This window comes from Streptococcus halichoeri (assembly GCF_019774635.1).
GTDB lineage: Bacteria > Bacillota > Bacilli > Lactobacillales > Streptococcaceae > Streptococcus > Streptococcus halichoeri.
In genome coordinates this window covers 691,534-806,876 of the sequence record NZ_CP081502.1, presented here as the reverse complement: position 1 = coordinate 806,876, position 115,343 = coordinate 691,534, and the positions used below count along the sequence as shown (strand labels likewise).

Here is a 115,343-nt window from a genome sequence, read left to right as displayed (position 1 = left end):
GTTCCACATCATAATAGATACGATAATAGGCTGGCAGTAAATGGCTGTATAAATTCTTGCGCAGTGATGGCGTATCATTTAAGACAAGACCTGTATTAACAGAAACTGATTGGATGATCTCCTCCATAATCTGATAGATAGCGGCATGATAACCCCACTCTAAATCTCCTTGGATACAGCCAATGAGACGCGTCAGGATAAATTCAGCTTCCTGCTCAAGGCTGGGGTAGCCTTTTAGTAAGTCAGCTAATAGCAGCGCAATTTGACTAAAGGCAGCTTCTTTTTGCATCACACCTTGACGAGGAAGGGGTTGCCAAAAGGGGTTGAGGCTTAACAAGGCTAAAACATAGGCCAAGCCTCTCATCTTTTCAGCGATATAGACAAGGCCATAGCGGTTACCCAGTCGAAGCAAGCTAGCATGCAGCTCCTCAACTGGGCAGGGGAGGTCTAAGGTTATCAGCACATAGGTGATTAACCACTTCCCTGTGGAATAGGTCAGCAAGTGTGCAATCGTGGCTTCCAAGAGTCGCCGCAAAGCAAGCCCATCTCCGACAAAGTAATAACCTTCTTGTCTGGTATAGACTAGCTGGACACCATAGTCTTGCGTCCACTTGCGCACAAGCTTAAGATCCGTCAGGATGGAATTGCGACTAACCTGCACAAAGCTCTCCAGATGCGTGATAGCCACAAAGTCTTTAGCCAGCAGCAAGTACAAAGTAAGCATTGCTGGTCTTTCGGCTTGAAAGAGATAGTCGGTCATCTCAGGCATCAGACGCTCAAACAAGCTTGTTTCTGTGATGTGGGGAACACCAACCTTTGACTGATTACAGGTTATTTGAGGAAAGCCGTAGCGGGCTAAACTCTCATTGATACGAGCAATATCCGTCAGTAGCTGGCGACGGCTCACTTGTAAGATGGATCCAAATTCTTCCAAGGTATGCTCAGGGTACTGGGAAAAGATCTGAAATTTTTTGATGAGCTCATGGGATAACATGGTATCTCCTCCTATCTATTAGTATAAAGTGAAGCGTTTTCATTTTCAATCCTAATTGGGTCCAAACTCGCGGAGCTAGCTCAGACAGACAATTGGACTCTTGCTGGTCTCAGCAGCTTCACGCCTTATTTTAAAGCAGCTAGCAAGATAATCGAGAAGACTCCCAAAAATCACTTAACAGCAAGAAAGACCAGGAAAGGCTGACAACTAAAAAATAGCTGATAGCACCCGCTCAGGGAAGCTACGCTAAACTTTTTGCTAAAGAAATCCCTTATGGCGCTTGCCAAATGATAGAAAAAACACCTCATTGCTGAGGCGTTTTTGACATTGCTATTTGAAAAGCGAGGAGCCCACCCTCAAAAACCAATGCGCTTGGGGTCGCTGTTATTATCCCAAACTTGCTTAGACAACAAAAAACAAGGGGAGAGTGAGTCGGCTCTTCCCTTGTCCTTGGCAGTTGGTCCTCTCCTCTTGCTCAAAGGCTAGATGAAAGGATTCTAATCACTCAGTAAGAGTGGGTGGCACCTGTGCTTGAGTCTGGCAGAACGGGCACAGCCACCTTTTTTAGTAGTGGTTTTTTAAATAGGATTGTTAGTTGTTTTCCTTACGTTTGTGTGTGAGAACACCCGCCATAGCCATGACACTTAGGGCCGCCGCTGTGAAGAATGGCTGGCGCTGCTCACCAGTCGCTGGTAAGTGCTGGTGTCTAGCTGGCGCTGGGGCTAGCTGAGGCTGAGCTGGCATCGACTGAGGCTGACGACTAGGAGCAGTTGGCGCTGCTGACTGACCTTGTGGAGCTGGTCGGTCTTGAGGCGCTTGCTCTGGTGTTTGTGGTTGATTAGGTTGACTAGGAACCTGTGGCCGGTGCTGCTCTGGGGCATGGGGTGGTTCCACCTCTGGCTTATGCGGCTCTTGAGGCTGCTCAGGTGTATGGGGTGATGGGTCTGCTGGCTTGTCTGGGCTTTGTGGTGTGCCTTGCGGACCTTGGGGCCCTTGCTCACCACGCGGACCTTGGTCACCCTTAGGACCGGCTTCGCCGCGTTCACCTTGGAGGCCTTGGTCGCCTTTTTCACCGCGTTCACCTTGGATTCCTTGGTCACCTTTTTCACCACGTTCACCTTGGATTCCTTGATCGCCCTTTTCGCCGCGTTCGCCTTGGATTCCTTGGTCACCTTTTTCACCACGTTCACCTTGGATTCCTTGATCGCCCTTTTCGCCGCGTTCGCCTTGGATTCCTTGTAAACCTTGTTCACCGCGTTCGCCTTGGATTCCTTGCTCACCTTTTTCGCCGCGCTCGCCTCGAATTCCTTGGTCGCCTTTTTCACCTTGAAGACCTTGTAAGCCTTGCTCACCACGCGGACCTTGGTCACCCTTAGGACCTTGCAGACCATCTCTACCAGCAGGACCCTGTTCACCTTTAGGACCGGCTACTCCGGCTTCACCACGTTCACCGGTTTCGCCTTTATCGCCACGCGGTCCTTGGGGACCAGCGGGGCCTCGTGCACCTACAGGACCAATTGGACCAGCGGGGCCGGCAGGTCCAGTTTCACCACGGTCACCAGTCTTACCAGCAGGGCCTTGGGGTCCTGGTTGACCAGTCTCACCGGTTTCACCCTTATCGCCACGCGGTCATTGCGGGCCAGCGGGACCTCGTGCACCGTCATCACCTTTAGGACCACGCTCACCGCGGGGGCCGGCGGGACCGGGAGGCCCTTGGGGGCCGGGAGTTTGTTGTTTTGATTTTAGAGTGTTAATGGCAACATCATTTTTCTCATGAATAGTATACTCTTGCGTGAAATATTCATTTAAAAATTTTTCAAGTTTCTCTAAATATTCATAAATACTATCTGTAGAGTAAGTATTTCCAGGCAACCAAGCATACCTTTTTACTATAAGTTTGTTAGCTTTGGGAAGACTATGCAGTTTATCGCTAAGTTGTTGCACTTGGGAAGTTCCTTCAGCCTTTACGCTTACCCCCCCCGAGGGTTAGTAATAGGGCCGCCGAAGTCAAGCCATAGCGGCAAACTAGCCGATTAAGGCGCTTGGGTGTGGTCGTTTTCAATTGTCTTTCTCTCCTTTTTCCTTGTGATTAAAATATCGTAAGGTAACTAATATTTTCTACTCAGAGTATTATAGGAGAATGAGAAAGGCTTTTAAAGCTCAAATCCTGTCTTTTTTAAAGATATATGAGCTTATTACAAAAATCAATAGATAATGTGCTTTTTCAAGTTCCGGTTGTTGTCAATTGCCTATTTTCACTTCTCGTTTTTCTTCTTTCGCGTCATTTATTTTTATAAACTTTATTTTTTGAATATGACATTTTTAGGCCTCTACCCTTCTTTTACTTTTTATTCCTAGTAGCCAAAGGGTCTGGCCAGCAAAAAACGCCTCATTGCTGAGGCATTTTCTCATTTTCAACTATAACCGATAGACAGCTAGCAAGTCAGGCTTTAAGCAAGGGTCTGGCTCGGTCTAAAGACTGGCAAGACTAGGCTAAGCTATTGGTTTTCTTTCTGAAACTATTAACGACGAAGTCCAAGTGATTGGATTAAATCGCGGTAACGGTTAACGTCTGTGCGACGTAGGTAAGCCAACAAGTTACGACGGTGACCGATTTTTTTCATCAAGCCACGGTAAGTAGCATGGTCTTTTTTATGTTTTTGGATGTGGTCGTTCAAGTGGTTGATTTCCCAAGTAAGCACGGCTACTTGAACTTCTACAGAACCGGTATCGCCTTCGTGGCGTGCGTATCGCGCGATGATTTCATTTTTTTTCTCTTTTGAGATTGCCATAATAAAGTCTCCTTTTTTTGCTTAATCCGAGTCTTAGGATTGGCCTGCCTAAAACCAAGAAAAAGTTGGTATGTCTTAACGACTATCTCATTGTATCAAAAGCTGTTAAGGAGGTCAAGTAAGGACCTTTGGCTGCTTAATCGCTTAGGTAGTTCACCAGGGCAGGCCGCATAAAAAAGATAAGGATACCAAGAACGAGGCTCAAGATGGCAAAAATGAGATAGGGAGTGGTCGCTTGGTGAGACTTGGCAACGAGCAATTGTAAAACAAGAGCGGCGCCACCACCACCGAGATTGCAGCCCAGTAAAACCAAGGTCGTGGCCTGGTTGAGCTGATTGCCCGGCATCCGCTCAGCCAAGCGATGAAAGACAGCAGTCACTGCGATGCTATTGACATAGCCGGTTAGGAGGGCACCCATTGTTATCCAAACCAAATTATCCCCCTGCCAGAGGAGCAACATGCTAAGGCCTAAAAGAATGGCAAAAGCCTCGACTAAATGCTGCTTAAAGCACTGCAAGGCTAAGCTAAAGCTCATACCCGCAAGAATACCTGTCAGCATCATCAGGCTAAGAATCAAGCTGGCTTGGCTGGCTGTGCCAATCTGTAATTCGGTCATCACAACTGGAATTCGAAGAGTGGTAGCTGTATTCACGACAATCACAAAGCCAGCATAGCTAGCCAGTAAAAGAATGTAGACCATCTGCTTTTTACTAAGAGGCGATTTGCTCAAAACAGGATTAGAACCAGGCTCTTGCGGCTCGGGACGAGAGACAAAGAGCAGATACAAGAGCAAGATAAAGAGCGAAAAGGCGTAAATCATAAAGGCCTTGGACCAGCCAAAAACCAGCAAGTAACCAGCCAGCAGGGTAAAGGCTGCTGAGCCTAAGACCTCTGCAGAAGCTCGGTAACCCAGCATTTTAATGCGCTGGGTCCCCAAAAAGCGTTCGCTAATCATACTAATGGCTCGCGCATTAATCAAGCCAATACCTAAGCCCAAGATGAGGCGAGATAAAAAGACCAGCTGATAGGCTTGGCTAAAGACAGGCAGCGTCCCTCCCAGAGCAATCAAGAGCAACCCTGAAATAATCGTCTGACGCTCATTGAGCCAGCGGCTAAGAACAGGCGTTAGTAATAAGGTCGCTAAGATTGCAAAAGAAGATAAGGAAAATAAAAGTGTAACCGCGCCCTCCTGGTAACCATACCTCTGATAATAGCGAATCATTTGGGGGATGGCTGGCGAGACAGAAAACGGGGAAATCATCATAAGCGAGAGACTTAATAGACTAAACTTTTCAAGGAAGGATTTCATAACCAATGCTTTCGTTTTTTTATAGTTACTTCCAGTATACCCAATTCTAGCGCATAAGCCTAGCCATCAATGTGCAAATCTCCTAATATTTTTATTTGAGTTCTGCATCTATCAAGCAATCACAAGGAGCCTATCACTCTGCCAACAGCTACAGCATCAGCTATTGAAATCGTTACTTTTACCTCTGCCTTCTTTTAAATTTTTATAAAATATGGTATAGTTAACGCAAAGAATAGATAAAGGAGAAAGAATGTCTGTACAAGATAAACTCATAAAACCCAGTCATAACATCACCATGAAGGATATTATCCGCGAAGGCAACCCTACTCTGCGTGCTAAAGCACAAGACGTTGCCCTTCCCCTTTCTGATGAGGATATTCTTCTTGGGGAAAAAATGATGCAATTTTTAAAACATTCTCAAGATCCCGTAATGGCAGAAAAACTTGGCTTACGTGGTGGCGTTGGCTTAGCTGCCCCACAAGTAGCTATCTCAAAGCGCATCATTGCCGTTTTAGTGCCTAATCCCAAAGATAGCGAAGGCAAGCCCCCTAAAGAGGCCTATAGCCTACAAGAAATCATGTACAATCCTAAAATCGTGGCTCACTCCATTCAAGAGGCTGCGCTCGCTGAAGGTGAAGGCTGCTTATCTGTGGACCGCGTGGTTGATGGCTATGTCGTACGCCACGCTCGTATCACTGTGGAATACTATGATAAGCATGGTGAAAAACATCGCGTCAAACTCAAAAGCTACAACGCCATTGTTGTCCAACACGAGATTGACCACATTGATGGCATCTTGTTTTATGATCGCATCAATGAACTTAAACCTTTTGAGGTCAAAGACGACATGCTGCTGCTTGATTAGAGACAGCACGAACTGCTTAGCAAGGTCTAAGCAGTTTTTTTGTTTGGGTGAAAATGGCTGCGCAGACCCAGCTAGCAAAACCCAAGGCCAGTCGCAGCGAGCACTTAAGCTAGCAGCTAGCTAGGAGCTTACAGGCATTTGCTGTCCTAAGCACTAATCGCTACCTGGCCATTTTTTCTGTTACAGCTCAGCTATTTCCCAAAAAAAAGCGCAAGAAAAAACCGGCCGCCACACTAAAGCCAAGTGATATACCCTGTTCAATGGACTAATCCAGTGAGTGGGGTAGCTATCAAGACGGCTCAATATGTCGATCGGTTAGTTTATTTAGAGGCCTATTTTTTAGCTGGGTGCAGGCATTAGCCAATCACTTTGAAACGCTCATCATCGTTCATGAAGTCTTTGTCACCTGCTGGAGCTTCAATCGAACCAAAGTTCAATTGACCACGTAATTTCCAGTTAGCCGGCACATTGTACTTAGCAGCAACAGATGCATCAATAACTGGGTTATAATGTTGGAGGTTACCACCAAGACCATATTCTGCTGCAAGTGCTGTCCAGGTATTGACAGCAGCTATACCGGTTGATTGTTCTGACCATACAGGGAAGTTTTCAGCGTACAATGGGAATTGTTCTTGAAGGCCCTTAACCACATCTTGGTCTTCAAAGAAGAGAACTGTTCCTTTTGAAACACCAAAACTTGCTAATTTTTCTTTAGTAGCGGCCATGGCTTCTTCTGGAGCACCTTGTTCTTTCATGGTAGCTACAAGATCGGTCGCAACCAATTCATTCCAAAATGTTGAAACTTCTTCATCTAAAAGGATAACAGCGCGTGATGTTTGACTGTTAAACGCTGATGGAGACTGACGAATCGCTTCTTTGATGGTTGAAACAAGTTCTTCATTGGGGGTTTGAACATTGCGTCCCATGGCGTAGATTGTCCGACGTGCTTTTAATGATTCTAAAAATGACATAGTTTCTTCTCCTTTTGCTTCACTGGGCAAGCAAGCAGTAATCCCCACTTGCAAGCTGGACCTTTTGGTGTTTCAGTGATTTTTATTACTATATAGTGATTATATTACTACTAGTTAGTAAAGTCAAAGAAAAGGTCTCAACTTTTTTTAAATTTTTTGAGAAGCGTAATCAATTGTTCTTGTTCTGCTGGCGTTAGCACTGAAAAGACTTCCTCCACCTGGGCGATATGAGCTGGCAGTGCTTGCTCAATAACAGCCTGGCCCTTTGCTGTCAAGGTGACAAGAAAGGAACGCTTATCATTGGGACAGGCATCTCGTTTGACCCAGCCTTTTTTGACCATGTTATTAATAACAACAGTCATATTGCCAGAAGTTGCCAACATACTGTCAATCAATTCCCCAATCTTTAGAGGGCCTTTTGCATATAAGACATCCAAAACCGCAAATTGCGTCGGTGTCAAAGCATAAGGTTTATAGGATTCCGAAACGCGGGCATCCACCGTTCGAAAGGCTTTTCGCATGACCACCATCGCTTTTACGGCGGAATTTTTAAATGTTACCATTTGGTCTCCTTAGGTTTTCTTTCCATAATATCACTACTTAGTAATAAAATCAATTTGTTGAACTGCGGTTGGTAGGTCATTTTTTCAATCTTTGCAAAAAGATAGTAGCTTTAAAAGAAATCATCAAACAAGCTTAATTGATTGTCTTCTGGCATATTGCCTAAAATGCCCATGTCTGCCATTTTTTCAACCAAGGTTGAAGAGAGACCGCCGCGCTTACGCAGCTCCATCTTGGAGAGGAATTCGCCTTCTTCGCGTGCTTTAACTAACTGCTTGGCAACGTTATCGCCCAATCCTTCCATGGCCACAAAAGGCGGGATAAGCGTGTCGCCTTTGATTTGAAAATCAGTGGCACTACTATGGTAGAGGTCTAATTTGCCAAAGGTATAACCGCGCTCTAGCATTTCATTGACAATTTCTAAGGTTGTGTAGAGATCATTTTCCACATTGCTGGCTTCATTATTTTTTTTCTTTTGAGCAATGTCTTCCATGCGTGCTTTGACAGCGCCAAGGCCAGCGCTCATGGTTTTTAATTCAAAGGCTTTAGCCCGAATTGAGAAATAAGCACAGTAATACATCAAAGGATGGTGGACCTTAAAGTAGGCCACCCGCAGAGCCATTAATACATAAGCTGCCGCGTGAGCTTTGGGGAACATGTACTTGATTTTACCACAGGATTCAATGTACCAATTAGGGACATTGTTTTCTTTCATAGCAGCAATATAGCCCTTGCGTTCTTCTTCGGAAATCTTGAGCCACATGCCTTTACGCACGCGCTCCATAATGGTAAAGGCCATCTTGGGCTCTAAGCCAGCATGCATGAGATACACCATGATGTCATCCCGACAGCCGATAACCGTTTTTAGGGTGGCGGTTCCTTCTTTGATTAAGTCTTGGGCATTGCCCAGCCACACGTCCGTCCCGTGTGAAAGGCCAGACAGCTGCAATAACTCGGCAAAGGTTGTGGGATGAGTCTCATTGACCATTCCTCGAACAAAGTTCGTGCCAAACTCAGGGATGCCAAGCATGCCCGTAGGCGTGCCAATCTGCTCAGGTGTCACCCCAAGCACTTCAGTACCAGAAAAAAGGGCCATGACATCAGGATCATCAGCTGGGATTTCCTTGGGATCAATGCCTGATAGATCTTGCAGCATGCGAATCATCGTTGGATCATCATGACCCAGAATATCAAGCTTTAAGACGTTCTCATCAATATCATGGAAGTTAAAGTGGGTCGTCTGCCACGAAGCCGTAATGTCTTCGGCTGGGTATTGGACTGGGGTAAAGTCATAAACGTCCATGTAGTTAGGAATAACAACAATACCGCCTGGGTGTTGACCGGTGGTGCGTTTAACCCCAGCCGCTCCGGTGGCTAGTCGATCAACCTCCGCATCAGGGTAAAACTTGCCATAGTCGCGTTCATACCCCTTGACAAAGCCATAGGCGGTCTTTTCAGCGACCGTACCAACTGTCCCTGCCCGAAAGGCATAGGCTTCACCAAAAATATCACGCACATCCAAGTGGGCGCTAGGCTGATCATCACCTGAAAAGTTCAAGTCAATATCGGGTACCTTATCACCGTCAAAACCAAGGAAGGTTTCAAAGGGAATGTCCTGGCCATCTTTTTTATAGGGCGTGCCGCACTGCGGACAAACCTTGTCCTTGAGGTCAAAACCTGAACCAACTGAACCATCGGTAATGAATTCGGAGTGTTGGCACTTAGGACACACATAATGCGGTGGCATGGGATTAACCTCGGTAATCCCAATCATGGTCGCAACAAAGCTAGAGCCGACCGAACCCCGCGAGCCAACTAAGTAGCCGCGTTCGTTGGAACGATTCACCAGAAGCTGCGAGGCGAGGTAAATCACAGCAAAGCCATTCCCCAAGATAGAGGTCAGCTCCTTTTCGATACGCAAATCAATAATATCAGGCAAGGGATTGCCGTAGATTTCAAAGGCTTTTTTATAGGTTAATTCAGCAACCGTTTCCTCAGCCTTGTCCAGGTAAGGTGTGTACAGATCGTTCTTGACCACCTCGACTTCCTCGATACGGTCTGCCATGTCCTGAGTATTTTGCACGACAACTTGGTAGGCTAGCTCTTTACCCAGAAAGGCAAAGTCGTCCAGCATTTCATTGGTGGTGCGAAAGTGGGCCTTAGGCAACGGAGCTGGCTTAGCTCCCTCTCCACGACCAATGGTCCGGTTAATCAGCGCTCCTTGGCCTAAGCTACGAACGATAATCTCCCGGTAGATTTCTTCTTCAGGCTCAATATAGTGAACATTGCCCGTTGCTAGGACCGGTTTATCGGCTCTTTTTCCAACTTCGATTAAATCCTTGATGACCTGCTCAATCCCAGCCTGATCCTTGATCAACTCCCGCGCCACAAGTGGCTGATAAATAGCTGGCGGCATGATTTCGATAAAATCATAGTAAGCTGCTAACGCAACAGCGGCATCAACCCCCTTGGTCATAACAGCATCAAAGACCTCGCCTTCTGAGCAGGCCGACCCCAGCAAGAGCCCTTCACGGTGTTGATCTAAAACCGTCCGAGGAATACGGGGGACCCCTTCGTAGTAGGTAACATTGGACAAGCTGACCAGCTTAAACATATTCTTTAGGCCGGTTTGATTTTGCACGTAGATCGTTGCATGTTTAATCCGCGCTTTTTTATAAGAATCTTCCGCCACAAGCTTAGTATTTAAATCGACCAAGTCAATCACATGGTGCTTTTCTCTGGCTTCTTCTAAAAAGATAAAGAGCAAGCGACCCGTGGCTTCCGCGTCATAATTGGCCATGTGGTGATGCTCAAGCGAGACCTGAAAACGTTTGGTTAGTGGCCCCAAACCATGGCGCTTGTACTCTGGATAGAGATTGCGGGCAAACTCCAGCGTGTCAATCACCGGCTGAGTGATTAAAGAAAGCCCATGGCGCTCATAGTTAGCATTCATAAAGCCAACGTCAAAAGAAGCATTGTGGGCCACAAGCACCGTACCCTGACAAAAGGCCTGAAACGCTGCAAGCACCTCTGGTAAGGACTTGGCCCCAATCAAATGATTATCCGTAATCCCGGTCAACTCTGTCGTAAAGGCCGACAAAGGGTGACCTGGATTGATAAATTCGTCAAACTGCTCAATAATGTTTCCCTTGTACATCTTGGAGGCCGCAATCTGAATCAAATCATTATGGATGGCAGATAGACCGGTGGTTTCAACGTCAAAAACAACGTAGGTGGCCTCGTGCAAATCGAGCGATACAGGGTTGTAGGAGATGGGGACCTTATCTTCTACTAAGTTGGCCTCTAAACCAAAAATTGCTTTAATCCCAGCTCGCTTGGCCCGGTGATAGCCATGGGGAAAGCTTTGCACATTGGCATGGTCAGTAATCGCCACCGCCTTGTGGCCCCATTTGGCCGCAGTGTCAATCAAGTGTTCCACAGTGGGCAGAGCATCCATGGTGGACATATTGGTATGAGCATGAAATTCAACACGCTTTTGCCCATCTGGCATCAAGTCCTTACGTTCGTGATGGACGATTTCTTTTACTTGCTGCACATTCATCGTTAAACTGCGCGTGAAAGGGTTATTTTCGATGTTTCCTTGAACGCGCAGCCAGGCCCCCTTGGTAATCATGTCATACTTGCGCAATTCATCATCGTCTTTGGCCCATTTTTGCATGGCAAAGCTAGAGGTGTAGTCAGTCATCTTGAAATTGATAATGTGCCGACCTGTCCGCGTGGTTTTGCGCTCAACATCAAACACCATTCCCTCAAAAACAATGCGGTTTTCTTCGGTGACAATCTCACTCATCGCAGTGATGGGTGCCTTGTCAAAACCAGCCTGACGCTTCGCCTGACGTTCCTTATAGTCAAAACCTGGCTGTGGACTGGTTTCCTCAGCTGGCGGCTGGAGCGCCTCAAGCGACTGTTGGGCTTGGCGATTTTCCTGAAAAGCCTTTTCTAATAGCTGTTTACGACTAGTCGTAAAATCTTTTTTGAGAGCCTGGCTCTTATCACTGTCTAAGACCAGCTTAATCGGCCACAGCGGGTAGCCAAATAGGCTGAGCTGCTTAGCTAGATTAGGCAGGTGATTCTTCAAAAAATGCTCCTGATCCACAAAATCAGGCACCCGAATGACCAATTCCTCCTCCGTTGCGGCAACGTCTAGAGACGAAAAAAGGGATTTGAAGCTGGCACTATCACAAGGAGCATACCGAAAAGCCTCCTGATAATAGGCTTGCAAAAGGGCCGGATCCTCAGAGACCGTCTCTACCGACACCTGCAAGCTGGCCTTGATGTCCGCCTTGGCAAAGCTATCTTCCAGGCGCTGCCGTAATTCCCGGTAGACGTCTAGGGGTAATAGCTGAGCAAAAACCAAGTGAAATTCCCAGCGGCGCGATAAGGAATGGACCTTAACCTCCTTAATATCAGCTGACGAAAAAACACTTGACTGTCTCATCTCAAGTGGCATTTCGATTTGTTCCATTAATTTCACGAATAAATCTGACATAGTTTTCTCCTGATTTTCTAGACTCTATTTTACCACAATCATGAGCAGTTTTCGACTCTAGACCAAGTGCCTGACAATCACCGCAGATACGTAGAAAGCCACCAGCCTACTCAGCCTAGCTGGCTTCGCCAATAAAGCCTAAACAAAACTTGAACCAAGCCTAAACAAACCTTGAACTAAATTTTAACAAAACCTGGGCAAAGCCTGGCCCTAATTGGGCATCATTGGTTCTACTTGGGCCTGCACACAAAAAAACCGCGAGGCAGCAAGGCTTAAAACCTCACTGCTTCGCAGCTCACTCGGTTGAGCTAAAACGGGCCACTTCAAGGAAAAACCAGCTGAGCAAACAAACGTGCCATTGGTTTTTTAGTTGGCCAGTAAGCGGCAGCCTAGAAGTCCACTTCGTTTTGCTCTGCCAGGTCTTGTGGGATCACATCACAATCACCAGATGACGTTGTCAGGGCCACACCGTCTTGCTCAAGCAAGAGTTGGTTGTAATAAGCCGCATTGGTCGCACCAATATAAGGGGTCAACCAAATAAAGCCAATCCCAAAGGTCAAGCAAGCCAAGATAGCCCAGCCAATAAAGCTTAACTGCAGGACAAAGAATTCCCACTTATGGCCATCCATCAGCTCGCGACTCTTGGTAATCGCACTGGTGATGCTGGTTTTTTCTTGCTTTTCAAAGGCATCCATTTGGATGAAATTAGCCTGTGAGTAGCTATACCCCTTAATAATTCCTGGAATAATTAATAAAAGCGTCCATAGAAAGGTAAAAATACTAATGAGGATATTTAGGAGCAGATAGCGCGTAAAGTGTCTAACCGTAAAAGTGTATTTAAAGGTCGCAAGGACAGACTTGCGCCGGTTGCGAATCAAATCAAGAAAACCCTTTTGGCTACTGATGGTTAGACCAAAATAACCAAGCATCAGTAAAACCGCAACCACTGCTATCCCAGACAGGGCAGAAGCAGAGAGATTCTCAATATAGTTCACCTGCTCAACATCTAAAGAATCTGGAAAGATGCTATCAGCTATCCCATTGCCTAAAAATTGGCCAAGACCGCCTACGGCCGTTGGAATAATCGAAATCGCAATCGCCCAGCCCCAGTTGCCTTTCAAGGCTGCTTTGGCTTCTTGTTTTAGTTCTGCTCTTGTTTTCATAAATCATCTCCTAACAAGCTTTTTTCTTTGAGTATACCACAACCTGCCTGAAAAGTCCGACGTTTCTGCGGCCATTGCTGGATCATCTATCTGAAGAATTGACCTTGTCCAGCTCGCTAACAAAACACGAGACAAGGTAGATCCTTAAAAGATAGAAAAGAGATCGTAACCTACCACCCACCTGCGGTACAAATCAAGAGCACCCTTAGTAAGCTCGAAAGCCTACTAGGAACCAGGAAGCTTTAAATGCAAAGGCAGCAAAAAACTGAGACTGCTTGTCCCAGCTTTTAGGGCTTTTTTTCTGTGGTGGCGTGAGACATTGTCCACCGAGACCACTAATGAATCAGCTTGCCTAGCTTTTAGACCTCGCTTTTGCTCTTCCCACTTCAATTGACATTTTTTGTGACATGAGCAGGACTAAAACAGTAACGCCGCAGCGGCAAAAAGCTAAGCTAGGTCTGGTTTTTTAGGGATGCTGGGTCAAAATCTCTAAAGTTTCAATCAGGTTTTCCTGATGAACTTCAATGCTATCACCACTTGCTTTGATTTTAACTTCGACGATGCCTTCGCTGGCTTTTTTCCCAATCGTCACACGAATTGGCAAGCCAATAAGGTCACTATCAGAGAATTTAGAGCCGACACGCTCATTACGATCATCGGTCAAGACTTCATAGCCTTGGCTTACGAGGTCGCTTTCAATCTTAGCTGTCAAAGTCTGGGCCACCTCGTCTTTGGTGTTGACCGTAATCAAATGCACATCAAACGGAGCTAATTCCTCTGGGAAGTTAATGCCCCAAGCAAAACGATAGACGCCCTTAGGCGTTTTATTAACGAAGATGCGAGCATGTTGCTCAATCACCGCTGATAAAATACGGCTAACGCCAATACCATAGCAGCCCATGATCATATGTTGTGATTTGCCATTTTCATCCAAGACAGTAGCCCCCATGCTATCTGAGTAGCGGGTACCTAGCTTAAAGATATGGCCCACCTCGATTCCCCGAGCAAACTGCAAGCTACCTTGACCATCAGGTGCAAGCTCGCCTTCTTTGACTTCTCGAATATCCACATATTCGGCTGTAAAATCACGCTCTGGATTAACACCGGTTAAATGGTAACCATCTTTGTTGGCGCCAGCAACGGCATTGGCTAGGTTTTGAATATTTCGATCGGCAATAATGGGAATGGCCGAATCAAGGTTTACAGGACCAAGCGAACCAAAGTGGGCGCCAAAGACTTGGTAAGCTTGTTCTTGGCTAGCTGGCGCTAAGAAATCAGCGGCCAAATGGTTCTTTAGTTTGACCTCATTGACCTGGTCATTACCCACCAGCAGAGCAACAACAGGCTTTTCATCGGCAATGTACAAGAGGGTCTTAATGGTCTCTTCTTGGGCAATCTTGAGAAAGTCAGCCACTTCATCAATGGTCTTACAATCTGGAGTAGCCACTTCTGCTAAGTCTGCATATGCAGAGACCTTATTGGTCTTTTGAAAGGCGCTGGTAGCCATTTCCAGATTAGCAGCATAGTGAGAGGCACTAGAATAAGCAATAGTGTCTTCGCCAGAAACCATCCATTTATTAAGCTCTGCCTTGATCTCTGCTAAAACATCTGCTGGAATCTCTGCAATCGAAGCAATTGATTTATCAAGCACCAACCAACGGTTGAGGTCTGTGCGTTTTGGGGTGACAGCCATGAATTCTTGGGAATCCTTGCCTCCCATAGCTCCGCCATCGCCAATAATCCCCTTGAAGTCTAGACCAGCTCTGGTAAAAATATTTTGATAAGCCTGACGGTAGTCTTCATAAGTGACATCTAAATCCTCATAGCTTTGGTGGAAGCTATAGCCGTCTTGCATGATGAATTCACGTGTCCGTAGAAGACCGTTACGAGGGCGCTTTTCATCACGATACTTGGTTTGGATTTGATAGAGGTTAAGCGGCAATTGCTTGTAAGATTTGACAGCATCACGAACCAAGGTCGTAAAGGTTTCTTCATGTGTGGGACCTAGGATAAAATCTGATTGTTCACGATTTTTAAGCTTGTAGAGGTCTTCGCCATACGTTTCATAGCGGCCTGACTCACGCCAGAGGTCCGCATTCAGTAGCGCTGGTGCTAACATTTCCACTGCGCCGATCTTATCGAACTCCTCACGCATGATGCCTTTAATCTTTTCAATGGTTCGATTAGCTAAAGGCAGATAGGCATAAATACCAGCAGAAACTTGACGCACATAACCTGCGCGCACCAGCAAAGCATGGCTGATTACCTGGGCATCGCTAGGCATCTCGCGCAGGGTGGGAATTAACAGTTTTGATTGTTTCATGTGTTTTTCACGATTCCTTGCCTCCTAGGCGTTATTCCCTAAGACATGACACTATGCAGCTAGATCAGCTAGCAAAGAAGGAACCGCCTTCCTTTCGTTCGTGTTCTTTTAAAAGAAAGCTCGCATAATATCATTCCATGTTACTGCAACCATCAAGACCAACATGATGGCTACTCCAGCGAGCGTAATATAGGTTTCGGTTTCTTGTTTCAAAGGTTTTCGTCGGATGGCTTCGATAATATTCATCAAAATTTTACCGCCATCTAGAGCCGGGATGGGAATGAGGTTGAAAATCCCTAGGTTAATAGAGAGCAGAGCCATCAAGGATAGGACTGATTCGATGCCGTTTTTCGCTGCTTGATTGGACATCTGATATATGGCCACAGGGCCACCTAGCTTGTTCAAGCTAAAGCCGGTGACGAGATTTTTCAAGGCTCGTATAATCACCAAGGCCCCATCCACCGACATCTGCACCCCACCCCAAAGCTTATCTTTAAGGCTTGTCCGTAAGGGGACCAAAACACCTAGAGCATAGTGGCCAGAAACCTTCTGCGGCTTAACCAAGACTTCTTTTTGCTTGCCAGCATGGTCAATCCGGACGGGGAGGCTTTCATTTGCTGATAGGCCTTTAGTGGCCTTATCGACAGCGCTGGTCAAATCATGCCAATTGGAGATCTGGTACTTACCAACGCTCAAAATACGGTCATTGCTTTGAATACCAGCTTGAGCAGCCGCTCCCTTATCAACCACCCGTACTTGATTGGTCTTATAGTCTAAGGCGCCGCCTTGCACAAAAGCCAAGATGGTAAAAACAATAACCCCTAAGATAAAGTTATTCATGGGCCCAGCAAAATTAGTCATCATCCGGCCAGGCAAGCTGGCATTTTGGTACTGGACATCTTTAGGGGCGATGCGAACTTCTGTGCCGTCTTCTTCGACAATTGTTGCAAAATGAGCTACCGCATAAGTCTGTTCTTGGTCTAAGACCAAGCCTTTAATCATCAGCTGATCTTCTAAATCATAAGCAGTGACATTCATCGGCAAGCTCGTAGGGTCCAGTTTGGTTTTAGAGAGGTTGATCCGTTTGACCAAACCTTGGGCATTTAGCGTGAGGGTGACAGGGGTACCGATCTTGATTTCGGTTTTATCTTCCCCCCAGCCAGCCATTCGCACATAGCCTCCCAGGGGCAAGCTACGAATGGTGTAGAGGGTGCCTTCTTTGTCTCGGTGAGAAAAGAGTTTTGGCCCCATCCCTATTGCAAATTCGCGCACCAAAATGCCCGATTTTTTGGCAAAATAGAGGTGGCCAAATTCATGAACCACAACAAGGATGCCAAAGATGATAATAAAGGTTAATAAGCCTAGCATCTTTTTCCTTTCCTTCTTTTTCTTTTTTTATGTTAATGTTCTAACGGTAAGCATTGCTTGCTTTAACACGTAAGGCTTAAAATAAGCCAATGAGATGCATAAGGGGAAAAACAAAAATAATGGAATCAAATCGATCGAGAATACCTCCGTGACCAGGGATAAGTTTTCCAGAATCTTTGACTGCAAAATGGCGTTTGATGGCACTCTCCACTAGGTCGCCAAATTGGGCGAAGAGAGAAAATAGCATCACAAACAAAAGCATGGTTAGGAGAGCATGGGGGGCATAAACGCTATGGTCAATCAACATAAAGACCAAAGCAACCACCACTGCGCTAGCGATTCCTCCAAGACTGCCTTCAATGGTTTTATTGGGCGAGACTTGGGGTAATAACTTGCGTTTCCCGATTTTGCGTCCTACGAAATAGGCGCCCATGTCGGTTGCCCAGACGATAAAGAGGGCAAATAAAACCTTATCCACACCGACCAAACGCGCGTTAACTAGGTTTTGAAAACCAATCCCGACATACAAGCTAGCTGCAATGGGAAAGGCGGCATCTTCAAAGGAATAGCGTTCGCTATTAAAGACCGTGCCTGCTAAGATGAGAAAAACAATGAAACCATAGCAAGCAAAGTTTGCATCAATCGGCAAAAAGCTCAAGTAATTGGTCATAGGAACCGTCAAGACAAATGCCGCAAGCATCGCTAAAATCCCTTCAAAGGAAAAAACCTCGAGGCGCTTCATGCGCAACATTTCAGAGACACCCAGCATGGCTAGTAGACCAGCAAAGAGTTGAAAGGGGAGGTTACCAATAACCAACAAGGGGATAAAAATAGCTGCCGCAATAGCTCCCCAGATAATACGTACTTTCATGTTCTATCTCCTTTTAGATTGCACCAAATCGGCGGTGCCTACGGTTGTATTCTTCCACTGCCTTGATAAATTCAGCCCGGCGAAAATCCGGCCACAAAACAGGTGTGAAATACAGTTCACTGTAAGCTGATTGCCAAGGCAAAAAGTTGCTCAGGCGCAACTCGCCGCTTGTCCGAATGATGAAATCGGGATCGCGGTAGAGATAGGGGAGATGATCTGTCATGAGGTAGTTAGCGATGAGATCTTCTGTGACATCATCAGGATTCAACTTAGCATCAAGCACATCCTGGGCAATGAGGCGGACAGCATTGGTGATTTCTGCCCGGCCGCCATAATTCAAGGCAAAGTTGAGAATCAATCCGGTGTTGCGGCGGGTCTGCTCAACAGCCGCATTTAGAGCCTCTAGAGTTTCCTTTGGCAAGCGGCGGGTCTCGCCAATCATCTGAATGCGAACCTTGTTTTTATCTAATTCAGGAACAAATTTGTCAAAAAATTCCACAGGAAGGTTCATAATAAAGTTGACCTCATCTTGCGGACGTGACCAATTTTCTGTTGAGAAAGCATAGACTGTCAAGACCTTGACACCCATTTGCGAAGCGGTAATGGTAACCTCTTGTAAAGCATCCATGCCCACTTTATGACCAAAAACACGTGGTTTCAAGCGTTTCTTGGCCCAGCGGCCATTGCCATCCATGATAATACCAATATGTTTTGGTACTTTGTCTATTGTAACTTTTTTTGTTTTTCCAATTATCCCAAACATGTTTTATCCTTAATTTGCATACTTATCCTTTATTTTACCACATTTCCCCATTTTTGGCTCTTCTTTTATCAATTCCTCTCGGAAAAAAAGAGGGTAAAAGCCTGGATTGTCAGGTTTTTACCCTCTTTGCTCAGCCGATCTGAGTGAGTGGCCACAAACGTGCGCCTATTTTTCACTAATTGCTGTTTCTTCTGGCTGGATGGCCTCTACAGCTGTTTCTTCAGCTACAGGCAGGTTATCATCTGCTACTGGTGTCGTTTGTTGGTCTGCTGGTTCCACTGCTGGGGTGGTTTCACCAACTCCTGTTTTGGTTACAATGCGCTTGATTGCTGCCAATTCAAAAGTCAAGAAAACACCATCAACATCCAAGACCACTTTCTTAGCCTCGGTGTCAACCTCATCAACCAAAGCATAAAGACCACCAATAGTCACCACTTTGTCGCCTTTTTGCACGGAATTCAGCTGGTTTTGGCGCTCAGCTGCTGCTTTTTTTTGCTGCCGTTGCATGATAAAAATCAACCCTAGCATGACAACAAACATCAGTATCGTTGTATATCCCATAATTTCTCCTTATTGCTAAATAATCATCTGGTCTAACTATATCAAAATAATAACAACATAGCAAGGGAAGGTCACGCAACTAGACTCCTCTCTCTTTGACAAGAGAGTACAGCTCACAATCCAGCAAAGCCTTAGGTGACGGCAAAAACGTCACCCTAGACTAGCTTTGAGTGGGCGAGAAATCTCAGAAACATCATATATGCTTGGGGACAAGATATCGGCAAATAAAGCCTTGCATGGGCGGTCAAGTAAGCACCTATCTAAACTCCTATCGCTGACAGCTGTCAACCTGGTTGCTATTTTTCTGATATTTTCAGTAAGAAGGGGTTGCTTTTTCAGAAAAAACACATGCTTCTTTTTTGAAAATCTGTCATTTTGCAGAAAAATCACGACCTGAGTCGGCGCTTATCTGTCGCATTTTCTGAAACAAAATAGGTCCATTTGCACTTTTAGCCTATATGGTGTCAGAAAGGCCCTGTAAGGGCGGCAACATTTTTTGCCTTTCTTAGGTCTTCTGTGGCGTCAGCCGGTCTTAGACGCCCTATTAGGCCTGAATATGACACAAGACACAATAAGGTAGACAAAAGTGGGAAGGCGCAACGGCCAAAAAATGAAACAGACACGAAGTTTTTGCACTACTAGAAATAGGCTTGAGTCAAGCTAACGCAACGACAGGATACCACTACCGCTAGGCAGGCTCTCCACAAATCCTGCAAAACGTTAACAGCACCTGAGGGTCATTGGACACTGATACGAGCAACTCTGGGCAAATTTCTGCAAAGCGCTTGCATCACCAAGGCAATGCGCTACTAACCTAGGCAAATTCACCGAAACTTCCTGCAAAGCGCTTGCATAAATCGTTGCACTCATCCCAACTCGCGCCAGATCAGCAGCTAGCTACTAACTTTTTCATGTTACTGCTCTGGCGAAAAATCAGGCAAGTAAAATGAAACGGCGTTCCAAAGAAATTGTAAAAAATAGTTTACAGCAAAGTTGTCTACCACAATCATCTTGGCTTTCAGCAGCATCTGAAAGCTCTTCTACAACAACTTTGCAGCAAGTCTGATTTTTAAATCTAAACGTCTAGCTTACAATCAAGTGATCACTTGCCAGTGCTTACCTAAAGCAATGCGCGTTTACACTAAAGCTGATCTTCATAGCCATTTGGGTGGCGGGAATGCCAAGCCCAGGCCGTTTCGATAATTTGCTCAATCGTGTCAAACTCTGGCTGCCAGCCTAAAACTTCTCGCGCAGCATCTGAGTTAGCCACTAAAACATCTGGATCCCCCGGTCGCCTCGAACCCAACTCAAAGGGTATCGGTCGCCCAGTGACTTGGCGGGCGGCTTCAACAATCTCCAAATTCGAAAAGCCTGTTGAAGACCCTAGATTAAAAGCGCGTGATGGATTACCCTGCCGTAAATAATCAATCGCCAAACTATGGGCCTGAGCCAGGTCAAAAGGATGGACATAGTCCCGAACGTTCGTGCCATCCAAGGTGTCATAATCATTGCCAAAAATGGTAATCTTAGGCCGCATGCCCTGTGCTACCTGAAGGACAAGAGGGACTAAATGGGACTCTGGCTGATGGTCCTCGCCAATACTCCCATCTGGTTTATCACCAGCCACATTAAAATACCGTAGGGCTACAAATTTGATTCCATAAGCTTTATCACACCATTTCATGATCTTTTCCATCATCAATTTGCTCTCCCCATAAGGATTAATAGGGGCTTGCGGTGTGCTTTCTTTTATTGGCAGCTCTTCAGGAATCCCATAAATAGCCGCAGAGGACGAAAAAATGAGCTTACGAACTGCAAAATCCTCCATCACCTCTAATAGCTTGACTAAGCCTACCGTATTATTTTCAAAATATTTCAATGGCCTGACCATCGATTCAGCCACCTGCGAAAAGGCGGCAAAATGAATCACAGCGTCGATTTCATCATTTTCTTGAAAAACGTGCTTCATGAACGCTTGATCAGCCACATCGCCTTGGTAAAAACGGGCCTCAGGGTGAACAGCTGCGCGATGACCTGTCGCCAAATTGTCTACCACTACTACTCTTTCGTGATCCGACTCAATTAAGCGATCAACCATGTGCGAGCCAATATACCCTGCCCCGCCTAAAACTAGAACTGCCATTTTTTCTCCTATTTTTTTCTCTTTCCACTACTTTCACAAAGCGTATATCGCTTACGCCATGTGGTGTCATCTGCTAGATGCCCACATCTTTTCAAACACCCCCTAAAGACCACCAAGCTTTTGGTGATCAACGCTTAAATTTTTTCGTGTGGTTCCTTCACCCTACTGACAAGTCAGGTGAATCCACATATCAGGTTAACTGTTATTACATTATACTGAACTCAGAGATATTTTTCAACTTTCATAAATTCCGTTTTCGGGCTTTCTGGGAAAATCGCTGAGCCCATAACTTCAACAAAACCGATGCCTATGCCGATTTAGACACCCTTTGAGCAGATCAAACGACCAGGAAAAAAATTTTTAAAAAAGAAATTAACCGGAGGAGTAAAGCAAGAAAAATAACAAACATAAAAAGCCTAACCCGTCTGTCTAGCACAGCTAGCAAAAACGGAAATAGGCTGTAAAGACAGGACTAGCAAGCACTTAGGCCACACCCAGCTCTCGCACCAGATTAGCTGACAGGCGCATTGTAACCAAGTAGGTCAGTGGGGAGTTTGGAGCCGGCTCAAAGCAAAATTAGCACAGATGTGCACAGATGTGCATTCTAAGCTCCATTGAGGTCCCAATCCTAAAAAGGGAATACAAAAAAAGATTACCCTTTTTAAGATAAGCAGCCCTAATTGCAAGACTAACAGAGCTATTAAGCAGGCTTAAGCAAAATAGTAGCTCAGTATAGGACAGGCTTAAACCTTACATTAATAAATAATTAATATAGAACAACTCTTACCTTAATGCATTAAAATAATTAAGCCTATTTTAGATTATCATTTAGATAAGTTTGCTTAATCTAAAAGATTAGGCAGTTGTTAACCGATCTTAACCAAAAAGCAGTCCTCGTCTGAACTGCTTTAAAGTTAACGATAAAAACGGATGATTCCCCAGAAGCAAAACAGCTTTTAAGGGTGTTGAAAAATCACATCAGAGAGTGCCATATCTTATAAATAAGCTGGCTTAATTACTCATGAAGAGATAAGCTTAAGCTAACTTAACACAAAAGGCATCCCACGCAGCGAGCTGCTGCTGCGCAAGCACCTGGTTTTCATCTGTATTAGAAATGATGGTGGCTGCTACCTGTTCCACACAAGGAAAAGCTTGTTCCTGATCAGAGAGATTAGCCACCACGAGGTAGCGGTCTGTCTGATCCTTGCGGATATAGGCAAAGACCTGGTCTGTGGTCTCAAGCAAGGTGAAATCAGCATCCACTAACCACGATTGCTCCTTGCGTAGGGCGACCAATTTCTGATAAGTATAGAAAATACTGTCAGGATCTGCTAGTGCTGCTTGGACATTGATGGTGTCATGGTTGGGATTGACCGGCAGCCAGGCTTGGCCAGTGGTAAAGCCGGCTTGGGCTTTTGCTGTCCATTGCATTGGTGTCCGGGCATTGTCACGCCCAACCTTACGGATGCTATCTAAAATATCCTGTGCATCGGCTCCATTAGCGAGGGCTTCTTTAGCATAGTTGAGTGATTCAATATCATTCACCTGATCAAGGCTCTCAAAGGGATAGTTGGTCATCCCGATCTCTTCACCTTGATAAATATAGGGCGTTCCACGCATGAGATGTAATAAAATCGCTAGCGCTTTGGCTGACTTTTCCCGGTATTGACTGTCATTGCCCCAGATGGACAAGACCCGCGGCAGGTCATGGTTATTCCAAAAGAGCGAGTTCCAGCCTTGGCCCAGAGTCAGCTCTGTCTGCCATTTGGTAAAGATGGCCTTTAGGGCTGGCACATCTAAGTGATCACGGTAGACCCACTTAGGAGCGTCGGGCTGGTGTTGCAAGCCGATATGCTCAAACTGAAAAACCATGGACAGTTCCTCATTGTCTGGTTTGGAATATTGTCTGGCAATAGCTGGGGTGGCTCCCCAAGTTTCACCGACTGTGAGCAGATCATGCTGGCCAAAGGTTGCTTGATGCATCTCTTTGAGGTAGGTGTGGAGTTTAGGACCATTGCCGGTGATTTCTTGATCAGGGAGTTTACCGATCAAGTCAATCACGTCCATCCGAAAACCACCAATCCCCTTATCAATCCAGAAGTTCATCATGTCATAAATCTTGCTGCGCAGCTCAGCATTTTCCCAGTTGAGATCGGGTTGGCGTTTGCTAAAGAGGTGGAGGTAGTATTGGCCTGAGGCCTCATCATACTGCCAGGCCGAACCAGAAAAGGTTGACTGCAAGTGATTAGGCTGATCACGCCAGATATAGTAATCCCGTTTGGGACTAGCTGGGTTTTCTCTTGCTTCGATGAACCAAGCATGCTCATCTGAGGTATGATTGACCACGAGGTCCATGATAATTCTGATGCCGCGGGCCTTGGCCTCAGCTAAAAGACGGTCCATGTCCGCCATGTCACCAAAGATAGACGCGATAGCTTGATAATCCGAAATATCATAGCCATTATCATCCATAGGGCTTTGATAAACAGGGGAGAGCCAAATGGCTGTGATGCCGAGCTTTTCGAGATAGTCCAACTTACTGATAATGCCCTTGAGGTCGCCTATACCATCACCATTGCTATCCATGAAGGAACGAGGATAGATTTGGTAAATTGTAGCTTGATGCCACCAGTGTTTTTTCATAAGTCTCTTTTCTTTCTAATCCTTAGCAACAAAAGCCCCAAAAGATTGTTTTGAGGGCTATTGTTGTATGCTTTGTGGTCTGTGGGGTTAGCGGATCGCTTGTTCGGTATCCAGATCAAAGAAGTGTCCCTTAGCCACGTTAAAGGTCAAGGTAACGGTTTCGCCAGGATGGTGGAAGTCCCGCGCTTCAACACGAGAGGCAAACTCGGTGCTACCAACTTTAACATAGAGCATGGTTTCAGCACCCAGCAATTCTGAAACAAGGACTTCCGCTGTGACGGTCGCACTTGGGTAAGTATCCTGCACGATTGGGTTGCCTGAAATATCTTCAGGTCGAATGCCAAAGATCAGCTTTTTGCCTTTGTAGCCAGCTGCCTCAAGGACTTTTTCTTGGCCGGCTGGAATAGCAAGCTTCAAGCCATCGTCACTGACAATGTAGCCATCTTTGACTTGAACTTCAAAGAAGTTCATGGCCGGGCTACCGATGAACCCAGCGACAAATTTATTAGCCGGAAGGTTGTACAATTCTTGCGGTGAGCCGACTTGCTCAATCTTACCGATAGTTCCGTTGCCTTGCGGGTTCTTGGTGGCTGACATGATGACAATCCGATCAGCTAGAGTCATTGCCTCGGTCTGATCGTGAGTAACGTAGATTGTTGTTGAGCCAATGCGCTGGTGGATTTTGGCAATCTCAGCCCGCATCGAAACACGTAACTTAGCATCCAAGTTGGACAAAGGTTCGTCCATCAAGAAAACCTTGGCATCACGGACAATCGCCCGGCCCATGGCCACACGTTGACGTTGCCCACCAGATAGATCAGCTGGTTTACGGTCCAAAAACTCTGTTAAACCCAGAATGGCCGCGGCTTCTTTGACCCGCTGATCAATATCGGCTTTTTTATATTTGCGGAGCTTAAGGCCAAAAGCCATGTTGTCGTAGACACTCATGTGGGGGTAGAGGGCGTAGTTTTGGAAAACCATGGCAATGTCACGGTCCTTGGGTGATTTATCATTGACGACTTGACCGTCGATTTTTAATTCGCCTTCAGAAATATCTTCTAGACCGGCAATCATACGCAGGGTGGTGGATTTACCACAGCCAGATGGACCAACAAAAACGATAAATTCTTTGTCTTTAATCTCTAGATCAAAATCTTCGACAGCATAATGACTGGTATTAGGGTATTTTTTATAAATGTGATTGAGGCTTAATGCAACCATGTGTCAACTCTCCTATACTAAGCTCACTGATCGGCACTAGCTCTAGGCTGGCTTGTCAGCATAGCTACTTTGAATCTAGTGTAACAAAGATAGCGGTTTCATAAAAGAGACAGGCCGCCCAAACTTTTTGGGCAGCCTGCACAAGCTTAGGAAAGGGTGGGAAGGAGATGAGCAAAGGTCAGGTCATCGAGCAGCTTTAGATTGATGCCAGATTGCTGGTAGAATTTCTCCAGCCTGTATTGCAAGGAGTTACGATGGATGTAGAGCGCTTGCGCCGTCTGCACCAGGTTGCCCTGCTGGCGCCACAAGGTCTCAATCATGGCCGCCCCAAAGGAATCTTCTTGAATGAGGTGGGCAAAATGACTCCGGATATGAGGAAAAGTAAGCCCATGAGTGAGCGACCACAGCATGAGCTGGGCAAATGACAGCACCTGATGGGGCGGCTGCTCCTTGAGATAGGCCGAAAAGAGTTGGCTTTCTTCAGCAAAGTAAGCCGGTAACTGGTCAGCCTTTTCCTTGGGCCAACGATTACCCAGTAAAAAGGTAAAAGACATGTCAAAGTCACTCTCTAGTGTCGGTAGGATGTCCCGGAGCAAGGACAAGGGATCATCACTAGCCAGTCCATCCCATAAAAAGCAGGTCCGGTGTGGGCTGAGATGGAGCACCGCCGCAACCTGACCCAGCAAATGGGCCAAGGCATCCGACTGACTGGGAGTCAAGGGCGCTTGGTGCTCGAGGTGGAGCCACTGGTAGGTCGCTAAGTCCAGGGGCACAGCGCCCTTGCCCTCCATGAGGTAGCGGTACCAAGCCGACGGCTCTGGGGTCAGCTCGGACTGGTCCGTACGGAGCCAGGTCAGGAGGTAATGCTCGCGGGCACTCAGATGCGCCAGCGGAAAGTTGAGGTAATGGTCACCTTGAGGCAGACTAAGCCAGTCAGCATCAGACTTGGGAAAGGCACTGATGACCACCTCAGGGAAAAGTTCTTGAGCCTGCATGAACGTGTCGTCTTCCTATCTTTTTAAATCTTAGTAGCATTATAGCATAAAGCCAATCCAGGCAGCAGCTCCTGCTGCTCTGGCTTTTTTGCAAGTAGAAAAAGAGAGAATCGCTTTGGATTCTCTCTCATTATCGCTCATCACTATCGGGGAGTAGGAATGGCGCTTAGTTTTCTTCTTTACGTTTGCGAGCAAGAACGCCTGCTGAAGCAAGGACAGTCAAGGCTGCAGCTGTGAAGAATGGATTTGTCGCATCACCAGTTGATGGTAACTCAGCAGTTGCTTTAGCAGCTGGTTTTGCTGGTGCTGCAGCAGGAGCTGCTGGACGGTTAACATGTCCGGCTGAACCGTTGTTAGCGTTACCGCTAGCTTTACCATTAGTATTTGGTGCAGCTTGTTTCTTAGCAGCTAATTCTTGTTTCAAGCGTTCGATTTCAGCTTTAAGGTCTTTGTTTTCAAGACCAGCTTTATCAAGCATTGCTTTAAGCTCTTCAAGTTTAGCTTCTGCTTCTGCTTGAGCTTTCTTAGTTGTTTCCAAGTCTTTTTCAAGAACGGCAATCTTAGCTTCTGCGTCTGCTTTGGCTTTTTCAAGCTCAGCTACCTTAGCATTTGCTGCTGCCACTTGTTTTTCAAGCTCAGCAACTTTTGCTTGCTCCTCTGCGAGGGCTTTTTCAACTTCGGATTTTGCTTTTGTCAAGCTGTCGATTTCAGCTTGTTTTTGGGCTAGGTCGTACTTAGCAGACTCGACCAAGCGTTCTAGGCTAGCTACGTTTTCATTAAGTGTAGCAACTTCTGATTGCAACTTAGCGATTTGGCCTTTAGCTTCGGCATTGTCAGCTTTTAATTTCTCAATTTCTGCTAATTTTTGTTGCATTTCAAGCTTAGCAGACTCGATTAAGCGATCGTAGCTTTCAAGGTTGCGATTTAATTCTGCATTGCGCTCTTGGCTTGCTGACAATTGCGCTGATAAGTCATCATTTTTTGTAACAAGCCCCGCAATTTGTTCATTCTTATGGTTTAAGGCATCAAGGTTAGCTTGTGCTTCTTTTTGGCTATCAGCAAGAGCTTTGTTAGTTTCCTCAAGTTTAGCTTCAGTCGTCTTAAGAGTATCTTTTGTGAGTTCCAACTCTTTGTTGGCTGTATCTGAAAGATTAACTAACTCCGCCAGATAATTTTCCATATGCCCTACTTGTTCGCGAAGATCAATATTTTTATTGAATTCATCAAACCACCGCCATGCAGGCACTGCATAACGTCGCTGTATCAATTGATTTCTTACTTCTTCACGAACTTGTTCACGAGCCATTTGGAAGCGTCTCGAATTCGCACTTACAGTTGTAGTATTAGTTGCTCCTAGGACTGTGGTTGCTGCAAGTAATGATGCTGTTCCAACACTAAGTTTTTTGAAAGTGCTGGGAGCAGCCTTTTGATTTCTAGCCATTTTCTCTTTTCTCTCCTTATTTCTTCCTCTTGTCTAGTGATTAAAGAAGGCACAACAAAAGGATGGTCTTCCTTCTAACAATACTATTCTAACAGAAGGATTAGTTATAGTGAGGTTCTTTTTTTTATTAATCATTATTTTATGATTAGATATTTTCGTGGTTGTACCTGATAGAAAAGGAAAGCTCATTGCTAGAGCTTTCCTTTTCTGGCAGTTCTAGCTGCACTAAGAAGTGGCTAGTTGTTGTCCTTGTTAGCCGTCAACCCAATTTTGTTTATGTGTAGTGGATGTGGTTTTTTTAATAGGATTAGTTTTAGGAGTTTGTTTTTTCTTTTTTGGATTGATAAACGAGGACACCGGCACTAGCCATGGCAGCTAGCGCAGCTGCGGTGAAGAACGGGTTAGCCTTCTCACCGGTTGCTGGTAAGTGTTGAGCTTTTGGAGCAACAACTATAGCTGGTGCAACCTGAGCTCTTGGTTGCGCTGACTTAGGTTGATTGTTAGCATTAGTGTCAGCTGGAGCTGGTTGTTGCCCTTGTGGTTCTTGCTTAGGTTGGCTTGGCTGTTCTGGTTGGTTAGGAGTAGGAGTTTGAGGCTGCTCAGGTTGCTCAGGAACGTGTGGACGTTCTGGCGCAGGCTGAGGTTGAGGGGTCACCTCTGGTACTTGAGGTTGATCAGGTGTATGTGGTGGATCAACTTCTGGCTTGTCAGGGATTTGTGGTGCTCCCTGTGGGCCTTGTTCGCCACGCTCGCCTTTTTCACCTTGGAGACCTTGCTCACCACGGTCACCTTTTTCGCCTTGAAGGCCTTGCTCACCACGGTCACCTTTTTCGCCTTGAAGGCCTTGCTCACCACGGTCACCTTTTTCGCCTTGAAGACCTTGCTCACCACGCTCGCCTTTTTCACCTTGAAGACCTTGCTCACCACGCTCGCCTTTTTCACCTTGAAGACCTTGCTCACCGCGGTCACCTTTTTCACCTTGAATACCTTGTTCGCCGCGCTCGCCTTTTTCACCTTGGAGACCTTGCTCACCACGGTCACCTTTTTCACCTTGAAGGCCTTGCTCACCACGGTCACCTTTTTCGCCTTGAAGACCTTGCTCACCACGGTCGCCTTTTTCACCCTTAGGGCCGATTTCTCCTTGAGGCCCACGCTCACCTTGAACACCAGGTGCGCCATCTTTACCAGCTGGACCCATTTCACCGCGGTCACCAGTTTCACCCTTATCTCCACGGGGGCCTTGTGGGCCAGTTAAACCAGTTGCACCCTTCTCACCAGGATCACCTTTTTCACCTGGTGCCCCTTGCGGTCCAGCAGGACCACGTTCACCTGTCCAACCTCTTGGGCCTGTTGGGCCTGCTTCGCCCTTATCACCACGGGGGCCTTGTGGACCCGCCGGACCTCGATCACCTTTTTCGCCCGGTTTACCAGGATCTCCAGCAGGGCCCTGTGGGCCACGTGGCCCTGCTGGACCCATTGGACCAGGGGTTTTAGCTGTTTCATCTATCATCTCCAAGTCATTCAAAAGATTTTCTCCGAATTCTTTATCATAGGCTAAATAACCTCCAAAGAATTGTTCTAGTTTGTCTAAATATTCTTTAATAGTCTTAGTATCAAAGGTATTGCCTACTGAAAATCGTCCTGGTTTTACAGTATCTAATACTTTGGGAAAATTCAGCTTAACCTTGTTGTTTAATGGTTCATAGACTTGAAAGTTTTCCGCCTTAACGCTTACCCCCCCCCGAGGGTTACTAAAAGGGCTGCGGCTGAGGTGAGACCATAGCGGCAGACCAGACGATGGAGGCTTTTCGGTTTGCTTTTCAATTGTGTTTCTCTCTTTCTTCCCTATAAATTAGAAATTCTTCTCCTTAATGAGCATTTCACTCAGAGTATTATAAGGGAATGGGAATATGATTTGAAGGTCATAGAAATGTATTTTTTATTATTTTGTGACCTTATCGCACAAAAGCTATCCTATATGACTTTTGTATCAAAATCTGTGACTGTTTTTGTTAAAAACACCCTATCTAAAGGTTCATTTTTTTAAAACAAAAATAAAGAGGGCCATTCACTGGTCCTCTTGCTAGAGCTTGGCTTAGATGTCTTCAAAGGCGTCTTTCATTTTGTCCAGAAAGCCTTTTTTCTTGGGGCTGGTGACGTCTTCGCCACTTGCTTGGGCAAAGGCTCGTAAGGCTTCTTTTTGGCGGTCGTTTAACTTAGTTGGGGTGACAATGTTGACGGTCACATGCTGGTCGCCTTGGCCGGCGCCGCGTAATTTTGGTGCGCCCTTGCCTTTGAGACGGAAGGTCTTACCGGTCTGGGTACCGGCTGGGATGGCCATTTCGACCTGGCCATGCACGGTTGGAATGTCAACGGTGGCACCTAGGGCAGCTTGAACAAAGCTGACATTGAGTGTGTAGTAGATGGTGGCGCCATTACGCTCAAACTGCTTGCTTGGTAAGACGTTTAGGATGACAAAAAGATCGCCATAAGGCCCGCCATTAAAGCCGGCTTCGCCTTGGCCTTGTAAGCGGATTTGTTGGCCCGTTTCGACCCCCGCTGGAATCTTGACGGAGACTTTATGGGTTTCTTTTTCATGGCCAGTGCCATGGCAGGTAGGACAAGGGTCTTTGATTTCTTGGCCGGTACCATGGCAGACATCACAGGTCACCTGGCGACGCATCATCCCCAGTGGGGTTTGGGTATCAACCGAGATAACGCCTGAGCCATGACAGCGGCTACAGGTGATGGGGCTAGTGCCTGGTTTGGCACCTGAGCCATCACAGGTGTGGCAGGTTGCCTCACGGTGGTAGCTAACTTCCTTTTCCGCACCAAAGATAGCCTCTTCAAAGGAGAGGTTGACACGGTACTGCAGGTCATCTCCTTGGCGTGGGGCATTGGGGTTGCGGCTTGCACCACCGCCAAAGAAGCTTGAGAAAATATCCTCAAAGCCGCCAAAACCGCCGCCATCAAAGCCACCAAAACCACCACCGCCAAAGCCGCCTTGGCCTTGGGCCCCGGCTGAGCCGTACTGGTCATAAGCAGCACGTTTTTGACTATCGCTTAGTGTTTCGTAGGCTTCTTGGACATCTTTATACTTTTGTTCAGCGCCAGCTTCCTTGTTGATGTCTGGGTGATACTTTTTAGACATCTTACGATAAGCTTTTTTAATCTCGTCCTGAGAGGCATCCTTAGAAACCCCCAGACGATCATAGAATTCCGTATTGTTCATAATTAAGATACCAAGCCCGTATAATGCAACGTGAAAATAGGAAGGTGGCAAAAAATCCTGATTTTTTAGACAGCTTCTCTTTTTCACACAGCATTTAGGGCGGGTTCAGTTCCTTTCTAAGATATTAAGCCGTTAAGCGACTCAAAGAAAAATAGGAAAGCCGACGAAGATACTACCGTATCTAGGAGGTATTTCTCTTTTTTCGCAGAGTCGTAGGTGGGTTCAGTTCTTTCCATAAGTTTAGAAGGGTATCTAGGCAAAAACAGAGGCTGGGTTGCAACCTCTGGATTTTTACATATTTTTCTGTCGTTCTTTTGCGCTCTCACATCTTACTTTTCTGTGAACTCACCATCTACAACGCCGTCATCGCTTGCTGAGTCGCTGGTTTGTGCGCCTTCTGCGCCCCCTGCTGCTTGTTGGGCTGCGGCAGCTTGTTCGTACATTTTTACAGCTAATGCTTGAGCTTTTTCATTTAAGCTTTCGAGTTTTGTTTTCATCTCATCAAGGTTACCTGATTCTTGGGCAGCTTTAAGCTCGTCAAGAGCGGTTTGGGCAGCATCACGTTCTGTGTCAAAGCCCTTGCCTTCGGTTTCTTTGATGGTTTTTTCAGTCGCAAAGATAGCTTGGTCAACTTCGTTTTTAAGATCAACTTCTTCTTTACGTTTGGCATCAGCTTCGGCGTTAGATTCGGCGTCTTTCATCATGCGTTCGATTTCTTCTTCAGAAAGGCCGTCGTTTGACTTGATCACGATGTGTTGTTCTTTTTGGGTACCTAAGTCTTTTGCTTTTACAGAGACGATACCGTTTTTGTCAATGTCAAAGGTAACTTCGATTTGTGGAATACCACGAGGCGCTGCTGGGATGTCGGTCAATTGGAAACGGCCCAGCGTTTTGTTATCAGCTGCCATTGGGCGTTCACCTTGGAGGACATGGATGTCCACGGCTGGTTGGTTATCAGCTGCAGTGGAGAAGACTTGTGATTTAGAGGTTGGGATGGTTGTGTTGCGGTCAATTAATTTGGTAAAGACACCGCCCATGGTTTCAATCCCTAGAGATAATGGGGTGACGTCTAGGAGGACAACATCCTTGACATCGCCAGTGATTACTCCACCTTGGATGGCAGCACCCATAGCAACGACTTCGTCAGGGTTAACGGATTTGTTTGGTTCTTTGCCGGTTTCAGCTTTGACGGCTTCGACAACGGCTGGGATACGTGTTGATCCACCAACTAGGATGACTTCGTCAATTTCAGAAAGGGAAAGTCCGGCATCTGAGAGGGCGCGGCGGACTGGTGTTTTAGTCCGCTCAACAAGGTCATGGGTTAGGTCATCGAATTTTGCACGTGAAAGGCTCATCTCTAAGTGAAGGGGACCTGCTGCTCCTGCTGTGATAAATGGCAAGCTGATTTGGGTTTGGGTTACACCGGACAAGTCTTTTTTGGCTTTTTCAGCAGCGTCTTTCAAGCGTTGCAATGCCATTTTGTCTTGGGAGAGGTCAATGCCGTGTTCTTTTTTGAATTCAGCGACAAGGTAGTCAATGATTTTTTGGTCAAAGTCGTCACCACCGAGTTTGTTGTCTCCTGCTGTAGCAAGAACGTCAAAGACACCGTCACCAAGTTCAAGGATAGAGACGTCAAAGGTACCACCACCAAGGTCAAAGACTAAGATTTTTTCGTCTTTGTCTACTTTATCCATACCATAAGCAAGAGCTGCTGCGGTTGGTTCGTTGACGATACGTTCGACTTCAAGTCCGGCAATTTTACCAGCGTCTTTGGTAGCTTGGCGTTGAGCGTCGTTAAAGTAAGCAGGAACAGTGATAACGGCCTTAGTTACTTTTTCGCCAAGGTAGTCTTCTGCGTAGCCTTTCAAGTATTGAAGGATCATGGCTGAGATTTCTTGTGGTGTGTATTCTTTGCCATTTGCTGAGACTTTCTCAGATGTTCCCATTTTTGATTTGATCGAAATAACTGTTTCTGGGTTAGTGACAGCCTGGCGTTTAGCAGCATCACCGACAATGATTTCACCATTTTTAAATGAGACTACTGATGGTGTTGTACGGTTGCCTTCTGGGTTAGCAATAATCTTGCTTTCTGTTCCTTCAAGAACTGCGACTGCTGAGTTAGTTGTTCCTAAGTCAATTCCGATAATTTTACTCATGTTTGTTTCCTCTTTATGCTATTTTCTTTTTTGTTGTAATGTCACTCTTCTTAAGTAGTGTTAAAATAGGCTCATTTTGTTCGTCGCTATAGCAGAACACTTCGCCTTGCAAGCCTAGGGCTTGCTGTTCATCAACATCTTGCGCAGTAGCTGACTGAACTTTCTATGCCTTACCGGCTATGAACATTCTAGTCAGCCTTGCGGACCTTGCGGAGGGGGCGTTAGCGAAATCAACGATTTCTGACTGACACCTAGTTTTTTGTCATTTCGGACAGGGTGTGCTGGCACACTGCCTTAGTTTCCTATTTTCTTTCCACTTTTTTTACGGTCTTTGCATCTTAGTTGAACTGAGCACGACCTAAAAGTGCCGCGAAAAAGATAAACTGCCTTGTGTGCTAGCACACTGCCTTAGTTTCCTATTTTCTTTCCACTTTTTTTAACGGTCTTTGCATCTTAGCTGAACTGAGCACGACCTAAAAGTGCCGCGAAAAAGATAAACTGCCTTGTGTGCTAGCACACTGCGTTAGTTTCCTATTTTCTTCTCACTTTTTTACGGTCTTTGCATCTTAGTTGAACTGAGCACGACCTAAAAGTGCCGCGAAAAAGATAAACTGCCTTGTGTGCTAGCACACTGCGTTAGTTTCCTATTTTCTTCTCACTTTTTTACGGTCTTTGCATCTTAGTTGAACTGAGCACGACCTAAAAGTGCCGCGAAAAAGATAAACTGCCTTGTGTGCTAGCACACTGCGTTAGTTTCCTATTTTCTTCTCACTTTTTTACGGTCTTTGCATCTTAGTTGAACTGAGCACGACCTAAAAGTGCCGCGAAAAAGATAAACTGCCTTGTGTGCTAGCACACTGCGTTAGTTTCCTATTTTCTTTCCACTTTTTTTACGGTCTTTGCATCTTAGTTATACACCACCACCATGGCGGGTCTTAAGAGGCGCTCATGGAGCTTGTAACCTTTTTGGAAAACCTCCGCAATAGTGTCTGCTGGGTGGTCTTCGTCTGCTGGCAGGGTTTGGACAGCCATGTGCAGGTTATGATCAAAGTTTTCCACTGCTACTTCTTCGATGCCTTCTTCTTTGAGGGCTTGGATGAGGCTTTCTTGGACCATCTCGAGGCCCTTTTTGACATCGTCCGTGAGGCCTTCGACGGCGAGGGCTCGCTCCAAGTTATCAAGACTTGGGAGGATTTTCTTTGCTAGATCCTGCGAGCGGTAGCGCTGGAGGTTTTGCCGTTCTTCGTTTGAGCGGCGCTGGATATTTTGCATTTCGGCGTGCGCCCGCAGGTATTTGTTTTCAAATTCTTCTGCACGCGCAGTGGCTGCCTCTAACTCTGATGGTTGGTCGGCATCCGGCTGGTCTTTTGGTTCTTGCTCTGCCATTTCTTCAGGTGGCGCTGTGACCATATCTTCTGTGGGTTGCTGGTCTTTATCTTTGTGCTCTTGGTCTTGGGGTTTTTGGGACAAGGTAACACCTCTTTCTTTTTTGATGGGTTAGTGCACTTCGTAATGGTTACTGTTTAGGTAACGGTAGTAATCTCTTAGTTTAATGGCTAAGATCCGGCCAACGACATTGATCAAGCTGACATTGCGGCGATAATCCATATCGATAGGGCCGATGAGACTAAGGAGCCCATAGCCACGGTAAGGAATCAAGAACTTATAGGTCAACAGACTGACCTGAGATAGGGCTTTCTCCTTGGCATTTGCGACCTGAACGGTCGCCATGGCATCCTCAGACATGCTCTCACGGATGCTAAGGGCTAGCGCTGCTGGGTTATCTAGAAACTGATAGGTGTCTAGGCCGGCAAAATTCAAGGCATTGACCTTGCCAGAGACAAAGATGGTTTCTTGGAAAAGTTCCTTAAAGATATAATCAAACAAGTCTAGCACGTTATCCGTAATGGTAAAGTACTTTTGTAAGACTTGGGGAATCTCGGTGCGCAGGCGGTAATGGATCTCCATCAAGTCACGGTTAATGAGCCGATCATCCACGATTTCTTTGATTTTTTCAAAATCGCGGGCCAAGAAATTTCTCGGGATGGCAAATTGCACTGTCAGTGGCTTTGACTCATCCATGGTCAATACGGCTAAGGCATCGTGGCTGGATAACTGGACGATGTTAAAGCTTGTTAGCTTTTGCCTGGCTGGCTCGACATCCAAGATCGCAACGGAATAGCCGGTGATGTTGGCTAAGACCTGGCTGGCTTTTAAGAGAATATCCTCTAGTTTGTAGGCTTCAAAATCAAAAGCTTTAATCATATGATAGACATCTCTTTCATCGATGCATTCTAAATCTAAGGAATGTTCGACGAAGTATTTAAAGCCCGCCGCACTTGGCATGCGGCCGCTGGATGTGTGGGCCTTTTGCAGCAGGCCTAGTTTTTCTAGCTTGGCCATGTCATTACGAATGGTAGCACTGCTGGTTTCAATGGACTCTTGTAAGGCTTTTGAGCCAACAGGCTCATGGGTTTTGGTGAATAAATCAATAATGATATTGAGGATTTCATTTTGCCGATGTGTAATCACAAGCCAATCACCTCTTTCATTTAGCACTCTTTACTATCGACTGCTAATCTATGATTCCATTATACGCTATTCTATCGGCTTGTCAAGGGAAAAAACTAAAAAATTAGCACTCACTTTTGCTGAGTGCTAATTTTCTAATCATACTGAGTGAGGTTGTATTGCTCAATGACCTGAATCATGGCTTGGGCCCTGTTTTTATCTTGAGGATAGAGGTATTTTTGCAGGGCTTGGCTGGGTTTGACATAGCCTTTTTGGGTGGCTAAGTGGGTGTATAAGTCGGTATCGGCTAATTCCCCTGCTTTCAGGCGTTGCAAATAATCGCGCGCAGCCTGGTCCCAGCTGAGGTAGCGGGCGTAGCGAACGGTTTGGCCTTGGGTCATTGCTTGCGCTGCTGAGCTATTTTGCAAAAAAGGCGCAACTGAACTAGGTGTCAAGGCGATGGCGGCTTGGCCTGGTTTGGCGGGGAGGGCATAAAGGTTAGCGTATTTGGCGGCCAATAAGGTCTGGCCATGCTGGCTTTCAAGATCGGCTTGAGCCAGTAAGACTGAGGGTTTGATGCCGTAAGCTTTGGCGATGGGGCCTAGCTCTTTGGCTAGGCGTTTAAGAAAGGCTTGCTGGCTGTAGGGGACAGGCTGCAATTGTCGCGCCTTAGGTGGGCTTGCGTGCCAGCATAAGGGAAGGAGAATCAGTCCCATAAAGAGCACTAACAGTATGATAAAGTATCCTAAGCTGAGGCGTTTTCTCATTATTTCTCCTTGAGTCAGTCTGGCTACTATTTCGTGGTAGCTGCTGGTTTTTTATTTTTTGGGGATAGGTCCCCTCGTAAGAGCTAGGGGGTGATGGCTCGCACCAGTTTTTAGCCTCAGTAAGTCTGGTTGGTTGGTTGCTGGGCGGCAGTTGCTTCGATGATCTCGCGACCTCGATAGCGATAGCTCATATCTCCGATGGCTTTGATGGTAAACTGGCCGTCTTCATAGTCAACGACAGTAACAGAGCCGTTATCAATGTATTGTTTGTCATGCTGAGGATCAATCAACCATAAGAAGGTCCCTATGGTCATGCCATGGCTTACGACAATGGCATTGCCGCCGCCGGCATTTTGGATGGACAAGGCAATCGCTTCAAAGCCGTCTAAAATGCGTTTGCGCAGCACTTCCCAGGGTTCAGCCCAGTTGGCAGTGTCTACTTCGACAATGCTTTGTGCTAACTCTGAATAAGGGACATCTCGCAGGTTGTCGCGGCCTTGAAAGGCTTTGGTCCTAGGGAGCACACCAAGGAATAATTCGGAATCATAGGCTCCATCTAGGCTACCAAAACACCATTCCCGGATACGTTTGTCACGTGTATAGGGGATAAAAGCTTGCTCGGATTCCCGCAAAATAATCTCCATGGTCAACATGGTACGACCAGAATCACTGGAGAAGGCGGCTTGAAAGGGAATGGCGGCATCTTTTAGGCCTAGACCAAGTTCACGGATACCTTCTTCGCCGGTTTTTGTCAGGGGTGTATCACTCCATCCTTGTGCGCGACCAATTGTGTTAAACATTGTTTTGCCGTGGCGGGCAATATAAAGCCTGGTTTTTGTCATAGTGTCCTCCCTCTTCTTCTATCCATTATAGCATTAAACAAAAGGGCATGCAAAATCCCTTGCTTTACCGTTTAGGACTTAGCAGCTTGGGGCTAATGGTTGCAAATCAATGACAAGCTCTTTACCTTAGGCCTGATTTGTTACTCAGCTGACATTGGCTTTTCATATTGCTTGGTTATACTTATGGTAGGCACCTAAGAACCGATAAGACACACTAGGTTGCAAAGACCACTTGAGCGCAAGCACTCAAGTGGTCTTTTTTTCCCGAGTTTATCAGTTAAAAAATAAAAAAATCTCTATAAACGCTGTCAAATCAACGTTATTGAAGCTTTTTTAAGTTGTAAATCGTGTTGTGTATGCAGTTTTTCCCTAACTTTTGAATATCTTCGTGTCTGACTGTTCCACGGTCCCAAGTAATACCTAATAAACGAAGGAATTCACTTGCTTCATGATTTTGCTGGACTCTATATATTCCTTGTCCCATAGTTGAAGCTAACATACTGTTTAAGCTGTCAATCATTCTAGCAGGACTCATCTTCTTATCGCTAATGTAATACAATAAGCGAATCATTACTAAACTGATAAAGCAGATTAGGAAATGGCCTTCAATATGTTCCTTTTTCCTTACGTAAACAGGTCTAGTTTCAAACTCTGTTTTGGTTATTCGAAAACAACTTTCAATAGAGGATAGTTCTTTGTAGGCCGCTAATATAGCATCATCCTCCATCTCAATTTCACTCGTTACAAGGACATGAACTCCATCAAATTGAGCATCATATTCCACCTGTTCTTGATCAAGTCGGATAAGTGGTGAAAATGGTTTAACCTCTCCAGTTTCGGTATCCAAGTAGCTCAATTCAAGGTATTTCTTCCCTCCCTTCTTACTCGTTTGTCGAAATAGTTCTGCATTGGTTAACTTATTGGCATAGTCGAGAGCTCCTTCGCGTCGAATCCGTTCTCTATCTTCATATTTTTTAGACCATGTCATCAGCACTTTTTCTTTAACAGTTGGGGAATCCTTCTTTGTCCCAAGTTTTCTCTCCCGAATGTAAGACTTTTTAGCAAAAGTGAGATTTTGATTAAACTGCCAACCAGATTCTTCCAATATGTTTTCTTGAATATCCTTTGGAGCGCCACGTTTCCCACGGTGCTTTTGAGAGAAAAGCCAACCGTCATTATTCTTTATAGTAGCTTGTAGGTTATTTGTGCTGTTCATGGCCTTGTCTGCGACCACTACCAACCGTTCAATCCCAAATTGTTTCTTTACTTGCTCAATTGCAGGGATGTAGGTGATAGGGTCTGTAACGTTACCTCTAAAAAGTCTATAAGCTATGGGAATACCATTTATATCCATGAATAATCCCATTTGGATAATGGGGTCTCTCCTGTATTCTTTACTGGCTCCTCTTCGACGAAGGCCCTCTACAAGGATATCTCCATTTTCATCGTGTCTATCCTCATCCGGAACATCAATTTCAAAAAAGTAGTTGGTAACATCGTAAAACACTAACGTTCCTGTTCGATTCGTTAATTGACTGACCTCTTGATGGAGGTGGTATTGAAGTTCTGATTGAAGATTGTTCAAGACATCTAGTGACCGATATACTGAATTATATGGAACATTCCAATTTCCAAATAGGGAAGTTTGATGGTAGAAAGTTCTATATTTGCTTCCTGGGTTCAGAATTCGTTGAAAGAGCAGAAGCTTAACCGTTTGATCTAAGTCAATCGTCATTTTTGACGGTTTATTTTTTTTAAAGAATCTATTTAGCTTGAGGGTTGTGTAAAGGTCTTCTAAAATCTTCCAACCAATGTTTTCATCAGGTGCGTTCATTGGGTCTTTTAGAGAAAGCTTAATCAGAAATTCTTCAGATTTAGCGTGTGATTCCTCCTTTGCCTCACGTTTTAATCGCTCAAGAATACCTGGCTCTTTCGCTTCTAATTCATCCAACAAACCATATTTATGAAGAATCCGTTGTTTTGACTTTCCGTTCTCACGATATCCTTCAACAAGATAAACATGCTTACGACCTTCTCTGTTTTTTGTAATTCGAATAAATGCCATAACTATAGTATAACATACATTGCCGTTCACAACAATAAATAGAGATAAAAAATCAAAAGAAATACCGCTGTTATCGCAAAAACAACCCCTGCGAAGTCAATTAACTGATAAACTCGGGATTATAGCATTAAACAAAAGGGCATGCAAAATCCCTTGCTTTACCGTTTAGGACTTAGCAGCTTGGGGCTAATGGTTGCAAATCAATGACAAGCTCTTTACCTTAGGCCTGATTTGTTACTCAGCTGACATTGGCTTTTCATATTGCTTGGTTATACTTATGGTAGGCACCTAAGAACCGATAAGACACACTAGGTTGCAAAGACCACTTGAGCGCAAGCACTCAAGTGGTCTTTTTTTCTATTTTTTGTCAGGTTGTCAAGCCTATCACGGCTTTAGGCTCGGATTAAGCTTGGTTTAGAACAGCACTCTCTTTTTCAGATACTGTCTGATTTTGATCTTTATTTGCGTCCCAGTAAGGCAGATGCCACCACAACGACAATGGCTGCCCCAAGAATGGAAGGAAAGATCGCCATGCCAGCTAAGTGCGGGCCCCAGTAGCCAAAGAGTTTTTGACCAAGAGCTGAGCCAATAAGGCCAGCGGCAATATTGGTTAAACAACCCATTGAGCTGCCTTGATCTGTGATTTTTCCTGCGATCATGCCGATAATCGCACCTACAATTAACGATCCAATCATGTGTTTCTCCTTTTTATATTATGTGTTCATTTTTGAGCTATTAGGTCGATGAGACATCTCATCTTTGGTGGCAAAGCGCTTTTCCCTTCGCAAGAGATAGATGTCACGAATGGAAATGAGAAGGACGGCAATAAGGATTAAAAGCATGCCAAGCAAATCCTGATAGAAAAACTCCTGCCCTAGCAAGATAAAGGCCAAAAAGACCGAGGCAATAGGCTCAATTGCGGCTAAGAGGGTGGCCTTGATGGGGCCAACCATGCTGGTTCCTACTAAAAAGAAGGTATAGGCCACAATCGTTCCTATAACAACTAGGCCAAATAAGGCCAGACTATTGCCAGGTGTTAAGGCTAGCTTATAATGCCAGGCCCTGGTCAAAAGGGTAAATGTGGAACCAGAAATAACCATGGCAAGGCCAATGACTACGAGACTACCCCAGTCTTGAATCAGCCGCACAGGCAGCAAGACATAGAGGGCCGCAGCCACAGCCGAAATCAAGCCCCATGCCAGACCTTGAGGGGTGACAGCAAGTTCTGAGAGGTTACCATGGGTTGCAATCACTATCGTCCCAACAAGGGCAAGGAAAATAGAGCTGCTTTCAGCAATTGAGGGGTAGCGCTTCTCAGTCAGCGAGACAAAAGCTAGGATCAAAACCGGGTTTAAGTACTGTAAAACGGTAGCGGTCCCGGCATTGGTAAACTTAATCGCATTTAAATAAGCATATTGGTTCAAAAGCAAGCCACAAAAACTAAAGAGCAACAACTGTAGCACAGCTTTCTTTTGCTGCAAGATAGCTTTTAAGCGTTCTTTTTGCCTGGCTATGGCAAGTCCTAGCAAAAAGAGCCCAGAAATCAGTAGGCGAAGCGCTGTTAGTAAGTTCACATTAATATTCTGGCTTAAGAGATATTGGCCGGCCACACCTGATAAGCCCCAAGCTGTTCCGGCCAGCAAGACGAGGATGGTGCCCTTATGTTTCACTGTTTATGTTCCCTTTCCCTTTCACTATGTGTTTCTTCCAAGTTATGGTCTGTTGTCTATTGTACCATATTCGCTAGCTCCTCTGAAAGCTTTATTCCTTAAAAGAGCTAGCCCTTAAGATTTGCTTTGCTTTTTAAGACATGTCAGATTCATAGATAGCTAGGTCTCACTACAGGACCAAAGGAGGCGAATTCGGCGGCGGGCAGCGGGCGGTACGTATCTCTTAGACTGATTCTCTTTATTGTCAGTTGCTAAAAGCCTATAGAGCGCCGTTTTGCCTCGCTCATTCCTGCCCATCCCCACCTAGCCAACTAAAAGCAGCAAGCGCCTACCAGGGCCGCTCGCTGCTCACTGTAACTATTCTTAAGCTTTGCTCTTTTGCTTAAGGCGACTTTAGTCTCGTAATGCTTGTAATTCCTGAGCTAGGAGTTTGAGGGCCACTTGTGGGTTGGCCTGACCTTTGGTCGCCTTCATCAGATAGCCAGTGAAGGCCTTATCTGCATTACGTTTACCAGCTTTAAAGTCCGCCACGGCTGCTGGATTATCAGCAAAAACCTGATGAATAATGGGGATTAAGACCTGAGGGTCAGAAATCTGAACCAAACCAGCTGATTTGACATAAGCTTCCGCTGAGCCGCCGTTTTTAGCTAGATGCACAAAAACTTTCTTGGCGATTTTTGAAGAGATGGTGCCATCATCGATGAGCTGGATCATCTCAACCAGATTGGCCGGTGTCAAGCTAATGGCCTCAAGAGACTTAGCTTCGCTATTTAGGAATTGAGCCACTTCACCTTGCAACCAGTTGGAGATTTGCTTAGCATCGCCACCTAGGGCCACGGCTTGCTCAAAGAAATCTGATGTGGCTTTGGTCGCGGTTAATTGCCCAGCATCATAGTCGGACAAACCAAGCTCACTGACATATCTGGCACGTCTTTGGGCGGGGAACTGAGGCAGAGCTGCACGCATTTGCTCAATCCAAGCATCGTCAATGTGATAAATGGGAAGATCAGGTTCTGGGAAGTAACGGTAATCAGCAGCGCCTTCTTTGACCCGCATCAAGATCGTAGCTTTGTTGGCCTCGTCATAGCGGCGGGTTTCTTGGCGAATGATGCCGCCTGAACGCAAGATTTTAGCTTGACGTTCCACTTCGAACTCAAGTCCTTTACGAACATTGGAGAAGGAATTGAGGTTTTTGAGCTCGGTCTTGGTACCAAAGGCTTCTTGGCCATAAGGGCGCAGCGAAATGTTGGCATCGACCCGCATGGAACCTTCTTCCATCTTAACATCGGAGATGCCGGTGTATTGGATAATTTCCTTAAGGGCGGTGAGATAAGCATAGGCTTCTTCTGGCGAACGCATATCTGCTTCTGAGACAATCTCAATCAGTGGTACTCCCTGGCGGTTGAGATCGACATAGGAGTAGCCATCACTGCCATGCGTATTTTTGCCGGCATCTTCTTCTAGATGGGCCCGCTCAATGCGAATTTTTTTGCTGCTGCCATCTTCTAATTGGATGTCAATCCAGCCCGCATAGCCTATGGGCTCATCAAATTGAGAGATTTGGTAGGCTTTAGGATTATCAGGGTAAAAATAATTCTTGCGGTCAAAGTGCATGGTCTGGTGGATGTCCATATTGAGAGCCAGCGCAGCTTTGATTCCCGCATCAATAACACCTTTGTTCATGACTGGCAACACACCTGGGAAGGACCAGTCAATGACATTGGTGTTAGCATTTTGCTCTTTGCCAAAATGGGCTGAAGCCGGGGAGAAGATTTTGGACTGGGTGTTTAATTCCACGTGAACTTCAAGGCCGATAATCGTTTCAAAATTCATTACTGAGCTCCTCCAAAAATAATGGGCTTTTGCTTATGGTAGTCGGTGCTGGCTTCAAAGCTAGCGGCTACTTGATAAAGGGTGGCTTCGCTGTATTTGGGACCGATGAGTTGGAGGCCAACGGGCAGACCCTGATCAAAACCAGCAGGGATGGAAATCCCAGGGAGACCAGCTAGGTTAACCGGAATGGTCAAAATGTCAGCCAGGTACATAGCTACTGGGTCGTGGTTGAGCGACTCAAGGGCAAAGGCGGTGGTTGGTGCGGTTGGGCCAAGGATGAGGTCATAGTCTGCAAAGACTTTGGCAAAATCCTGAATGATTAAGGTGCGGACTTGGCCGGCTTTTTTGTAATACGCATCGTAGTAACCAGATGACAAGCTAAAGGTTCCTAGCATGATCCGGCGTTTCACCTCATCGCCAAAGCCTTCTGAGCGGGTATTGACATAAATATCATCTAAGTTTTGATAATGTTCTGTGCGGTAGCCATAGCGAATACCATCAAAACGCTGGAGGTTTGAGGAGGCTTCTGAGGAGGCGATGATGTAGTAGACGGCAACTCCGTACTTGGAATGCGGCAGGCTAACTTCTTCGACAATGGCGCCTAATTTTTCAAATTGCTGAGCGGCCTTTAGGATGGTTGCTTTGACCCCTGGGGCAATTCCTTGGCCCAGGTATTCTTTAGGCAGGGCAATTTTCATGCCTTTGATGTCTTGACCGAGCTTAGCTGTAAAGTCGCAAGCAGGCTGGTCTGCTGAGGTGGCATCTTTGCTATCATGGCCTGCGATGACATTCAAAAGCTGGGCGTTTTCTTTGACGGTTGGTGACATGGGACCGATCTGATCAAGCGAGCTGCCAAAGGCCACAAGGCCAAAACGCGACACCCGACCATAGGTTGGTTTCATGCCGACAATGCCATTAAAGGAAGCCGGTTGGCGAATCGAGCCACCGGTATCTGAACCCAGTGACAAGCGGACTTGCCCAGCAGCAACTGCTGCTGCTGAGCCGCCTGATGAGCCACCCGGCACCTTGCTTTGGTCCCAGGCATTTTTTGTTTTCTTGAAATAGGAGGTTTCAGTCGAGCCGCCCATGGCAAATTCGTCCAGGTTGGCTTTACCAATAACAATCATCTGCTTGTTATAGAGCTTTTCGACTGCTGTCGCATCAAAAATCGGCTCGTAGTTGTAGAGCATCTTGGATGCGGCGGTGGTTAAAATTCCCTTGGTTGAAATATTATCCTTGACAGCTAAGGGGATGCCCGCCATAACATTATCTGGGTCAATCCCTTTGGCATCTAGGTCTTTTGCTTGGGCCAAGGCTGCTTTTTCTGACACGGTGATAAAGGCGCCAATCTGCTCTTCGCGTGCCTGAATATCCTCTAAGGTGGCCTTGGTTAATTCGGTGACAGACAATTCTTTATTGACCAAGAGTTCATGCAGTTGATCAATCGTATAGTGATTAAATGACATTAGGCATCTCCTCCGTCTTCAAGAATGGCTGGGACTTTGATGTAATAATCTTCTTGCTCGGGGACATTTTTAAACAACTCAGCACGATCTGGACCTGCTTGAGCCTCGTCTTTACGCATCACGGTTGTGCGGTCGGCCATGGTTGTCGTCACGGCGACACCTTCTGTGTCCACTTCATTTAAGAGTTCAATCATGTCGACAATTTTGGACAAGCTTGAAGCAAATGCTGATGTTTCGTGATCTGAAAAGCGTAACTTGGACAAATGAGCCACGTGACGCACTTCTTCTTCAGAAATTTTCATGACTTCTCCTTACTCTAATTCCTAGGATGTTCCTTTGACATAGTCTTCTCCATTATATCACATTCAGCTCTTGCCCGGCGAAAAAGTTTCTCTCTGCTTACTGGAGGCTTGCGTGTGCCTAGCTCTTGATAGCACCCCTAAAAAACCTCGCCGGTTTCGACGAGGTCTCACAAAATCAGTGCTTATTTATCTCTAAGAATGGCAGGGCCTGCTTTTTTGATGCTAGCTTGAGCGGCCGCAAGCCGAGCAAGAGGAACCCGAAACGGCGAGCAAGAAACATAATCCAAGCCCTGTTGGTAGCAAAAGGCCACCGAAGCCGGTTCGCCGCCGTGCTCACCACAAATGCCCAATTGCAGGTGAGGCTTAACACTACGCCCCAAATCAACAGCCATGGCGAGGAGGCGGCCGATTCCTTTTTGGTCAAGCACTTGGAACGGATCGTTGTCTAAAATCCCCTCCTCAAGGTAATCTCCCAAAAACTTCCCGGCGTCATCTCGTGAAAAGCCAAAGCCCATTTGCGTCAAATCATTGGTCCCAAAGCTAAAGAAATCAGCAACCTGAGCAATCTCATCTGCCGTTACACAGGCTCTTGGTAGCTCAATCATGGTTCCAATCTGATAAGTCAGCTCTGCCTGTTTAGCTTGTAGCTCCTGAGTGATGGTCTGCTCTAGTAAGGTGCGGATCCTTGCTAGCTCCTTGGCAGACGAAACCAGCGGCACCATAATCTCTGGCTGTACCTTGATACCAGCTTGTTTAGCTAGGAGGGCGCCTTGGACAATCGCTCGCGCTTGCATCTCATAGATTTCTGGATAAGTAATCGCCAAGCGACAGCCGCGATGGCCAAGCATCGGGTTAAACTCCGCCAATTCCTGCAGGCGATGATAAATAGCTGCTAGAGGCAAATCTAGCTGAGTAGCCATTGCGGCAAGGGCTGCTTCGTCTTGTGGTAAGAATTCGTGCAGAGGTGGGTCCAGCAAGCGAATGGTGCAGGATTTGCCATTCAAGGCCGTAAACATTGCCTGAAAATCCGCTCGTTGTAAGGGCAAAAGCTTATCCAAAGCCCGGATACGATCTTGTTTGGTATTTGCCAAAATCATCTCCCGGACCAAGGCAATCCGGCTTTCTTCAAAGAACATGTGCTCTGTCCGGCATAAGCCAATTCCTTGCGCGCCAAAGGCAAGTGCCATGTTAACGTCCGCTGGCTTGTCCGCATTTGAGCGCACCTGCAGCTCACGTTTAGCATCAGCCCAAGCCATGAATTGCTGGTAATCATCATTAAGGGTGGTCTGACTCATTGGGACCTGACCTAGGTAGATGGCTCCGGTGCTGCCATCTAGCGAGAGGAAGTCGCCTTCTTGGAGGGTCGTTTGGCCTAGGCGGAGACAGCGTTTTGCCTCATCAATGACCAGTTGACTGCAACCAGCCACACAGGGTTTCCCCATACCACGTGCAACCACAGCAGCATGCGAGGTCATGCCGCCACGGGCGGTGATAATGCCTTGCGCACTGATCATGCCTTCAATATCCTCAGCTGATGTTTCTTGCCGAACTAACAGCACGGCTTGGCCAGCTTTGGCTTGTTGGACAGCATCTTGTGCATGAAAATAGACTCGACCGCAGGCCGCACCTGGTGAAGCTGGTAGACCTGTAGCTAGGCGGTTAGCTTGCGCTAGATCGGCCGGAGCAAAGGAAGGATGTAGCAAGTGGTCTAACTGCTGAGGCTCAATGCGCAATATGGCTTCTTCTTGGCTGATTAACCCTTCTTGGACCTGGTCAACTGCAATCTTAACGGCCGCTTGAGCGGTGCGTTTCCCAGAACGGGTCTGCAACATGTAGAGGCGGCCCTTTTCGATGGTGAATTCAAGGTCTTGCATGTCGCGATAATGGTTTTCTAATTTTTTGGCAACGCTTACAAATTGTTGGTAAAGGTCAGGCATCTTGTCTGCCAAGCTGGCAATGGTCTGAGGGGTGCGGATCCCTGCAACCACATCTTCGCCCTGTGCATTGATGAGGTATTCACCAAATAACTGGTTCTTCCCGGTTGAGGGATTGCGGGTAAAGGCTACCCCAGTGCCGCTGGTCTCACCCATATTACCAAATACCATAGCCTGAATAGTAACAGCCGTGCCAAGGCTTTGTGAAATGCCATTGAGTTTGCGATAGACTTTGGCACGAGGATTATTCCAGGAATCAAAAACTGCTTCAATGGCTATGAGCAATTGCTCCTTGGGATCTTGGGGAAACGGGTGACCCAGCTGCTGTAAATAGATTGCCTGATAGGTTTGGACAAGCTTTTTTAGATCCTGGCTGCTTAGCTCCGTATCCTCTTGATAGCCATGTTTTGCTTTAAGCTCAGCTAAGGCCTGGTCAAATAGTGTTTTAGGCAAGCCTCTGGCCACATCACTAAACATTTGAATAAAGCGACGATAGCTATCATAGGCAAAACGTTCATTGTGGGTAGCTTGCGCCAAGCCCTTAACACTGGTGTCATTAAGGCCGAGATTTAAAATAGTATCCATCATCCCTGGCATCGAAAAGACCGCTCCTGAGCGCACCGAGACAAGCAGTGGGTTGTCTGCACTGCCTAATTGCTGGCCTTTGGCCTTCTCTAGCTCCCCCAGTGCTTCTTCAATCTGCTCTAAAATAAGCTCACGAATCACTTCATGGTGTTCGTAGTAATCATTACAGGCTTGCGTTGTGATGGTAAAACCTTGCGGGACGGGTAAGCCAATGCGGGTCATTTCAGCCAGATTAGCTCCCTTACCGCCTAGTAAAGTCCGCATGTCCTTGTGACCTTCTGCAAAATGATAGACAAATTTTCTCTCCATAACCTTGCTCTCTCCTTTATTATAAGTCTCGCGTGATTAGCTTATTAGCTTTTAGCATGTCTAAAATAATCGTTGCCGTTTCTTCAATCGCTTTATCAGAGACATTGATGATTGGACAGTGGAGCTGTTGCATGACTGTCTCGGCATAGCTCACTTCTTCTAAAATCCTTTCTGGACTGGCATAATTAGCATTCCCTGGCAGGCCTAGGGCCTGTAAGCGCATCTTGCGCACCTGATTTAATCGGTCAAGAGAATTTGTCAAACCAATCATTTTTTTAGGATCGATCAGGTCCAATTCCTTAGGCAGGGGAACCTCGGGCACCAGGGGAATATTCACCACCTTAATAGCCTTATCCGCTAAAAACATGCTCAAAGGTGTTTTAGAAGTGCGAGAGATACCCAGCAAGACCAGGTCTGCTTGTAAGATGCCACGGGGGTCTTTTCCGTCATCATATTTCACGGCAAATTCGATGGCTGCAACCCGATCAAAATAATCCTGATCTAATTGACGCAATAAACCTGGGGTGCCCAGGGGTTCTAACCCTGAGAGCTGAGACATGCCCTGCAATACATTGGTGAGTAGATCGACATAGACCAGACCCTGGGCTTCACAGCACCTCTGGGCATAAGAAGCAAGCTCGACATCAACCAAGCTAAACATCAATAGGGCTGTGCTTTGACTAGCTTCCTCAAGGATCTGATCCAGAAGGGACTGATTATTGATATAAGAAAAACGCTTAAAGGCCCAATGCTCATGCTGTGGAAACTGAGACAGACAAGCTTTAACAATAGCGCGAGCCGTTTCGCCTAAAGAATCTGAAATAATATAAATGACAAGTTGATCATCCATACTGACACCTCCATCTATTCACGTATTTCAAGAAATAACTTAGAGAGGATGGTTTTAGATAGTTTGCCGACCACTTTAAACTTCCCAGCCTGGCTTTTGTCTTGTTGCACTACAGGCAAGCTATCCACCTGCCTGGTAACCAATCGCTCAGCAGCCGTAAAGAGGGAAGCACCTGCTTCAACAGTGGCAATATTGGGCATTCTGGTCATAATCATGCCCACTGGAACTTTGGTCAAATCATTGCTACCAATGCTAGTTTTTAACAGGTCCTTGCGAGACACAACGCCACATAAGTAGTCCTGTTCATCTACAATGAAGGCGCAGCCTGCATCTTCCATAAAAATATGCACAATGACATCATAGACGGAAATGTCTTGATGAACCGTCAAGGGCACGCCCATGACATCAGACACTCGTGTTTCTTGAAAAGGATTCGCTGCCTTTAAGGCCTGCGACTGACCGATATAGAAATAGCCCACCTTGGGCTTAGCGTCCAAGATGCCTAGCATTGTTAAGACAACCAAGTCCGAGCGCAAGGCGGCACGCGTAACCTGAAGGCTTTCTGCAATGAGCTCCCCAGTAATGGGCTCTTGATTCTTGACAATTGTGATAATCTCTTCTTGCCGCTTTGTTAACTGAATAATAACCATTCCCTTCATATATGCTATACTATTTATCTTATATGATATATTATATAAGCTATTTTGAAAAAATCAAGGATAAACAGTATATCATAAATATTTTTTTAAAATAGCCTGGCTGGTACTGCGGGGGCCTGCCTACCGCACCAGCTAGCAGGGCGAGCAAATACAAAAAATAAACGAGAGTAAAAAGGTCGTGACAAGGCCCAAGAACAAAGTAACTCCAGGGGCATATGGTCACTAAAAAAGCTACGATGCCACGCTTGTTGCCCAACGAAAAAACGAATGCCAGACGCAGGAGATTTCTCTTAAGCAAAGGCATTCGTTTTTTGATTAGGTAAGTGCCAGTCATCTATCGGTGAGCTAGAGACCAAGACCTTATTTATTTTTTAAATCAGCTTTGCACCTAAGACATTTTCCAAATGATTTAGTGCAAAAGCATGCCCTTCAGGGGTCAAGCTGGCTGTCGCATCAGCCACTACTTCAATCTGGTAGCCTAGGTTGTAGGCGTCAATAGCCGTATGTAAGACACAAATATCGGTCATGACGCCGGTCAAAGTAACAGTGTCAACCTTTCGCTCACGCAAACGTATGTCTAGATCTGTTCCTGCAAAAGCTGAATAATAACGCTTATCTAGCCAGAATACTCGGCTATCAGCAGCAATCGTCTGGTAAACCTGAGCCAGCGGCCCGTAGAGCTTACGACCGCTGGTACCACTGAGATTATGCTCGGGGAAGAGCTTGCTTTCTGGATGGAAATGATCACCCACTTCATGATTATCAATTGCAAAGAAGATAAAGTCGCCCTGTGCAAACGCTTGCTGAGTCGCCGCAGCCATGTTTTGGGCAATGGCTTGAGCCGGTTGACCAGCCGTCAACTTACCATTAGTTGCTACAAAATCATTTGTATAATCAATCGAAATGAGTGCCTTAGTCATGTTAAAATTCCTTTAACTTTTCAAAAATACCTTCATTGATAACTTTCAAGTAAGTTCCCTTCATTCCTAGAGAACGACTTTCAATAATTCCAGCACTTTCTAGCTTGCGCAGGGCATTTACAATGACTGAACGCGTGATGCCAATGCGATCTGCTATGACAGAAGCTGTCAAGCGTCCTTCATTGCCATCAAGTTCACCAAGGATGGCTGCCACAGCCTTCATCTCAGAGTAAGACAAGGTATTAATGGCCATGTTAACAGCAGTCTGCTTACGAATCGTTTCCTCAAGATTTTCAGTTTGCAGATTGAGCAATTGGATCCCAACTACTGTACTTGAAATTTCAACCAAGATTAAATCATCATCGTTAAATTCATTATCATTGCGCCAAATGATCAATGAGCCAAGGCGCATCCCGCCGCCATAAATAGGAGCGATGGTCGTTAAACCATCTGGATAATCATCCTTAGACTCAACAGGGAAAATGCTTAATTCGTTATCTACTGCTAAATTTGCTTCCGTATCATAAACACGACTAGCAGCTTTGACATAGGTATCTGGAAATTGCTTTGCTGCGAAAAATTCTTCAACACGGTCATTGTTGGTTTTATACTTCATCGCATAGCCAAGTAAATTACCACCGCCATTAATAATACAGGCATTGCAATCAATAATATCAGCTAAACGCGAAGCCATCGTGTTGTAGGGTAAATCAGCTTCTAGACTATCAACCGAACGTTGTAGAATAGAAGTGATTTGACGTGTTTTTTCTAGTAAATTGGGCATGTTTCACCTATTTCTAATTCCTATTGTAATATTTTGCGTTATCATTATAACAAAGGCCATCTGATTTAGCAAGGAATTATCAGAAAATTGACTATCCTTTAGATCAAGGGAAAAATGCCAGTTTTTTGCTATTTTGACACAAAAACATCTAGGCAAACAGCCTAGATGAGAAATCATAAATAAGATTAGATGACTGACAATCAGCGTTTATAATTGGCTAGCACCCGGGTGAGTTTTTCTTGCACATCAGCTAGTTCTTCTACAGTTGGTAAATAAACTATGCGGAAATGATCGGGATCTTTCCAGTTAAAGCCTCTGCCATGTACTAGCATGACCTTTTCTTGTTTTAAGAGATCTAATACAAACTGTTCATCATCGTCAATCCGATAGATTGTTCGGTCAATCTTAGGAAAAATATACAAACCAGCCTGCGGCTTAACAGCTGACAAACCAGGTATGGCATTAATGGCCTCATAGATAAAATTGCGTTGCTCATAGATGCGGCCGCCCGGCAAGAGCAACTCATCGACTGATTGGTAGCCTCCTAGGGAGGTTTGAACCACTTGTTGGGCCAAAACATTGGAGCACAGCCGCATATTGGCTAGCATATTGAGTCCTTCAATGTAGCCCGTGACATGATGCTTAGGGCCAGATAGGACCATCCAGCCCACTCGAAAACCAGCAATGCGGTGGGATTTTGACAGGCCATTCATAGACACACAAAAGACATCCGGTGCTAGGCTGGCTAGGGCAATATGGTGTCCGTCATCCATCACGAGGCGGTCATAAATTTCATCAGCAAAAAGAATTAAATCGTGCTCACGCGCTAACTCTACGATGGCTTCTAGTATTTCTTTGGGATAGAGTGCCCCTGTTGGATTATTGGGATTGATGACGACAATAGCCTTGGTACGATCTGTAATCTTGGCCTTAATGTCTGCAATATCTGGGTACCAATTGGCTGCTTCATCACATAGGTAATGCACAGCATGGCCACCACCTAAGCTCACACAGGCAGTCCACAAAGGGTAATCTGGCATGGGAACTAGCACCTCATCGCCATCATCTAATAAGGCCTGTAAGGACATGGAAATCAATTCTGAAACCCCATTTCCCAAATAGACATCATCAATATCAACCGGTGGAAAACCCTTTAATTGACAATACTGCATAATCGCCTTGCGGGCCGAAAAAATTCCTTTACTGTCTGAATACCCCTCACTTGAGCGGGCATTGACAATCAAATCACGGATCACCTCATCTGGTGCTTGAAAACCAAAGGCCGCAGGATTGCCGGTATTTAAACGGAGAATTTTTTCACCATTTGCCATCATGCGCTGCGCTTCATCTAGAACCGGTCCTCGAATATCATAAGCGACATGTTCTAATTTAGATGATTTGTTAAATTGCTTCATGATCAGTTACCTCGTAAGTTCTATTATATCGGAAAAAAATTAAAATAAAAAGTAGTTTTAATTATTTCCCCAGAAAAAGATAGCCCGGCTGCCATTCAGAAAAAACAATAAAACGGTTTCAATATCTTCCAATTTAGAGTATACTATTAGTAGAAAACGAACAAAGGAGATTAGCACATGTCTCAAAATTATGAACGTATCATGGTAGCTGTTGACGGTTCTTACGAATCAGAACTTGCCTTTCACAAAGGTGTCAACGTTGCCCTTCGCAACCAGGGTGAACTCTTTCTCGTTCATGTCATTGATACACGCGCACTACAAAGTGTTGCAACCTTTGACACCTATATTTATGATAAGCTTGAACAAGAAGCAAAGGATGTTTTGTCAGAACTAGAACGCCAAGCAAAGCAAGCCGGGCTAACACGTATCACCCAAATCATCGAATTTGGTAATCCAAAAAGTCTCTTAGCACGCGACATTCCTGAACGCGAAAAGGTTGACCTGATTATGCTTGGAGCAACGGGATTAAATACTTTTGAACGCCTGCTCATTGGGTCTTCTTCTGAATATGTCTTACGCCACGCCTCATGTGATCTTTTGATCGTCCGTGATAGTGAAAAATCATTATAAACAAACCAATAAACAATCTGCCTCAGGCAAAGAAGCTGACCTGGCTAAAAGCCAAGTCTTATCCTTCTTTTTCATTTTGAGGCAGATTGTTTATTTTTTGACCCGCTGCAAGGATTTTTGCAGTTGCTTGTCCAATTCTTTTTTGATGGCTGCTTCTGGGGCATACCGTTCTTGCCAGTAATCTGGCTTAAGGATTTTATGGGTCACAGGATTATAGTGAGCCTTGCCATCTGGAAATAATTTTCCCATATTGGCTTCATGCACCGTTTCAAAAATAGGCTGAGGATCGACCCCCATCAAAACAAAAGAACCATAGGTAAAATACAAGAGATCGACCAAGGCATCCACCTGGCCAACCATTGGTGATTCGGCATGCTCAGTCGATTGGACCTTGATGGCTGCTTGATCAATGGCCGAGTGTAGATCCATCAACGCTTGGGTAAAGGTGTTTTTGTCACCTTGGCTAGCTGCAAATAAAAACTCGACAATCTCTTCAACCTTAAAGCCTGCACGATGACCTGCAGCTGCTAGAGTGTAGCCTCTTGGTGTTTCGACGGTATCGCCATCCATAACGCGGTGAAAGTCCTTGACCTTATTAAAATTCTCATCACGGCTCTTAAAGCTCTTTTCAACATCCAGATGAATGAGGCCATAGTGGGCCAGGGCTTGGGAAATACCGTCATTATTATTAGAGGCGGTAATAAAATGAGCCCCTTCTTTGACTGCCACATCCGAATTGCCCATGGCTACTCCAACGCCGACCCCTGATAACATCTCAAGGTCATTATCAGAGTCGCCAAAAGCCATCACCTCAGATAAGTCAAAACCAAACATCTGTCCCAACCGCTCAATCCCTTTGACTTTTGATTGGCCAACCGAAATCATATCAATCGAATAAGGGCTACTGCGGGTGATTTTAATATGGGGGAATTTTTCAGTAATCTCCTTGGTCTCCTCAGCAGAAGCAACCATGACAATCTGGTAAATGGGCTTACGCATGATGGTTACTAAGTTGTTGAAACTTTGGGGTTTAATGCGCCGGATTAAATGTTTAAAACTACTTTCAACCGTACGCACCATTTTTTTAGGCACAATGCTTGAAATAAGCTGTCCAAAAGGGCTGGTCCCCATATCAATGATCCGTGAGCCAGACAAGCCTGATGCGGTTCCTAAAGAAACCTCCTTTTTGACATCACTAGCATAGCGGATAATTTTATAAATCAACGACTTGGGCAACTGATTTTGATAGAGGATTTTATCTCGCGTTAGGATATATTGACCATTATAAGTGACCGCAAAATCCAAACCAAGATTCTCTAAAAAAGGTTGCACAAAAGCCGGTCCACGACTAGTGGCTAAGCCAACCATGATCCCTTGCTTTTTTAAACTTTGAATGGCTTGTTGTGTTGTTTTTTGGACGTTTTTGCGATCATTTAAGAGTGTTCCGTCAATATCAAAAAAGACTGCTTTAATTGTCAAAACCTTTTTTACTCTCTTCTATTATGATAAAATAGATTATAACACAAAACATTTGGAGTATGTAGTAGATGACGAAAATTCTGGTCCTTCATACGGGAGGAACAATTTCCATGCAAGCTGAGCCGGGCGGCTATATCACTCCCAGCCAGATCAATCCCATGAGTCAAGTCGGCTTAGAGCTAGATGATATTCAACTCAATGTGATTGATTTCCTTAATCTTCCTAGCCCTCATATCACACCAAAGCACATGTTGGCTTTATACCACAAAATCAAAGCACTGGGACCCCAACATGACGGGGTGGTGATTACCCATGGGACAGATACCTTAGAAGAGACAGCCTATTTTCTAGACACAATGGCCCTGCCAGACATTCCCATCGTCATGACTGGGGCAATGCGCAGTGCTAACGAGATCGGTAGCGACGGCATCCACAATTACCTAACGGCTATCCGCGTTGCTTGCCACGAAAAAGCCAAAGGCAAGGGCGTCTTAGTGGTGATGAATGACGAGATTCATGCCGCCAAATATGTCACCAAAACCCATACGACTAACATTTCAACCTTTCAAACCCCAACCCATGGCCCACTTGGCATTATCATGAAACAGGATTTACTGTTTTTTACCAATGCTGAGCCGCGCGTACGCTTTGATCTACAGGCTATCAGCGGTACGGTGCCCATTATCAAGGCTTATGCCGGTATGGGTGATGGGAGTATTTTGAGTTTTTTATCGGCAGATAGCATTCAAGGTCTCGTCATTGAAGCCTTAGGAGCTGGCAATATTCCTCCAACAGCGGTGGCTGAACTGGAAAAATTAATGCACTCAGGTGTGCCAGTTGTGCTGGTTTCACGTTGTTTTAATGGCATCGCTGAGCCCGTCTATGACTATCTAGGTGGTGGGGTTAACCTGCAAAAAGCCGGGGTCATGTTTGTCAAAGAACTAAATGCCCAAAAGGCACGCTTAAAACTGCTCATCGCTCTCAACGCTGGGCTCAGTGGTGATGCGCTCAAAGCATACATCGAGGGCTAAGCCAGAGTTTGCTCAGTAGAGGGCTTGCCCATTTCTATAACACAAAGGATTTACCATTAAGCATACACACAAGAAAAGCTGATTACTTTTCTTGTGAACTTGACTTTGATTTCCCCTATAAGCGTTTATTAATATGAAGCCAAAAAGCTAGGAAGCGTGAGACTGCCTAGCTTTTTGGCTTATTTAGACTTACGACTGGCATTTCCGTCATAAATGCAAAGGTTAGAGAGCGTATCTGTAAAGGCTCGCAAGCAAAGACTGCTCACAACCTCTATGGTTTTCTAGGGTAACTGGTTGCCAGCGCTAGTGTAGATTTTATACCATTCTTGTCGGCTTAAGCGCACCTCACTAGCTTGAGCAATCCTGTGTAACCGCTCTGGATTCATTGAGCCAACAATAACTTGCATGTTTGCTGGATGGCGAAGCAGCCAGGCTGTTACAATTGCCTCATCACTAACCCCATAGTTTTTTGCTAAATCATGGATGGTAGCATTTAACTCATCATAATCAGGGTTGCCCATAAAGAGACCCTTTTGTAAATCAATCTGAAACGGTGACCAGGCCTGGATGGTTATCTGCTTATAGCGACAATAATCAATTACGCCATTGTCACGATCAACAGCTGCCTGGTTACGCATATTAACATTTAGGGCGGCATCAAACATAGGCGTATGAGCTGGTGACAGTTGCATTTGATTAACAGCCAAGGGGTTGGTCAGGTAATGCTCCAACAACTGCATCTGCATTGGGTTTTGATTGCTGACACCAAAGTGGCGAACTTTGCCACTTTCTTTTAGCCGATCAAAAGCTTCTGCAACCTCTTCTGGTTGGATCAAAATATCAGGCCGGTGGAGAAGTAAGACATCAAGATAATCCGTCTTTAAGCGTTGCAAAATACCATCAACCGAAGCTATTAGGTAGTCTTTGGAAAAATCAAAGTAGCCTTGACGGATACCGCATTTTGATTGCACAATCATCTGATCCCGCGGCAAGCCTAGAGCCTTATAAGCCTGCTGGAAGCGACGCTCAGATTCCCCATCACCATAAATATCAGCATGGTCAAACATGTTAATCCCCAGGTCCCAGGCGGTAGCAAGCGTTTGTTGCGCCTCTTGTACCTCTAAGGCATTCATCCGCATGCACCCCAAAACAATAGCTGATCCTTTAAGGCCGGTCCGGCCGATTTCTTGCATTTTCACTCTCTTCTCCTTAGGCATCTTATAGTTTGGCCTTAAGTATATCATGTTTTAGAGGGCTTACTTCCAAATTTGCTTCTTGGTTTTTAATCCAAGACATGCTCTGTAGTCAATTCCTTTACAAGGCTTTGCCACTGAGGGTCTTTTTGCCAATTAGGATCTGCGACAATCTGACTGGCAACTCGTCTAGCTTCTTCTAGGATGGGATAGTCCTCAACAATATCGGCACTTTTAAACTCTGGTAAGCCCGATTGTTTGGTGCCAAAAATCTCCCCTGACCCGCGCATCTTCAGATCAGCTTGGGCTAAAGCAAAGCCATCGGTAGTTTGGGTCATCAGTGTCATCCGTTCTTTACCCGACTCGGTTTTGGGGTTGGCAACTAAGACGGCATAGGATTGTTTTTCCCCTCGTCCGACACGGCCGCGTAGCTGATGCAGCTGACTGAGGCCAAAGCGATCGGCATCCATAATGATAATGATGGTGGCATTAGGCACATTGACTCCGACTTCAATGACGGTTGTAGAGACCAAGACATCAATTTCATGATTTTTGAAGGCTTGCATGATGTGGTCTTTTTCATCATTTTTCATTTTTCCATGCATCAGGGCAATACGTGCCCGATCTTGGAAGTAGTCCTTTAATTCTGCTTCTAAAGCCACGGCATTCTTCAAATCCAAAGCTTCGGATTCTTCAATCAAAGGTGAGATGACATAGACCTGCGCTCCTGTGGTGATTTTCCCAGCCACCCAGTCTAACACTGTCTCTAGCTGTTGGTGCTTGACCCAGCGCGTGATGATGGGCTTACGTCCGGCGGGGAGCTGGTCAATCACTGAGACGTCCATTTCTCCATAGGCGGTGATGGCTAGGGTCCGTGGGATGGGGGTGGCCGTCATCATCAAAACATCGGGATTTTCCCCTTTTTCACGGAAAATACGGCGTTGCTTCACCCCAAAACGGTGCTGCTCGTCTGTGATCACTAGACCCAAGCGGCGGTAGGTAAGGCCTTCTTGGATTAAAGCATGCGTACCAACAATCATCGCCACCTCGCCAGAGCTGATGGCTGCCTGGGCTGCCCGCTTTTCTCCAGCTTTCATGCCAGACGTCACTATAGCGATTGATAGCTCAGGAAAGAGCTGATGCAGGCTTTCATAGTGCTGCTCAGCCAGAATCTCAGTTGGCACCATCAAGGCTGATTGAAAACCAGCCGTATAGGCAGCGTACATGGCTAAGCTAGCAATGACTGTCTTGCCTGATCCGACATCACCTTGTAACAGGCGATTCATATGAGCTGCCGAGCTCAAATCAGCCAGAATTTCCGCCAGGCTGTTTTGCTGGGCGGGGGTTAGGGTAAATGGCAGAGCAGCAAGCTTGTCCTGCAGGGCGATCGGGTCATAAGAGAGCTGCAGCCCATTACTCTGGTCCTTTTGTGATGCTTTTAAAAGCTGTAGTCTCATTTGAAAATAAAAGAGTTCTTCAAATTTAATTCGCCGTAGCGCCTGCTGATAGTCCTGTAGATCTTTAGGAAAATGCATGGCGCTAATAGCTGCCTGTCGGGGGAGCAAACGGTAGCGTTGCAGCAAAACAGCTGGTAGATTTTCTGTCAGCTGACTCAGGGCATCCGTTGCAAAAGCAGCTTTAATGGCCTTGATCAAAGCCTGCTGGCTAACTCCTTGGATGACATGGTAAACAGGTTGCAACTCTTCTTCTACGGCAAGCAGGAGTTTTAAGCCAGTCAAGGCTGTTTTTCGTTGGTCCCACTTGCCAAAGACCGCAATGTCTTGATTGAGTGCTACCTTGTCTTGTAAATAAGGCTGGTTAAAAAAGCTAACCGCAATGACGAGCTCACCTTGTTTGAGTTTAAAGGTTAGTCGGTTGCGCTTAAAACCATAGTATTGGACATTTGGTGGGGTCACAACTGTCCCTGTAATGACCGCTTTTTCCCCATCTTGCAAATCAAAAATCGACTTATTTTGAAAATCCTCATAGCGAAAAGGAAAGTAGAGCAAAAGGTCTTCCACCGTCGTTAACCCTAATTGCTGAAATTTTTGAGCTGACTTAGGTCCAATACCCTTGAGCTCTGCGATGGGTGATTGTAAGCGCATCAAGCTGATTCCTTTCTATAAGAAAAAGAGGGGCACACGAAAATGCAACTAAAGCAATGAGCCGGTTGCGCCACCTCCATAAAATCTGGTCGATTAATCACTAGTAGAAAATTCTTAAGCAACTTCACGTAAAGAAAAGACGGGCAAAAGGCAAAAGAGCTGACTTCACCAAGCCTTAAGAAGTTCAGCCCATAGTCTTTACTAATCTGCATAGCATCTGGGAACGCGATCGCTCAACAGGCAAAGCACTTCATAATTAATCGTCTCTTTTTTGTCAGCCACATCGGTGGTAGAAATAGACCTTACACCACTCTCACCAATCAAGACAACGCGACTGCCTAAAGGATAGGCTTTGGGTAATCTGATAGTGGTCTGATCCATGGAAATGCGCCCGATGATTTCACAGGCCTGCCCATCAAGCAAGACATAAAAGCCTTGTAAATCCCGTGTCCAGCCATCAGCATAGCCAATAGGTAGCGTTCCAACATATTCTGGCGCTTTGGCAGTATAGGTCGCTCCATAGCCTACCTTAGCACCAGCTGGAATTTGCTTAACATGAACCAGCTGGGTCTCGAGACTAAGTGCTGGTTTTAAGTGATAAGGTAAAGGCAAGGCATGACCGCTGGGATTCAAGCCATACATCCCAATTCCTAAGCGAATCGCATTAAAGATCGTCTCACTATGCCACAGGCTGGTGGCTGAGTTGCTCGCATGAACTAAGGCTGGTTTGCGCTGCAAATGACTCACCAAGTCAGTAAAAAAGGCTAACTGTTCTTCAAACTGGTGCGTATCAGCTTCATCTGCAGTGGCAAAATGAGTAAAGATACCTTCCACTTGCGCACCGTAAGCTTGTAGACTCGCGATGAGGTCATCTGCTTCAGCCAAGCTTCGCACACCAATCCGGCCCATCCCTGAATCCACTTTAACATGGACACGCAGGCCCTCTATAAGCGCATTTTCGTGCTGAGCCAGCTCAAGCCATTCCTTACTAGCAATGGTTAGGGTAATCTGATGAGCTAGGGCAAGGGGGATTGCCTCAGGCAAGACCACTCCTAGCACTAAAATGTCTTGTTCAAGCCCGGCCTTACGCAATTCTAACCCTTCGTCTAGATTAGACACACAAAAGCCATCAACCAGCGGGGCAATTGCTTTAGCAACGGCAACAGCGCCGTGACCGTAGGCATTGGCCTTAACCACCGCATAAGTCTTTGTCGCTGTTGGTATATGGGCTTGAACGGCTTTGATATTGGATCGAATCGCTGCTAAGTCAATCTTAGCAACCGTTGGACGGTGTGTGCTTGCATACATGCTTAATTATCCTCCAAAATAACACTTGCTTGGACATAATTGCCGCTATGTGAAATGCTGACAAAACTCTTGCCAGAAAAAGGGGAGCGGGTAATGATGGGCGAGCCCTTATCAGTCATTAAAATATCAATATCTAAAAAACCAACACTCTTTCCGATCCCGGTTCCTAGTGCCTTAGAAAATGCTTCCTTAGCTGCCCAGCGGCCAGCCAAGAAAGTTAGCTGGCGTTTGGCACTCAAACGTTGGTAGTAGCTAAGCTCTGCCTCTGTCAAGACCTTGTCAACAAAGCGAGGATGTCTGGTGACGGCTGCTTCAATGGCACTGATTTCTTGAAGATCGATTCCATGTCCTATAATCATCTTTTTTCGCGTCTGTCTTTGTCTTTCTAATTTCTTTTCCTAAAAGGGGAAAAGCTGAGACAATCCTCAGCTTCCCTTATCCTCTAGTCTAGCTCGCTTTCTGGTTTAAAAAACTTGTCTGCCGTGGCAGTTTTTAAATTTCTTTCCTGAGCCACATGGGCACAGGTCATTACGCTTGACACCAGAAAAATCAAGGGAGCCATTCGCCCTAGAAGCATTTTGGGCTTGTATGTTGCGGGTTGCGGTGGTCGTAGCATGCTGGCTAGCGCGTTCGCGTTCTTGCTCATGAATTTGCGCTTTCATCATGGTTCGGGTGACGTCAAATTCGATGGCGCCAATCATATCCTGGAACATCTTAAATCCTTCTGATTGATACTCAACCACAGGGTTGTTTTGCGCATAGCCACGCAAGCCGACAGAATTGCGCAATTGATCAAGCGCATCAATATGTTCTGTCCACTTATTGTCCACAATCATCAAGATTAGGACTTTTTGGAATTCTAAAATGGCATCTTGGTCGTGTAACTTGGCAACTTGGGACTCATAGATGCGTAAAGCACGATCATAGAGATAGTCTTTGATTTGCTCGTCTTTTAAATTTCGCAAATCTTTAACAGCGATGGTTTCTTCAGGGACAATTGTTGTCCGAGCAAATGTCACGATGGCTTCAAGCGCGTCCTTACGATTGCTACGGGCGTGGGCATCAACAGCCCGGTCAATAGTTCGGCCAATCATAGCTTTAATTTCTGGACCTAGATCACGATTAGCTGTAATGACATCCCGCCGATTGGCATAAATGATTTCGCGTTGCTCACGCATCACATCATCATATTGCAAGACCTGTTTACGGGTGTCATAGTTATTGCCTTCGACCCGTTTTTGGGCTGATTCGACTTGGCGCGTAAACATGCCAGATTTAATCACGGTGTCTTCTTCATCAAGTTTCATGCGCTCAAGAAAGTTCTTAATCCGGTCCGAACCAAAGCGGCGCATCAAATCGTCTTCTAAGGAAAGATAGAATTGCGATTCGCCTGGGTCCCCTTGACGTCCTGAACGGCCACGCAGCTGATTATCAATCCGGCGGCTCTCATGGCGTTCCGTACCGATGACACACAGGCCACCTAATTCACGGACCCCTTCGCCCAACTTAATATCGGTTCCTCGACCAGCCATGTTGGTCGCGATCGTAACAGCACCGCGTTGACCAGCGTTCATAATGATTTGGGCTTCTTTGAAGTGGTTTTTGGCATTAAGCACTTCGTGAGGCACACCGGCACGAACCAGTTGTTGGGAAATGTAGTCGCTGGTTTCAACCGCAACGGTACCAACTAGGACAGGCTGACCTTTTTCATGGCGTCTTTTGACATCCGCAATAACGGCATTAAACTTGGATTGTAGGGTTGGGTATAGCAGATCAGTATGATCTAAACGGGCAATAGGCCGGTTGGTTGGGATAGGGATAATCCGCATATTGTAAACTTCACGGAATTCCTCTTCTTCGGTTTTAGCCGTCCCGGTCATTCCGGCTAATTTCTTATACATGCGGAACATGTTTTGGTAGGTAATAGAAGCGCTGGTCTTTGATTCTTCTTGGATGCGGACGCCTTCTTTGGCTTCAATAGCTTGGTGTAAGCCATCCGAAAAACGCCGACCTTCCATAGTCCGACCGGTAAATTGATCAACAATTAGGATTTCGCCTTCGTCACTAACCACATAATCAATATCTAAGAGCATGATGTAGTTGGCACGAAGTGCATTGTCAATAAAGTGTGTGAGGGCAACATTTTCAATATCATAGAGATTGCTTAAGCTAAAATAACTTTCGGCTTTATCAATCCCAGAATCACTTAGACCGATAGTTTTGGTTGGAACATCAATGACATAGTCGCCCTCTTCCAAGGTTTTGACAAACATGTCTGCTCGAATGTATAGTTGGTTGGTTTCTGAGCTGACTGCTCCTGAAACAATCAAAGGGGTCCTGGCTTCATCAATCAAGACAGAATCCACCTCATCAACCAAAGCAAAATTGAGAGGGCGTTGCACCATGTCCTCTTGGCGAACAACCATGTTGTCACGAAGATAGTCAAAACCGACCTCAGAGTTGGTTGAATAGGTAATATCACAATTGTATGCTTCACGTTTTTCAGCTGGAGACTTAGCTGCTAGGTTAATCCCAACAGACAAGCCTAACCAGCTGTAGACTTCACCCATTTCTGTAGCATCACGAGTTGAGAGGTATTCATTGACCGTGATAACGTGCACCCCTTCGCCTGCAATAGCATTGAGGTAAACCGGCATCGTGGCGGTTAAGGTCTTTCCTTCCCCGGTTCGCATTTCAGGAACATCACCATTATGGAGAACAATTCCCCCATAATTTGGACGCGGTAAGGATACAATCCCAGCACCCGACGGGAGGCTTCACGTACCACTGCAAAAGCTTCTGGTAATAATTGGTCTAGGGTTTCTCCGTGCTGATAACGACTTTTAAATTCTGGTGTTTTTGCTTGTAATTCTTGGTCTGTTAAAGCTTCCATATGATCTGCATAAGCTTCAACTTTTTTTGCAATCTTTTCGAGTTTTCTAATTTCGCCTTTATCATTTTCAATGACTTTGCGTAGAATATTTGCCATTCTGGTTCCTTTCGAGCATCTTATCGCTTCATTTTATCACAAATACGGCCCTAGTTCAAGAAAGGGTTCATCAACAAAAAAGAGAAAAAGAGCAGATAATTGGCCCTTTTCTCCTAAATGGTGGTCTTAAGTTTCGTGATTAGGGTGGCTGACAATCATCTCTAATTGACCTTCAAATGTCCATTTCTTGACAGTATTTGGCAAGATGAAGTGCATGCCTTTTTCAAGTGTGTAAGCTGTTTCATCTACAAACAATCGGCCTTGGCCATTTAAGACACTAACTAACAAATAAGGAGCAGATTGCGCCATTTCGGTAGTTTGGCTAATCAACCATTTATAGACGGTGAAAAATGGGTTGGCCACCAGAGTGGTCGTCACCATATGATCAAGCACTAGGGTAGCTGGAACACTATTTTCTGGCTTGCCGATGGTCAAAACGTCAATAGATTGCTCAATATGCAAATCCCTGTATTTTCCGGTTGCATCCTTACGGTCAAAATCATAGACACGGTAGGTGGTGTCACTAGATTGTTGTGTCTCTAAAATCAAAATGCCTTTGCCAATAGCGTGCATGGTCCCACTTGGCACATAGAAAAAATCACCCGCTTGAACCGGAATGCGTGTTAGCAAATCATCCCAACGCTGAGCTTGAATGAGCTGTCTGAGCTCTTCTTTAGATTGGGCATTATGACCATAGATAATTTCTGCGCCGTCTTCAGCAGCAATGATGTACCAGCATTCTGTTTTACCCAACTCCCCTTCGTGTTTAAGAGCATAAGCATCGTCAGGATGGACCTGAACACTGAGCCAGTCATTAGCATCTAAAATTTTCGTTAGCAAGGGAAAAACCTTGGATTTAGGATTGCCAAATAACTCTGGATGCTCAGCGTAAAGCTGATCCAGAGCTTCTCCTTGATAAAGACCATTGCTAACGGTGGACACCCCATTGGGATGGGCCGAGATTGCCCAGTATTCGCCGGTATGCTCACTAGGGATTGGGTAATTAAAGACATCACGAAGCTTGGTCCCACCCCAAATTTTTTCATGCATACAGGAATTTAGAAAAAGTGGTTCTGCCATTTACGTCCTCATTTCATATGTTCATTTGTTCATTGTTTTGTTTATTATAACACTTTCTGGCCCGGCTTAACAGTTTGAACCCCAAAAGATCTGCACTTAACATGTACACGTTAGCAGTAGCACTAGTACAAAAAAACTAAGCCTCCTTTAATTAGCAATACACTGCAAAAAGCTGCGAACATCCGGCCACAGCTTTTTGCCTATTATCAATAATAGCCGTAAAGAGCTCAAGGTTATTGATGATTTTTTAAGTTAGCTCTTTGCACGCCTTTTTTAGATAGAGCACTGGCTTTTTCATCAGAACAGGCAGCGCCGAGGCGAGTCCTACGCTTACTTTCAACATCCAATTGTTGCTCTCTTTACTCCTCTCACATTTCCTTGGCTTTAATTGCGATGCCCAAGGATTTGCAGTTCAGGCAATGATGGCCAACTATAAGCACCACCCTTGGTATCAACAGTCACGCGCCAATATCTTGGCGAAGGATTTTCGAGATTGTCTAGCGCTTTGCTAAAGTCATCAGCTTCTCCTGTGTAGGTTGCGACTGTCTTCCAGTTACCAGATTGCTCCAGATCCCGGTTAATGTCTGAATAATCAGATAATTTTTTCGTAAAAACCTCCAGTTTCACTTCCTTGATATAATCTTCCCTACTAGTGGTCCGATCATTGAAGAAACGAAAGGACTTGACAAAACCAGGATTTGTTAGCTCAAAGATAATGGAAGCCTGACTTTGCGTCGCGAGCAAGTTGCGTTCAATGGCGCCATCAAATACCTTGGCCGCATTGGCTGAATTGGCACTGCCTCCGATAATCTTTGCTCCTGCTGCCAAGTTAACCAGGGTGTCTTTTCCATTACCGACCATGACTTGTGCCGTGTGGACTGGAACACTTTGATTACCTGGTGCAAAGAAGGCAACCTGATACGTTTCTTCTTTGTTGGTGACTAAGGTTTTCATAGGACTAGTAGCTAACGTGGAATCACTCACTGTCACTGTATAGTTGTCATAGGAAACCTTAAAGTCTTCATATTTATAATTAGGATCAATAAAAGTTCGTCCAGCAATCTGCTCTTGCTGGTAAGTCTGATAGGCACTCTCAGAGTCAATAACCGTACCTTGGTTAGTCATGGTTTCACCTAGCAGCTTGGACTGCAAGTCAATCGTCCCACTATTTAAAGCCACTTGAAGGTCCTTGGTTTTGTGCTGATCAGGATAAAAACCCTGTGGCCTTTGCCTGTCAAACTTCGCAGCCCCAGCTGGCACTTGGTTAGAGCCAGACTTACTGTTGGCCTTAATGGTTGCTAGCATCCTATCTAGGATTGCGCGATTCCTAACCCCTGCTGCCAGATCAAGTTTATTACCTGAGATGTCTATCTTTTTTAATGCCCCTAATGTCTCTGCCTGAATGCCCTCTAAGCTTGCTAGCGAGAGCCCAGCAAGGTTTAAGACCTTGAGCCTGCTTAGGCCAGAAATAACTAAGGATGCTTGGGGAATCAGCTGCGCTTGTTCAGGGCTATTGGTGGCGGTGCTAGCTGCCACAGGGGTTATAGCCTCCTGAGTCGCTTTCATATTAGCTGGCAAGACCGCAGGATGTAACCGAGTAATGCGTGGTAGATTCACCAATTCTAACTTAGACACCCTGGTTAGCTTATTTAAGCCTTTAAGGTTCTTAATGGCTGGATCTTCTAACCGCAAGGTGCCACTAAAGCGTTCAAGATCGCCGCGCTTATTTCCTACCTGGGCACGAATGGCAGCTCGCAAAGCGTCATCAGGAAAATCAGTCGCATCAATCTGATCGTAGGACCTCTCTTTCGTCATTAGCGCTTTTAGTTTTTTAGAAACAGTATAGTCAGTATGGGAAACCGTATCTACAGAATGCTTCAAATGGTTGGCCCCAGTCCTATATCTATAGTTTGAAGGCAGATGTGCTACACCGTCACGATCAATGGCATAGGAGAAAATCCCGGCCTTTAGCCCGCCAGTCTTTGGTTGCCACTTTGCATAGGTCTTAGCACGTGTTCCTTCAATATCTTTTCCTTTTTCAGGGTTGTTTGGATCGTATTCATTGACATCAAACCATAAATTGCCCTTTGCGGCTGACTCTTCAAAGAAGGAAAAACCAATCATGAATTGACTCGCCTGGATATAATTTTGGTATTGCTTCCAATCCGCGTCAATGGCCTTAGTTTCCTTGCCACCTTGTGAGCCATAATATTGCCGAAGCAGGTAATCAAGATCTGCTGCTACTCCCTTAAATATGGGATTATGATCAACACTTAATGTGGTATCCATGATGAGCAGTTTAGACTGATCACGGCCATTTTTACCAATCAACTTTGCCATTTCTTTAAAGACCTTGATGGCACGTTCGTCTTCTTGGGCCGTTCTTTGCTTAGGATCATGCTCAACGTCAATATCTAAGCCATCCACACCACGTTCAGTCACATACTTTTGAACAAGGGCTTTGGCCAAGTCTTGATGCCCTTGTGGAGAATCCGGATAGGACTTTGATAAACCGGCGCGGCCATTTAGCTCATTGACACCAATTGTCTGAACGACAACTGTCTTTCTTTGGTGCAAGGTCGGAACATACTTATCCTTCAACTCAGACCAAAAAGGGCTATCTGGCGCGGTATGGTCATGAAAAACAAAAAGGATGTCCACTTCTTGGGGGACTTCAGCCATTGTATTTTCTAGATGATGGGTTTTGCCATCCGTGCCGGTTGAGGCTTTATCATGCCATGTTCTATAGTAACCAGCATAGAGGGGTCCACGTTTTCCTTGGCGAATCTCTTGGACCAAACTAGCACCATCCTTGGTTCCTGTATGAACGGGTTTATCCTGCGCCTCTACAGATATAAGCGAAGGATGTTGAGTCGTGAGGACAGTCCCCACCAAGCTTGTCATACAAACACCCAGTATTTTTTTAACGAACAACTGTTTATTCATTGGCAATCTCCTTACTCTTAATACCAAAATATGGCTTTTCGTCTGACACGCCACATCTGTAAGCGTCTATTCAGACTTGTTTCTAGTATAGCAGGTCTTTATTTATAAGACAAGAGAAAAATGATAGCTTGATTATTTTTTCTTAATTAAAAACTTCTTTTTATCATTTATTTGCCACTATATTAGCATGAAATAAACCAAAAAAACAGCTAAAATATACTAAATAAGTAGCGAGAAAATCACCGACAGGAGAGATCACTCACTACTTATTTAGTATATTTTTGGATAATGACACGTAAAATAGCAGAGCAAGTAAGAAAGAAAACATCCTAGCTGGCGCTAAAGCATTAGCAACCACCTGCTCAAGCAGTCAGTAGCGGCAGCATTTGTTCTTGTTTTACTCCTAAAGCCAATTCAGACTAAAGAAAGCAGGCTTTGACCAGTAGTTACCTGAGAAGAGGCTTCAACTGTAACTGCCTGATAGGCAGAGGTATTGGTCACAACAACCATAACCACGTCATCTAAGCCAGCGGCAGCAATCGCCCTGGCACTGTCATTACCATGTTAAAGCAAGTAGCGGACTCTTAAACGATCCCAATGGCTTTTCTTATTTTAACCAGCAATACCATCTTTTCTATCAAAATTGGCCCTTTGGCGCTGCGCATGGTCTCAAGCAATGGGTGCACTTGGTCTCTGATGACTTGGTTACTTTTAAAGAAACAGGCATTCGGGTGCAACCAGATCATGCTAATGACCACGAGGGAGCCTATTCTGGTTCGGCACAGGTCATTGACGAGCACCTCTTTCTTTTTTACACAGGCAATGTTCGCGACGAGGATTGGATTAGACATCCCAAGCAGGTCGGGGCTTGGCTAGATAAAGAGGGCCAGCTGACCAAGCTTGATTCCGTGCTTATTGAACAACCCAAGTCTACAACCGATCACTTTCGCGATCCACAGACCTTTTCCTATAACGATCACTATTATGCCATTATTGGTGGGCAAACTTTACAACAAGAAGGCATTATCAAACTCTACCGAGCTGTGCACAACAATGCCCTCAAGTGGGAGTATGTCGCGGATTTAGATTTTGGTAGCGATGGCAGTCCCTACATGATTGAATGCCCTAACCTGATCTTTATTGACCAGAAACCCGTTTTAATCTTTTGCCCCCAAGGTCTTGCCAAGACCACTTTGGCTTATGATAATATCTATCCCAACACTTATATCATCTTTGAGGAGTTTGAACCCAACACTGGTCGACTGAGTGGCTCACACGGCATGCAAAATTTAGATTTTGGCTTTGAGAACTATGCTACACAGGCTTTTAACAGTCCTGATGGTCGAGTCTTTCCTTCACTGTATTTCACCGTCACTGGCTTAATAAAAAAATAGCGTATGACGCTATTTCAGATTGAAGACAAAGCCTCTAGAAATTCATTTTTCTAGAGGCTTTTTAAGACCCATTGTCAACTGTAGTGGGTGACAATGCGCCAACATTTCTGTCCAAGGTGGCTGGTCTGCCATCTTCAAACGGGCTATCAGCCGGTAGGTTCGATGAGACTGTTAGGCGTCAGCCGCTTTACTCAACCGGTTGCACTGGGCTAGCGGTCTTTTCTTTATCCGACTCTTTTTCTGAAACAAATTGGCTCAATAGGCCATTGATAAATTTGGCAGAAGTCTCGTCTGAATATTTCTTGGCAATCTCGATAATCTCATTGAGGGCCACACGATCAGGTGTTTCCTCAAAGTAGAGAATTTCAAACAAACCCAAGCGAAGCATGGTTTTATCAGACAGGGTCAACCGTTCAATACTCCAGCCCTCTTTGAGATGGGCACTAATTTTTTCGTCCAATTCGCTTTGGTGACTTTTAACACCATTTACAAGGTTTAACAAGAAAATAGGAACATTCCAAGCAGGTTCTTCGTCAGTCACAGCTTTGTCATAGGCGTAAGCAAACTGCGTGGATGCGTTAAATTCTCCGCCTAGTTCCATGGTAAACAAAGCTTGAAAGGCACGTTCTCTTAAGTCGCGTCTTGAGTCCTGAAAACTACTAGTCATCCAAAAAATCCTCATCAAATAATGACTTCATATCTGGTTTTGGGGTTTTTTCTGGAACGATCCCTTCGACATGAATATTTACTGCGGCAATCTTGACCTCAGCCATATCATAAACAGCTGATTTGACTGCCTTTTGGATAGCCATGGAAACAGCCGGAACGTTGATGCCATATTGAAGAAAAACATGGATATCAGCTGTTACTGTAGCATCTTCCTCTGTATGGAGGTAGACACCCTTGCCAAGGCTAGCCTTATTGAAGCTATCTCCCATTTTTTTATTATGAAGCGAATGTACCCCTTCTACTTGTGTCGTTGCAATCCCAGTAATGACTTCAAGAACACGTGGAGAGATAACAATTTCTCCAATATTTTCACTTACCATAGCATTTCCTTTCTTATACAGAACACTTAGCAGGCCCACAAAGCGCATTAAGCACGAGAAACGTAAGAACCTTCTGCTGTATTAATGACGAGTTTTTGACCAACTTCAATGAAATCTGGAACGTTGACCACAAGACCTGTCTCAAGTGTTGCTGGTTTACCAGAACCCGTTACGGTAGCACCCTTGATAGAGGGTTGCGTTTCGGTGACTGTTAATTCAACAGTCGTTGGCACAGTGACACCAATCATTTCACTACCATAGAATTGAATTTTCACATCTGAGTTTTCTAAGATATAAAGCAATTCTTGCTCAACATTGGCTACCGGAATTTCATATTGATCGTATGTTTCGGTGTTCATAAAGTAAGCTGTGTCATCCATCTTGTATAAGTATTGAGCAGGAACAGTTTCAATAATTGCTTGCTCAAATTTTTCTTCAGGACGGTAGCTTGTGTCGAAAGTTGAACCTGTACGGACATCTCGTAATTTCATCCGCATGATCGTGTTCCCTTTCCCTGGTTTATGGTGACTTGCTTCTAGCACACGGATTAGTTTTCCATCAGCTGTTTCAAAAGTCATCCCAGCTTTAAGCTTACTTGCTTCAATCATTAGTAGTACCTCTTATTAAAATATTTATCATCTCATTTTATCAAAATAATTTGGTTCTGTCACTTCTTATTCGCATCAGGAGCCTAGTTGAGTGGTAAATGCAAGGGCTCCTTTGGCCTGTAAAAATCGCTGAGCTTACACCAAGAGCTACTAGCCTAGGCGCAAACTGATGCTAGGTTAGGAGTTTACTCACTGCCGGGCCCTAGAAGGGAACTTAGCCTTGTGAGCCAGCATCACCTAGAAGCATCAGTGGCCTCACCTAACGCAAGCGCTGGCACATCATGCTGGCAGTAAGGCACACCCTTTGCCTCCAAGAGTTCAATGGCAAAGGGATGGAGGCGGTAGGCTGTTTTATAGGTGATTTTTGTTATGCCAGCCTGCAATAAGGCTTTCGTGCAATTAATACAAGGAAAGTGCGTGACATAGAGCTCGGTGCCAGCTGTTGAAATGCCTTCTTTAGCGCATTGGATGAGGGCGTTCATTTCGGCATGGACGGTACGAATACAGTGACCATCCTCCATATAATGCCCAGCCTCATTACAGTTATCTGTATCAGAAACGCCTCCATTATAGCCCGTTGCAATAATCCGCTTGTCTTTGACCAAAACCGCTCCCACAAAGGCCCGATCACAGGTCGAGCGTTTGGAAATCAGCTCCGCATTGGCCATAAAATAGTCTTCCCAAGACAATCTATTCATCGAATCTTCCTCTACAATACAATCAATTCTTTTGGAGCTAGCGTCAAGACCTGACAACCTTCTTTTGTGATGACCAGGTCATCTTCGATGCGCACACCATAGGCCCCATCTAGATAAATGCCGGGTTCATCAGTGACGACCATGCCGGCCTGCAGCTTTTTGGCGTGGTGATTAAAAAAGGGATCTTCATGAATGTCTAAACCAATCCCATGGCCAATTCCGTGGGTAAATTGGTCCCCATAACCAGCTTGTACAATGACATCACGCGCAGCCGCATCAAATGCCCCATATGTCATCCCTGCTTGTGCCTGCTCAATCAGGCTTTGATTGGCCTTTAAAACCTGTTGATAAAGCTCTCTTTCTTGGTCCGTTACCTGACCAATGTGGATCGTTCGCGTCATATCACTCACATAGTGATTATAATAGCAACCAAAATCCAGAGTCACCGTCTCACCTGAGGCAATAACCTTGTGTGTGGCCCGGCCGTGGGGCATAGCAGAGCGATAACCAGAGGCCACAATGGTTTCAAAGGACAGGCCACTTGCTCCGTAGTCGCGCATCCGAAAATCTAAAAAATTAGCCACTTGGAGTTCAGTTGTCTGATTGGGCTTGATAAAGTCAAGCACATCTAAGAAAGCCTTGTCCGAAATAGCACAGGCCTGCCCAATCTGAGCAATCTCATAGTCATCCTTAATCAGGCGCAGCTCTTCTACAAAACCCGACTGGGCAAGCAAGGTCACACCCGTAAAAGTAGCCTGCATGGCTTGGTAAAAAGCAAATGACACCTGATCTTCAAAACCAAGGCAAGTCACCTGATCTGCTTGTAAGATCTCTGCCACAGTCTTTAGCGGTGTGCGGCTTTCGATAATATCAAAGCCCGAAATACTGGCTTTAGCCAACAAAGTGTAACGGGCATCGGTGATAAAAACCCGACGTTTAGCCGTAAGCAAGACGGTAGCCGCTGTTCCAAAAAAGCCTGTTAGGTAGTAACAGTTGGTTAAGTTAGTCACCAAAAAACCATCCAACTGACGCTTTTGCAGTTGTTCTTGGCAGTTAAGGAAACGTTTTGGAAAGTCAGGTTGCATCAGAAAACTCCTCTCGTAAAGCACTTTTCTTAAGTTTACCATGATTTAAGAACTTTTAACAGCACCCTGCAAGGAGAAAAAAGGAAGTCAAAAACTTCCTGACTTCCTCCTATATTATGGTTAGGATTCTTGTAATTTTTCCTTCAAATAATGCCCAGTATAGCTGGCCTTGACCTGAGCAATTTCTTCTGGAGTGCCCGTAGCAATCAGCTGACCACCGCCGATACCTCCTTCTGGTCCCAGGTCAATGATATGATCCGCCGACTTAATGACATCAAGGTTATGCTCAATGACAAGGACTGTATTGCCATCATCAACAAAACGCTCTAAAACGGTCAATAAACGAGCAATATCATCTGTATGCAAACCAGTTGTTGGTTCATCTAAAATATAGAGGCTCTTACCAGTGGAGCGTTTATGCAATTCGCTAGCCAATTTCATCCGCTGGGCTTCACCACCAGACAAAGTAGTGGCCGGTTGACCTAGGGTCACATAACCCAAGCCAACATCTTTGATGGTTTGAATCTTGCGGGCAATCTTAGGAATAGCAGCAAAAAACTCCAAGGCATCATCCACCGTCATGTCCAAGATTTGTGCAATGTTTTTGCCCTTGTAATGGACTTCTAGGGTTTCTGAATTGTAGCGTCTGCCATGGCACACCTCACAAGGAACATAGACATCTGGGAGAAAATGCATTTCAATTTTAATAATCCCATCGCCTGAGCACGCCTCACACCGACCACCTTTGACATTGAACGAAAAACGTCCCTTCTTATAGCCACGTATCTTGGCTTCATTGGTTTGAGCAAATAATTCGCGAATGTCATCAAACACCCCTGTATAGGTCGCGGGGTTAGAACGCGGCGTGCGGCCAATTGGACTTTGATCAATATCAATTAAACGCTCAACGTGCTCAATGCCGAGCAATGCTTTGTGTTTTCCTGGTTTGTCACTATTACGGTTGAGCTTTTGCGCCACAGCCTTTTTTAGAATGCCATTTACGAGAGTGGATTTGCCTGAACCAGACACACCCGTCACCGCAATAAACTTGCCAAGCGGAAAGCGCACATCTAAATCCTTCAAATTATGCTCACTGGCCCCTTTGATTTCGATAAAACGGCCATTGCCTGCTCGCCGCTGACTAGGAACTGAAATAGCCTTCTTACCAGATAGGTACTGACCGGTGATCGATTTTTTATTTTTGGCCACCTGCTTAGGTGTGCCAGAAGCAATAATCTCCCCGCCAAATTCACCAGCGCCAGGACCCACATCAATCAGCCAATCTGCCTGCATCATAGTATCTTCGTCATGCTCGACCACAATCAAGGTATTGCCCAGATCACGCATCTTTTTCAAGCTATCAATCAAGCGATCGTTATCTCGTTGGTGCAAACCAATAGAGGGCTCATCCAAAATATACATCACCCCTGATAAGTTCGAACCAATCTGAGTGGCCAGTCGGATCCGCTGGCTTTCACCACCTGATAAGGTCCCGGCTGAGCGTGAAAGGGTCAAGTAGTTAAGGCCGACATTGTTTAGGAAACTCAAGCGGTCGCGAATTTCTTTGATAATTGGCCGGGCAATGGTCTGTTCATTCTCAGATAAGGTCAAATCGTCAAGCACAGCCATATGATCAGCAATGGACAGCTCAGAAATCTCACCAATATTGGGCCCTGTCTGCCCACCAATCCGTACACACAGTGCTTGATCATTTAAGCGATAGCCATGACAAGTATTACAAGTTAGTTCATTCATGTAGGAGCGCATTTGATTGCGCGTGTAGTCGCTATTAGTCTCATGAAAGCGACGATTAATATTAGTGATGACGCCCTCAAAGGGAATATCAATGTCGCGCACCCCACCAACATCATTGACATAATGAAAATGAAATTCCCTGTCATTGGAGCCATACAGGATCAGAGCTTTTTCCTGGTCGGACAGTTCCTGATAAGGAGTATCCATGTCAATGCCAAAGGCCGCCATGGCCTGTTCGAGCATGGTTGGATAATAGTTGGACGAGATTGGATTCCATGGAGCTAGCGCGCCTTGACGCAGCGTCTTGGTCTGATCAGGTACCACCAAGTCCAAATCCACTTCCAGTTTAATGCCTAGACCATCACAGGTCGGACAAGAACCAAAGGGAGCATTGAAAGAAAAAAGACGCGGCTCTAATTCAGGCACCGTAAAACCACAGACCGGGCAGGAATAATGTTCGGAAAAGAGCAATTCCTCGCCATCCATCGTATCAATAATCAAGTACCCATCGCCCAACCGCAAAGCAGCTTCTACAGAGTCAAAAAGCCGACTCCTGATACCTTCTTTGTTAATGAGACGGTCCACCACCACCTCAATATTATGGAGCTTACTTTTGGATAATTCTGGGATTTCACTAATATCATAAATCGCCCCATCAATTCGCACCCGGACATAGCCATTCTTTTGAATGTTGTCAAAAACCGGCTTATGTTGGCCCTTTTTACGCCGCACCACTGGAGCCAAGATTTGCATTCGCGTGCGCTCTGGCAAAGCCAAGACCTGCTCGACAATCTGCTCAACAGATGAAGCCGTAATGGCACCATGGCCATTGATACAATAAGGTGTTCCTACACGCGCATACAAGAGCCTGAGGTAGTCATTGATTTCGGTGACGGTCCCCACCGTTGAGCGGGGATTTTTGCTGGTAGTTTTTTGGTCAATGGAGATGGCCGGGCTAAGGCCATCTATCGCATCTACATCTGGTTTTTCCATATTGCCCAAAAACTGCCGAGCATAGGCTGATAGACTCTCGACATAACGGCGCTGACCTTCAGCATAAATGGTATCAAAAGCTAAGCTAGATTTACCTGAGCCGGACAGACCGGTCACGACCACGAGTTTATCTCTTGGGATTTCAACATTAATATTTTTTAAATTATGAGCACGCGCTCCACGAATAATGAGTTTATCTTGCATAGTTTTGTGTTAGTAACACACCTTTCGAGAAAGTTTCTTCTATTATATCAGATTTAGTTGTCACATGTGATTTAGGAGCACGAAAAAGAGACAGCATCTGTCTAAATCATCTCCTCTTTGAAAAATTATATTTTATGACTATTTCTTAAATTTCCGTTGTTAAGAATATTCTAATCTTTTATTTCCTTGTCATTACAATGTTTCTAGGAACTTTCGAGTGCTTTTAGGTGCATTTTAATTTAATAGTGCTATAATGAATGTGAAATAAAATAAAGGAGGACATCGTATGTCTAAACATTTCGGCAGAAAATCTGTCATCACGTCAATTGTTGCTTTAGCTACAGTGGGTCTCTTTGGCCTTAGCAGCTCGCCAGCTGTTACGGCTGATGATACCGCACAAGGGGACTACTATTCTGTGGTGGGACCGTCTCAGATTGTGACATCCGAGTTTCCTCGCCTCTATACAACGACTGAAAAAGTCTATAAAAAACAAGGCACAAACACCAATCATGTCACTGTGTCAGATATTCACTACTCACAGCTCGATGGCTACAAAAGATCAGGTATGGCTTATGGTGTCATTACCAATGATATGATCAATATGTCAAAGGGCTACCGCGAAACATGGGAACCTAATTCTGACCCAAGTGGTTGGTACAAATATTATCGCCTTAGTGACAATGCCCAAATTAGCGAAAACGAATACGATGCTCAAAAAACCAAAGCTAAAAAAGTGAAGAATAATCCTGCTGTCGTCTTAACAAGACTAGATGGCCATAAATACAATAGTCACTTATTCGTACGCAGTCATCTCTTTGCCGATAGTTTAGGCGGCCGGGCTTTTCGCAATAATGTCATCATGGGCACCCAAATGCAAAATGTCGGCACCCACAAAGGTGGCATGCAATATATTGAAAGAAAAGTATTAAACCACATCAAACATCACCCACAAGTATATGTTTACTATAAAGCCGTCCCTGAATACCAAGGCACAGAATTAATCCCACGCTCTGTGCTGGTCTCTGCCCTATCTTCTGATAAAAAAATTGATGAAACCGTGCGGGTCTTTAACACCGCCCAAGGCTTCGCTATTGATTACCAAAATGGTGGTCTCTTAAATACACCTGTGAGCGAAGATACAACACCTGATGACATTACTGGTTTACCTGTTGACGAAACCTTAGACGATGCCGCTTAAATTGATGTCGCCTAAAAAAGCAAACCTCTTTCTTGTAAACTGCTTTTTTGGCAAGTAGACAGGCTAACTATCTAAAAATAGTATGAGTTATAAAGTCAGTCGTACAGTTTGTACGGCTGATTTTTTACGCACATCGCTTAGATTTGTACTTTTTAATTTGTTTAGACTTAGCAAGTGAGCCGGTTACAAAATGCTCTGACATTAATACCGCAAAGGCCGCAAAGAACACAGGCCAGCTTTTAAAAGGCGGTGAGCAGGTAAGCCTAGGCCACTCTTTTGGTCCTGCTTAGTCAATACTGTTAGCTGACGGCTAAGCCAATGGACGTTGGGTACATATTAGTGTATAATAGGTGAGTATTTAGGTGAAATCATAAACAAAGCATTCCAGCCCTATTACTTGAGCAAGCTGCTCTGTATGCTACAGCTTTTTTAGCATGATTTTACTCACTTATTTTAGGAAAAGGAGGGCTTGTCATGAAACAAATGTTTCTTTCATCGGCAATTGAATTTAAAGAAATTGAAACATTCGAGCCAGGAGCTTGGATTAAATTGGTAAACCCTTCCCAGGAAGAATCAGAAGAAATTGCCGATCAATTTAACATTGACATCTCTGACTTGCGTGCCCCGCTTGATATTGAAGAAACCTCACGTATTGCAGTTGAAGATGATTACACCTTAATCATTGTGGACGTGCCCACCTATGAGGAACGTAATAATAACAGCTATTATGTGACTGTACCGCTGGGAATTATTGTAACTGAAAATGCTGTCATTACAACCAGCTTAAATGATTTAACCTTATTTGAGCATTTCCATAATCGGCGGGTGAAAAACTTTTACACCTTTATGAAGACACGTTTTGTCTTTCAAATGCTCTACCGCAATGCCGAACTCTTTCTAACGGCCCTAAGAACCATTGATCGGCAAAGCGATCGCTTAGAAGCGCAGCTAGAAAGTGCAACTCGTAATGAAGAGTTAGTGGACATGATGGAGTTGGAAAAATCTATCGTCTATCTGAAAGCTTCTTTGAAGTTCAATGAGCGCATCGTTAAAAAGTTATCCAGTTCGACCAGCTCGCTCAAAAAATACATTGAAGATGAAGATTTATTAGAAGACACCTTGATTGAAACGCAACAGGCGATCGAGATGGCTGGCATCTACGAAAACGTCTTAAATGCCATGACCGAAACAACTGCTTCGATTATTAATAATAATCAGAACACTATCATGAAAACCTTGGCCCTGATGACAATGACCTTAGATATTCCTACGGTGATTTTCTCAGCTTATGGGATGAACTTCCAAAACAACTGGATGCCATTCAACGATCTAAAGCATGGGTTTTTCATCATTGTCTTTTTAGCTGCCCTTGGCTCATCGGCGGTTATTGTGTATTTTTTACGGAAAAATTGGTTCTAGTTACTTTATGATAGCTTATAGCATGGCAAAACAAGCTATCACCCACCGGCAAACTCTTTTTGCTCACTTGTTCTTGAAAACCTAATGCCGATTAAGGAGAAAAAATGGATTTACAAAACCTCACGAAAAAAAATCAAGAATTTATCCACATTGCTACCAATCAACTGATTAAAGATGGCAAATCCGATGCCGACATCAAGGCGATCCTTGAAGAAACACTCCCTCTTATCCTTGAAGAGCAAGCAAAAGGCGTACCTGCCCGCAGCTTTTTAGGCGCCCCTACAAGCTGGGCTAGTTCTTTCTCCCAAAACTCAGCAACTGCAAAACCAGCAGCCAACCAAGCAAAGAACACCAATCCTTGGTTGATGTGGCTAGACACCTCCTTGTTATTTATTGGGGTCGTAGGCTTGCTAAATGGTTTGATGGCCTTCTTTGGCTCAAAGGCTCCAGGTACCGGACTTATCTCCCTTTTAGCCTTAGGCTTTGGCGGAGGTGCTGCAATGTATGCCACCTATTATTTTATCTACCGTCATATGGGTGGTGATAAAAAGAACCGGCCAAGCACACTCAAGATTATACTGGCCCTCTCTTTGGTGATGTTAGCCTGGGTGTCTATCTACTATGTAAGTGCCTTGCTACCTCAAGCAATCAACCCAGTTTTACCGCCTTTGCTACTTATTATCCTGGGTGCCTTAGCTTTTGGGCTACGCTATTACCTAGCTAAAAAATATAATGTGCAAAATTCCTTGTCCCCACAACGCTAATTGGCTTAACAGCGCAACGCGGCCCCTTTGATCAGCCGCGTTCTGAGCCTTTAAAGCTAGTATCAAGAATCCACACTTTTATTAGCACAGCTTAATTAGCACTAACTGTGGTTGACTTAACACAGATTCAATAAAGCAAGCGTTAAAATCCGGCACTGCTTTTTGACCAATTATTTAGATGACCGCCAACCAAAAGAGCTGGCATTTTTACACAAAAAATACTCCTATTGCTAGATTTTGGACCTAACGCTTGGAATATCCTTATTTGTTGGCACACTTTGAGTAGGGCTCAGAAGTCTGGCGATTTATTGTTTTTCACTAACCACATAAAAAAGAGGATGACCACCTCATCCTCAAGTTTGGTATTTCATCTCAAGCAAGAAAAAGAGCAGCTAGCTACCAGCCATTTTTCAAAAATGAAGGTAGAAACCCGCTGCTTTTTTTATTTCTTCACGAGCTCAGCCTAGTTAGCCGCAACGGGCAAGTTAAGCAACCTGATCGAACCAGTTTCTAGCTCCGTGACTCAAGAAGCCACCAACACGTCTGGCTGGACAGTCGAAGGGAGTACAGGCAGCCGCTGCGCCTAAGCCCAAAAAGAAAAGGCCCTGTGTGGACCTTCTTGATTAGTCTTCGTTTACATAAGGCATAAGAGCCATAACGCGAGCACGCTTGATTGCTGTTGTTACCTTGCGTTGGTTTTTAGCTGAAGTTCCAGTTACACGACGAGGTAAAATCTTGCCACGTTCTGAAACAAAACGGCTTAAAAGTTCAGTGTCTTTGTAATCAACATATTCAATTTTATTAGCTGCGATGAAGTCAACTTTTTTACGGCGTTTAAATCCGCCACGACGTTGTTGAGCCATGTGTAATCTCCTTTATAAATTATGATGTTAAGGGCATTTAAAGAGCGACTAAATGTAAGAAAACTGACAAGAAATCTTGTTTTCTTAGGAAGTTTATCTAAATCCCCAGCTCTTAGCCCGAACTCGAATAATTTCTTATCCGTTCAAACCCACTGCTTAGAATGGGAGATCGTCGTCTGAGATGTCCATCGGGTTAGAATTCCCAAAGGGACTATCGTCTCGACCAAAGTTAGGTGTTTGTTGTGAAGGAGCAGAGTAACTATCATTTGAAGAACTGTTGTTAAAGCTGCCGCCATTATTATAAGCGTTAGCTGATCCCCCTTCACGTGTAGCACGGCTTTCCAACATTTGGAAATTGTCCGCAACCACTTCTGTTACATAGACCCGTTGACCTTGTTGATTCTCATAATGGCGGGTCTGAATGCGACCCGTAATTCCAATCAAGGCACCTTTTTTAGCCCAGTTAGCTAAGTTTTCAGCTGGTTGACGCCAGATAACACAGTTAATGAAATCAGCTTCGCGCTCGCCATTTTGGTTTTTAAAGGTACGGTTCACAGCAAGCGTAAAAGTCGCCACTGCTACTTGGCTAGGGGTATAACGGAGTTCTGCATCTTTGGTCATGCGACCAACAAGCACTACATTATTAATCATAACTACCTTCTTTTTAAAAACTTAACTTAGGCGTCAAGTTTAACGATCATGTGACGAAGAATGTCGTTGTTGATTTTTGAGAGACGATCAAACTCATCAAGAGCTACAGCATCTTCAGACTCAACGTTTACGATGTGGTAAAGACCTTCACGGAAATCATTGATTTCATATGCAAGGCGACGTTTTTCCCAGTCTTTTGACTCAACGATAGTAGCACCGTTGTCAGTCAAGATAGAGTCAAAGCGTGATACCAAAGCGTTTTTAGCTTCTTCTTCAATGTTTGGACGAATAATATAAAGAATTTCGTATTTAGCCATTGATATTTTCCTCCTTTTGGACTAATGACCTGTACCCCTTCGGCACAGGTAAGTGAGGGATGCTCACAGGTCTCTATTATACCTTAAAAAAGGTCCAAAAGCAAGATTTTTTCATAAAAACTTCCAGCTTTCTAGGACAGTTATTTTTGCCTTAGTTCGACCTTCTTTGGTACAATAAAGCTATGCTAAATTTACAAGATTACGGAATAACCATGTGGGAAAAGGATAAGATTGCTGCGTTCAGGCGGACGCTTTTGCATTGGTACGACCAGGAAAAGCGTGATTTGCCTTGGCGACGAACGACCAACCCCTATCACATCTGGATTTCAGAGATCATGCTGCAACAAACCCAAGTGCAAACTGTGATTCCTTATTATGAACGCTTTTTAGACTGGTTTCCTCAGGTGGCTGACCTGGCCCATGCCCCCGAAGAAAAACTGCTCAAGGCCTGGGAGGGCCTGGGCTATTATTCGCGAGTCCGCAACATGCAAAAAGCCGCCCAGCAAATTATGGACGAACACCAGGGGCACTTCCCAAGTACCTACGAGGGCATTGCTAGCTTAAAAGGCATCGGCCCCTATACTGCGGGAGCAATTGCCAGTATTGCCTTTAATCTCCCAGAGCCAGCCGTTGACGGTAACGTCATGCGGGTGATGGCACGCTTGTTTGAAGTGGATTATGATATTGGCAATCCTAAAAATCGCAAGATTTTTCAGGCGATCATGGAAATCTTAATTGATCCAAAAAGACCTGGGGATTTCAACCAAGCCCTGATGGATCTGGGCACCGATATTGAGTCTGCGAAAAATCCTCGACCTGATGAAAGTCCCATTCGCTTTTTTAGCGCAGCCTATTTGCACGGCACCATGGATAAATACCCCATTAAGCTGCCCAAGAAAAAGCCACGACCCCTACACATTCAGGCCTTCATCATCCGTAACGAACAGGGACAGTTTTTACTAGAAAAAAATAATGCTGGTAGACTCTTAGGAGGCTTTTGGTCTTTTCCCATCGTTGAGACCAACCTAATCAGCAAGCAGCTCGATTTATTTGAGACGGATACTAACCACGTTCTTGAAACGATTTCTCAAAAGGCAGTTTTTCAGGATACCTATCAGCTAATGCCACAGTGGAGTGATGCGAGCTTTGGACCAGTCAAGCATACTTTTAGCCACCAAAAGTGGACCATCGAGCTTTTGGCAGGACACGTTAGTCAGCCAACGCTAAAGAGTGACCGGCAATTGGCCTGGGTAGCTCTAGCTGATTTTGACAACTATCCCTTTGCCACCCCGCAAAAGAAAATGGTCCAAGCCTACTTGAACCACCAAGAAAATGCCATAAAGTGAAGCTTAAACACTTCACTTTTTGTTTACCGTTAGGTTGATAAAAAGCTGGCAAGTTTGCTTTTAAAGCAGGCCTCAGCTTAAAAATAACACTATCAAAGTCCTTTAGACTAACTTTCTAAAGGCCCTCTTCTTCTCTGAGTATGAATCGAACAAAATCGGCTAAGCATCTAGCCTTCAAAACTTCAAGCACTCAAAAACCACACAGTAATTCTCACATCTTGATTGTTTTCAAGACAGAAAACCGCTGTGTGGTTTTATTTTGAAGCCCGTTTTTGCCCAGCCTCTTGAGATGAAAGACAAACCCTACTGAGTTTAGCTTTTTTACCCATTAACTTAATTCAGCGACAATGGCTTTGATTTGGTCTTTGGTGTGTACACCAGCGACTTGTTTGACCACTTCGCCGTCTTTTTTGAACATGAGTGTTGGGATGGACATGATGCCAAATTGCCTAGCAGTTTCTGGGTTTTCATCAACATCCATTTTAACAATTTTTAGCTGATCTTCGTCATACTCTCCAGCCAATTGCTCAAGAATGGGGGCTTGCATCAAACATGGACCACACCAGGTTGCCCAAAAATCAATTAACACAAGACCTTCTTTAGTTTCTGATTCAAATGTTTTGTCTGTAATAGCTTGTGCCATTTGCATTCTCCTTTACTATTTTATCGTATCCTTATTTTATGGGAAAATAGCCTATAAGGCAAATTTCTGCTACGGTATTTAGGCAACTAGCCTAGGTTAGCAATCGTGCAACCTGACCCACCGGCATTTTGAGGGGCATACCCAAAACTTTTAACATGCTTGTTGCGGCGCAGATATGTGATCACTCCCTCACGAATAACACCGGTGCCGATTCCATGAATAATATCGACTTGACTCATGTTGTTAACCAAGGCTTGGTCAATAAAGGCATCTAATGCCTGCATGGCCTCTTCGTAACGTTTGCCTCGCAAATCAAGGCGAGCCCGAGGTCCAGCTGATTGAGAAACTTTCTTGACAACAGACACTTGCTTCTTAGGTGCTTGTTTTTCTTGCTCTGGCTTAACCAGTTGAAATTCATCTTCAGTTAGGGTCATCTTTATCAGGCCGATCTGGGCCTCCCATTTATTATCCTTTAAGGCCTTAATCAAGGTCCCTCTTTGCCCATAAGCTGAGACGATGATATTATCCCCAAGCTGTGGGGCACGGGCCTTTTTGGCTTTTTTAAGCACCTTATTTTGACTCAAGTCTTGTTTAGGCACTAACTGTTTGAGCTGGCCTTTAGCCTCAATGATTTCATGTGGTTTTAATTGAGCCTTGGCATGCAGCTCCTTTAAAATCGCTTCGCTTTCTGATAGGGCCATATCGACAATTTCTTGTGCTTCGTCTCTAGCTTTTTGTAGTTCTTGGTCCCGTTCGTTGGCAAATTCCTTGTAGAGTTTTTTGAGTGCCCGGTTGAATTTGAGGTTCTCTTGTTCAACGCTTGTGATCCGCTCCAGCCGCTTGCGGCTCTCTTGAGTCTGGCTCTCAAGCTGTTCAATAATTCGATTAACATCGCTATCAGTACCTGTCATCTGCTCAGCTTCTTGAACAATTACTTCTGAAAGGCCTAAGCGCCTAGCAATCTCAAAGGCATTGGAGCGACCTGGTACGCCCTGCATAAAATGGTAGGTCGGTTTTAGCGTCTGGCTGTCAAATGCCATGCTGGCATTTTCTACGTGAGGCGTCTCAAGGCCATAAGCTTTTAATTCGGGATAATGGGTGGTCGCCATCGTTTTGATTTGTGTTAAGCGCAGCTGTTCTAAAATGGCCATGGCTAAGCTAGCCCCTTCTTGGGGATCGGTCCCTGCACCAAGCTCATCAAAAAGCACCAAGGAATCCTGGTTGGCCTTGTTTAGAATGGAAACGATATGCGTCATGTGGCTTGAAAAGGTTGATAGGCTTTGCTCAATAGATTGCTCATCTCCAATATCAGCAAAAATGCCGTTAAAAACGCTAACCACAGACCCTTGAGCTGCTAGTATCGGTAATCCCGACTGGGCCATGAGTTGGGCTAAACCTAGGGTTTTTAGCATGATGGTTTTACCACCTGTATTGGGGCCGGTAATGACGATGACGCTAAGATCCTGAGCAAAGTGAATATCATTAGGCACTGGTTTTTTTAACAAGGGATGACGAACAGCATATAATTGGATGGTTTTTGTCTGACTGATCGTAGGTAGACTGGCCTCGTGCTCAGCCATGTAGAGATACTTGCCCCGGACAAAGTCCAGATGTCCCAAGAGCCAAGCATTATTTGCAAGAACAGAGCTGTGCGGCCGTAGCATGTCTGATAAGTGGTGGAGGATCTGCATGATCTCATAGCGTTCATCAGCCTGCAACTGGGTTAATTCTTCATTTAGTTGAACCAGAGCCCGAGGTTCAATATAGATGGTATTGCCTGAGGCGGAAATATCGTGCACCACACCGGCAATACGGTTACGAAAGGTGTTTTTAACTGGTAAAACACTACGGCCATTTCGACTAGCTACTAGGCTTTCAGAAAGGTAATCACGATGCTTTTTAACCATTTCCTGCAGCAACTGCCGGCTCTGCTGCTCATTTTTTGTAATCTGACGGCGAATCCGCTCTAGTTCTGGACTGGCAAAATTTTCCACAAAACCAGCTTCATTAATGGCCTGTAAGCTACCTTGGAGGTTAGGTATGGTCTCAAGGTTTTCAAAGAGCCGATCTAGTGCCTTGAGCTGCACATTTTCGAGCTGTTGGTAAAAACGCACAGCTTGTGCTGAAGCTAACAGGATCTGTTTTAGGTCTAAGAGTTCCTCGGTATTGAGATCAGCGCCTAGCTTCAGCCGCTTCACAGCTTGGCTAACATCGCTTAGCTGACCCAGTCCAAACTGATGATAGTCACTAAAAATCGCCTGCATATCGGCGATTTCAGCAAAGAAATGCCTGATCTTTTCTACTCGGTACTCAGGCTCAAGCTCCCACAGTTCCTTTTGCCCTGCTTCTGTTTGCAGGTAAGGTTGAAACTGTGCCTTAACCTTGGCAAATTCCAACTGTTCTAAAATTTTTCTTTCCATACTGCACATTATACCTTTTTTTTCTGACTTGTTTCCTTATTGTGAGATAAAAAAGAGTGAGAGAGGACTCAAGACTGCTTTTTGAGTTCTCCTCACTTTCTAGCTAGATGCACGAGACTAACTGACAAAGGACTAGCTGTGTGGACCACCTCAGGCCTTCTTCGTGGCAATTATGCACCGCTTCAGCTAAGTCAGAGCTTCATTTCCCGTGACGTGATAAGGTCTGCCTGGCTTGATTTCCTCAACGCTTAGCTGCTGTTTTAGATAATGTTTGTTATCCACCATTTTTCCAACAAAGCTGTCATTAGGGGGCACTTATCAATCAAAAAGCGCGCCAGGAACTGCTGATGGAAGAGATTTTGAATTCTAGGCAAAGGAAGCGTTGCTAAAACAGATAGCACCATGCTCATGAACATCATCGAAACAAAGACACTGAGTAGTCCTGCTAGAAGGGCTGTTTTTGGGTTATCAAAGCGATGCACCGGCGCTAAATGTAAGACAAGGCCAAGCAAGCGAAGCAGAGCATAAGCCAGACAAAAAATCCCGACAAAAGCAACCCCAGCATAGTAGACCTTATCTAGATCAAAGAGACTGACTGACTTAAAAAAAGCCATTTGGGTCCCTTGCGCAGGGTTCACATAGGGTACCCAAAGCGCAATTTTTTGTGCTAAGTCTTGATAAAAATGCTTAGCGATAAATAAGCAAATCAGGGCCCCTAAGAAATAGAAGCCTTGTAAAATCAGACCTCGACTATAACCAAGGTAAAACTGCCAGGCCATAATCAGGATAATTATTAAGGACAACATGATTACTCCTTATCCTCATTTGATTGCTTGGCTTTTTCTTGCAGCCCAATCACTGTTTTTTCTCTTAGTTCAGTGACTTCTTTTTCTAACGTTTCAAAAGCAATTTCACGATTTAATTGTACCGATAAGGTATTAATCGCCATTAATATAGCAATGGTTTCATCATCAGCCGCAGGGAGTTTTGCTTTAATAGCTTCATATTTCTCCCTTGCAACAGCTTCAACTTCTTCCATAAAAAGATTATCTTTGTCAGTCGTTAGGGTTAAGGTCTTTTCACCAAAGGTAAATTTATAACGGTTTTTACTATTCATAAGGACACCTCACCTAGCATTATACCTTAAATGAGAACTTTCGTAAAATAGGTAAGCTGTTAAGCTGCTTTTTTCATCCCAGCTTATCTGGAGCTACTTTAGATCAAAGAGCTAAGATTATTTGTCACCCAAATTTTATATGCCGAGGTCTGTTTGATAAGGCCATACTGACTTAGACATCATTTGGCTGAGCACTTGTTGGCAGATAACTTGGCTCAGCCAGCTTAGCCGATTGCATTAAGAAATGAAAAATCTCAAATGAACAGCCCTGAATGACTAAATAGCGGGCTGACTTTTACTCAGGAGGATGGCAGCTTTAAGCTATTTTTGGCCTCTAGTCCTGAATGTTTTCATCTGAAGATGGAAACAAAGAAATGCTTATCTCTTTGTTACTCTTTTTAATGACTAACTTTTGCCTTAGCTTTTTAAAACCGGACTTCCCCAAGAAAGAAATTTTGTGGTAAAATAAGCTTTATGAACACATCTGTTATCACCTGTTCGCCCAAAGAACTAAAAAGGCTTAGGCAGCAGCTAGAAGGTTATTTAATCGCAAACGCTAGCCCCTATGTCGCCTTTGCCGCAAAATATCAAGCGGCCACGATTACTGCCTATACTTCTGGCAAGGTTGTGATTCAGGGCAAAACCACAGCCCAAATTGCCGCCGATTTGGGACTAAGTGCTAAAACCACAAGGACGGCTTCGTCTTCACTGGCAAGAACTTTTGACCAAGCCTGCCCACTGATTGGCAGCGATGAGGTTGGCAATGGCTCTTATTTTGGTGGGATTGCTGTGGTTGCAAGCTACGTCACTCCAACGGACCAAGCCTGGCTAAAGGAGATTGGCGTTGATGATTCCAAGAATCTCAATGACCAGCGCATCCAGCAGCTAGCTCCTCTATTAGAAGCAAGGATTCCGCATCAGGCTCTCTTATTATCCCCCAAAAAGTACAATCAATTGGTCGGAAAGGACAAGCCCTATAATGCTGTTTCCATCAAGGTAGCCTTACACAATCAGGCGATTTACTTGTTACTGAATAAGGGCTACACGCCGCAAAAGATTGTCATTGATGCTTTTACGTCGCAAAAGAACTACGAAAAGCATCTACGAGGTGAGAAAAATCATTTTCCCAATGCCTTAACCTTTATGGAAAAGGCAGAAAGTCAAGTACTAGCCGTTGCGGTCAGCTCGATTATCGCCCGCAACCTCTTTCTTGCTAATCTCAAACAATTAAGCGAGGAGCTCGGTTATCAGTTGCCTAGTGGCGCAGGCAAAGCCTCTGATCAGGTAGCTGCCGACCTACTGCGCGCCTATGGGATGGAAGCTTTGACCTACAGCGCCAAACAACACTTTGCCAACACCCGCAAAGCCCAACAATTAAGCAAATCATTTGATTAAACTAAAGGAGCACTATGAAAAACTTCATTAAAGAATGGGGATTCTTTATCCTCTTTGTTCTCATCTTAGGCCTCTCTCGCCTTTTTATCTGGCAACCTGTACGGGTGGATGGCCATTCTATGGACCCAACACTGGCTCATAACGAACGTTTAATTGTCATTAAACATGCTAAGATCGACCATTTTGATATTGTCGTCGCTAAAGAAGAAGAGCAGGGGCAAACTAAAGAAATCGTCAAGCGCGTGATTGGTTTACCTGGTGATACTATCACCTACAAAAACGACACTCTCTACCTCAATCATAAAAAAGTGCACGAACCTTACCTTGATCGCTTTAAAAAAGCCTTTAATAAAGATAAACTAGCCAGCACTTACGAATACAGTTCCCTCTTTCAAGAGTTAGCAGCTAATTCCAACGCCTTTACCACTGATAATCAAGGGCGCACTGAATTCACTGTGCATGTACCAAAAGGCGAATACTTCTTACTTGGTGATGACCGCATTGTCTCACGCGACAGTCGCGAAGTCGGTACTTTTAAAAAAGCTAACTTTGTTGGCGAAGTCAAGCTCCGGTACTGGCCGCTCCCTTCTTTTAAACTATTCCCTTAACCCCTAAGGCCTGCTGCTTAGCAGGTCTTAAACTATCTTCATTAGAAAGGTCTACCTATGGATTATTATTTTACCGGTACTGTTGAGCGAATTATCTTCGAAAATGCCAGTAACTTCTTCAAAATCCTTTTGCTAGAGCTTACCGACACTGATAGTGATTTTGCTGAGGCTGAGATCATCATTAAAGGCACCATGGCCGACATCATCGAAGGAGACGAGTACACCTTTTGGGGGCCGCTCATCCAACATCCTAAGTACGGGCAACAAGTGGCCTTGAGTCGGTATGAAAAAGCCAAGCCCAGTGCTCAAGGCCTGGTTACCTACTTTGCCAGCAAACATTTTAAAGGTATTGGTCAAAAAACGGCTGAGAAGATTATTGCCCTTTATGGGAGCGATCCGATTGATAAAATCCTAAAGGACCCAAGCAAATTAGAAGCTATTTCTGGCCTTTCTAAGGCCAATCGCGAAGCTTTTTTAACTAAATTACGCATAAATTATGGCACCGAGCAGATTATCGCTGGACTGATTGAGCTTGGCGTCACCAACCGTCAAGCTTTTGACATTTATGATCACTACAAAGAAGAAGCCATTGAGCGCGTGACCAGCAACCCCTATGGCTTAGTTGAAGAGGTACCAGGCATTGGCTTTAAACTGGCTGATCAATTGGCTAAGTCCTTAGGAATTGCTAGTGATGCACCACAGCGGCTGCGCGCAGCCTTGTTACATACCCTATTAGAACGCTCACTTACACAAGGCAATACCTATATTGAAGCCCGCGATCTGCTCGAATACACGATTATCCTATTAGAGGAAGCAAGACCCATTGAATGTCAACCTGAAGCTGTTGCTTCTGCTTTGAACGAATTAATCCAGGAAGAAAAGGTCTATAACCGCGAGACAAGAATTTTTGATGCCAGTTTATTTTATGCCGAAGAAGGGATCAAAAACCACATCAAACGCTTACTGACCACGCCTTTAGACACAAGCTTTAGCCAGGACCAATTATCCAAGGCTATTGAGCATGTGCAAACCACTAATCACTTGGTCTATGACCAAGTCCAAAAAAACGCCTTGCTGCAGGCTCTTAACAGCAAAGTCTTTATCTTAACAGGCGGTCCTGGTACCGGCAAGACCACAGTCATTAAAGGCTTGTTGGAAGCCTATGCGCATCTGCATGACTTAGACCTTCACCAAAAGGATTTGCCCATCATCCTAGCTGCGCCTACTGGCCGGGCTGCGCGGCGGATGAATGAGCTAACGGGCCTTGCAAGTGCCACGATTCACCGCCACCTAGGCCTCAATGGTGACAATGACTACCAGGCACTTGATGAGTATTTGGACTGTGACCTACTAATCGTGGATGAATTTTCCATGGTGGATACCTGGTTGGCCAATCAACTGCTCGCTGCGGTCGCGTCAAACACCCAGGTCATTATCGTGGGCGATAGTGACCAACTGCCCTCGGTCGGACCAGGTCAAGTCCTAGCTGACCTCCTGCAGGTGCCAGCCATACCTCAGCTGGCTTTGCAGAAGATTTTCCGGCAGTCCGCTGACTCGACTATCGTTGAGCTGGCTAACCACATGCGCCAAGGTCACCTGCCCGGCGATTTCACCGCTAAAAAAGCGGATCGTTCCTACTTTGAGGCCCAAGCCGCCCACATCCCTGAGATGGTTACTAAGATTGTCAGCGCAGCCCTTAAAAGCGGGATTCCAGCTGAAGAAATCCAGCTCTTGGCCCCTAATTACAAGGGGTTAGCTGGGATCAATAACCTAAACAGTCTGTTACAAGAGCTGATTAATCCTTATGTTGCTGGTGATCAATTTACCTTTAATGATTTGACTTTTCGTAAAGGAGACAAGGTCCTTCATTTGGTTAATGACGCTCAGGCCAATGTTTTTAATGGCGATATTGGCTATATCACCGACCTTATTCCCGGCAAATACACCGAATCCAAGCAAGACGAATTGGTGCTGACTTTTGAGGGAGCCGAGCTAACCTACCCTCGGTCTGAGTGGCTGAAAATCACACTTGCTTACGCCATGAGCATTCACAAGGCCCAAGGAAGCGAATTTCAGGTGGTTATTCTGCCGATCACCCGCCAGAGCGGTCGGCTCTTGCAGCGCAATTTGATTTATACAGCAGTGACGCGCTCTAAAAGCAAGTTAATTCTGCTTGGTGAGTATCAAGCCTTTGCTTACGCAGTTAGTAAGGAAGGTGATAAGCGGCAAACTTATCTGGTTGAGCGTTTTCAGGCCCTAAAGGACCAAGAAGCAGCAAAGCCACAAGCTAAAAAAGGGACACCTAGGGAGCAAGCAAGCTCTCAGCAGCGCCCATTTGCCAAAGAAAGCCAAGACTACCGCCTCACCAGTGATAATCTGATGACGATTGATCCGATGATTGGGCTTACGGACGAAGATATTTTAAGTTTTTTTGAAAAAATATCAAATTGACTCCAATTTTAATGCGGACTATGTTATACTATTGTTGTATTATTACCATCAAACAATAATCGGAGGTTATTATGATTTCATACGAAAAAGTTCGCCAGTCGTTTCGCTCTCTAAATCTGGTTATTATTACCCTTGAGAGCATTTTTACGGCTTTGACCTTTTTGGGATTGATTTCCATCATTTTCTTAAAAACGAGTGGCGAGCTTGACACCAGTCAGATGAGCGCTGAGCAGGTCGCAGCCATCCAACAAAGCACGAGTCCCTTTACTATTTTTATTACAGTTGTGTCCTTGGCCTTGATGATTGCCATTATTGTTTTTGCGGCTCGCAACCTATCACGTCTCAAGAAAAATAGTGAGCTCATTTACCTGCCCTATTACCTTGGTTTTGGCCTGGTAGCTATTAATCTTATTTCAACGCTGGCTTCTGGACAAGCATTTAAACCAGCAGCTTTGATTGGCTATCTCATCCAATTGGCCTTTGTCGCGCTCTATTATTTTTCTTACAGCAAAGCCAAGACTCTAAATCATAAACCAGAACAAGCCTCAGAAGCTTAATCCTAAAAGAGCTGCCTTAGAAAAAGGACAGCTCTTCTTCAATCTTAGCTCTAAGACTAAAGGATACCTACGTTTGTCGGGTATCCTTTTTATAATTCCAATCGGATTGCTTCTATCGCCTCTTCGAGATTAGTGATGGTCACCCCGAGCAAACGGATACCTTTTTTAGTTTCATCAAGGCTTTGGTAAATGGCTTGCGCGACTTGTTCAATTTTATCTGTGTCTTGGGTGCTCTCTTCTAGTGTTATGCGCTTGGTTAGCGTGGAAAAATCACCATAGCGAACCTTTAGGACAATCGTCTTTCCCCGCTTATGCTGCTCTTTTAAGACTGCTGCAACCTTATTGGCATTTTTGCTGATCTCTAAGGCAATATCAGCATCAGCATACAAAAGCTTACCATAGGTCCGCTCACTACCGATTGACTTTCGAATCCGATTGGGCTTGACCTGAGCGTAACTGATGCCTCGCGCCTTTCGATAAAGATCAAAGCCAAAACGCCCAAAGCGATCTATTAGTGTTGTCTCAGGAATTGCAAGTAAATCCTTACCCGTATAAACACCCATTTCATGCAATTTTGCCACTGATTTTTGCCCGACTCCATGAAACTTTTCAATGGGGAGCTTACTTAGAAAGGGCAGAGCATCTTCTGGTAAAATCAGGGTCAAGCCATGTGGTTTATCATAATCACTAGCTAATTTGGCCAGAAATTTATTATAGGAAACGCCGGCTGAACAGGTCAAGCCAAGTTCCTCCCAAATCGCCACCTGAATCAGCTTTGCTATTTTAATAGCTGATTTTAGCCCTAGTTTATTCTCAGTAACATCCAAGTAAGCTTCATCAATGGATACAGGCTCCACCAGATCAGTATAGCGTTTGAAAATCGCTCTTACTTGCAAACCTACAGCGCGGTACTTGTCATAATTCCCGGAAATAAAGGTAGCCTGCGGACAACGTTCAAAGGCTTCTTTTGAGCTCATAGCAGAGTGAATGCCATATTTTCGAGCTTCATAATTGCAGGTTGACACGACCCCGCGCCCGCCGCTTTCACGTGGATCACGACCGATAATCAAGGGATGCCCTTTTAAGGCTGGCTGATCGCGTTCTTCAACAGAGGCAAAAAAGGCATCCATATCAATATGGATAATCTTGCGTGATGTGTCATTTAATAATGGAAATACTAACATACCAGCCTCCCTCTCTCTATTATTATACCCTTTTAACACAGCATGGCCAAGAAAGGATCTTATGATACAGTTCACATCTGTTTTAAAAGTCTGTAATATAAAAGAATCTCATGCTTGTCAAGAAATATGCTTGGGAAAACGCTTTACCTGTGATACACTATAGGTGTAATGACAACAGATGGTCTTGTTACCACCAATATAAGGAGAGAGATTATGGCAACTGTAAAAACAAACACAGATGTTTTTGAGAAAGCTTGGGAAGGCTTCAAGGGTACTGACTGGAAAGAAAGAGCTAGCGTTTCACGCTTTGTGCAAGCTAACTACACCCCTTATGATGGCGATGAAAGTTTCCTTGCCGGTCCTACACAACGTTCCTTAAACATCAAAAAAATTATCGAAGATACTAAAGCCCAATATGAAGCCAGCCGCTTCCCTTATGATACACGGCCAACTTCTATTGCTGACATCCCAGCAGGCTACATTGACAAAGAAAATGAGCTAATCTACGGTATCCAAAATGATGAACTGTTCAAATTGAACTTCATGCCAAAAGGTGGGATCCGGATGGCAGAAACAACACTTAAAGAAAATGGTTATGAGCCAGACCAAGATGTGCACGAAATCTTCACCAAATATGTAACCACTGTTAATGATGGTATTTTCCGTGCCTACACCTCAAATATTCGTCGTGCTCGCCACGCTCATACGGTAACCGGTCTACCAGATGCTTACTCGCGGGGCCGTATTATTGGTGTATATGCGCGTCTTGCCCTTTACGGTGCAGACTACTTGATGCAAGAAAAGGTCAACGACTGGAATGCGATTACTGAAATTGATGAAGAATCCATTCGCTTGCGTGAAGAAATCAACCTCCAATACCAAGCTCTTGGTGAAGTCGCAAAACTTGGTGATTTATATGGCTTTGACGTACGTAGACCAGCTGAAAACGTCAAAGAAGCTATCCAATGGGTCAACATTGCCTTTATGGCTGTTTGTCGCGTGATTAATGGCGCTGCAACTTCCCTTGGTCGGGTGCCAATCGTCCTTGATATCTTCGCTGAACGTGACCTTGCCCGCGGCACCTTCACAGAATCAGAAATCCAAGAATTTGTTGATGATTTCGTCCTTAAATTACGGACAGTGAAATTTGCACGGACCAAAGCTTATGATGAACTCTACTCTGGTGACCCAACCTTTATCACCACTTCTATGGCTGGTATGGGAAATGATGGCCGCCACCGTGTTACCAAGATGGACTACCGTTTCTTAAACACCCTTGATAACATTGGTAACGCACCAGAACCAAACTTAACCGTCCTTTGGACTGATAAATTACCATATGCCTTCCGCCGTTATTGTATGACTATGAGTCACAAACACTCTTCTATCCAGTACGAAGGGGTAACCACAATGGCTAAAGACGGCTATGGCGAAATGTCTTGTATTTCATGTTGTGTGTCACCACTTGATCCTGAAAACGAAGAACAACGCCACAACATTCAATACTTTGGTGCTCGGGTAAATGTGCTTAAGGCTCTACTTACAGGTCTTAATGGGGGTTATGACGATGTTCATAAAGACTATAAAGTCTTTGATATTGAACCTGTCACTGATGAGATTCTTGATTTTGACACTGTTAAAGCTAACTTTGAAAAATCGCTTGATTGGTTGACTGATACTTATGTAGATGCCTTAAATATCATTCACTATATGACTGATAAATACAACTACGAAGCTGTCCAAATGGCCTTTTTGCCATCACAACAACGAGCAAACATGGGCTTTGGTATCTGTGGTTTTGCAAACACTGTTGATACCCTCTCAGCGATTAAATACGCTACTGTTAAACCAATCCGTGATGAAGATGGCTATATCTATGACTACGAAACCACAGGTGACTTCCCTCGGTGGGGTGAAGATGACCCTCGTTCAAATGAATTGGCTGAATGGTTAATCGAAGCTTACACGAATCGTCTTCGTAGCCACAAACTCTACAAGAATGCTGAAGCAACCGTTTCACTGCTTACCATTACTTCTAATGTCGCTTATTCTAAACAAACTGGTAACTCACCTGTTCACAAAGGTGTCTTCCTTAACGAAGATGGTACAACCAACTTATCTAAACTTGAATTCTTCTCACCAGGGGCAAACCCTTCCAACAAGGCACGTGGTGGTTGGTTACAAAACCTCAATTCCCTTGCTAGTCTTGACTTTGGCTATGCTGCAGATGGTATTTCCTTAACCACCCAAGTTTCTCCTCGTGCTTTAGGTAAAACCTTTGATGAACAAGTAGATAACTTGGTAACAATCCTTGATGGTTACTTTGAAAATGGTGGTCAACACGTCAACCTCAATGTCATGGACCTTAAAGATGTTTATGACAAGATCATGAACGGCGAAGACGTTATCGTACGTATCTCTGGTTACTGTGTCAACACTAAATACCTCACTCCTGAACAAAAAACCGAATTAACACACCGCGTCTTCCACGAAGTCCTTTCTATGGATGATAGCGCACAAGCTCTTACAGGTAAATAACATCTTAGGAGGCTGTGGACATTTGTCCCAGCCTCTACCTTTTCCTTTAATATTAAAATATGAAAGTTAAACAAACACGTAATACACTGGCACCAGTCTATCTTGATGCCCTGCGCCTGCGCCAGCAAGTTTTCGTCAAAGAACAAGGCGTTCCCCTAGCACTAGAAATCGATGACCAAGAAGCGCTCTGTCTGCATTTTGTCCTCTACGATGATCTAGATCAACCACTAGCAACCTGCCGGATTCTCCCAGATCCAGAAGGGGAAAAGGTCATACTCCAGCGGTTTGCCGTTGCTAAAGCCTATCGTAGACAGGGATTAGGTCACTACTTGCTGCAAAAGGTGATTGACTATTGCAAAGCGCAAGCTATGAGGCAAATGACGTTACACGCTCAGCTAACGGCACAAGCATTTTATGCCAACTTTGGCTTTTTGCCTCAAGGGGAGCCTTTTTTTGAAGCAGGTATTGAGCATCTTACTATGACAAAAGTCCTCTAAAAGGGGCTGCTAGCATAGCACTCCATCATTTGATTTTAAAAACTGCCATCACACAACAACCAAGCAAAGAGGCTAAAACAAGATCATTTTAAGTTTAGCAAATCTTGAACTTTCACTTCTATAGCTTGAAAAGCTTAAGAAAAAGCACACAAGGTCGTTTTCCACCAATAGGAATCCGCCTTTGTGTGCTTTTGATAATTACGCTTGGTTTTGCCCAGCTACTTTTAAAGCAACGCTTTTGTAATCGCCGCCATCAGCAAGTCACGATCCTTGGCCCATTGCCTACGATCATCGCCATAGTAGGTCCGATTCGTCAAAAAGATAGCTGCCTGACCTGTTTGATTGAGCATGATAAAAGGCCCCGTATAACCAGTATGATCTAGCCATTGCCCCGAAAGTCGCCAAGCAAGTGAACGTGGCCGATCTCCTTGACTATTATAGTCTTGAAAGAGCTGATCCCAAAAAGTAGAAGCTTGGTAGGCCGCGACAAATTTTTCCAAATCCAAAAGAGTCGAAAACAACCCAGCTGAGCCCGTATCTATCCCCAAAACCTTAGCCTTAGGATCATGGACATAACCATCTGATATGCCTTGCACCGTTGGGACTGCTGCTAAACGTGGACCAAAACTGGTCTGGGTCATCCCAAAGGGAGTAAAGATGTTTTGAGCAAAAAGCTGAGCTAAATCCTGCTCAAAAAGGTATTCCAGCATAAAGCCCAGCAGAACAAAATTAACATCAGTATAGTGAAAACTATGGTCACCAGTCACCCGCAACTGATTCATGGCCGCACGTAATTCCTTGGCAGACAAAGTATCCCGATGCAAAATAAAAGGATCCAAGCCAGAAGTATGCGTCAGCAATTGACGAATCGTTACACTAGAATCATGAAAAGCCGGGTAATAAGCCGTCAAGGGCACATCCAGCTCAAGACGTCCCGCAGCATAAAGCTGGATACATAGTGTCCCCACACCAAGAACTTTGGAGACGCTAGCTAAATCATAGAGGGCATCCTTATCCAAGGGCTCTTGGCCATCACGCGTACCAAAAGAATACTCCTGCCAGCGTTGCTGACGAAAAAGGGCTAAATTAGCCCCTGGGTATTTCTTTTGCTGAATGTGCTTCGTGATAAGTGTTATAAGTTCTTGGGTCATTTGACTAACCAAATTTCAATAAGGTTGGGATCAGAAACAACCAAGACCCGCTCCTTCTTATCTAAATAGACCGTAAGCCCTTTGGCTTCAAAATCAGCTTTGACAGCAACCAGGTCGGTTGCTTGAGGAACATTTAATTCTAATATTTCTAAATCCCATGTCATTGTTGGTTCAATGGCCAAATCAGGTCCTTGAGCAGGCACAAAATCCAAAGCAATAGGAAATTGGTCTGCAAAAAGCTTTTGGTAAAAGATCAGACAGGCTTGCTGATCAAGGACATTTAAAGTAATTTGTTCAAAGCTAAAATCATTTAGGCCTTTAAAATCAGGGTCTTGTGTAAACTGAGGAGCATCAACTTCATGTAAGGTTTTAAGATCCTCTTCGGCATGCAGGATAAAACGATCTCCCTCAGGCGATAAGACTTCAATGGCATAGCCCTTGTGGCCTTGGTAAACCGTCCTTGCTAGCTGACGTGTGATTAACTGTTCAATGCCTTTGGTATCACGGGTTTTAATGGTAATAGTATTGACTTTCTTTTTTCCATTTACCGCGCGGGTTCGAAAGGCTGGCGATTCTTCAATGATAAACCGTTCTTTACCATCACCATAAGAGGTGAAAATGGCAATAGCATTTTCTTCAGATACTAGCTTTAAACCTAAGGCCTTTTGGTAGAACTCGATATTTTTTTCTCGATCATTAACACGCAATACCGGGGTATTGAAGACAAGATTTTTTAATAAAGCCATGTTTTCCTCCTAATTCTCTGTTATTATAGCTAATAAATCGCATTTTGACAAGAATTATTGCGTTATAAACAGGATTGACCACTTAAGATTTTTTTTGTAAACTAGATGCTATGAATGAAATGCTCATCTTACGATTAATTCAAGTTTTGCTGATCATGGCAATCCTTTATATCAGTTATACCCTTTATCACCATTTAACCGTGCACAAGATCAATCCTTTTAACCGGTTTATGACCGGTTTTTTGGTTGGTCTTTTGACAGATGCCCTAGATACACTAGGGATAGGTTCCTTTGCTACCACTACGACCCTCTTTAAAGTAACTAAGCTAGTTGATGATGACAGCAAATTGCCCGGAAGTATGACGGCCGCGCATGCCATTCCTGTCCTAGTCCAATCCTTGTGCTTCATTTTTGTAGTTAAAGTGGAAGTGGTGACCCTAGTTAGTATGGCTGCTGCCGCTTTTTTAGGGGCCTTTTGGGGAACAAAAATCACCAAAAATTGGCATACCCCAACAGTCCAAGGAATCCTTGGCGGCCTGCTCATCCTGGCTTCACTAATTATGATTTTTCGCATGGTCTTAAATCCTGGTGCTGATATTAATCACTCTCAGCACGGCTTACACGGCATCTGGCTCTTGGTAGGAATCATCTTTAATTTTACGATTGGTGTTTTAATGACCATGGGGCTTGGTAACTATGCGCCTGAGCTGATTTTCTTCTCACTCATGGGTCTTAGTCCAGCAGTAGCCATGCCTGTAATGATGCTTGATGCCGCCATGATTATGACTGCTTCTAGCCGTCAATTCATCAAAATGGATCGAATTTCTTGGAATGGCTTTGCAGGTATGGTTGTCGGTGGGGTCTTAGGAGTATTACTCGCTGTTTTCTTCTTAACCAACCTTGACATTGACAGCTTAAAAGTATTAGTGGTCATTATTGTTATGTTTACCGGTGCGATGTTGCTGCGCTCTTTTGTCATCTCTAGCCTAGCACAGCAAAAAAATATGTAACCAAAAAACCAGCCCACTCACAACAGCAAGACAAAGCCGCTTAGCACCAGCCTTGAACCTACAGACAAATCATTTAAAAACGCCAAGAAAGCTCATTACAATCAGCTCTTCTTGGCGTTTTTAACTCCTGCCATTAATAGCATCCGCAAAAAAAGGCCCCGCTGGGCCAATTCATAAACTCTTAAAAGCCTGGTGGGCTTCTTAGTGCAGGTAAAGATATTTAAATAAAGCAACAGCAACGATGGCAGCTAAAATTGGCGCAAGGACAGGCACCCAGGCATACCACCATTTCGAATCTGCTTTTGCCTGACCAAGTACTGATTTAGGCAAGAAATGGTGAACAAGCCGTGGTCCAAGGTCACGAGCTGGATTCAAACCAGGACCTGTCGGCCCACCAAGTGAAGCCACTAAAGTCATCACTAAGAAACCTATACCTAAGTGAGCCACTGCTAGTGATCCTGTAACATAAGGTGAAATCTGTGTAGCAGCGGTGGTTTGATCATAACCTGCCTCCACCAACTTACCTACCAGCTCAACACCAAAATAATTCTTCGTCAAGGCCAAAGCCCCAAAGAACAGGACAAATGAGCCAACAAACTCATTTAAAAAGCCATTAAGATAGGATGCTTTGCGGCTAGCTTTGGTTCCATCATCAACTGCTGCAATAGTTGAAAATGATCCCAGAATGTGGTTAGGATTTTCAGTTTTAGCAAAGTAGGGTTGATAGACAGTGACCACCACGATTTGACCAAAAATAGCACCTAACACTTGTGCAATGATATAAGGTAAAACATGCGCCCATGGAAAAAGACCAGATACAGCTAAACCAAGGGTAAATGCTGGGTTAATATGGTTTCCTGATACATTCCCAAACATAAGAGCAGGCATCATCACCCCAAAGCCATAACCTAAAGCAATAATGACCCAGCCAGCTTTGTGGCCTTTTGTACCTTTTAAATCAACATTTGCTACAGCACCATTCCCCAAAATAATCAAAAAGGCTGTCGCAATAAACTCCGTAATGTATTTCACAGTCCAAGTAATTTCAATCAATCCTTGTTCCTCCAATAATTTTTGTGTTAAACACATGTACCATTCTATCAAGGAAGTGACATATAGTAAAGCTTATTAAAAATTAAAATCGCCTTCTCTCAAAAGCACAAGACTCATTTTCACCATAAAAAAGAACGCAACCTGGACTGGTCCCAAAAAGTTGGACGAAAAATCTAACTTTTTGGAGTGGAGTCCAATGCCGCATTTTTTAGTCTGAGCTAGATGGTTTTTGTTTTATCACGAACGACTAGCATATCAACCTTGGCATGGCGCAAAAGGTATTCAGATGTTGAGCCAATGATTAAGCGTTCAAAGGTATTTAGACCTGTTGCTCCTACCATGATTAGATCAACTTCTTCTTTTAGAGGAATATCTTTAGCAAGCAAGGTCTTTGGATTCCCAATTTCAATAATTTTCTTAATATTGATCAATCCTTTTAATTTTGCCTGATTTTCAAAATAAGCCAAAACATCCGCTGACTCTTGCTCTTGGCGGTCAAAGACATAATCACTGACCGCTCCGCCTTCATTTTGATAGGCGTGCACATCAATAATATGCGTCAAAAGTAAACACGCCTGATTTCTTAGTGCCACATTGATAGCTTTTTCTACGGCCAGTTCCGATTCATAAGAACCATCAATGGCGACCATGATCCGTTGATAATGTTGGGTCATCCTTAGCCTCCTTTATAAATCATTTAGACTGTTACGTCTGAATGTGCGTTTGTTTTTAAAAAATACATTAAAGTACATATTACCGGAATCACTGCTGCTAAGCAAAAGAGATAGCGAAATGATGTTACACCTGTTCCAAGAAAAGCATCCTTAATCAAACCAAGAATGTAAGGTCCAGCCCCTAAACCAAGATCAAGACCAATCATATAGGTTGACATGGCTGTGTTAAAACGGTGCTCTTCAACTCCTCTGATAGAAGCTGCTTGACCACAAGACATAAAGGTTCCATAGCCAAAGCCAATTAAGGCGCCAGATAACAGGTAAGTAAAGCCATCTACAGCACTGCCTAGGAGAACAAGCCCACCAGCTAGGAAGAGATAAGATGGGTAAAGGACCCATTTTTCCCCTTTAGCATCCATTAAACGCCCCATTGCAGGTCGCGTCACAGTAATGACTAAGGCATAGACAATAAAGAAATAGGCTCCGACACTGGTTAATTGAATTTGTGTGGTGTAAAGTTTTTGAAAACCTAGCACTGATGCATAGGCAATCCCCATCATAAAGGCAATCGCAGTGATAAATAATGCCTTTTTTTCGATAAAACTATCAACTGTCCAGGATTTGGTCTTAGCTAATTGCTCTTGATTTAGCACGATATTGCGGACAGGGAAGATAAAGGCTCCCAAAACCACAATAGCAATCAATAGACTACATAAGACAATGACCATTTTAAAATTAATATGGAGATTATCCAACATAAAAGTCCCAACAAAGGGCCCAATGGCTGCCGCTAAACTGGTGGATAATCCATAAAAATTAATCCCTTCTCCGCGTTTTTGTGCTGGAATATAAGCAGTTACGATGGTGTTCGTTGCCGTTGAGACCACTCCGTAACCAAAGCCATTTAAAAACCGAACCAAATACATAATGCCAATACTTGGCATAAAAAAATAAGCCAAAGTTGTCAAAAGGTAAAAAATAGCACCCCCTCGCAAGACTAATTGACGCCCAAAAACTTCGAGCTGTTTGCCAAAAATCAAACGTGCAAGCAAAGTCCCTAAAATATAGATGCCTGTAGCTAGACCGGCCTGACTAGTACTAGCCCCTAATTCCTTGGTCGCAATAAAAGCAATGATAACAGTAAAGAGGTAATACACCATGTAAACAATAAAGTTTAAGAGGGTAATGGCAACAAAATGTTTGTTAAATAGTTTTTCTTCCACTGAAATAAGAACTCCCTTTTCAATTTTATTTTCATTTTTATTTTCAAAAACATTTTACAAAAATTTGAGAAGTTCCGATATTTCAATGGTATAATAGATGTGCTAGTATCAGATCACGTTAGCAAATGTTAAGCAGGTCTGCTAAATCGAAACATTGGGAGAAGAGAGTGAATCATCAGATTTTACAAGATTACATCAACAGACACGACTTTCCAATTATTGAAAAAGCCTATCATAAATATTTAACATTTGAAAGCCTAGAAGAAGATTACACCTATATTCTCAAAGATGGGATTGTCAAACAAAGTGTCCTCTCTAAATACGGGACGGAATTTAATTTACGCTATGTCACTGGCTTAGAGATTACTTCGATTCTCAATACGCATTATTCCCAAAACATGGGTGAGCCATATAATGTGCGCATTGAATCGCAGACAGCCCATTTTTATAAGGTGCGGCGGGCCCAATTTCTAAACGATATTGAGCATGATTTGGAGCTCCAAGGCTATGTTAAAGATTTTTACCATAGTCGACTGGAAAAATCTATGAAAAAAATGCAATGCATGTTAACCAATGGACGGATCGGAGCCATTGCTACCCAACTCTATGATCTCAGCAAGATGTTTGGCGAACAAAAAAGCAATGGTGATATTTATATCAATTTTGTGATTACCAACGAAGACCTGGGCAAATTCTGTGGGATTTCCGCTGCCAGTAGCGTCAGCCGGATTTTAAAGCAATTAAAAAATGATAAGGTCATCCGCATTGATAAACAGCACATTATCATCACCAATAGTGAAAAATTAATGGATTATATTGTTTTTTAAGCACATCAGAAAAGGAGTTGCCATGCGCTATAATCAATTCAGTTTCATTCCAACACCAACTCAAAATGCCCTAGAAGAATTACATCAACTAGGTTTTTTGCTAGACCAAGATAAGAGTGACAAGGAAAATGTCGAGATTTTTATCCGCCGGACTTTGTTTCAACAAGCTGATAGCAACTATGGACTCAGTCTACTAGTGGCTGATGCACAGACTGATGCTCTTAGCTTTTTTCAATCGCAAGCTGACTTGACCAGTGAACACTGGCAATACCTAGCCTTACAATTACTAGGCTTTGTCCCCTTTGTTGACTTTACCGATGCCGGAGCTTTTTGCCAAAGCATTCAATTTCCGATTGATTTTCAAAGTGGTTACGTCATTTTAAACCTCTATCAGCTCTTAGCAACACGAACGAAAAATGGGATGACTTTGGTAGATGACTTAGTCAGTCAAGGCTTGCTGCTGGCTGATAATACTTATCATTTCTTTAATGGCAAAGCACTTGCCACGTTTGATACGAGCCAGTTAATCCGTGAAGTTGTCTATGTGGAAGCCCCCCTTGATACCGACCAAGATGGCCAGCGCGATCTCGTGAAAACTCTGATTATTCGCCCTAAAACGTCTGAACCGATCCCTACAGTCATGACCGCCAGTCCCTATCATCAGGGAATTAATGAGGTTGCCAATGATAAAAAGCTACACCAGATGACAGGAAAGCTAACGGTTAAAACGCCACAAAGCATCCAGGTAACCACCCGCGCCTTTGAAACGCTCGCTGCGCACATAGTGGACTTGCCAAGCGGCCAAAGCCAAGAAAGCTTTAGCCATATTGACTCTTATAGTCTAAATGATTACTTTTTGGCGCGTGGCTTTGCTAATATTTACGTAGCAGGTATTGGAACAGCTGGCTCTACTGGCTTTATGACTAGCGGTGACTATGCCCAAGTGGAAAGTTTTAAGGCGGTCATTGATTGGCTCAATGGGCGTGCTATCGCTTATAGTAGCCCTGCTAAAAAGCAATTGGTCAAAGCCGACTGGGCATCTGGCAAGGTTGTTACTACCGGCAAATCCTATCTAGGCACCATGTCAAATGGGCTAGCAACTACCGGTGTTGAAGGATTAGAAGTGATCATTGCCGAGTCGGCTATCTCTAGTTGGTATGACTATTACCGCGAAAATGGTCTCGTTTGCAGTCCCGGCGGCTATCCTGGTGAAGATCTAGATGTCTTGACCGAATTAACCTACTCCCGTAATCTGCTGGCAGGTGATTATTTACGCCATAATAAGTGGTATCAACAGGAATTAGCCAAGCAAAGTCAGGCCCTTGATCGCGCAAGCGGTGACTATAATCAATTCTGGCATGACCGCAACTATCTGCCATTTGCCAATAAGGTGCGCTGCGAGGTAGTCTTTACGCATGGCCTTCAGGACTGGAATGTCAAGCCAAGCCAGGTCTATCACATGTTCCATGCTCTGCCATCTTCCATCAAAAAACACCTCTTTGTCCATCACGGCGAACACGTCTACATGCACAATTGGCAATCTATTGACTTTCGCGAGTCAATGAATGCTTTGCTTTGTCAAAAATTATTGAATCAAAGCAACCACTTTAGCTTGCCTGAGGTTATCTGGCAGGCTAATGATCATGAACAAAGTTGGAAAGTTCTTCCGACCTTTGGTGGAGACAGCCAAGTTAAAATGGCTCTTGGTCAAGAGGTGGTAAGCCTGGCTAATCACTATCCAGATAGCAAGAGGTTTGAGGCCTATTGTCAAGATTTTAAAACCTTTAAGCAGGACTTATTTGCACAGCGTACACCACAAGTCCGCGTTCCTTTACAGTTAACACAAGACTTACTGGTAAATGGCCAAGTCAGCCTAAGCTTACGGCTAAAATCAAGCCACAACTTTGGCCTCTTATCTGCCCAATTGCTCGAAATGGGACACAAGAAGCGATTCAAGGATATTCCTTCTATTATTGCTCATCAGGCTCTTGATAATGGGCAACATTTCCAAAGAGAGGCCCTTAAAGAATTGCCGCGAGTGGTAACACCTTACCAGGTCATCACCAAAGGCTTTATGAACCTGCAAAATCGATTCGACCTACTCACCGTTGAAAGCGTTGAGCCAAACCAATGGATGACACTCACACTGCATTTACAGCCTAGTATTTATCAGCTTAAAGCAGGCGACCAAGTTGATTTAATTTTGTATACGACTGATTTTGAGCATACGATCCGTGATAATCAAGACTATAGCCTGACAATTGACCTTGGTCAGTCTTATATTCAGTTCCCTACCTTAGAGCCCTAGGATAAGCCTGGCAGCTCAGCTATGCTATTAGTGCTTAAAAGGCTGCTCGTTAGAGCCGTTAAGAAACGAAAAAAGCCTGCTCAATGCTGGGACGACCTTAAGCCATGGATGGTCACTATTCCCAAGAGAGCAGGTTCTTTTGCTTAATAGTTTCACTTCAATAAAACCGAAATGTCATCTAAAAAAATATCATCAACAGAAACCGATAAGGCCTCAGTGATGGCTCTTAGCTTTTCATATTTGGCACGACGTAGTAAATTAATATCTTTTTCATACCTCGCAATCGTTCTGATCGAAACCCCACTACGATCTGCTAATTGTTCCTGGGTCATGCGACGAGCCTGACGTAATTCTTTCAATGGTGACAAAACCCTTAACACCTCCTTGATTAAATTATTATGTTATTACCATTATAAACTTCGGTTTTTATGAAGTCAATTGTTTTGTGGTTCCTTTTTATTCAATTCTTATAATCAAACTTCATTTTTTAGGCGTTTTATGATATGATAAGGTTCATATCATAATGAGGAGGCTAATATGCGTCAAAGTCCCAATTATTTTGCTAGCAACCTAAAGTACCTTAGATTAAAGGCACAAATGGAACAATTAGAACTTGCTAAGAAAATCGGTCGCAAAAGTGCTTCATCAATCAGTGAATGGGAAAAGGGGAAATATACTCCTAAATCCGACCTCTTGAGAGAAATTGCAATTGTCTTTGATGTCACTCTGAGTGCTTTGATGGAAACCGATTTACGTCAGGGCGTTACTTATGAAACCAATCACCGCGATCTGGATAATTTAGCAATGATTTCTGAAAAGCTGACCCCAGATAATTACAACCAACTCCTTCAATATGGCCAGCAACTCCTAGATGATCAAACACCCAACAATTCAAAGAAAAATAAGTAAGATTACTCTATCACCCTTTTTTTCTGTACTTGCTTATTGCCTATAGCCACAAGTAGCTAGTAATGGCTCGCGCACACCCATTTTTAGGCACTGTCAGACAGATTCTAATGCAGCCTTTGTATCTAAGCATAAGGTCAAGGCGAGACATACAGTCCTATGCACCGCAGCAAGTCTTGCAGGATGTGCTAACACAGCTGCGCCTTTAGCGAATTACTACGTACTACTTCAAAAATACCCAAGGAGCTTTTATTGCTTGACGACATGAGCTATCAACTTCGATTGAAGAAAAAAGTCCATTGTGACCTTTTTCTTCAATCTTTTTTACTATCTCGCTGAAAATAAAAAACTCCCAGAATACTGTCATGTCAACAGTTCTAAGAGTAGTGACCTGGTCTAGCCACAGCATTCGCTACTAAAAATTGGTGCCTTAGAGGATTTATCTTCGTAACTTAATTTCATTAAAAACACCCCAATCGTTAGATTTATGATATGTACCCTTTTTACTGGTCTAATCCAGTGTAAGGGGGACATATCAATTGCCTAACTTTTGGGGTGCGGTTCAGATGCAGACTCTGTCTTTTTCTTGTGCTATTGACTTGCTTGTTTTTTAGTAGGACTTAAAAATATGATTATCAAATGGTTTGGATAATTGACCTAGTAATTTTTGTTCGGGACTGACCAAATGTCCATAGACATAAACTTGCTCGCCTTCTAAGACAATCTCATTATAACCCGTCCGATTGGAAAAAATTGATTCATCTGGAAATTCATCTGTGCCAAAAGCCATTGATTCAGCCATAATTTGAGGGATGCCCTGATAAGTCGCCATACTGCCCATATGAATATGCCCTACAAAAATAGCCTTAATATCACTTGCAGCGATAATCTGATCAAAGTCAGCCGGACGACTAGTAGCAATCGTTTTATCTTCCCACATTAATGGATGGTGTAACAAAACAATAGAGCCTTTTTCGCTTGGTTTAGCCAAGGCATGTTTTAACTGCTCTAATTGTTCTTGACTTATATACCCTTCATGATCGCTATCTTGGGCACTATCTAAACTGATAATGCGTAAGCCCTCAAATTCAGCAACATTAAAATAAGTCAGACTGGCATTAAGGGGAATTTCCATCCCTTCAAAAAATGCTTGGCGTTGATCGTGATTACCCCGACAAAAGAAATAAGGAAGCTCTCCCATATAGTCTTTCCAAATGGTTCGCAATAAGGCATAATCTTCTGCTTGTCCTTCATGAGTTAAATCTCCAGTAATTAAGGCAAAATCATAGTCTTTGGGATTAAGACTGCTTAACAAAAAGCGAAGATTATCGGTTGGGTTAAAAGTGTCTGAAAAAAGATTATCAGTGAACCAGTCAGAATGATAATCACGACGAATATGAGTATCCGATAAATGTAAAAACTTCATGTTAAACCTCCTCAGGGTAGCCTAAGTTAAGTGTTGTTTCAGCATCAAAAAAGTGCAGCTTGTCTTGGGAAAAGTTAATGCCCACCTGCTCGCCAATGGTAAATGCCTTACTATCATGTAAGACAATAATGTCTTCTTGACCAATAGTAACCGTGTAAGCAAAATGTTGACCAAGTAATTCACTGTATTTTATTGTCCCCTTTAAGATACCACCCCCTTTGTCTAAATGGAGGTGTTCTGGACGAATACCAACATACATATATTCTTTATCAACTAAATGACGGCTCCAGGCACGAGAGAGCCCCACTTTCTGCTCATTATCATTAATATAGAGATTGCCTTTTTCTTGCTGTCCTTTTAGGATAGACATGCCAGGCGATCCAATAAAGGTTGCTGTAAATAAATTGGCTGGTCTAGCATAAACCATTTCAGGCTTATCAACCATCTGAATTGCCCCGTTATTAAGTACAACAATGCGGTCGGCCAAGGTCATAGCTTCCATTTGGTCATGGGTAACATAAATAAAGGTTTGTCTGTACTTCTCATGTAACTTAACCAGTTCTTTTCTAGCGTCTAATCGCAAACGAACATCCAAATTAGACAAAGGTTCATCCAAAAGAAAATAGTCTGATTTTTTAACAATAGCTCTCGCAAGGGCCACACGTTGGCGTTGACCACCTGATAATTCCTTAGGGTAACGATCTTTATAAGAACTTAATTCCAAAATGTCTAATGCTTCTGTCAGACGCTCTTGAATCACTTCTTTTTTGACCTTATTAGCTTTTAAAGCAAAGCTAATATTTTCCCCAACAGTCATGTGAGGATAGAGAGCGTAATTTTGAAAAACCATGGCGACATTTCGTTCACCACATTCTAGGTGATTAGCTAGCTTGCCCCCCATATAAAGCTCCCCAGAAGTAATGCTTTCTAGACCAGCAATCATACGTAATAAGGTTGATTTTCCAGAACCAGAAGGCCCTAAAAGAACGAGGCGCTCACCTGCTTCAATTTTTAAATTGATATTCTTTAAAACAGCTGTTGTTCCATACGCTTTATAAAGTGCTGATAATCTGATATTTTTTCCCATAATAATTCCTATTTAATTCCTGATGAAATAAAAGTTGAAATAATATATTTTTGAAAACAAATATACAATAGTAGAGGAACGAGCATACTCATCAAGCTAATAGCCATCGCCATGGTAAAATTGGTCCCTCCTTCTGAACTGATATACATTTGCATGGCTAATGGTAAGGTAAATTGTTTGACCGACTTTAAGATCAAGACTGGCCAGACAAATTCATTCCAAGATGTGATAAAAAACCAAATCCCTGTTGATGTCAGCGAATGCTTAATAAGTGGAAAAACAATTCCCAGCATAATCTTCTTTTGAGAAATATGATCTAAATGAGCTGCTTCTATCAAGCTCCTTGGAATACCCCGCATGGTCTGCGTTAATAAAAAGATCCCCATGGCATCAGCGATTTGTGGTAAAATAACACCCCAAGATGTATCCAGCAGGCCTAGCTTTGATATCATCAAATAATTGGGAATCATAGTCACTGTAAATGGAATGAACAGGGTTGAAATCATAAAGATATATAAGAGGCGTTGCCCCTTAACCTTAAAATAAACAAAAGCATAAGCTGCAAAGAAGGCTAGTACTAATTTTAATAAGGTAATGGCCGTAGCAATAAAGAAAGTATTCCAAGTAATACTGATTAAGGGTAAACTATCAAATAATTTTTGAAAGTTCTCTAAGGTAAAAGGATTAGGAATAAGCGATAATACAGTATGATAGGCAACTTTCAGTGGTTTAAAAGCATTTGCTACTATGAATGAGATGGGATAGAGAACAACCAAACAAATGCCCAACATGAAAAGATGATAGACAAATTTAGATTTAGTTTTCATAAAAGACCTTACTTTCAATATATTTAAAGGTTAAAAGCAATAAAACCGCAAACAAGACTAAAGTCATCATTGAAATAGCCGAGGATTCGCCTATTGTATACAGTTCAAAAGCTTTCTGATAGGAATGATAAATCAAATTTGAGCTAGCATAATGTGGACCCCCCTTGGTAATAATTTTGATAGGAGTAAACACATACTGTAATCCTTGCACAATCGTAATAATTAAAATATAGATACCTGTGGCGCTTGAGATGGGCATGATAATTTTAATGAACAGTGTCCAAGCTGGTATCTTATCCAACTTAGCAGAATCAATAATCTCACGGTCAATCCCCATGATAGCAGAATATAATACAATAAAGTTATAACCAAAGACCTTCCATGAGGTCATAAGTGCGATAACAGCAATAACCCAGCCATTAAGATTACTCCAGATTGGCATTCTAATGCCAAAGACTCTTAAAATAATGGCTACCGGACCCGATATGGGATTTAATAGCCAGGTAAACACCATAGATACCACTACCAAAGAAACAACAGCTGGGACAAAGAAGAGTCCTGTATAAAACTTTTTCCACTTCTTAATCATCACATCCATGACATAGGCAACGATATAAGGCAAAAAGCAAGAAAAAAGGACAAATATTAGCAGATAAAAGAAGGTGTTGATAGCAATTTTATGAAAAATAGGGTCAGATAAAACCTTGATATAATTTTTCAAACCAACAAATTCTTTATGAGATGAAACTAGATTCCACTTAAAGAAGCTTAAATAGAAGGTGTTAACTAAAGGGTAAAATACAAAAACTCCTAAAAAAAGCAGAGAAGGGAATAAAAAGACATAACCCATATACTGTTTCTTAAACATAACATCTCCTTAACAAGAGAGGTTGAGCTTATTGGTTCAACCTCTTTTTATCTTATTTAACTGTATCAATCATCATGAATTATCATGATTAATTAATCAACGCGTTGATATCAGTTTGAGTTTTCTTCAGGGTATCAGCAACATTAGCACCCCCTAAGATTTGGTCACGCATTTCGATCATCTTTTGTTCTGCTTCAAGACCCGATTCACCTGGGAAGGACGTCCAACTTACCATACTATCCATTTGTTCAATGGCTGGTGTCATCATCTGGTTTTTTTGTAAAAATTGCTTCAAACCCTTCTCAGAGTCAGCCACATCTTTGCGTGGCGGAACATAACCCGTTCCTTCGGTCCACTTAGCCATGGATTCAACCCTGTAGAGATATTTAATAAAATCCCAGGTTGCTGCTTTTTTAGCTTTTTTCTTTGCAGTAATCGCTAACATAGCACCACCAGCCGGTAATTTTACTTTCTTACCCTTCCACGATGGCGATTTTACAGCCGTAACATCAAAACTGGCATTGGTTTGCACATTGTTTCTTTGAGCAATAGTTGTGTATAACATGGCTACTTTGCCATCAATGAAACTTTGAATTCCTTGTTCCCATGTGGTGTGAAGAGCCGTTTTATCTTTGACTACCATATCTTGATAAAGTTGGTAAGCTTCTTTGCCATTTTTACTATTAAAGCTTGCCTTTCCTTTTGACATGATTTTGGCACCGTTACTTTCTAAAAGGCCTTGTTGAGCCCATGAGTCTGCTGGTTCTTGAATATAAAGACCATAATTTCCTGTCTTTTCTTGAACCACTTTTGAATATTTTTTAACTTCTTCCCAGGTCTTTGGTCCATTTTCATCCAAACCAGCTTTTTTCAAAAGGTCTTTATTAAGGTAAAGAACTGGATTACTGATAGAATACGGAATTCCTATAGCCTTTCTTATTCTTAGACAAATTCATAATATTAGGTAAGAAATGATCTTTAAAGTAAGAAGCATGATCAGGATCAACTGATTTGACTAATTTTTCCGGATCTGTGTAATCAAAGTTTTCAGAAAAATAATCTTTAAAAGCCCAGCCAACTTGAACAATATCTGGAGCTTTACCTGATGAAACTTCTGCTTGAAGATTTTGCATCAAACCCTTATACATATCAGGATTATATTTAGCAACTACTTTGACCTTATTTTGCGATTTATTATAGTTATCAACTAACTCTTTAACTGTTTTTCCACCCTGTGTTTCAGCATTAACATGCCAATATTCAATAGTAACTCTTTTACCAGTATTAGAGGTTTTAGCCTCAATACGTTTGTTACCAAAGGAAATAAGGGATAGAGTGGCTACTGCAAGTACCATAGAACAAAAAAACGTTTTAGACTTTCTCTTTTCCATTTACAAACTCGCTTTCTATTTCTCCTAAATTCGTTATCACTTACATTTACACCTCCATTATACAAAGGAAGTGTAAAGAGTTTTTAAGATTTCAATAAAGTTTCTGTAAAGTTTATGTAAAGAGGTCTATAACGTCTATCTTAAAATGGGTACGGTAAAAGAGAAAAAAGGCCTGAGCCAATTTTAATGTCCTAAATATTGTGAAAGTGGATTGAAAGACCCAAGAAAAACTAGAGTCACAGCAAGCTTGTTTGTAGTCTAGGCTCTAAGCAAATAAAAAGAGGCCTTGTCTGATTCCAGCAGAGCTAAACCAACGATTGCCAATCATCCCTGGTAATAGTGCTTTTCAATGTAAGCCGACAGCCATTTATAAGTAGCAAATAAAAGCAGTAAAATCAAGGCATAGAGCCAAAAGGCAATTGTGATTTCTCCAAACTCCAACAAACGATAAGCAAAAGGGAGACTAGCCACAAACACCACAAATAAGAAGCCATCAATCACTAAGCGTCGCTTGTTAGCTCCTTTAGTACCCGCGTAGCTAAAATGTATCAAGGTATTAACCAACCGTACCGAGAGCAAGCCCAGTACTACAAGACTTAAAAAATCTACCGTACTAAGATGCACCACTGGCCAACTGGCTTGCTTCCAGACTAGCCATGTCCCTAGTGACGCCAACACATCACGGATAAAATAAATCAGCAAAAAAATCAAGACCACCAACACGCTTGTCTGCAAGCGTTCTAAACGCTGTTCTTTGACCGATTGTTGCGGCATCTGAGCAATAGCCCTATCCATAAAAGCTCGCGGATTAGACCCAATCACCTCATCTAAGTGCGCCCCTTTTTCTTGCCCATCCAGCAACAAACGCGTCACTTCTTCACGAACCACTTCTTGATTATAGGCATTAATCTTAGCTCCTCTCAAATAGATAATCATATCCGTATGGGTCTTTGCATAATTAGCCTTAAGTTGCTTTTCTAAAACATTATTGGCCCTTTGGAGCTCTTTAAGCTTGGTCATAATAGTCTCTCCTTATCCATAGTTTAGCTAAAGCATAGCAAAGCTAATACCAATTTCTCCTAGCTGTAGCCAGCTATCACAAGACTAGCTAGGATTGACCGCCTCTTCGCATAGTGCTACAAAAACAAGCTTACAACTCACCGTGAATTCCTACTGGCTTAGATAAGCCCAATAAGCATATAGGCACAACTCCCCTCACAATAAGATTTTTAAGCCAGCCTTGGCTATTTAGGAGTAGGTGACAGATGGCGCTGGTCGGTTAGCTACTATTCGTCATTATAAAAAGCTAGATGAACTGGTAGCTTTAGCAAGCTAACTCTGTCTCTATTGTAAAGCAGAAGCAAAGAACTTGTCAAAGTCTTATGCTGAAATCTGGCTCTTGCCTATTGACAAAGTTCTCAGGAGGTGTTATTCTTAAATATAATTAACCGGTTAAGTATTTTCACCCCAATAGAAGGAGAAGAAATGAATCACAAAACATTAACCCTAATGAATATCATGGCTGTTAGTACACTAGGCCTTGCCTTAGCTGGTAGACCAAGCCCTGTTAAAGCTCATGAGCTAACACCAAGTGCACTGACAAGTCCTAGCAAACAAGGTTTTAGCTACACTGCCACTGTATTAGCACAAGATGGTAAAACACTCTCTGGTAGACAAGTTACCTTGACCGATATTACCAATGGGGCTGGTGGTCGTCAAATTAGTGTAACTACTAATACTAATGGACAAGCCACCTTTACCAACCTGGAGTTGGCACGAAATTATAGCGTCGCAGTTGATGGCATCAATCAAGGTTACACCGTTCGTACCGACCAAGCCGGAGCACAGCTTCAAGCAAGTTTCTACGCTACAGCCAAAAACGGCGAAGCAGCGCCAAGTTACAGTAAAACACCCCTAACTGTTACGGTTTACAATGAAGAAGGCGAAGCTGTTCCTGGACAAAGCGTTACCTTAAAAAATAAACTAGGCCAAGTAGTCAAAACGCTCACTTCTGACCAAAATGGTAAAGCCGTCTTTTCAGAAGGCCTTCTTGAAGGAAGCTTTTACGACATCACGGTTAATAACCTAGCCTATGTTGCCCATGCTATGCCTGGCGAAGATCGCTCTTACTATCTAAAATCAGAAGAAATAAAGCCCGCACCTACTCCTCAAAACAAGAACCAGGCAGCAGATAAAACAGCCACTGATACCAACCATCACAACCAAGCAGCCACTGATAAAGAGCTGCCACAACCTCCAAAAGACAACTCCAAAAACACGAACAAAGCTGCTAACCAGTCCGCTAACAAACAAACTCCAACAGAACCAGCTACAAACATACTCGCAGCTGACACTCATGCTAAAAGCAAAACCAGCTTACCAGGTACAGGTGATCATAACACCAGCCTCCTAGCTTGGTTAGGAGCAATCAGCCTAGCAGTCTTAGGATTAGGCTTAGTAGCCACTAAAAGAGTCAAAAAATAAACTATCTTAACCTTAATGCCCCCGGACATTAAGGTTTTTTTGATGTAACTATTTAGAAAAGAAGGCTTAGCTGGCAGTAAGGGAACGTTTTAAAGAGGACGTCCAACTACCAGTAAGAGATGACCAAAAAGGCTAACGATGAGGACTTTGAGATGACACTAAAAAGAGAGCTCGTCAATGATGCCAATTTCGCAACCATTGAGCAAGCTCAACTTAAAATCTGTAAATAAGATTGAAGCCTATTACCCTAGACGACTCCAGTCTGACTTAGCATATTAGTTACAGGTAAAGTCTGAAAAAATAGTCACTGATTACCTTAACTTTGTATCCGCTTTTTCTTGACAGATTCAATCGTTAGACTTTATGTCTAACTTTTGGGATGCTGTTCACTTTTTAGGGGCATTATAAGCAGATTCTCTTTATTAATCAGCTTTAAGCTCCCCTTCAGAATTGATAAGTTGCCTCTTTAAAAAGATACTCCATTAAGGAGTACCATTTAATCCTTTTCCTCTTCTTTGTGTTTACGAGACAGCAAACCAGCTGCACTAATAATGGCTAGCGCTCCAACACTAAAGAAAGCATAGTGACTGTCATTTGTTTCTGGCAAGAAATCTCCCGTAGGCAGATCTGCAAGCTTATCACTGACTTGAGGTATGGTCTGCAAGCCTGGTTTAGAAGGTTGTTCTTCTTTAACCTCTTTAGAGTTATCTTCTCCTTTACCTCCCGGTTTAGGAACGTGACTGTCTTCAATCGTTGTTAATTCTTCGATAGGTGCATGTCCTGACTGACCAGGCTGAGTATCTTCACTCCATTCTATAACGTCCGCTTGTCCTCCAGTGAGAAGTTCCATTCTTTCTGGTTGGGTATCTTCTGTCATATCTATGGTTACTTCTGGGGTATAGTGACCTGATTGACCAGTACCACTGTCATATGCTGTGTCTTCTGTAATATCAATCACATGACCTCCGACAAGTGTATCTGCTTCTTCGGATGTCGTGTCTTCCTCAATGGTGATCTGGATATCAGGTGAGTAGCTGCCAGATTGACCAGGCAAGTGATGAATCGTGTCTTCTGTGACATCAATACTGTCACTATTTCCAGTATGTGGTGCTTCAGGAATAATAACCTCACCATCCACATCTGGGACAGGAACCACTGCTTGCCGATAGCTTAAGGAGACATCTCCAAGTTTAGAATCAGTACCTTTTTTATTATTAATTTTATAACTTAACGTATTTGTGATTATTTTCTCGGTTATGGGCTCTTCAGGTGTAGATGCCGATAGAGCACGTGTCTGTCGCTTTTTGTCAGCAGCTTCTTTAGCTTCTTTGAATTTATCCTTATTGACCCTAACCCTATAAGTTAGCGTTAAAGGAGTCTCCTCATCAAATGCTTTTTGTAGCTCCTCTTTAGTCAGTGTCCAAGTAAGACTGGCATTACTACTTGAGGAAAGCCAGCCGCTTCCACCAGTTGTAGAAGTTACAGTTCCCACTACTGACTTTTCTTTACCATCGGATGCGGCCTGTTTCCATGAATTGTCTTCAAGTGAAACCTTGTCAGTAAACTCGTCCTTAATCGTTAGTTCTGTCAGTATGTCTTTGAATTTCTCCTTCTCCTCCATAGTCGCTAGGAACGTTTTATCTTTAGACATCTCTTTAAGATACTTTTCAAATTTTGCAGAGTCTGAAGATTGTTTTTTGTTAGTTTTATCTTTATTGGCTTGCAGTTTTGTAGTATCAAAAGAATAAAAAATAACGCCCTCTTTTTCAGCCATCTTAGCTTCTGCCTGGGCAGAGAGATTGTGGTTATAGTAGATATACTCACGCTTATAGAAAATATAATCAATGGCTTTCATAAAAGCTTGAACCTGAAAGTCTTGGTAACTCTTATCCAATGACAAAGTGCTCAGAAGGCTCCTAAACCAAGAATTAGAACTACCTTCCATTAACTTTTTGTTTACTTTTTCAACAAGTGCCTTAAGCTGATTTTCTATAGCAGGTCGCATGGGCACTTCCTTGACTTTTCTCTCTGAAAAGCTCAGATGGTGATACCCCTCACCCACCTGTTTATCATAATTAAATTTATCTTGTGATAGATCACCTGACTTGTATTCATTAAGAGTAAGATATTTGGTTAAAGAACCTCCTCCAACTAAGAGCCCTGCAAGAGAAGATCCCACTTCTGCGACTTTTAGCTTGTTTTCAAGTTCTTTAAACTCCTCCATACCAAGCTTCTCCGCCACTTGTACCAGGTACTTCACATCGTCAATTATATCGGCTTCTTTATTACTACTATCAAAAATTGGTAGCCAAGTAAAGAGTGGATTAGTGGTAGCAATCGATTTGTCCTTAATACTTGACATTTTGGATTTGTCTTTAATATCATAACTTAAAGTTGCCTCACCTTGAGAGAAAAGCACAATATGCTGGCGCTTACCATTTTGCTTTTCCCTATCAAAAATTTCTCGTGCCTTGTGAATGGCCCCTTGTAGATCAACACCCCAATCCCAGTCATCCTTAGCTGCTTTCCAAATCTTCTGTAATTCAGACTCGACAGTTTCTGCCTTTAATTCTACTGGTTTATTTACTTTACGATAAAAATTAATTAAGCGAACAGAATTGCGGTTGTTATGATTTAATCCTTTAGAATTTGAGTTTGCAACTGCTGTTGGGCCAGTCAAGTTCTTAACAAGCTTTGTGATATTTTCCTTGGCAACTTTAAAATTGTCCTCAGACATCTTTTGCGAAGTGTCCAAAAGTACAATAACATCGGCCCCTTCGTCAATCTGCTTTGGTGTTACTGTCAAAGTGACATCTAAAGTCCCATTCTTATTGTCGGTCACTTCACGTGAAACTTCTGCAATCGCGCGCTCTTTATCATCACGATGTGAAATTAGTTTTTTGTTTCCATCTTTACCATCAGCATCTTTACCATCAGTAAGTGTAAGACTTGCCTCTTTATTCTCAATGGTGTACGTTTCCACCATCTGTGTTTGCAGCTCTGCCTTAGCTGACGGTTGACTAGTTGCTGTAGTTGAATTCGCAGCGCTCGAA

The 115,343-nt window shown here is 44.0% G+C and carries 91 protein-coding genes and 3 pseudogenes (2 of these 94 only partly in view); 19 read left to right on the top strand and 75 right to left on the bottom strand.

Annotated features, from left to right (window positions below):
- The 6 genes and pseudogenes from K5J94_RS03910 to K5J94_RS03885 form a co-directional block, all read right to left on the bottom strand.
- Positions 1–994: the 5' end (the start) of a BglG family transcription antiterminator gene (locus K5J94_RS03910; protein WP_159583030.1), read on the bottom strand. It extends 1,058 nt beyond the left edge of the window; the window shows 994 of its 2,052 coding nt (coding positions 1–994); it begins with the start codon at positions 992–994; its stop codon lies off the left edge, out of view.
- Positions 995–1,585: 591 nt separating this feature from the next.
- Positions 1,586–1,690 (bottom strand): annotated as a pseudogene (locus K5J94_RS09735) (LPXTG cell wall anchor domain-containing protein); the annotation flags it as partial.
- Positions 1,691–1,716: 26 nt separating this feature from the next.
- Positions 1,717–2,364: a hypothetical protein gene (locus K5J94_RS09730; protein WP_221913583.1), complete on the bottom strand. Its 648-nt coding sequence runs from the start codon at positions 2,362–2,364 to the stop codon at positions 1,717–1,719.
- 259 nt (positions 2,365–2,623) lie between these two features.
- Positions 2,624–2,938, bottom strand: a complete 315-nt coding sequence (locus K5J94_RS09725) for a collagen-like domain-containing protein (protein WP_221913581.1) — start codon at positions 2,936–2,938, stop codon at positions 2,624–2,626.
- 578 nt (positions 2,939–3,516) lie between these two features.
- Positions 3,517–3,786: a 30S ribosomal protein S15 gene (gene rpsO, locus K5J94_RS03890; protein ID WP_221913579.1), complete on the bottom strand. Its 270-nt coding sequence runs from the start codon at positions 3,784–3,786 to the stop codon at positions 3,517–3,519.
- 136 nt (positions 3,787–3,922) lie between these two features.
- Positions 3,923–5,095, bottom strand: coding sequence for an MFS transporter (locus K5J94_RS03885; protein ID WP_159543084.1), 1,173 nt, complete (start codon positions 5,093–5,095; stop codon positions 3,923–3,925).
- A 250-nt stretch (positions 5,096–5,345) separates the two neighbouring features.
- Between K5J94_RS03885 and def the strand changes: the two genes are divergently transcribed.
- On the top strand, positions 5,346–5,960 hold the full coding sequence (def, locus tag K5J94_RS03880; RefSeq protein ID WP_159543087.1) for a peptide deformylase: 615 nt from the start codon (positions 5,346–5,348) through the stop codon (positions 5,958–5,960).
- A 356-nt stretch (positions 5,961–6,316) separates the two neighbouring features.
- Here def and K5J94_RS03875 read toward each other — a convergent pair whose 3' ends face one another.
- The 33 genes from K5J94_RS03875 to K5J94_RS03715 all read right to left on the bottom strand — a co-directional run bounded on the left by K5J94_RS03875 (position 6,317) and on the right by K5J94_RS03715 (position 51,794).
- On the bottom strand, positions 6,317–6,931 hold the full coding sequence (locus K5J94_RS03875; protein WP_159543090.1) for a nitroreductase family protein: 615 nt from the start codon (positions 6,929–6,931) through the stop codon (positions 6,317–6,319).
- 137 nt (positions 6,932–7,068) lie between these two features.
- Entirely contained in the window at positions 7,069–7,494 is a 426-nt protein-coding gene (locus tag K5J94_RS03870) for a MarR family winged helix-turn-helix transcriptional regulator (protein WP_159543093.1), read from the bottom strand.
- 110 nt (positions 7,495–7,604) lie between these two features.
- Positions 7,605–12,002, bottom strand: a complete 4,398-nt coding sequence (locus K5J94_RS03865; RefSeq protein ID WP_221913577.1) for a PolC-type DNA polymerase III — start codon at positions 12,000–12,002, stop codon at positions 7,605–7,607.
- Positions 12,003–12,391: 389 nt separating this feature from the next.
- A complete protein-coding gene (locus K5J94_RS03860) occupies positions 12,392–13,165 on the bottom strand; it encodes a DUF975 family protein (protein ID WP_221913575.1) in 774 nt (257 codons plus the stop codon).
- Between the two features lie 466 nt (positions 13,166–13,631).
- Positions 13,632–15,488, bottom strand: coding sequence for a proline--tRNA ligase (locus K5J94_RS03855; RefSeq protein ID WP_159543102.1), 1,857 nt, complete (start codon positions 15,486–15,488; stop codon positions 13,632–13,634).
- A gap of 108 nt (positions 15,489–15,596) precedes the next feature.
- Complete coding sequence (gene rseP / locus K5J94_RS03850) at positions 15,597–16,856, bottom strand: RIP metalloprotease RseP (RefSeq protein WP_159547727.1); 1,260 nt, start codon at positions 16,854–16,856, stop codon at positions 15,597–15,599.
- Positions 16,857–16,932: 76 nt separating this feature from the next.
- Positions 16,933–17,727, bottom strand: coding sequence for a phosphatidate cytidylyltransferase (locus tag K5J94_RS03845; RefSeq protein WP_159547726.1), 795 nt, complete (start codon positions 17,725–17,727; stop codon positions 16,933–16,935).
- A 13-nt stretch (positions 17,728–17,740) separates the two neighbouring features.
- The gene (locus tag K5J94_RS03840; RefSeq protein WP_159547725.1) at positions 17,741–18,490 is read right to left on the bottom strand and encodes an isoprenyl transferase; all 750 of its coding nucleotides are present in this window, start codon (positions 18,488–18,490) and stop codon (positions 17,741–17,743) included.
- 165 nt (positions 18,491–18,655) lie between these two features.
- Entirely contained in the window at positions 18,656–19,051 is a 396-nt protein-coding gene (gene yajC, locus K5J94_RS03835; RefSeq protein WP_221913573.1) for a preprotein translocase subunit YajC, read from the bottom strand.
- A gap of 1,141 nt (positions 19,052–20,192) precedes the next feature.
- Positions 20,193–21,194: a UDP-glucose 4-epimerase GalE gene (gene galE / locus K5J94_RS03830; protein WP_159547723.1), complete on the bottom strand. Its 1,002-nt coding sequence runs from the start codon at positions 21,192–21,194 to the stop codon at positions 20,193–20,195.
- 1,035 nt (positions 21,195–22,229) lie between these two features.
- Entirely contained in the window at positions 22,230–23,837 is a 1,608-nt protein-coding gene (locus tag K5J94_RS03825; RefSeq protein WP_221913571.1) for a glycoside hydrolase family 13 protein, read from the bottom strand.
- Positions 23,838–23,924: 87 nt separating this feature from the next.
- Positions 23,925–25,058: an ABC transporter ATP-binding protein gene (locus tag K5J94_RS03820; protein ID WP_159547721.1), complete on the bottom strand. Its 1,134-nt coding sequence runs from the start codon at positions 25,056–25,058 to the stop codon at positions 23,925–23,927.
- Positions 25,059–25,204: 146 nt separating this feature from the next.
- Positions 25,205–26,053: a helix-turn-helix domain-containing protein gene (locus tag K5J94_RS03815; RefSeq protein ID WP_221913569.1), complete on the bottom strand. Its 849-nt coding sequence runs from the start codon at positions 26,051–26,053 to the stop codon at positions 25,205–25,207.
- 166 nt (positions 26,054–26,219) lie between these two features.
- Positions 26,220–27,494 carry an LPXTG cell wall anchor domain-containing protein gene (locus K5J94_RS03810; RefSeq protein ID WP_221913567.1) on the bottom strand — a complete coding sequence of 425 codons (1,275 nt, stop codon included), beginning with the start codon at positions 27,492–27,494 and terminating at the stop codon, positions 26,220–26,222.
- A 313-nt stretch (positions 27,495–27,807) separates the two neighbouring features.
- A complete protein-coding gene (locus K5J94_RS09610; RefSeq protein ID WP_269437404.1) occupies positions 27,808–29,004 on the bottom strand; it encodes an LPXTG cell wall anchor domain-containing protein in 1,197 nt (398 codons plus the stop codon).
- Between the two features lie 585 nt (positions 29,005–29,589).
- On the bottom strand, positions 29,590–30,726 hold the full coding sequence (gene dnaJ / locus K5J94_RS03800; protein ID WP_159543134.1) for a molecular chaperone DnaJ: 1,137 nt from the start codon (positions 30,724–30,726) through the stop codon (positions 29,590–29,592).
- Between the two features lie 329 nt (positions 30,727–31,055).
- Positions 31,056–32,882 carry a molecular chaperone DnaK gene (gene dnaK / locus K5J94_RS03795; RefSeq protein WP_159543136.1) on the bottom strand — a complete coding sequence of 609 codons (1,827 nt, stop codon included), beginning with the start codon at positions 32,880–32,882 and terminating at the stop codon, positions 31,056–31,058.
- Between the two features lie 906 nt (positions 32,883–33,788).
- Complete coding sequence (grpE, locus tag K5J94_RS03790) at positions 33,789–34,352, bottom strand: nucleotide exchange factor GrpE (RefSeq protein ID WP_159543138.1); 564 nt, start codon at positions 34,350–34,352, stop codon at positions 33,789–33,791.
- A 27-nt stretch (positions 34,353–34,379) separates the two neighbouring features.
- On the bottom strand, positions 34,380–35,414 hold the full coding sequence (hrcA, locus tag K5J94_RS03785) for a heat-inducible transcriptional repressor HrcA (protein WP_159543140.1): 1,035 nt from the start codon (positions 35,412–35,414) through the stop codon (positions 34,380–34,382).
- 134 nt (positions 35,415–35,548) lie between these two features.
- Positions 35,549–36,160: a glucosaminidase domain-containing protein gene (locus K5J94_RS03780; RefSeq protein WP_159547716.1), complete on the bottom strand. Its 612-nt coding sequence runs from the start codon at positions 36,158–36,160 to the stop codon at positions 35,549–35,551.
- A gap of 116 nt (positions 36,161–36,276) precedes the next feature.
- Entirely contained in the window at positions 36,277–37,002 is a 726-nt protein-coding gene (locus K5J94_RS03775) for a histidine phosphatase family protein (protein WP_221913565.1), read from the bottom strand.
- A 319-nt stretch (positions 37,003–37,321) separates the two neighbouring features.
- Positions 37,322–39,067 (bottom strand): IS1634 family transposase, encoded by a 1,746-nt coding sequence (locus K5J94_RS03770; protein ID WP_221912771.1) that lies wholly within the window; start codon positions 39,065–39,067, stop codon positions 37,322–37,324.
- A 458-nt stretch (positions 39,068–39,525) separates the two neighbouring features.
- Complete coding sequence (locus K5J94_RS03765; RefSeq protein WP_159543146.1) at positions 39,526–39,762, bottom strand: GlsB/YeaQ/YmgE family stress response membrane protein; 237 nt, start codon at positions 39,760–39,762, stop codon at positions 39,526–39,528.
- Positions 39,763–39,780: 18 nt separating this feature from the next.
- Positions 39,781–40,737, bottom strand: coding sequence for a DMT family transporter (locus tag K5J94_RS03760; RefSeq protein WP_159565147.1), 957 nt, complete (start codon positions 40,735–40,737; stop codon positions 39,781–39,783).
- A gap of 393 nt (positions 40,738–41,130) precedes the next feature.
- Complete coding sequence (gatB, locus tag K5J94_RS03755; RefSeq protein ID WP_159547713.1) at positions 41,131–42,570, bottom strand: Asp-tRNA(Asn)/Glu-tRNA(Gln) amidotransferase subunit GatB; 1,440 nt, start codon at positions 42,568–42,570, stop codon at positions 41,131–41,133.
- A complete protein-coding gene (gene gatA, locus K5J94_RS03750) occupies positions 42,570–44,036 on the bottom strand; it encodes an Asp-tRNA(Asn)/Glu-tRNA(Gln) amidotransferase subunit GatA (protein ID WP_159543152.1) in 1,467 nt (488 codons plus the stop codon). Before gatA ends, gatB begins: the two co-directional genes overlap by 1 nt.
- Entirely contained in the window at positions 44,036–44,338 is a 303-nt protein-coding gene (gene gatC, locus K5J94_RS03745; RefSeq protein ID WP_159543153.1) for an Asp-tRNA(Asn)/Glu-tRNA(Gln) amidotransferase subunit GatC, read from the bottom strand. Before gatC ends, gatA begins: the two co-directional genes overlap by 1 nt.
- A gap of 182 nt (positions 44,339–44,520) precedes the next feature.
- Positions 44,521–47,166, bottom strand: coding sequence for a pyruvate, phosphate dikinase (gene ppdK / locus K5J94_RS03740; protein WP_221913563.1), 2,646 nt, complete (start codon positions 47,164–47,166; stop codon positions 44,521–44,523).
- A gap of 19 nt (positions 47,167–47,185) precedes the next feature.
- Entirely contained in the window at positions 47,186–48,016 is an 831-nt protein-coding gene (locus K5J94_RS03735; RefSeq protein ID WP_159547711.1) for a pyruvate, water dikinase regulatory protein, read from the bottom strand.
- A 14-nt stretch (positions 48,017–48,030) separates the two neighbouring features.
- A complete protein-coding gene (locus K5J94_RS03730) occupies positions 48,031–48,666 on the bottom strand; it encodes a helix-turn-helix transcriptional regulator (protein WP_201447694.1) in 636 nt (211 codons plus the stop codon).
- Between the two features lie 380 nt (positions 48,667–49,046).
- Positions 49,047–49,595 (bottom strand): cysteine hydrolase family protein, encoded by a 549-nt coding sequence (locus tag K5J94_RS03725; RefSeq protein ID WP_159547709.1) that lies wholly within the window; start codon positions 49,593–49,595, stop codon positions 49,047–49,049.
- Position 49,596: 1 nt separating this feature from the next.
- Positions 49,597–50,379 (bottom strand): GTP-sensing pleiotropic transcriptional regulator CodY, encoded by a 783-nt coding sequence (gene codY / locus K5J94_RS03720; protein WP_159560285.1) that lies wholly within the window; start codon positions 50,377–50,379, stop codon positions 49,597–49,599.
- A gap of 200 nt (positions 50,380–50,579) precedes the next feature.
- Complete coding sequence (locus tag K5J94_RS03715) at positions 50,580–51,794, bottom strand: pyridoxal phosphate-dependent aminotransferase (protein WP_159543165.1); 1,215 nt, start codon at positions 51,792–51,794, stop codon at positions 50,580–50,582.
- 177 nt (positions 51,795–51,971) lie between these two features.
- Between K5J94_RS03715 and K5J94_RS03710 the strand changes: the two genes are divergently transcribed.
- Positions 51,972–52,424, top strand: a complete 453-nt coding sequence (locus K5J94_RS03710; RefSeq protein ID WP_159543167.1) for a universal stress protein — start codon at positions 51,972–51,974, stop codon at positions 52,422–52,424.
- Positions 52,425–52,514: 90 nt separating this feature from the next.
- On the opposite strand, the gene K5J94_RS03705 is transcribed toward K5J94_RS03710, so the two are convergent.
- A complete protein-coding gene (locus K5J94_RS03705) occupies positions 52,515–53,903 on the bottom strand; it encodes a Cof-type HAD-IIB family hydrolase (RefSeq protein ID WP_221913561.1) in 1,389 nt (462 codons plus the stop codon).
- Between the two features lie 68 nt (positions 53,904–53,971).
- Here K5J94_RS03705 and K5J94_RS03700 point away from each other — a divergent pair, with 68 nt between their 5' ends.
- Positions 53,972–54,934, top strand: coding sequence for an asparaginase (locus K5J94_RS03700; RefSeq protein WP_159560283.1), 963 nt, complete (start codon positions 53,972–53,974; stop codon positions 54,932–54,934).
- Positions 54,935–55,215: 281 nt separating this feature from the next.
- On the opposite strand, the gene K5J94_RS03695 is transcribed toward K5J94_RS03700, so the two are convergent.
- The 7 genes and pseudogenes from K5J94_RS03695 to K5J94_RS03665 form a co-directional block, all read right to left on the bottom strand.
- Positions 55,216–56,127, bottom strand: a complete 912-nt coding sequence (locus K5J94_RS03695) for an aldo/keto reductase (RefSeq protein WP_201447698.1) — start codon at positions 56,125–56,127, stop codon at positions 55,216–55,218.
- Between the two features lie 89 nt (positions 56,128–56,216).
- A complete protein-coding gene (recG, locus tag K5J94_RS03690) occupies positions 56,217–58,232 on the bottom strand; it encodes an ATP-dependent DNA helicase RecG (protein ID WP_221913558.1) in 2,016 nt (671 codons plus the stop codon).
- 201 nt (positions 58,233–58,433) lie between these two features.
- Complete coding sequence (alr, locus tag K5J94_RS03685) at positions 58,434–59,540, bottom strand: alanine racemase (RefSeq protein WP_221913556.1); 1,107 nt, start codon at positions 59,538–59,540, stop codon at positions 58,434–58,436.
- Between the two features lie 2 nt (positions 59,541–59,542).
- A complete protein-coding gene (gene acpS / locus K5J94_RS03680) occupies positions 59,543–59,899 on the bottom strand; it encodes a holo-ACP synthase (RefSeq protein WP_159547703.1) in 357 nt (118 codons plus the stop codon).
- A 105-nt stretch (positions 59,900–60,004) separates the two neighbouring features.
- Positions 60,005–62,529 (bottom strand): annotated as a pseudogene (secA, locus tag K5J94_RS03675) (preprotein translocase subunit SecA).
- A gap of 126 nt (positions 62,530–62,655) precedes the next feature.
- On the bottom strand, positions 62,656–63,609 hold the full coding sequence (gene manA, locus K5J94_RS03670; RefSeq protein WP_221913555.1) for a mannose-6-phosphate isomerase, class I: 954 nt from the start codon (positions 63,607–63,609) through the stop codon (positions 62,656–62,658).
- Positions 63,610–63,993: 384 nt separating this feature from the next.
- Positions 63,994–66,555: an EndoS/ChiA family endoglycosidase gene (locus K5J94_RS03665; RefSeq protein ID WP_221913553.1), complete on the bottom strand. Its 2,562-nt coding sequence runs from the start codon at positions 66,553–66,555 to the stop codon at positions 63,994–63,996.
- Between the two features lie 536 nt (positions 66,556–67,091).
- On the opposite strand from K5J94_RS03665, the pseudogene K5J94_RS03660 reads away from it, so the two are divergent.
- Positions 67,092–67,904: pseudogene (locus tag K5J94_RS03660) on the top strand (sucrose-6-phosphate hydrolase); the annotation flags it as partial.
- Positions 67,905–68,136: 232 nt separating this feature from the next.
- Here the strand turns inward: K5J94_RS03660 and nusB are convergent.
- The 6 genes from nusB to uvrA form a co-directional block, all read right to left on the bottom strand.
- Positions 68,137–68,616, bottom strand: a complete 480-nt coding sequence (gene nusB / locus K5J94_RS03655) for a transcription antitermination factor NusB (protein WP_159564875.1) — start codon at positions 68,614–68,616, stop codon at positions 68,137–68,139.
- Positions 68,609–68,998, bottom strand: a complete 390-nt coding sequence (locus tag K5J94_RS03650) for an Asp23/Gls24 family envelope stress response protein (RefSeq protein ID WP_159545442.1) — start codon at positions 68,996–68,998, stop codon at positions 68,609–68,611. Before K5J94_RS03650 ends, nusB begins: the two co-directional genes overlap by 8 nt.
- A gap of 47 nt (positions 68,999–69,045) precedes the next feature.
- Positions 69,046–69,606: an elongation factor P gene (gene efp / locus K5J94_RS03645; protein WP_159545440.1), complete on the bottom strand. Its 561-nt coding sequence runs from the start codon at positions 69,604–69,606 to the stop codon at positions 69,046–69,048.
- A gap of 233 nt (positions 69,607–69,839) precedes the next feature.
- Positions 69,840–70,304, bottom strand: coding sequence for a deoxycytidylate deaminase (locus K5J94_RS03640; RefSeq protein WP_159547695.1), 465 nt, complete (start codon positions 70,302–70,304; stop codon positions 69,840–69,842).
- Between the two features lie 11 nt (positions 70,305–70,315).
- Positions 70,316–71,389, bottom strand: a complete 1,074-nt coding sequence (locus tag K5J94_RS03635; protein ID WP_159564873.1) for a M24 family metallopeptidase — start codon at positions 71,387–71,389, stop codon at positions 70,316–70,318.
- A gap of 120 nt (positions 71,390–71,509) precedes the next feature.
- Positions 71,510–74,341, bottom strand: coding sequence for an excinuclease ABC subunit UvrA (uvrA, locus tag K5J94_RS03630; protein WP_221913551.1), 2,832 nt, complete (start codon positions 74,339–74,341; stop codon positions 71,510–71,512).
- Positions 74,342–74,627: 286 nt separating this feature from the next.
- On the opposite strand from uvrA, the gene K5J94_RS03625 reads away from it, so the two are divergent.
- From K5J94_RS03625 to K5J94_RS03615, 3 genes are all read left to right on the top strand, one after another.
- Positions 74,628–75,539 carry a DNA/RNA non-specific endonuclease gene (locus K5J94_RS03625; RefSeq protein WP_221913549.1) on the top strand — a complete coding sequence of 304 codons (912 nt, stop codon included), beginning with the start codon at positions 74,628–74,630 and terminating at the stop codon, positions 75,537–75,539.
- Between the two features lie 474 nt (positions 75,540–76,013).
- Positions 76,014–76,958 carry a magnesium transporter CorA family protein gene (locus K5J94_RS03620; protein ID WP_159545430.1) on the top strand — a complete coding sequence of 315 codons (945 nt, stop codon included), beginning with the start codon at positions 76,014–76,016 and terminating at the stop codon, positions 76,956–76,958.
- 104 nt (positions 76,959–77,062) lie between these two features.
- Positions 77,063–77,722, top strand: coding sequence for a DUF1129 domain-containing protein (locus tag K5J94_RS03615; RefSeq protein WP_159545428.1), 660 nt, complete (start codon positions 77,063–77,065; stop codon positions 77,720–77,722).
- Between the two features lie 623 nt (positions 77,723–78,345).
- Here K5J94_RS03615 and rpsR read toward each other — a convergent pair.
- From rpsR to rpsF, 3 genes are all read right to left on the bottom strand, one after another.
- Positions 78,346–78,585 carry a 30S ribosomal protein S18 gene (gene rpsR / locus K5J94_RS03610; RefSeq protein WP_002983142.1) on the bottom strand — a complete coding sequence of 80 codons (240 nt, stop codon included), beginning with the start codon at positions 78,583–78,585 and terminating at the stop codon, positions 78,346–78,348.
- 156 nt (positions 78,586–78,741) lie between these two features.
- Complete coding sequence (locus K5J94_RS03605) at positions 78,742–79,236, bottom strand: single-stranded DNA-binding protein (protein ID WP_159545426.1); 495 nt, start codon at positions 79,234–79,236, stop codon at positions 78,742–78,744.
- Between the two features lie 26 nt (positions 79,237–79,262).
- Positions 79,263–79,553, bottom strand: coding sequence for a 30S ribosomal protein S6 (gene rpsF / locus K5J94_RS03600; RefSeq protein WP_159545424.1), 291 nt, complete (start codon positions 79,551–79,553; stop codon positions 79,263–79,265).
- 182 nt (positions 79,554–79,735) lie between these two features.
- Here rpsF and mutY point away from each other — a divergent pair, with 182 nt between their 5' ends.
- Entirely contained in the window at positions 79,736–80,899 is a 1,164-nt protein-coding gene (gene mutY, locus K5J94_RS03595; protein ID WP_159564761.1) for an A/G-specific adenine glycosylase, read from the top strand.
- Positions 80,900–81,227: 328 nt separating this feature from the next.
- On the opposite strand, the gene trxA is transcribed toward mutY, so the two are convergent.
- The 4 genes from trxA to K5J94_RS03575 all read right to left on the bottom strand — a co-directional run bounded on the left by trxA (position 81,228) and on the right by K5J94_RS03575 (position 85,079).
- Entirely contained in the window at positions 81,228–81,542 is a 315-nt protein-coding gene (trxA, locus tag K5J94_RS03590) for a thioredoxin (RefSeq protein WP_159545420.1), read from the bottom strand.
- Between the two features lie 86 nt (positions 81,543–81,628).
- Entirely contained in the window at positions 81,629–83,962 is a 2,334-nt protein-coding gene (locus tag K5J94_RS03585; protein ID WP_221913547.1) for an endonuclease MutS2, read from the bottom strand.
- 260 nt (positions 83,963–84,222) lie between these two features.
- Positions 84,223–84,768, bottom strand: a complete 546-nt coding sequence (locus K5J94_RS03580) for a CvpA family protein (protein ID WP_159550057.1) — start codon at positions 84,766–84,768, stop codon at positions 84,223–84,225.
- Positions 84,769–84,770: 2 nt separating this feature from the next.
- On the bottom strand, positions 84,771–85,079 hold the full coding sequence (locus K5J94_RS03575; protein ID WP_159545414.1) for a hypothetical protein: 309 nt from the start codon (positions 85,077–85,079) through the stop codon (positions 84,771–84,773).
- 474 nt (positions 85,080–85,553) lie between these two features.
- Here K5J94_RS03575 and rnhC point away from each other — a divergent pair, with 474 nt between their 5' ends.
- The 4 genes from rnhC (at position 85,554) to K5J94_RS03555 (ending at position 90,090) form a co-directional block, all read left to right on the top strand.
- The gene (gene rnhC / locus K5J94_RS03570) at positions 85,554–86,474 is read left to right on the top strand and encodes a ribonuclease HIII (RefSeq protein ID WP_221913545.1); all 921 of its coding nucleotides are present in this window, start codon (positions 85,554–85,556) and stop codon (positions 86,472–86,474) included.
- Positions 86,475–86,488: 14 nt separating this feature from the next.
- Positions 86,489–87,082 (top strand): signal peptidase I, encoded by a 594-nt coding sequence (gene lepB / locus K5J94_RS03565; RefSeq protein ID WP_159545410.1) that lies wholly within the window; start codon positions 86,489–86,491, stop codon positions 87,080–87,082.
- A gap of 57 nt (positions 87,083–87,139) precedes the next feature.
- Positions 87,140–89,533: an SF1B family DNA helicase RecD2 gene (gene recD2 / locus K5J94_RS03560; protein ID WP_221913543.1), complete on the top strand. Its 2,394-nt coding sequence runs from the start codon at positions 87,140–87,142 to the stop codon at positions 89,531–89,533.
- 71 nt (positions 89,534–89,604) lie between these two features.
- Entirely contained in the window at positions 89,605–90,090 is a 486-nt protein-coding gene (locus tag K5J94_RS03555; RefSeq protein WP_159564751.1) for a hypothetical protein, read from the top strand.
- Positions 90,091–90,179: 89 nt separating this feature from the next.
- On the opposite strand, the gene dinB is transcribed toward K5J94_RS03555, so the two are convergent.
- On the bottom strand, positions 90,180–91,274 hold the full coding sequence (dinB, locus tag K5J94_RS03550; protein ID WP_221913541.1) for a DNA polymerase IV: 1,095 nt from the start codon (positions 91,272–91,274) through the stop codon (positions 90,180–90,182).
- Between the two features lie 213 nt (positions 91,275–91,487).
- Between dinB and pflB the strand changes: the two genes are divergently transcribed.
- Positions 91,488–93,812, top strand: a complete 2,325-nt coding sequence (pflB, locus tag K5J94_RS03545) for a formate C-acetyltransferase (RefSeq protein WP_159550023.1) — start codon at positions 91,488–91,490, stop codon at positions 93,810–93,812.
- Positions 93,813–93,871: 59 nt separating this feature from the next.
- Positions 93,872–94,309, top strand: a complete 438-nt coding sequence (locus K5J94_RS03540; protein ID WP_159564749.1) for a GNAT family N-acetyltransferase — start codon at positions 93,872–93,874, stop codon at positions 94,307–94,309.
- Between the two features lie 224 nt (positions 94,310–94,533).
- On the opposite strand, the gene K5J94_RS03535 is transcribed toward K5J94_RS03540, so the two are convergent.
- Together K5J94_RS03535 and K5J94_RS03530 are read right to left on the bottom strand one after the other, a co-directional pair.
- Positions 94,534–95,460: a serine hydrolase domain-containing protein gene (locus K5J94_RS03535; RefSeq protein ID WP_221913539.1), complete on the bottom strand. Its 927-nt coding sequence runs from the start codon at positions 95,458–95,460 to the stop codon at positions 94,534–94,536.
- Positions 95,457–96,206 carry a CppA N-terminal domain-containing protein gene (locus K5J94_RS03530; protein ID WP_221913537.1) on the bottom strand — a complete coding sequence of 250 codons (750 nt, stop codon included), beginning with the start codon at positions 96,204–96,206 and terminating at the stop codon, positions 95,457–95,459. Before K5J94_RS03530 ends, K5J94_RS03535 begins: the two co-directional genes overlap by 4 nt.
- A 110-nt stretch (positions 96,207–96,316) precedes the next feature.
- Between K5J94_RS03530 and K5J94_RS03525 the strand changes: the two genes are divergently transcribed.
- Positions 96,317–97,216: a sodium:solute symporter gene (locus K5J94_RS03525; RefSeq protein WP_159564743.1), complete on the top strand. Its 900-nt coding sequence runs from the start codon at positions 96,317–96,319 to the stop codon at positions 97,214–97,216.
- A 201-nt stretch (positions 97,217–97,417) separates the two neighbouring features.
- Here the strand turns inward: K5J94_RS03525 and gla are convergent, their stop codons facing one another.
- The 3 genes from gla to K5J94_RS03510 all read right to left on the bottom strand — a co-directional run bounded on the left by gla (position 97,418) and on the right by K5J94_RS03510 (position 100,166).
- Positions 97,418–98,269: an aquaglyceroporin Gla gene (gla, locus tag K5J94_RS03520; protein WP_159564765.1), complete on the bottom strand. Its 852-nt coding sequence runs from the start codon at positions 98,267–98,269 to the stop codon at positions 97,418–97,420.
- Between the two features lie 218 nt (positions 98,270–98,487).
- Positions 98,488–98,943, bottom strand: a complete 456-nt coding sequence (locus tag K5J94_RS03515) for a universal stress protein (RefSeq protein ID WP_159564740.1) — start codon at positions 98,941–98,943, stop codon at positions 98,488–98,490.
- Positions 98,944–98,966: 23 nt separating this feature from the next.
- Positions 98,967–100,166 carry an MFS transporter gene (locus K5J94_RS03510; RefSeq protein WP_221913535.1) on the bottom strand — a complete coding sequence of 400 codons (1,200 nt, stop codon included), beginning with the start codon at positions 100,164–100,166 and terminating at the stop codon, positions 98,967–98,969.
- A gap of 167 nt (positions 100,167–100,333) precedes the next feature.
- On the opposite strand from K5J94_RS03510, the gene K5J94_RS03505 reads away from it, so the two are divergent.
- Both K5J94_RS03505 and K5J94_RS03500 read left to right on the top strand, forming a co-directional pair.
- A complete protein-coding gene (locus tag K5J94_RS03505) occupies positions 100,334–100,993 on the top strand; it encodes a Crp/Fnr family transcriptional regulator (protein WP_159564736.1) in 660 nt (219 codons plus the stop codon).
- A 22-nt stretch (positions 100,994–101,015) separates the two neighbouring features.
- Positions 101,016–103,301, top strand: coding sequence for a Xaa-Pro dipeptidyl-peptidase (locus K5J94_RS03500; RefSeq protein WP_221913533.1), 2,286 nt, complete (start codon positions 101,016–101,018; stop codon positions 103,299–103,301).
- A 152-nt stretch (positions 103,302–103,453) separates the two neighbouring features.
- Here the strand turns inward: K5J94_RS03500 and K5J94_RS03495 are convergent, their stop codons facing one another.
- Positions 103,454–103,669, bottom strand: coding sequence for a helix-turn-helix domain-containing protein (locus K5J94_RS03495; protein ID WP_269437392.1), 216 nt, complete (start codon positions 103,667–103,669; stop codon positions 103,454–103,456).
- Positions 103,670–103,838: 169 nt separating this feature from the next.
- On the opposite strand from K5J94_RS03495, the gene K5J94_RS03490 reads away from it, so the two are divergent.
- Positions 103,839–104,210 carry a helix-turn-helix domain-containing protein gene (locus K5J94_RS03490; protein WP_159545382.1) on the top strand — a complete coding sequence of 124 codons (372 nt, stop codon included), beginning with the start codon at positions 103,839–103,841 and terminating at the stop codon, positions 104,208–104,210.
- 607 nt (positions 104,211–104,817) lie between these two features.
- Here the strand turns inward: K5J94_RS03490 and K5J94_RS03485 are convergent.
- The 7 genes from K5J94_RS03485 to K5J94_RS03460 all read right to left on the bottom strand — a co-directional run bounded on the left by K5J94_RS03485 (position 104,818) and on the right by K5J94_RS03460 (position 110,826).
- Positions 104,818–105,633: a metallophosphoesterase family protein gene (locus K5J94_RS03485; RefSeq protein ID WP_159564732.1), complete on the bottom strand. Its 816-nt coding sequence runs from the start codon at positions 105,631–105,633 to the stop codon at positions 104,818–104,820.
- Position 105,634: 1 nt separating this feature from the next.
- Positions 105,635–106,720: an ABC transporter ATP-binding protein gene (locus K5J94_RS03480; protein ID WP_159564730.1), complete on the bottom strand. Its 1,086-nt coding sequence runs from the start codon at positions 106,718–106,720 to the stop codon at positions 105,635–105,637.
- Between the two features lie 8 nt (positions 106,721–106,728).
- Complete coding sequence (locus K5J94_RS03475; protein ID WP_221913531.1) at positions 106,729–107,547, bottom strand: carbohydrate ABC transporter permease; 819 nt, start codon at positions 107,545–107,547, stop codon at positions 106,729–106,731.
- Positions 107,537–108,415 (bottom strand): carbohydrate ABC transporter permease, encoded by an 879-nt coding sequence (locus K5J94_RS03470; RefSeq protein WP_159564726.1) that lies wholly within the window; start codon positions 108,413–108,415, stop codon positions 107,537–107,539. Before K5J94_RS03470 ends, K5J94_RS03475 begins: the two co-directional genes overlap by 11 nt.
- Before the next feature lie 88 nt (positions 108,416–108,503).
- Positions 108,504–109,289, bottom strand: a complete 786-nt coding sequence (locus K5J94_RS09510) for an extracellular solute-binding protein (RefSeq protein WP_231700373.1) — start codon at positions 109,287–109,289, stop codon at positions 108,504–108,506.
- Positions 109,290–109,317: 28 nt separating this feature from the next.
- A complete protein-coding gene (locus tag K5J94_RS09505) occupies positions 109,318–109,806 on the bottom strand; it encodes an extracellular solute-binding protein (protein ID WP_231700372.1) in 489 nt (162 codons plus the stop codon).
- A 324-nt stretch (positions 109,807–110,130) separates the two neighbouring features.
- Positions 110,131–110,826, bottom strand: coding sequence for a hypothetical protein (locus K5J94_RS03460; protein ID WP_159583666.1), 696 nt, complete (start codon positions 110,824–110,826; stop codon positions 110,131–110,133).
- 465 nt (positions 110,827–111,291) lie between these two features.
- Here K5J94_RS03460 and K5J94_RS03455 point away from each other — a divergent pair, with 465 nt between their 5' ends.
- Entirely contained in the window at positions 111,292–112,290 is a 999-nt protein-coding gene (locus K5J94_RS03455) for an LPXTG cell wall anchor domain-containing protein (protein WP_159564720.1), read from the top strand.
- 496 nt (positions 112,291–112,786) lie between these two features.
- On the opposite strand, the gene K5J94_RS03450 is transcribed toward K5J94_RS03455, so the two are convergent.
- Positions 112,787–115,343, bottom strand: partial view of a serum opacification factor gene (locus K5J94_RS03450; protein WP_221913529.1) — the 3' portion only. It continues 197 nt past the right edge of the window; 2,557 of the gene's 2,754 nt are visible here — the last part of the coding sequence; its start codon lies beyond the right edge, outside the window; the stop codon is at positions 112,787–112,789.

Bases quoted from the DNA above. Each gene is read 5' to 3' on its own strand.
- rpsO (WP_221913579.1), bottom strand. From the start codon at position 3,786: ATGGCAATCTCAAAAGAGAAAAAAAATGAAATCATCGCGCGATACGCA.
- K5J94_RS03885 (WP_159543084.1), bottom strand. From the start codon at position 5,095: ATGAAATCCTTCCTTGAAAAGTTTAGTCTATTAAGTCTCTCGCTTATG.
- def (WP_159543087.1), top strand. From the start codon at position 5,346: ATGTCTGTACAAGATAAACTCATAAAACCCAGTCATAACATCACCATG.
- K5J94_RS03875 (WP_159543090.1), bottom strand. From the start codon at position 6,931: ATGTCATTTTTAGAATCATTAAAAGCACGTCGGACAATCTACGCCATG.
- K5J94_RS03870 (WP_159543093.1), bottom strand. From the start codon at position 7,494: ATGGTAACATTTAAAAATTCCGCCGTAAAAGCGATGGTGGTCATGCGA.
- K5J94_RS03865 (WP_221913577.1), bottom strand. From the start codon at position 12,002: ATGTCAGATTTATTCGTGAAATTAATGGAACAAATCGAAATGCCACTT.
- K5J94_RS03860 (WP_221913575.1), bottom strand. From the start codon at position 13,165: ATGAAAACAAGAGCAGAACTAAAACAAGAAGCCAAAGCAGCCTTGAAA.
- K5J94_RS03855 (WP_159543102.1), bottom strand. From the start codon at position 15,488: ATGAAACAATCAAAACTGTTAATTCCCACCCTGCGCGAGATGCCTAGC.
- rseP (WP_159547727.1), bottom strand. From the start codon at position 16,856: ATGCTAGGCTTATTAACCTTTATTATCATCTTTGGCATCCTTGTTGTG.
- K5J94_RS03845 (WP_159547726.1), bottom strand. From the start codon at position 17,727: ATGAAAGTACGTATTATCTGGGGAGCTATTGCGGCAGCTATTTTTATC.
- K5J94_RS03840 (WP_159547725.1), bottom strand. From the start codon at position 18,490: ATGTTTGGGATAATTGGAAAAACAAAAAAAGTTACAATAGACAAAGTA.
- yajC (WP_221913573.1), bottom strand. From the start codon at position 19,051: ATGGGATATACAACGATACTGATGTTTGTTGTCATGCTAGGGTTGATT.
- galE (WP_159547723.1), bottom strand. From the start codon at position 21,194: ATGGCAGTTCTAGTTTTAGGCGGGGCAGGGTATATTGGCTCGCACATG.
- K5J94_RS03825 (WP_221913571.1), bottom strand. From the start codon at position 23,837: ATGAAAAAACACTGGTGGCATCAAGCTACAATTTACCAAATCTATCCT.
- K5J94_RS03820 (WP_159547721.1), bottom strand. From the start codon at position 25,058: ATGGTTGCATTAAGCCTCAATCACATTTATAAAAAATACCCTAATACC.
- K5J94_RS03815 (WP_221913569.1), bottom strand. From the start codon at position 26,053: ATGCAGGCTCAAGAACTTTTCCCTGAGGTGGTCATCAGTGCCTTTCCC.
- K5J94_RS03810 (WP_221913567.1), bottom strand. From the start codon at position 27,494: ATGGCTAGAAATCAAAAGGCTGCTCCCAGCACTTTCAAAAAACTTAGT.
- K5J94_RS09610 (WP_269437404.1), bottom strand. From the start codon at position 29,004: ATGATAGATGAAACAGCTAAAACCCCTGGTCCAATGGGTCCAGCAGGG.
- dnaJ (WP_159543134.1), bottom strand. From the start codon at position 30,726: ATGAACAATACGGAATTCTATGATCGTCTGGGGGTTTCTAAGGATGCC.
- dnaK (WP_159543136.1), bottom strand. From the start codon at position 32,882: ATGAGTAAAATTATCGGAATTGACTTAGGAACAACTAACTCAGCAGTC.
- K5J94_RS03780 (WP_159547716.1), bottom strand. From the start codon at position 36,160: ATGAGAAAACGCCTCAGCTTAGGATACTTTATCATACTGTTAGTGCTC.
- K5J94_RS03775 (WP_221913565.1), bottom strand. From the start codon at position 37,002: ATGACAAAAACCAGGCTTTATATTGCCCGCCACGGCAAAACAATGTTT.
- K5J94_RS03770 (WP_221912771.1), bottom strand. From the start codon at position 39,067: ATGGCATTTATTCGAATTACAAAAAACAGAGAAGGTCGTAAGCATGTT.
- K5J94_RS03765 (WP_159543146.1), bottom strand. From the start codon at position 39,762: ATGATTGGATCGTTAATTGTAGGTGCGATTATCGGCATGATCGCAGGA.
- gatB (WP_159547713.1), bottom strand. From the start codon at position 42,570: ATGAATTTTGAAACGATTATCGGCCTTGAAGTTCACGTGGAATTAAAC.
- gatA (WP_159543152.1), bottom strand. From the start codon at position 44,036: ATGTCATTTAATCACTATACGATTGATCAACTGCATGAACTCTTGGTC.
- gatC (WP_159543153.1), bottom strand. From the start codon at position 44,338: ATGAAAATTTCTGAAGAAGAAGTGCGTCACGTGGCTCATTTGTCCAAG.
- ppdK (WP_221913563.1), bottom strand. From the start codon at position 47,166: ATGGAGAGAAAATTTGTCTATCATTTTGCAGAAGGTCACAAGGACATG.
- K5J94_RS03735 (WP_159547711.1), bottom strand. From the start codon at position 48,016: ATGGATGATCAACTTGTCATTTATATTATTTCAGATTCTTTAGGCGAA.
- K5J94_RS03730 (WP_201447694.1), bottom strand. From the start codon at position 48,666: ATGGTTATTATTCAGTTAACAAAGCGGCAAGAAGAGATTATCACAATT.
- K5J94_RS03725 (WP_159547709.1), bottom strand. From the start codon at position 49,595: ATGACTAAGGCACTCATTTCGATTGATTATACAAATGATTTTGTAGCA.
- codY (WP_159560285.1), bottom strand. From the start codon at position 50,379: ATGCCCAATTTACTAGAAAAAACACGTCAAATCACTTCTATTCTACAA.
- K5J94_RS03715 (WP_159543165.1), bottom strand. From the start codon at position 51,794: ATGAAGCAATTTAACAAATCATCTAAATTAGAACATGTCGCTTATGAT.
- K5J94_RS03710 (WP_159543167.1), top strand. From the start codon at position 51,972: ATGTCTCAAAATTATGAACGTATCATGGTAGCTGTTGACGGTTCTTAC.
- K5J94_RS03700 (WP_159560283.1), top strand. From the start codon at position 53,972: ATGACGAAAATTCTGGTCCTTCATACGGGAGGAACAATTTCCATGCAA.
- K5J94_RS03695 (WP_201447698.1), bottom strand. From the start codon at position 56,127: ATGCAAGAAATCGGCCGGACCGGCCTTAAAGGATCAGCTATTGTTTTG.
- recG (WP_221913558.1), bottom strand. From the start codon at position 58,232: ATGCGCTTACAATCACCCATCGCAGAGCTCAAGGGTATTGGACCTAAG.
- alr (WP_221913556.1), bottom strand. From the start codon at position 59,540: ATGTATGCAAGCACACACCGTCCAACGGTTGCTAAGATTGACTTAGCA.
- acpS (WP_159547703.1), bottom strand. From the start codon at position 59,899: ATGATTATAGGACATGGAATCGATCTTCAAGAAATCAGTGCCATTGAA.
- manA (WP_221913555.1), bottom strand. From the start codon at position 63,609: ATGGCAGAACCACTTTTTCTAAATTCCTGTATGCATGAAAAAATTTGG.
- K5J94_RS03665 (WP_221913553.1), bottom strand. From the start codon at position 66,555: ATGAATAAACAGTTGTTCGTTAAAAAAATACTGGGTGTTTGTATGACA.
- nusB (WP_159564875.1), bottom strand. From the start codon at position 68,616: ATGACTAGTAGTTTTCAGGACTCAAGACGCGACTTAAGAGAACGTGCC.
- K5J94_RS03650 (WP_159545442.1), bottom strand. From the start codon at position 68,998: ATGGTAAGTGAAAATATTGGAGAAATTGTTATCTCTCCACGTGTTCTT.
- efp (WP_159545440.1), bottom strand. From the start codon at position 69,606: ATGATTGAAGCAAGTAAGCTTAAAGCTGGGATGACTTTTGAAACAGCT.
- K5J94_RS03640 (WP_159547695.1), bottom strand. From the start codon at position 70,304: ATGAATAGATTGTCTTGGGAAGACTATTTTATGGCCAATGCGGAGCTG.
- K5J94_RS03635 (WP_159564873.1), bottom strand. From the start codon at position 71,389: ATGCAACCTGACTTTCCAAAACGTTTCCTTAACTGCCAAGAACAACTG.
- uvrA (WP_221913551.1), bottom strand. From the start codon at position 74,341: ATGCAAGATAAACTCATTATTCGTGGAGCGCGTGCTCATAATTTAAAA.
- K5J94_RS03625 (WP_221913549.1), top strand. From the start codon at position 74,628: ATGTCTAAACATTTCGGCAGAAAATCTGTCATCACGTCAATTGTTGCT.
- K5J94_RS03620 (WP_159545430.1), top strand. From the start codon at position 76,014: ATGAAACAAATGTTTCTTTCATCGGCAATTGAATTTAAAGAAATTGAA.
- K5J94_RS03615 (WP_159545428.1), top strand. From the start codon at position 77,063: ATGGATTTACAAAACCTCACGAAAAAAAATCAAGAATTTATCCACATT.
- rpsR (WP_002983142.1), bottom strand. From the start codon at position 78,585: ATGGCTCAACAACGTCGTGGCGGATTTAAACGCCGTAAAAAAGTTGAC.
- K5J94_RS03605 (WP_159545426.1), bottom strand. From the start codon at position 79,236: ATGATTAATAATGTAGTGCTTGTTGGTCGCATGACCAAAGATGCAGAA.
- rpsF (WP_159545424.1), bottom strand. From the start codon at position 79,553: ATGGCTAAATACGAAATTCTTTATATTATTCGTCCAAACATTGAAGAA.
- mutY (WP_159564761.1), top strand. From the start codon at position 79,736: ATGCTAAATTTACAAGATTACGGAATAACCATGTGGGAAAAGGATAAG.
- trxA (WP_159545420.1), bottom strand. From the start codon at position 81,542: ATGGCACAAGCTATTACAGACAAAACATTTGAATCAGAAACTAAAGAA.
- K5J94_RS03585 (WP_221913547.1), bottom strand. From the start codon at position 83,962: ATGGAAAGAAAAATTTTAGAACAGTTGGAATTTGCCAAGGTTAAGGCA.
- K5J94_RS03580 (WP_159550057.1), bottom strand. From the start codon at position 84,768: ATGTTGTCCTTAATAATTATCCTGATTATGGCCTGGCAGTTTTACCTT.
- K5J94_RS03575 (WP_159545414.1), bottom strand. From the start codon at position 85,079: ATGAATAGTAAAAACCGTTATAAATTTACCTTTGGTGAAAAGACCTTA.
- rnhC (WP_221913545.1), top strand. From the start codon at position 85,554: ATGAACACATCTGTTATCACCTGTTCGCCCAAAGAACTAAAAAGGCTT.
- lepB (WP_159545410.1), top strand. From the start codon at position 86,489: ATGAAAAACTTCATTAAAGAATGGGGATTCTTTATCCTCTTTGTTCTC.
- recD2 (WP_221913543.1), top strand. From the start codon at position 87,140: ATGGATTATTATTTTACCGGTACTGTTGAGCGAATTATCTTCGAAAAT.
- K5J94_RS03555 (WP_159564751.1), top strand. From the start codon at position 89,605: ATGATTTCATACGAAAAAGTTCGCCAGTCGTTTCGCTCTCTAAATCTG.
- dinB (WP_221913541.1), bottom strand. From the start codon at position 91,274: ATGTTAGTATTTCCATTATTAAATGACACATCACGCAAGATTATCCAT.
- pflB (WP_159550023.1), top strand. From the start codon at position 91,488: ATGGCAACTGTAAAAACAAACACAGATGTTTTTGAGAAAGCTTGGGAA.
- K5J94_RS03540 (WP_159564749.1), top strand. From the start codon at position 93,872: ATGAAAGTTAAACAAACACGTAATACACTGGCACCAGTCTATCTTGAT.
- K5J94_RS03535 (WP_221913539.1), bottom strand. From the start codon at position 95,460: ATGACCCAAGAACTTATAACACTTATCACGAAGCACATTCAGCAAAAG.
- K5J94_RS03530 (WP_221913537.1), bottom strand. From the start codon at position 96,206: ATGGCTTTATTAAAAAATCTTGTCTTCAATACCCCGGTATTGCGTGTT.
- K5J94_RS03525 (WP_159564743.1), top strand. From the start codon at position 96,317: ATGAATGAAATGCTCATCTTACGATTAATTCAAGTTTTGCTGATCATG.
- K5J94_RS03515 (WP_159564740.1), bottom strand. From the start codon at position 98,943: ATGACCCAACATTATCAACGGATCATGGTCGCCATTGATGGTTCTTAT.
- K5J94_RS03500 (WP_221913533.1), top strand. From the start codon at position 101,016: ATGCGCTATAATCAATTCAGTTTCATTCCAACACCAACTCAAAATGCC.
- K5J94_RS03490 (WP_159545382.1), top strand. From the start codon at position 103,839: ATGCGTCAAAGTCCCAATTATTTTGCTAGCAACCTAAAGTACCTTAGA.
- K5J94_RS03485 (WP_159564732.1), bottom strand. From the start codon at position 105,633: ATGAAGTTTTTACATTTATCGGATACTCATATTCGTCGTGATTATCAT.
- K5J94_RS03480 (WP_159564730.1), bottom strand. From the start codon at position 106,720: ATGGGAAAAAATATCAGATTATCAGCACTTTATAAAGCGTATGGAACA.
- K5J94_RS03475 (WP_221913531.1), bottom strand. From the start codon at position 107,547: ATGAAAACTAAATCTAAATTTGTCTATCATCTTTTCATGTTGGGCATT.
- K5J94_RS03470 (WP_159564726.1), bottom strand. From the start codon at position 108,415: ATGTTTAAGAAACAGTATATGGGTTATGTCTTTTTATTCCCTTCTCTG.
- K5J94_RS09505 (WP_231700372.1), bottom strand. From the start codon at position 109,806: ATGGAAAAGAGAAAGTCTAAAACGTTTTTTTGTTCTATGGTACTTGCA.
- K5J94_RS03460 (WP_159583666.1), bottom strand. From the start codon at position 110,826: ATGACCAAGCTTAAAGAGCTCCAAAGGGCCAATAATGTTTTAGAAAAG.
- K5J94_RS03455 (WP_159564720.1), top strand. From the start codon at position 111,292: ATGAATCACAAAACATTAACCCTAATGAATATCATGGCTGTTAGTACA.